Origin of the sequence: Streptomyces poonensis (genome assembly GCF_014650915.1) — a bacterium.
Classification (GTDB): Bacteria; Actinomycetota; Actinomycetes; order Streptomycetales; family Streptomycetaceae; genus Streptomyces; species Streptomyces poonensis.
Genome location: NZ_BMVW01000016.1, coordinates 1 through 113,548, shown reverse-complemented (window position 1 = coordinate 113,548; position 113,548 = coordinate 1). Strand labels below are relative to the sequence as shown.

Below are 113,548 nucleotides of genomic sequence, written 5' to 3'. Positions count from 1 at the left end.
CCGTCGTCGGGGTGATCCTCACGCATGGGCAGGGGGAGTACGGCGCGCTGCGGCGCCACGAGTGGGTCGCCGACGGGGTGACCCGGTGGCTCGGCGGCAAGGACTGCGCGCGGATCGAACTGGAGACGCGGCTCGACGCGCACGACTGGCGGCTGAGCGCCACACCGGAGCAGTTGGAGTCCGTCCTGGCGCGGCTGGATCTGATCGTCACCGACCGGCTGCACGGGCTGGTGCTCGGACTGCGGACCGGGGTACCGGTGCTGGCCGTGGATCCCGTCGCGGGCGGTGCGAAGGTGACCGCGCAGGCGCACGCGTGCGGCTGGCCCGCGCTCGTCGCGGCCGAACACCTCGACGCCGACCGGCTGGAGGGGTGGTGGAACTGGTGTCTGTCGACCGGTCCGGAGGCCGCCCGCCGGATCCGCGACGGCTTCGCCGCGGGCGCCGTGCCCGACAACGCCGACGAGCTCCTCTCCGCCCTCTGAACGGCCCCCGCGCGCGGGCGTTAGGCCACGTCGGGGAAGGGCACACGGAACGGGCTGGCACCGACGGCTCCGGAGGCAACGACAGTGACGATCGGCCGACTCCCCCACCACGAGCAGCGCATCCTGGACGAGATGGAGGCGGAGCTGCGCCGGGACCGGCGCCTCGACCGCCAGTTGCGCACCCTCCGGCTGAAGCGGCGGCGGTCCCTTCTGGCGCCCGTCGCGGCGTACCGGCCCCATCCGGTCACCGTCGCTTTCTGCCTCGCCGTGTCCATCGTCCTGATGGTGACCGGCATACGCACCTCCGAGCCGGGCGTCATCTGGGCCTTCGCCCTCATGTGGCCCGTGACGCTGTACGCGGTCTTCCGGCTGCTGTGCCGCTGGTCGGAGCCGGCGGAGCGGCGCCGCGAGGCGGAGTAGTACGGCACCGTACGAGCGTTTTGCCCCGTGGGGCCAGGGGCACCCGGCCGCTCAGGAGGTGATCGTCGTGCCCGAGCCCGGAAGCAAGAAGTACGACGTTCGGCGCGCCCGATTGCGCAAGGAACTCGAACAGTCGGGAATCTCCGGCCAGGAGGCCGACGCGCAGGCCAACGAACGCCTGCAGGAGGAGGAGGGCCTGCGCAGCCGGGGCCCGCGCACCGAGCGCGGCCGCGGCCCCAAGGGAGAACGGCCGGGGAACGACTGAGGAGCCGTCGGAGCACACGTCGGGCGGCCACGATGCGTGGCCGCCCGGCGCTCGTCCGGCTCACCCCGTATAGCGCCGGGCCTTCGACCGCCGCTGTGTCTCGTCCAGCAGCCGCAGCCGGCTCTCGATCTCCCGCGGTACGACGCGGCGCTCCCGCACCACCCACGGCAGCCCCGCCGCCGCCAGGCCGAAGGCCCGGAGGGAGGCGGTGTCCCGGGGCACCGTGCGGGCGAGATGGAGGGTCCGGCGGGTGGCGGTGCGCACCGGGCGGCGGAGCCAGGTGAACCACAGGGTGTTGCGCAGCCCGTGCGTCCTGCGGAGCGTCGAGTCCCTCAGCAGCGACGGGTGGTGATGGATCGTCAGGTCGTCCGCGTACGTCAGCCACCAGCCCTTCGTCGCCAGGTCCACCGCGAGGAGTTCCTCCTCGCCGCCCAGCCACAGCCGCGGGTCGAAGCCGCCCGCGGCGCGGAACGCCGCCGTGCGCAGGGACGTGGCGGCGGCCAGGAACGAGCCGAGGGCCGGTCCGGGCAGCCAGGCCGGGCCGGGTACGGGCGAGTCGCGCAGTTCCTCGACGATCGGGTCCTCGGTGCCGTCCGGTTCCACCACGATGCGCGCCGTGACCGTCGCCAGCCTCTCGTGGCGGTCCAGCAGGTCGGCGGCGCCCGCGAGGGACCCGGGCGCCCACCAGGAGTCGTCGTCGCAGAAGGCCACGTAGGGCGTGCGGACCTGGTGCACGGCCAGGTTGCGGCCGATGGCGCCGAGGTTGCGGCCGGGCCGCAGCAGGGTGACGTCGGGGAAGTGGCGGGCGACCGCGTCGGCGGTGCCGTCCGTGGAGGCGTTGTCCGTCACGATCACCGGCGGTCTCTCCGGCAGCCGGGTGAGCCGGTCGAGGGTGCGCAGGAGTTCGGCGCGGCGGTTGTGGGTGATGACGACGACGGTCGTGCGGTCATCGCTCATGGGAGGCCCTCCTGACGTCGTCCAGCAGCCGCGCCGCCCGTTCGACGTGCGGCGGCAGGGCCCTGCGGGCCCGCAGGGCGGCCGGGACACGGGTGAGGGTCTCGCCGAGCGCCCTGCGGGCCGTGGGGTCGCGGTGGGCCTCGGCCGCCAGGGCGCGGGTGCGGTCGAGCGCCAGGGGCAGGGAGCGGCGCAGCCAGACCGTGAGCAGGGCGTTGCGGCGCATCCTGGCCGGGCGCCCGGTGCGGGCCGCCGGGTCGGGGTGGTGGTGGGCGACCACCTCCGGGCAGTGCGTGACGCCCCAGCCGCGGGCGGCGAGGTCGTACGCGAGGAGGGTCTCCTCGCCGCCGAAGAACAGCAGCGGGTGGTAGCCGCCGGCGTCGAGGTACGCCTCGCGGCGGGCGACGGCGGCGCAGGCGAGGTAGCCGAGGACCTGGGTGCCCGGGAGGTCGTGGGCGCGGCCGAGCGGTGAGGCGGCCATGACCTCGTTGAGCGGGTCCGGGCGTTCGGCGGGGCCGACCAGGGTGCGGGCGGAGATCAGGCCCAGGCGGGGGTGGTCCGCCAGCAGGCGGACGGCGGTGCGCAGGGCGTCCGGCGCCCACCAGGAGTCGTCGTCGCTGAACGCCACGTACGGGGTGCTTGCGGCACGGACGCCGTGGTTGCGGGCGAGGGCGCCGCGGTTGACGGGCAGGGCGAGGACGCGGACCTCCGGGTGGCGGCGGGCGACCAGGTCGCGGGTGCCGTCGGTGGAGGCGTTGTCGGCGACCAGGACGGCGGGCCGGTCGGGGAGGGCGCGCAACTGGTCGAGGGTGCGGGCGAGGGAGTCACGGCGGTTGCGGGTGGCGATCACCACCGTGAGGTCCGCCGTGAGGTCCGTCGTACGGTGCGCGTCGGCGCTCATGATGTCCGGCTCCCGGTCTCCGGCTCCCGGGTCCCGGGAGGCGCCTCGACCTCGTCCAGTGCGCGCAGGACGTCGTCGGGCTGGATGCGCAGCAGCGCCGGGTCCGGTGCCCGGCCGTGCGGGTTGCCGTGCCGCCGCTGGTCCGGCCGCCACAGGGCCTGGTGGCGCGGGTGGCGGGGCGGGCCCCACTCGTCGGGCGGGACCGGGCCGAAGAGGGTCACGGACGGGGTGGTGTGCGCGACTGCGAGGTGGGCGATGCCGGTGTCGCCGCTGACCACCGCGCGGGCCTCCGCGACGAGCGCGGACAGCGACGGGAAGGACAGCCCGCCGGACGCCGGCACCCCGGCGGGGTCCTCCGCACCGCGCCCGGTGGTGCCGGCCGGGCCGGCGGGCGGCCCGGCGAACGTGTCCGTCTCCGGCAGGTCGGCCCGCTTGGCGACCTCCGTCACCAGCTCCTCCTCGTCCGGTCCGCCGGTGACCACGACGCGGTGACCGCGGGCGCGCAGCTCCGCGGCGATGTGCGCGTACCGTTCGGCGGGCCAGCAGCGGGCGGGGGCGCCCGCGCCGGGGTGCACGACCACGGCGCCGGGGGCCGGGGACGGCACCCCCGGATGCGGCAGCCGCAGATCGGTGGGGTCGGCCGGGATGCCGTACCACCGCAGGAATCTGCACCAGCGGTCCCGTTCGTGCTCCTCGACCTGCCACAGCGGGCCGTCGGGGGCGGCGAAGGCGAGCACCTTGCGCGGCCGTACGGTGCGCAGCAGCCGGTGGCTGGCCTGCCCGTTGCCGTGCAGGTCGACCCCGATCTCGGGGGGCGGGCCCGGCCAGTCCAGGGTGCGGGGCACCGCCCGGCCGGGGGCGGCGGCGGGCAGCAGCCGGTCCACGGCCCCGGTCGCCGCGGCCGCCGGGGCCAGCTCCTCCGGGGCGGCGAGGACCATCTCGTACGGGGGGAAGGCGCGGCGCAGGGCGCGCAGGGCGGGCACGGCGGCGAGGAGGTCGCCGAGGCCGAGGGCGCGCAGGACGAGGATGGCCGGACGGACCGGCTCGGGGGCGGCCGCGAGTTCGGGGGGCGGGAGTGCGGTCATGGCGCACCGCCTCCGGCCGTCACCGACGCCGCCGCCCGCGCCGCGAGCCGGGTGGTCGAGCGGCCGTCCAGATACGGCAGCAGGACGGTCTGGCCGCCCCAGCTCTCCAGGAGCGCGGCTTCGGGGAGGTCGCCGCGGGCGTAGTCGCCGCCCTTGACCCACACGTCCGGGCGGAGCGCGCCGAGCAGCCGTTCGGGGGTGTCCTCGTCGAAGACGGCGACGGCGTCCACGCACTCCAGGGCGCGCAGCACGCGGACCCGGTCGGCGAGGGGGGTGACGGGGCGGCCGTCGCCCTTGCGGCGGCGGACCGACGCGTCGGAGTTCACGCACACGACCAGGCAGTCGCCGATGCGCCGGGCGGCCTGGAGCAGGCCCACGTGGCCGGCGTGCAGCAGGTCGAAGCAGCCGCCCGCGGCGACGACGGTGCCGCCGGCCGCGCGGACGCGGGCGACGAGCCGGTGCGGGTCGTGGCCTTCCGTCCCTGTCGCGGTCGCGGGGCCGGCTGGCCCGTCCGCGGCATCGGTCCGGGTGAGCGCGCCGGCTCCGCCCGCGGCCACGAACGCGGTCGCCGCGGCCACCGCGCCCGCCACGGCCTCGTCGGTCAGCGCCCCCTCCGCGAGGAGCCCGGCGGCGGTGGCGGCGAACCGGTCGCCCGCGCCGCAGCTGTCCCCGTGGTGCTCCTCGGGCGCGGGCACGAGCAGCGGGCAGTCGCCGTACGACAGCAGCGCGCCGCGTGCGCCGAGGGTGACGGCGACGGCTCCGGCCCGCCACCGCCGGACCAGGGTGGCGGCGTCCTGTGCGGCGGTGCGCAGGCCGCCCGCGCGGGACCGGGGGTCCGGGCCCGTCTCCGGCGGTGTCTCCGGTCCGGCCTGGGACGGTGGTCCGGTCGGGGACGCCGGTCCGGTCGGGACCGTCGGTCCGGTCGAGGCTGCGGCGAAGCGGCGGGCCTCCCGGGCCGACGGGGTGACCAGCCGGGTGCCCTGTACCGGGGCGCCACCGCGCGGGTGCGGGTCCCACACGGCCGGCGGGCTCTCGGCGAGGGTGTCGCGCAGGGCGTCGGCCGCGCCGCGCCCGTAGTCCGCGACCAGCACGGCGCGTGCCGAGCGGAGTGCCCGGCGGGCCTCGTCGGTCGCCTCGTGGGCGCGGCCGGAGCCCCGGTCCAGGCGCAGGACGGGCTGTCCCTGGGCGAGGACGCGGGTCTTCTCGGGCAGGCTCCCGGACAGGGGCAGGGCGATCACGTGCACCCAGGGTTCCAGGAGCCGGCGCAGCGCCCGGCCGGCCGGGTCGTCGCCCAGGCCGGTGACGAGGGTGACGTCCCGGCCGTCACGGGCGGCGAGGCAGGCGGCGAGGGCGGCGCCGCCGGGCCGTACGCGCTCGGCGCAGTCCGCCACCACGGGGACGGGCGCGTCGGGGGCGAGCCGTTCGGCGGTGCCGGTCAGGTCGCGGTCGAGCAGGGCGTCGCCGACGACGAGCAGGGGCGCCCGGCCCGCGCGCGGGGGTGCGGTGCGGTCAGCCATGGGTCCGGCCTCCGTTCTCCAGGGCAGCGTCGAACGCCGCGCACAGCATGTGCACCGCGACCAGGTGCAGTTCCTGCACGGTGGCGGGGGACGGGGCCTCGACGCTGAGTGTCTCGTCGCTGCCGGCGGCGAGCGGGTTGGGCGCGGGTCCGGTGAGGGCCCACACGCGCAGTCCGGCGGCCCGGCCCGCGTCGGCCGCGGACAGCAGGTTGGCGCTGGCCCCGCTGGTGGACAGCAGGACGAGGACGTCGCCGGGGCGGCCGTGTGCGCGGACCTGGCGGGAGAACACCTCGTGCACGCCGTAGTCGTTGGCGATGGCCGTGGTGCTGGAGGTGTCGGCGTGCAGCGCGATCGCGGAGAACGCCGGCCGGTCGGTGCGGTAGCGGCCGACGAGCTCGGCGGTCAGGTGCTGGGCCTGGGCCGCGCTGCCGCCGTTGCCCGCGGCGAGCAGCCGGCCGCCGGCGGAGAGGGTCCGGGCCAGTTGCGCGCCCCAGCGTGCCGTGACGCCCGCCGAGTCACGGAACGCGCCGAGCGCCTCCAGCAGTTCGTCGCAGTGCCCGGCCACGGGCTCCGGGATCGCGACGGCCCGGCCGCGGGTCTGCTCGATCCGTTTCATCACGCCACCTCCGACGGCACCGCGTGGCCGACCGCAACCCGCCGGTAGACCTGTTCCGCCCCGTCCGCGACGCGCTGCCAGGTGAAGCGCGCGAGGACCCGCTCGCGGCCCGCGCGGCCCATGCGCCGCCGCAGCCGCTCGTCGTCGAGCAGGCCGCGTGCGGCGCGGGCGACGGCGCCGGGGTCGCCGGGCGGCACGAGCCGCCCGGTCACCTTGTCGGCGACCGTGTCGCGGTGTCCGCCCACGTCGGTGGCGAGCACCGGCACCCCGCACGCCATGGCCTCCAGCGGCACGATGCCGAACGGCTCGTACGCGGGGACGCACAGCACCACGTCGGCGCTGCGGACCAGGGCGGGCATGTCCGCCGGGTCGACGGCGCCGAGGAGCCGTACCCGGTCCCGTACGCCGGCCCGGTCGGCGATGTGCCACAGCCGCTCCGCCTCGGGGTCGGTGTCCAGCAGCGCGGCCTCGGGGCCGCCCGCGATGAGGAGTTCGGTGTCGGGGCCGTCGTCGACGAGGGCGCCGAGGGCGCGGATCGCCTGGTCGAAGCCCTTGCGCGGGACGAGCCGGCCGGTCGCGAGCAGACGCCGCCGCCGCTCGCGCGCGGGTGCCGTACCGGTCGGGCCCTGCGGGTGGAAGTGCTCGACGTCCACGCCGCACGGCACGACCGACACCTGCTGCGGCGGCACGCCCATGTCGGCGAGCTCGTAGACCTCGTCGGTGCAGGTGGCGAGGACGCGTCCGCAGGTGCGCCCGAGGTGCCGTTCGACGCCGATCCGTTCGTACGGGCTGGTGTCCAGCCGGCCCTGGTGGCGGCGCTTGACCGTGCCGAGGGCGTGGAAGGTCTGCACGACCGGGATGCCCTGGGCGTGGGCGCCGATCCGCGCGGCCATGCCGGACATCCAGAAGTGGGCGTGCACCGCGTCGGGCCGCTCGTCGTCCCACGCGCGCGCGAGGCGGGCGCCGAAGGCGGGCATGTGCGGGAACAGCTCGTCCTTGGGGAGGGGTTCCGGTGGCCCGGCCGGTACGTGCACGACCGTCGTCCCGCCGGGCATGCGCACCCGCTCCGGGAGCCGGCGTGAGTCCCGCCGGGTGTAGACGGTGACGTCGTGCCCACGCGTGGACAGCTCCTCGGACAGGCGGGCCACGTACACGTTCTGGCCTCCGGCGTCGGGGCCGCCGAGCGCGGCGAGGGGGCTCGCGTGCTCGGACACCATGGCGATCCTCATCGGGTCACCTCCTTGATCAGCCGCTCCCAGTCGTCCAGGAAGCGGGCCAGCCCGTAGCGGGCGAGCGCGGCCGTGCGGGCCTTCTCGCCCACCACGCGCGCGTGCGCGGGATCGGCGGTGAAGGTCCGTACGGCGTCGGTCAGTTCCTCGATCCGGTTGGAGACCACTCCGGCTCCGGGCGGGACCGCCTCGGTGACCTCGGTGGTGGCGAGGGCGACCACGGGCATGCCGAGGTGCATCGCCTCCAGCAGGGACAGTCCGAGGGAGGTCCAGCGGACGGGGTGGGCGTAGACGCGGCGCCGGGCCAGTTCCGTGTGCAGCGCGGACTGGGGCAGGTCGCGGGTGCGGCAGCGGCCGGGCGGGAGGCCGAGGTGTTCGGCGAGGCCGTCGGTGCCCATGCCGAACACGTCCAGCGGGGCTGCGGCCGCGAACGCGGGCAGCAGGTCGGCGCCGACGGTGCGGCCGCGGCGCAGCGGGTCGTTGACGACGACGGCGGCGCGGTCGAGTTCGCCGGTGTACAGGGGGCCCGGGTCGACGATGCCGTGCTCGATCACGGCGGTCGGGGCGCCGCCCGCGTCCCACATCAGGCGGTTGAAGTGGGTGACGTGGACGAGGGTCACCTCGCCGGGCAGGCCGGCGGCCGGGTGACGGGTGTCGGGAACGCCGGGAGAGCAGCCGTGGGGGGCGTTGTGCTCCAGGTAGACGGCCGGGACGTCCCGGCCGGGCCGGCGGCCGCCGAGCCACCGCTCGGCCAGGTCGGCCTCGTGCGGGCGCTGGAGGACGACCAGGTCGACGTCGGTCTCCCGGAGCCGCTCGGGCGGGAGTTCGACGACGTCGTCCGGCCAGTCCCAGGTGCGGGCGCGGCCGAGGCCGTCGGGTCCTCTGTCGGGGGTGACGGGGACGAGGTACGTGTGCGGGCCCTGGACGAACGCCGTCGTCCACGAGCCGTGCACGTGCCAGATCAGGATCCTCATGCCTGCATCACCTTCTCCGTCGCGGTGAGCACGTCGTACGCGGTCACCGAGTTCAGGCAGGGGTGTCCGGGGACGGGACACTCCCGCGCGCGGGTGCCCGCGCACGGTGCGTCCTGGTCGCCGAGCAGGACGTACGGGACGCCGTACGGCCGCCAGCGCTCGGCGGGCACGACCGGGGCGAACAGGGAGACGACGGGGGTGCCGACGGCGGCGGCCAGATGGGCGGGGCCCGTGTTGCCCGTGATCACGGCGTCCGCGCGCGCGAGCACCCCGGCGAGCGACGGTGCGTCCGTGCGCCCGCCGAGGTCGAGGGCCTGGCCCCCGGCCACGTACGCGGTGAGGTCGCACTCCCCGGGGCCGCCGGTCACCACGACGCGGTGGCCCGCGGCGGTGAGCTCGGCGACCGCCTCGGCGCAGCGTCCGGGGCTCCAGCCGCGGGCGGGGACGCTCGCGCCCGGGTGCAGCACGACATACGGCCCGGCGCCGGTCAGGGCGGTGGCGTCGGGCACGTGCCGGACGCGCAGCAGCCCGTCGTCGGCGGCCGGGAACCCGGCGGCCGCTGCCAGGTCGAGCGCCGCCTCCGCCTCGTGCGCGTGCGGCGCCCGGTGGTGGCGTACGTCGAGCAGGGAGCCGGGGTAGTCCTCGCTGTCGGCGGCGATGCGCGCCACCCCGGCCAGGCGCAGCAACAGGGCCGTGGGCAGCGGGGACTGGTGGTAGGAGGTGAGGACGAGCGCCGTGTCCGCGCCGACGGACGCGACGGACGCCACGAGCCGGGCGATGTCCTCGCGGTCCACGGGCGGCGGCTCGAACCCCGCCCAGGGCGCGTCCCAGACGAGGACGCGGTCCACGCCGGGCAGCATGCGCGCGGCGGGCTCCCCGAGCGGCCCGCACAGCAGGGTGACGGAGTCGGCGCGGGCGGCCACGGCGCGCACGGCGGGCCCGGCGAGCAGCACGTCGCCGAAGCTGTCGAGCCGGGTGACGAGGGCCTTCACGGCATCCTCCCGGTGGGCATCCGCGGCACTCTCCCGGTGGGCCTTCACGGCACCTTCCCGATAAGCCTTCACGGCACCCACCCGCCCACGGCGTCCTGCGGCACCAGGGACCGCACCGCCTCCCACAGGTCGGTGGCCACCCACTCGGCGGTCTCCGTCTCCTCCCGGCGGGTGACGGGGGTCGGCACGAGGATGCCGCGCGCTCCCGCCCGGCGGGCCGCCTCCAGGTCGGAGCCGATGTCGCCGACGACGACGCACTCCGCGGGCGCGACGCCGAGCGTCCGGGCCGCACAGAGCACGAGCCCCGGCGCGGGCTTGCGGCAGTCGCACCCGTCCTCGGGGGCGTGCGGGCACACCGCCCAGACGTCGAACGGCCCGAGCAGTTCCTCGACGCGTTCGTCGACGCGGCGCACCTCGTCGTGGGTGAGCAGACCGCGCCCGATGCCGGACTGGTTGGTCACGACCCCGGTGCGTATGCCGTGCGTCCGCAGCAGGCCCAGGGCCTCGCCGGCTCCCGCGACGGGCCGTACGAGGTCCGGGTCGCCGTTGTAGGGGACGTCCTCGACGAGGGTGCCGTCGCGGTCGAAGAACACGGCCTGGACTCCGGTCATCGCGCCTCCTGCAGCCAGGGCCCGGCGGCACGGTGACGCCATAGTCCGGTGAGCCAGTGCCAGGTCGCGGCGGGCGGGATGAGCACGCTGGTGGCGAGCATGGTCTCCACCTCGTGCCGGGTGCGCGGCCCGGGGGCGATACGCGCCCAGGCGAACTCGGCGGTGCCGGCCGCCCAGACCAGGCCCGCCGCCGCCGCTCCGGCGCGCCGGCCCGCCACGGCGAGCGCGCACGCGGTGGCGCCCGCGGCGGTGATGGCCAGATGGCGCCGGATACGGCCGCGGGGGGCGGCCGCCCTGGTCCACCAGTCGGGTCCGTGCAGCCGGACCATGAGCGCGTCGTCGGCGTTGCCGCGCTGGGCGCGCAGCGACACCCAGCGGCCGGCGGCGCGCACCGGGTGCCGGGTGGTGCGCCGGCCGCGCCGTACGCCCCAGCCGGCGTCCAGGACGCGCAGCGCGAGGTCGGCGTCCTCGCGGAAGGCCCGGCGGAACCGTTCGTCGAAGCCGCCGAGGTAGCCGAGGACCTCGGTGCGGAAGGCCATGTCGGCGGTGATCCAGTGGGCCGTCGCGAGCCCGGCGGTGCCGCGTTCCCAGTCGGTGGGGCGGCGTTCGCCGGGCAGCGGCACCGTGATCACGCCCTGCACGGCGGCCGTGTCGGGCGCCGCCTCCGCGATGTCCTGGGACAGCTGCTCGCTCCAGTGCGGTCCGACCTGCACGTCGTCGTCGAGGAAGACGACCCACGGCGCGGTGACGGCCCGCAGTCCGCGGTTGCGCGCGGCGGCGGGCCCGAGGCCCCCGCTGCGCAGCACGGTGGTCCGGGCGCGCAGCTCGCCGAGGACGCTCAGCGGGTGCTCCAGGGCGGTGTCGTCGGGCTCGGGGCGGTCGTCGACGAGGACGATCTCGGCGGGCGCGGTCCCGTCCGCGGCGGCGAGCGCCGCGAGACAGCCGGCCAGCGTGTCCCGCACGAGCGTCGGGATCACCACGGCGTAGGCGGTGGCGGTGCCGGTCATGCGAACATCCGTCCCCTGCGGACCGCGAACGGCCCGATCGCCAGCAGATCCACCGGCGCGGAGCCGAAGCACTCCAGCGCGTCGCGGGGATCGTCGACCATGGGCCGCCCGGCGGTGTTGAGGCTGGTGTTGACGACCACGGGCAGTCCGGTGCGCCGTTCGAAGGCGCTCAGCATCCGGGCGACCAGCGGCTCCTGACGTGCGTCGACGGTCTGGACGCGCGCGGTGCCGTCGACGTGGACCACCGCCGGGATGCGGTCGCGCCAGTCGCGGACGACGTCGTGCACGAACAGCATGTACGGGCTGGGCAGCGGCCCCTGGAAGATGTCGGCGGCCCGCTCGGTGAGCACCATCGGCGCGACCGGCCGGAACTCCTCGCGCCCCTTGACCGTGTTGAGGCGTTCCAGGTTCTCCGCCCGGCCCGGGTGGGCGAGCAGGGAGCGGTGGCCGAGGGCCCGTGGCCCGTACTCGCTGCGTCCCTGGAACCAGGCGACGACACCGTCCCGGGCGAGCTCCTCGGCGACCGTCTCGGCGATGTCCTCCGGCTCCTCGTACGGTACGGCCGCCGCGTCGAGCCAGGCGCGCAGCTCGTCGTCGCTCCAGCCGCGGCCGAGGTCGGCGCCCGCCATGGGGGCGGGGTTCTCGGCGAGGTACAGGGCGCCGCCGAGGGCGGTGCCCGCGTCACCGGCCGCGGGCTGCACCCACACATGCCGGTACGGTCCCTGCGCGGCGAGCTTGGAGTTGGCGACGCAGTTCAGGGCCACGCCCCCGGCGAGGGCGAGGGCGTCGCCGCCCGCCTCCCGGTGCAGCCAGTGCGCGAGGTCGAGGAGGGTCTCCTCCAGGACGGCCTGGGCGCTGGCGGCGAGGTCGGCGTGGTCCTGCTTCCACGGCTCGTCCCCCGCGCGCGGCGGGACGAAGGCCGCCCAGTCGACGTCCCGCGCGCGGAAGCCTCCGTCGCCGGTGGCGTGGACGTAACCGCGCAGCTGGGGCAGGAAGCGGGGCTTGCCGTAGGAGGCGAGCGCCATCACCTTGTACTCGTCGCTGCTGCGCAGGAAGCCGAGGTGGGCGGTGAGTTCTTCGTACACCAGGCCGAGCGAGTCGGGCAGCGCCTGGGCGGCGAGCGTGTTCAGGGTGCCGTCCTGGAAGCGGCCCGCGAGATGGGAGGCCGCCTCGCCGCGGCCGTCGAGCACGAGGACCGCGCTGTCCGGGTACGGGGAGGCCGGCCCGGCGGAGGCGGCGTGCGCGATGTGGTGGGGGACGAAGACGACCTTCGCCGGGTCCAGGCCGGGCAGCGCCTCGGCGAGGAACTCGGGCGCCCGCTCCGCGTACTCCAGACGCAGCGGGTCGAAGGGGTCGTGCAGCCCCATCTCGGCGGCGGGGCGGGCGAGCCGCGGGTCGAAGGAGTACGTGACCGCGTCGAGCTCTCCGGGCGGTATCCCCCCGTACTCGAGGCACCAGCGGGCGGCCTGCTCGGGCAGCTCCCAGGCCGAGAACGGCACGGGCCGCTTGCCGTGCTTGCGCCGGCTGAAGCGCTCCTCCTCGGCGGCCGCTACGGTCGTGCCGTCGACGACGAGGGCGGCGGCCGGGTCGTGGAACAGGGCGTTGATACCAAGGATGCGCATGAGCGGCTCCGTCCCGGAGAGTGTGCGGGGAACCTCGGCTTCCCCGGGTCGCCCCCCGACAGCTGTCTCAAACACTTGGAGACAACTCGCCCGGACTTTCACCGATTCGTCACGTTGTGCAACCGTCAGACGGTTACGCAGAGTGGCGCCCATGAGGGCGTCGGCGGGTCAGGCGGCGGCTGCGGCCTGCGAGAACCAGCCGATCGTCCGCTCCAGCCCCTCGCTCCAGCCGACCCGCGGCCGCCAGCCGAGCCGCTCGGCGGCCAGCCGGGTGTCGGGCCGGCGCCGCTCGGGGTCGTCGACCGGACGTTCGACGAAGCGGATGCGGGAGCGTGAGCCGGTGAGCTCCACGACGCGCTGCGCCAGCTCCAGCATGGTGATCTCGTCACCGCCGCCGATGTTCACGGGGCCGGTCTCGGTGGACGCGGCCAGCGCGAGCACGCCGTCGACCGTGTCGTCGACGTAGCAGAGGGAACGGGTCTGGCTGCCGTCGCCCGCGACCGTGAGCGGCGTGCCGTCCAGGGCCTGCGCGACGAAGGTGGGCACGGCCCGGCCGTCACCGGTGCGCATGCGCGGCCCGTAGGTGTTGAAGATGCGCACGATGGCCGTGTCGGTGCCGTGCACCGCGCGATGGGCGGTGACCAGCGCCTCGGCGAAACGCTTGGACTCGTCGTAGACGCTGCGCGGCCCGACCGGGTTGACGTTGCCCCAGTACGCCTCCGTCTGCGGGTGCTCCAGCGGGTCGCCGTACACCTCCGATGTGGAGGCGAGCAGGAAGCGGGCTCCGTCGCGCCGGGCCAACTCCAGGGCGTTGCGCGTGCCGGTGCTGCCGACGTCGAGGGTCTCCAGCGGCAGCCGCAGATAGTCGACGGGCGACGCCGGGCAGGCGAAGTGCAGCACCAGGTCGAAGGGGCCCGGGAGCGCCCGTACGACGTCCTCGTCGGTCACGTCGCCGCGCACGAACCGGAAGCCCCGGTGCCGGTCCAGCTCCAGAACGTTGCCGCGCGTGCCCGTGGACAGATTGTCCAGACAGACCACGTCCGTGCCGTCGTCCAGCAGCCGTGCGCACAGATGGGAGCCCACGAACCCGGCTCCGCCGGTGACCAGAGCGCGGCGCCAGCCGCGGCGACCGGTCACGTCGCCGATTACCTGTCCGCGTCCACGTGCACCCATGGGGGTCTCCTTCGCTCTCGCTCTGCCATCACTGATGTGCGGCGCGCGAGTACCCCCCACTCACCCGTCCGAGTCGGTACGCCGTCCGGTTGCGCCGCGGCGAGCCGTGTGCAGGGCCTGAACGCTGGTGCGGCTGCGGACCGTGACCGGAAGAACCCGGCCGGCCCGGCCCCCGTGTACGGACCGCTAGAGCCGGCACCGGGTCAGAAGATGGTCGGCGGTCGCTTCTCCGGGCCGGACGACGGTGTGACTCGCGGGCGGGCGCCGGCCGTCGGTGAGCCACCGCTCCAGCGCGGTGAAGGCGGACCGGTGACACGGCAGCAGCGGGCGCAACCGGTCCGGGAAGACGTCCACCAGGGCGTCGGTGTGGGTGCCGTCCTCGATGCGGTAGTAGCGGTGCAGACCGCCGCGTCCGGCCTCGCGCACCATGCGGGCGTAGACGTCGGAGTCCTGGCCGATCGGCAACAGCACGTCGAGCGTGCCGTGCAGGGTGATCAGCGGCCTGCCGATCCGGCCGGTCAGCGCGACCCGCTGGACGGCGGGCCCGGCGGCGGGGGCGCGGGCGGCGTAGTCGTAGTCCGCGTCGCAGGCCGGTGCGCCGGTGCCCGCGGCGCAGTACGGCGTCCCCGCTTCGGTCGCCCCGTCGTAACCGGGGTCGAACTCCTCGCGGTAGATCCGCTGGGTGAGGTCCCAGTAGACCCGGTGGTGGTACTCCCACAGGAACTCGGAGCCGGACGGGTAACCCGCGGCGTGCATCGCCGCCGCGGCTTCCCCCGCTCCGGGTCCGCCGGCGGCGTACACGGGGTAGTGGCGCAGGGCTGGCGGCAGGAAGGTCAGCGGGTTGGGCCCCTCGGCGCGCCACAGGGTGCCTTCCCAGTCCACTCCCCCGTCGTACAGCTCCGGGTGGTTCTCCAGTTGCCACCGTACGAGGTAGCCCCCGTTCGACATCCCGGTGGCGAGGGTGCGGGACGGCGGCCGGTGGTAGCGCTGCGCGACGACGGCGCGGGCGGCGCGGGTGAGCTGGGTCAGGCGGGTGTTCCACTCGGCGACGGCGTCACCGGGCCCGCGGCCGTCCCTGAAGAAGGAGAGACCGGTGTTGCCCTTGTCGGTGGCGGCGAAGGCGTACCCCTTGGCGAGCACCCAGTCGGCGATGGCACGGTCGTTGGCGTACTGCGCTCGGTTGCCCGGGGAGCCGGACACGACGAGACCGCCGTTCCAGCGGTCGGGGAGCCGGATGACGAACTGGGAGTCGTGGTTCCAGCCGTGGTGCGTGTTGGTGGCGGAGCTGTCGGGGAAGTACCCGTCGATCTGGATGCCGGGGACACCGGTGGGTGTCGCGAGGCCTGCGGGGGTGAGACCGGCCCAGTCGGTGGGCTGGGTGTGGCCGGAGGCGACCGTTCCCGCGGTGGTGAGTTCGTCGAGGCAGTCCACCTGCTGGTGGGCGGCGCCGGGGACGCGCAGAGTCAGGGCCGGGAGTGGGACCGGGAGCGGGGCCGGAGACGCCGACGCGGGCCGCGCGCAGTGTTCCCCGGCGCCGGCTGCTCCCGTCGGCAGTGCGCTGGCAGCGGGAGGTGGGATGAGGGCCAGCGCGGCGGCGGTGAGGGTCAGGAGCGTGAGTGTGGTGCGGCGCCGTGGGCAGGGAGTGGTTCTTGTGCGGGTGCGTGGGGTGCGGGTGCGTGGGGTGCGGGTGCGTGGGGTGCGTGGCGACATCGGGCCTCCGGGCGGAGTGGGGCGGGCGGCTCGCTGTCCGCTCGCCGGCTGACGGTTGACGGTTGACGGTTGACGGTTGACGGAGGCTAGGACCGGGGTGTGGCGTCGGACATGGGCGCGGCCGCCATGGTTGACCGGCCCGTAACGTGGCCGGTCACCATGGTCGGGAGGTTCACCAGGCACTCGTCCCCCACCCACTGGCGATGGGTCAGGGACAAACACCATCGGCGAGCACATAGTGACCCGCAGGCGACTCCCTCAACGTGTGGGTGACGAACGTGTTGTACAGGCCCATGTTCTGACCGGACCCCTTGGCGTAGGCGTAGCCACCAGCGACAGTGGCCCGGCCCGCCTGTACGTGCTGGTAGTTGCTGCCCGTCCAGCATTCCGGCGTGTCACCCGGCTGCTCGCCACCGTCGTCCCCTCCTCCCCCCTCCTCCAAGTCGAAGAACTCGGCAATCCAGTGGCTGGAGCAGATGCTGTCGAGGAAGTACGCGGCACCGGTGCTGCCGCACTGCTCGGCACCCGTACCAGGATCGACGGGCGTGCCGTGCCCGATACCGGACACCCGGTCGACCTCGACGGCGACCGAGCCGTCCGGGGCTGTGTACTGCTCCCGCCTGGTGCTGCCGGAACCGATCACGTCAGTGCGGGAGGGAGTCGGGGACAGGCCGTGCACGGCGGTCCACTGGTCCCTCAGCTCATCGGCGTTGCGCGGTACGACCGTGGTGTCCCGGTCACCGTGCCAGATGGCGACGCGCGGCCAGGGCCCGGTCCAGGAGGACTGGGCGTTGCGCACACTCTCGGCCCACTGGGCGGGAGCACGGTCCACACCAGGACTCATGCAGCTGTAGGCGGTGACCACATCTCTGGCACAGTCGTACGGCAGTCCCGCCACGACCGCGCCGGCGGCGAAGACATCCGGATAGGCGGCGAGCATGACCGAGGTCATCGCGCCCCCGGCGGACAGCCCCGTCACGTACACACGCTCGGGATCGGCCCCCAGCGCGGAGACGGCGTGCGCGACCATCTGCCGGATCGAGGCGGCCTCGCCCTGGCCGCGCCGGACATCGGCGGGCTGGAACCAGTTGAAGCACTTGTTGAGGTTGTTGGACGAGGACTGCTCGGCGAGGACGAGCAGGAAGCCGCGGCGCTCGGCGAGTTCGGCCAGGCCGGAGTTGTCGGCGTAGACCTGGGCGCTCTGGGAGCAGCCGTGCAGCGCGACGACGACGGGCGGCGCGGTGGGCAAGGAAGCCGGCCGGTACACGTACATGCCCAACTGGCCGGGATCGGAGCCGAAGTCGGTGACCCGTATCAGCCCGGCCGCCGCGCGCGCATCGGGAACGGGGCCGGCCAGTACCGCGGCCAGCAGGAGGAGCAGAACACCGATCAGCCGGGACGGCCGAGGCAGAAGGCGGGAAAACGGCATGGGCAGCTCTCCTGTCGTGGGGCGGGGACCGGCTGCGGCAGCACCTCGTGGAGGCGTCGGGAGGCAGCCCGGTGCGGTGCACCGTGGCGGAACCGTAGGAGTGGCTGCCCGCACACGGTATGGAGGTACGCGACACAGGAGACCGACGGTTCGCGGGTGCCCGAGAGGTTGCCAGGCACCGTCCCGCTGCCGTACGGCCACCGTCCGCACCACGAAGTCGCCGCACGCCCTCTGGCCGACACGCGTGGACCCGGGCACCATCTCCTTGCTCCGCCTGCACAGCAGTCTCAGAAGAACGCGGCACGCGGCCGTCCCGGCCGCAGCAGCAGGAAGGAAGACCCGAAGCCGTGAAGCTCCGCTCCGTCCTCACCGCCCTCGCCCTCGTCCTGGGCGCGCTGTTCGCCCCCGGACTGGGAGTCCTGGCCGGCGCGACCGACGCGTTCGCCGCCACCAGGATCAGCCACGCGACCGCCACCTCGATGTTCCGCGAGGCCGGCATCACCTGGTCGTCCTCCGGCAACTGCTCCGACCGCAACAACGCGACGTGCACCTCGTTCGAGCAGCTCAACCTGACGAGCGCGCAGGGCGCCCAGACCCTCAAGCGGGCCAGCGGCTGCGCGCTGAACATCACCGGCGGCACCGAGACCGGCCACGCGAGCGGCACGTACTCGCACTGGAACGGCTACAAGCTCGACTACAGCAAGTACACGTGCATCGGGAACTACATCAAGAACACCTTCACCTACATCGGACTGCGCGGCGACGGCGCCCCGCAGTGGCGGTCCGGCTCGGGCAACGTCTACGCCGACGAGGGCAACCACTGGGACGTGACGTACTACAACTGCGGCGGCTGCTGACCCGGCCCCCGTCCCGGCGGCGTGCCGGTGCCGGGCTGCCTCCGGGCCGCGGCACCGTTCCCGGCACGCCGCCCGGCGGACCGCACGCCCTCGCTCCTCCCGAGCGCCTACGATCCCCCCGTGGCCCTCTTCGCCCTGGCACGTGTCGCTCCCCTGTCCGTCGACGAGGCCTGGCGCCGCCTCACGGACTGGGAGCGCCACGCCGACGTGGTCCCGCTGACCCGCATCACCGTCCTCACCCCACCGCCCACGCGCGCGGGCACGGCCTTCGTGGGTCGTACGGGTGTCGGCCCGCTCGCCTTCGACGATCCCATGGAGGTCGTCACCTGGCGGCCTCCCACGGAGGACGGGACAACAGCCCTCGTCCGCCTGGACAAACGGGGACGCCTCATCACGGGCTGGGCGCAGATCGAGGTCCATGCGCGCGGTACGGGCGCCTCACAGGTGGTGTGGCGGGAGGAGCTGTCGGTTCGTTTCCTGCCGCCGATGTTCGATCGCCTCCTGAAGTGGGCGGGGCGGTGGATGTTCGGGCGGGCGGTGGACGGGCTTCTGGGCACGAGCCAAGGCCATGAACCATCCCCTGGTATTCCCGGCTAGCGCCCAGAGCTAGCGCCCAGATGCCAGGACGGTGAGCGCACTCGACGGAATACCCAGCCGAGCCATTCGGGACAGAAGTTCTGCTTCCTGTTCTTGCGTGACCTTCATCCACAGGGCTGTTCCCGAGTCACCGGCGCTGAACACCAGCCTGCCGTCCCGCCGGCCTTCGGCATGGATCGTGTAGGGAACCAAGTCAGACAGCACCTTGAACTGCCCGTCGTCCCGGACGTCGATGTCGATCCCCATCCCGGGATCCGAGCGCCTGGAGCGGCTACCGCGCGCGACCTCCTCCCGGGCCAGCGACAAGGCACACTCGTACGAGTGCACAACCTCGGTCGGCCAGGCTCCATCGCTGTAGGCGTCGAGGTGTGCTGCGTCGATGCTCGACCGCAGCACGTGAAGCGCTTCGCGATGAACACGCACAGCGTCCGCAGGGCGGACTCCGTCCACGAGTACGAGATCGCGGACCCGGCCACCATCCTGATTGATCACATGCAGAACCCTTCCACAAGCAGTCAGTTGACTCCACAGGGAAGAGTTGCCGGAAGGTGATCGCCATCAGACCTCGCCCAGGGTTGTCCGAACGACGCCGACAGTCAGCAACTTCTGGCGCCAACGGCTCAGTACGCCCTGCCTCCGCATCCCTTCGGCGAAGGGGCTGTCCCGGCTGTCACTCCGACGGTGACGCACCGAGCATTGAGTTCACGCACGTAATGCCAAGAGCGGAGGGCCAGGGAGGACTGGGCAATCTGATCGAAGACGCCGAGGCGTCAAAGCTTCGGCATCCGGCATACCGAAGGGCGCTGCGCTCGTATGTGGACTGATGAAGCGCGCCGGGCTGTCTCGCCCGGCCTCGAGCTGTGTCCGCCCTTGTTATCCGGCAGTGTGGGGAGCGGTCGACCAGCGGGGGCAGGTCTGTCGATATGGCTTGCCCGGCAGATACTGATGCCACTCACTGCGGGTGAGATTTCGCGATGCGATCGAACACAGCCGCTCGGTGACTTCGGTAGCAACGGTGCTCCACAGGACGGGATCCCAGGTATCGACGCGACCATGGCTGTTGATGGTGACCAGCCGCTGTCCATCGGCGTTGAACGCCACACCTGCGAGACGGGCCCGGGTCGTCACGGTGGGACCAAGGGGTCGCTGGGTCGTCACGTCGAACAGTTGCAAGCCGTCGTCGCCCACTGCGGCGATGGTTCGGCCGTCGGGAGAGAACGTCACCTCCCGCACCGCGGAACTCATCGACATGGGCTCCCCAATGGCTGCTCCGGCGGTTACGTCCCACAGGCGGACAGATCCGTCGTCCCCGCCGGAAGCGATACGCGTTCCGGTGGGATCGAATGTGACACTCAAGACGGCACCGGTGTGCCCGGTGAACGGCCGATCCGGGTTGAGTGGCCGCAGGTACTTGTTTCCGTCACCGCCTCGGACCACCTTCCAGACGCTGATGTCTCCACCGAAACCAGCCGATGCGAGCAAAGTCGACTGCGGATTGAACGCGACGGTCCAGACCACGGCTTTGTCACGGCGCATGGATGGCTTCCACTCAGTGCCGTGGCGAGCGTCCCACAGACGGATTCGACCGTCCGTGACGCCGCCGCCCGACGCGAGAAGACTGCCGTCTGCGTTGAGTGCGAGGCTGGAGACATCGTCCATCTGCCAGCCCGGTAGGAGCCGTTCATCTCCCGGGTGCCACAGGGACAGCCGGCGGTCGTAGTCCAGGATCGCGGTAGTTCTTCCATCCGGGCTCACGGCAACCGTCTCGATGTACTTGGGTACCGGAATCTCAGTCGGCGTACGCTTCGGCAAGTTCCACGCTCGGAGCCTGCCCACTGCGACGGAAACGATACGCGTGGGATGCGCTCCGCTCATGGAGACAGTCGCAGCCAGGTCCTTGTCGAATCCAATGGAGAAGGGCTCGTTGTGGAGCGAAGTGCTGAGAGGTAAGGGATGGGCGATGTTCCAGATCACCACGACTCCCCGTCCTTTGATGGCCAACTGATGCCCATCAGGGCTGAACTCGGCACCGTCCACCTTGATCCCGGCCGGCTGCACAGCACTCGGTTTCAGTGAGGGAAGGTCAAAGAGCTTGAGCAGCGCGTCGTCGGTCACTGCGGCCAAGCGGGTACCGGATCGGTCGAAGTCGAACTCGCCGACCACCGAGATGTCGGGCTGCTTGGAGTGGGCCAAGCGGCGGCCGGTCTTCGTACTCCATGCGGCGAGGTCGCTTTCGCCGCTTCCGCTCAATGTGATGAGAGTCTCACTGTCGGGCGTGAAAGACGATTGGAATTGAAAGACTTCCTTGGGCATCAGCCGCCGTGTGGAAGGAGGGTTGTCTTCGTGGGTGGACCATCGCGCAAGGAGGCCTTCGCAGTAGACGACGAGGGTATCGGCATCCGCAAAACCGATCGACGTTTCACAGGAGCCGCCCACTAGACGACGGTGAATTCCGGTCGGCCGGCTGCCCGTGAGATCCCACAAGGCGACATGACCACCAGCACCATTTCGACTCGAGCGACGACGGAGTGCCGATGAAGATGAGCGCGTCGGTGCTCCGTATTTGTGAGAACAGTTCCTCGCGCCACTGGCTGCCGACACGGAGTCCGTCATGTGGGTCGACGTCGAGGAACAATGACGTGAAGCCCCAACTCTGCAGGCGGGTGTGCAGATCTTCGGCTGATCGCTCATCTTCGTGCGCGTGGCTGATGAAGAAAAAAGCCATGTCGCTACCCGTGTCCGAGTCACCTCGCTCTGAGAATAGCCCACGGGCTGCTCACCGAGAGCAGTCCCGTAGATGCTGCCGGACATGACTGCAGAGATGGCGGTCGCCCAGGATCTCTCCTGGACGCTCGCGCGTTCCCCCCGCTTCGCGAGACGTGCGGACTCACAGCGGCTGGCACAACGAGGTGAGCTGTCGGTGGGTGATCAGGCAGCAGGCGGGATCGAGGCACGCTTCGTCGCTGAAGGGCGGCACACCGCGGGCACGGATCTCCTTGCGGTAGCGGCACCGCATCGAGCAGCGGCAGGAGCTGGGTGACATCGTTGAGGTTGCCGCCGGTGAGCAGGACGGCCAGCGGGGTGCCGTGTCCGTCGGTGATGAGATGGTGTTTCGAGCCGCCCGGCCCCGGTCGGCCGGCGACGGTCCCGTGTGGGGACCCCCCTCTTCTTACCGCCCTGATATGGGCGGAGCCGACCACACAGCGGGACCAGTCCGGCTTCCGGCCGTCGTTGAGCTCGGCGAAGCAGGATCTCGTGCAGCCGCTGCCAGACCCCGGCCTTGTTCCAGTCCCGCAGCCGACGCCAGCACGTCACGGCCGAGTGGCAGCGGCACGCGCGCCCGCGTCGGTGTACCGAGCCGGAAAGACACTGCCCGGAACGCGGCTCCCTGCGGAAGATGAGCAGGAGAGCGAGAGAGCAAGAGAGCAGGAGCCGGCGGGCCTTGCTCACCTCCCGTGCGCCCGGCCGACAGCGGAAAGGCGAGGCCATGTTCACCGCCTACGTGACCGTCACCGTCCTCACCGTCCTGGCCAACGCGGTCATCGCCGCCGCGGACTTCGCAAGGGCCCGGTTCGTGCTTGCCAACATGGCGGAGGTGGGCGTCCAGCGGGCCTGGCTCCCGTGGCTCGGCGTGCTCAAGGCCGCGGGAGCCGCCGGTCTCCTGCTCGGGCTCATGGGCGTCCCCGTCATCGGTGTTGCCGCCGCGACGGGGCTCGTCCTGTTCTTCGCCGGAGCGGTCGCCGTACACCTCCGTGCCCGTGTCCTCCACAACATCGCCGTGCCGGGCGCCTACTTGGGGCTGGCCATCGCGTCCCTCGTCCTCGCCGTCGCGCGATAGCGCCCCCAACCGAGGTCAGGGCGACGTACGTCCGTCCCGCCCGCCCAGGAGCGGCGGCTCGGCGAACCGCACCAGTTCCAGCGCCTGTTCGCGGAACCAGTCCCCCGCCTTGGGATCGACCATGCCGCGCTCCGGGTCCTCCGGTCCCTCCGTGCCGCGCAGGCACAGACCGTCGGACTCGCCCGGCGTCTTGATCCACAGCCGGGCGTCCTGCAGCGGATCGCCGGTCCGCAGCGTCGGGCGGGCGCCGAGGCCCCGGCCGGGCGGGTTGCACCAGTCCTGCGGGTCGGTGTACTTGCCGGCGGGCGGGGTCCACGTGCCCCGGCCGTTGCGGCTGGAGTCCGTCACGAAGTGCTTCATGCGCGAGGCGGGTACGTCCACGTTGGCGTCCAGCCATGCCTGGGCGTCGGCCCGCGGCCAGTACTGGTTCGGGCAGTCGGCGACCGCGCCGCCCCCGTCGACGTACGCGAGGCAGGACGAGATGAGCCTGCCGTACCAAGAGTTGGCGTCGTCGGTCTGATAGTTGGAGGTGTTGGTGTAGAAGCCGGTGGCGCGCTCGACGCCGCCCTTGATCAGTCGCGGCACGATGGACTCGACGCCGTGCCAGCCGGGGTGCCCGGTGTCCAGGTAGACCCGTACGCCGGGCAGCGGCTCCAGCTTGTCGACCGCGTAGTTGACCTCGGTGTAGCGCGCTGCGGTCAGCGTGCCCTGCGCGTCGTCCTGGCCGCAGTCGGCGGGGAGCAGGGCCAGCGAGTCGGGCTCCAGGGTCACCATCGCCGCGTGCCCGCGGATCCCGCGCGCGACGGCGTCGATCCACTCCTTGTACTCGGCGGTGTTGGCCGCCCCGCCCGCCGAGTAGTTGGCACAGTCACGGCCGGGCACGTTGTAGAGCGCGAACACCGGCACGGTCCCCTTCCGTGCCGCGTCGCGCACGACACCGCGGGCCAGCCGTTCCACCTCCTCGGCCGTCTGGCCGTCGTACCAGACCGCCTGCGGGGTGTGCGCCATGGCGAGGATGCCCGCCGCGTCGCGCAGCTGACCGGCGCGTACGAGGTCGTAGGCCTGGCGGTACGCCTCGGGGTTGGCGTCGGGAACGTAGAGGGACCGGCCGCGGCCGACGGACTCGGCACCGGCGCCGACGTCGGCCCCGGACTGCGGAGCATCGGACTCGGCGGCGGTCACTGCGGGCGCGCAGAGCAGGGACGCCAGCCCGAGGGCCAGACCGGCGAACCATGTTCGGACACGTCTCATGGGGGTTGGCTCCTGAGTCGCAAGGGTCACGAAGGAACGGGAGGGAAGTATTGGGAGCGCTCCCACAGGAGACTTACGGACCGTCATGTCTGCGTCAATACACATGACACGACGAATCGGACCACCGAGTCTGCGCCACCTACACCTCGCGGGCGAGGCCGGCGATGGACCGGCCGTCCAGGTATGCGGCTCGCACATCGCCGGTCTTGCCGGACGGGACGGAAGGGCGGCGTCCGCCCTTGTCGCGCTTGGCTTCGGCGGCCCACAGCCCGTCGTACGTCAGCTCACGCCGCAGGTCGCCCCCGGTGCCATAAACGGGCCGGGCCGGGTAGCGGCGCGCCCGGCCGGGGCGCTGAACGAACTGCGCGCCGAGGACGGCGTCACGTCATGGCCTGGTCGAACTCGGCCTGACTGAGGGCGGGATGGGGCAGGGGCGTGGGGCGGCCCCGGTCGTTGCGGAGGCCGTCGAGGATGAGGGTGAGGTAGCGCTTCCACAGGCCGGGGGCGGAGTCCCGGCCGTGCCGGGCCACGGCGTCGAGCATCAGCTGGACACCGTGCGCGGCCTCGTGTTCGGCCCCGACACGCAGTTCATGCGTCCGCTGAACCACATCATCGCCGCCACTGTCATGAACCGTTCCGTCTCCGCCCGCTTAAGTCGGCCTTAAACGCTCATTAAGCGATCAGCTGCGGGTCTTATGGCGTCAAGTAAACGCAGTTCAGAGCTGGTTGGGCCACAAACCGGGCAGTTGGTCGCCCTGTCACCTGTCCGTAGCATCGGGGCCCCACGCCCCCCACTCCACCCCCCACTCCACCCCCCATTCCACCCCCCACGGAACTTCCCCACAGACAAGGTGTGTTCAGTCATGGCTGCTCATCGCGCACGCCGGTGGTCCCTCGGCGGGCTCGTCCTGCTGCTCTCCACCGCGGTCGCCGCCGCCTTCGCCCTCATCACGACGGGACCGTCCGCCGACCGGGCCGACGCTGCCCCTGCCGCGCTGACCTGGTCCGACGAGTTCAACGGCGCCGCCGGCAGCGCCCCGGACGCCAGCAAGTGGACGCTGGAAACCGGTGGCTCCGGCAACGGCAACCACGAGCTGCAGTACTACCGCAACAGCAGGGACAACGCCGCCCTCGACGGCAACGGCAACCTGGTCATCACCGCCCGCAAGAACACCGACACCGGGCTCCAGTGCTGGTACGGCACCTGCCAGTACACCTCCGCCCGCCTCAACACCGCCAAGACCTTCACCCAGGCCTACGGCCACTTCGAGGCGCGCATCAAGGTGCCCCGCGGTCAGGGCATGTGGCCCGCGTTCTGGATGCTCGGCAACGACCTGGGCACGGCTGGATGGCCCAACAGCGGTGAGATCGACATCATGGAGAACGTCGGTCACGAACCCGGCACCGTCCACGGCACCATCCACGGCCCCGGCTACTCCGGCGGCAGCGGCGTCGGCGCCGCGTACACGCTCCCGGGCGGCAAGTCCTTCGCCGACGACTTCCATGTCTTCGCGGTCGACTGGAGCCCTCAGTCGATCACCTGGTCCGTCGACGGCACCGCCTACCAGACCCGCACCCCGGCCGATGTCGGCGGCAACAAGTGGGTCTACGACCACCCGTTCTTCCTCATCCTCAACCTCGCCGTCGGCGGCGACTGGCCCGGCAGCCCGAACGCCGGTACCGCGTTCCCGCAGACGATGACCATCGACTACGTACGCGTCTCGGCAACGGGTGGCGACTCCGGAAACGGCGGCACCACCCGGACCGGCGCCATCAAGGGCATCGGCGGCATGTGCGTCGACGTCGCCGGCGCCTCGAGCGCGGACGAGACCCCGATCCAGCTGCACAACTGCACCGGCGTCGACGCGCAGAAGTGGACCCTGGGCAGCGACGGCACCGTACGCGCCCTCGGCAAGTGCCTCGACGTACGCGCCGCCTCCACCGCGGACGGGGCACCCGTGCAGCTCTACACCTGCAACGGCACCAAGGCCCAGCGGTGGGCCTACACCTCCGCCCACGACCTGACCAACATCGGCGCGGACAAGTGCCTGGACGCCGTGGGGAACTCCTCCGCCGACGGCACGCGCCTGCAGATCTGGACGTGCACCGGCGCCGCCAACCAGAAGTGGACGGTCGGCTGACTCCGCCCCCCACCGAGACCGTGCCCGGCGAGCTGTCATCGGCCGGCGGGCTCCATGACGGGTCGGTGCGGAGTCGCGACGCGGGCCCATGTGCGGCACGTCATCGGACATGGTGAAGGGCCGGCTCGGGAGAAGTTCCCTCCCGAGCCGGCCCTTCCGCCTGCGCCCCGGCAGGACTCGAACTCGCGGCACCTCAGCGTTGAGCGTCTGGGTGTGTTGGTGTACGCCCTCGTCGACGACAGGTACAGATGTCGGCCCCTACATGCTCAGCCTGCGACTCAGTCACCCGAGTGGCCCCAGAAGCGAATCTCCTGCGGGGTGCCCTCGGCGTCGTGCAGTACCGCGCATCTTCCGATCCACCGTGACCGGGGAAAGACATCGAAGTCCTTGACGTGCGCACGCGTCAGCTTGTCGGTACCCAGCAACTCGCGGGCCTCCTCAGCCGTCACGGGTTCTATGGTGTTGTAGTCCGGGGTGTCCTCAGGCCCCACGACGCGGAAGACGTCCAGGATCGAGTGTGTGCCGGCTTCCTGGACCAACTCGTCCGCCCACAGTTCCTCCAGCGACCGCGGCCGCGGTTCGCGGTCGTCCTCCGGTCGCCAGGTGTCGCCGTTGACCCACTAGTAGTCCCCCGCCTCGAACACCTCGCGCCGCAACTGCTGCAGCGCAGCGTTCAGGTCCTCCTGGTACGGCACGTAGTAATCCCAATCCGAAGCACCCATCAGTCCTCGTCTCCCTCTCGTCTCTCCGGGTCGGTGGAAGGTAGCAGCCGGGTCTGACATCCAGGCCCTCGACTCGGAGGAGCTGCGATCATCTGACGGCCATACGGGCGCTGAGCTGCGCAGACGGCACCAAGGGAGTCTCCCTGGGATCGGTTGCTCTCATGTGCTTCCCCGCTGTTCACCGCTCGATCCGGTGCGCTTGTGGTGCGCTCCTGGTTGTCCGGCACACGGCGGTGCCCAACGCTTCTCGGCCTGGAGACCGCACCCACCACCGGCGCCCGGTCGAACACGTGTGGGGCACGGATGGGGCACGATGACCTGAATCAACAGACTCTTCCATCCAGCTGAAGGAGAGAGGGCACAGTGGTGATGCCGTTGATGGGCGCGCTGGCTCTCATCAGTCTGGCTACTGCGGCGGCGGGCATCGTGGTCGTTGTTCTGATGCTGAACGTTCCGCCCCTGTCCCCATCCAGACTCTGTTCAGTTCTCCTTCTGACCCTCGGTTCTTCGGCAGCAGCCGTGTACTGCTACGGCTGGTTCTCCGTCACCATGGGAGGGCCCTTCCCCGAGTTGTGCGGGAACCGGAGCGTTTCCGGTGCCGACTTGGCAAGCATCAAGCAGGAGTACTGGCCTCTCCGCAGCGCCTGCGTCTACTCCGACGGTGCAACGATGGAGCACATCCCCATGTCGATCAACATGCTCGTCTGTGTGCTGGCAGCTCTTGCCATCGTCGCGGCCTGTGCCGGCGCGATCCTGCACCGACGGGCCCGGTCATCATCTTCAGCGTTCTCATGACAGCCCGGCCGATCCCGCCGTAGCAACCGCAGTGGGGCTCGGCGGGGGCCCTTGAACCAGCGGAGAAGGCCGTCACTCATTCAACGGACGGCGCGACCACGCTGGTCCCTCACCGACGCTGATGTTCTGACGGCCCACCTCGAAGTGGCCCCGAGGAGCCAGACAGCTGACCAGAACCACTCCGAGGACCGGTCACTTCCGCCAGAACAGGTGGTGCGTCACGCCGCTCGGGCTGGGGACGACCTCCAGGTGGAAGCGGTCGCGCAGTTCGTCGGGGGACTCCCAGAGCCGTAGTCCGGACCCGAGTTTCACCGGTGAGACCACCACATGCATGGTGTCGACGAGGTCGGCGTCGAGGAACTGCCGGACGGTGGTGACTCCGCCGCCGAGTCGGACGTCCTTGCCCTGCGCCGCCCCCCGGGCCTGTTCCAGGACCGTGGCCGGGTCGCCGTCGACGAAGTGGAACGTGGTGTCGGAGAGCGTGAACGACGGACGCTTGTGGTGGGTCATGACGAACACCGGAGTGCGGAACGGGGGCTCGTCGCCCCACCAACCACGCCACTCGTGGTCCTGCCAGGGGCCGCGCTGGGGCCCGAACTTGTTGCGGCCCATGATCTCGGCGCCGATGTTGCGGGCGAAGTCCCGAGTGAAGTAGTCGTCGAGACCCCGGCTGCCCCCGGGATCGGTGCGCATGGGCCAGCTCGCCGTGGCGCCGGCCCAGGTGAACAGCCTCCCCGCGTCGGCGTGGCCGAACGGGTTCGTGAGGCTCTGGTCCTCACTGGCACCGGCACCGATTCCGTCGCTCGAGACGTTGAAGTTCTGGACCCTCAGTAACTGAGTCATGTGTCCCTCCCGTGGTTGTCGACAATGCTGGGGAGACTCTCCGGGCGAGAAAAAATCATCGCTGAGGATGTTCTCCTCGTGTTCTCCTCCGGGAGCTGAGCTTCCCGGCCTGGTCACCGCGTCGCCCGTGGTCAGGCTCAGTGCACGGAGAACCCGCCGTCCACGAAGATCGCCTGCCCGGTCACGTAACCGGAGGCCCCGCTCGCCAGGAACACCGCCGCCCCGGCGAAGTCCTCGGCCAGGCCGTTGCGGCCGACCATCGTGCGCGCGGCCAGGGCCGCCACCTTCTCCGGGTCGGACGACAGCCGGGCGTTGAGCGGGGTCATGACGAAGCCGGGCACCAGGGTGTTGCAGGTGACGCCGTGGGGCGACCATGCCTCGGCCTGGGAGCGGGCCAGCGACTCCAGCGCCCCCTTGGAGACCCCGTAGGCGCCGCTCTGGACGAAGGCCCGGTGTGCCTGCTGGGAGGTGATGTGGATGATGCGTCCGAAGCCGCGCTCGGCCATGCCGGGCCCGAACCGCTGCCCCAGCAGATAGGGCGCCTCCAGGTTCACCGTCATCGTGGTGTCCCAGTCCGACTCGCTCAGCTCGGCCATGGGCGGGCGCAGGTTGATGCCCGCGCTGTTGACGAGGATGTCGGGTTCGCCGAACGCCCCGGCCGCCTCCTCCGCCGCCGCGCGTATGCCGTCACGGGTGCTCAGGTCGGCGCTCACCCAGGCCGCGCGGCAACCGTCGGCCGTCAGTTCGTCGACCGTGGCGGCCAGTTCCGGCTCCCTGCGCGCGATGATCACCACGCTCGCTCCCGCGCGCGCGAGAGCCCCGGCGATGGCCCGTCCGATGCCGGAACTGCCGCCCGTGACGACGGCGACCCGGCCGTCCAGCGAGAACAGTTCGGAGAGGTAGGTGTGCGAGATCATGACCGCAGCTTAGGCAGGACGGCCGACAGCCTCGGACGGCCGTCCCTGAATTCGGTGTCGATGCGCTCCACTACGGCCGATCATGGAGGCATGACCGTCCAGCCACCGATCAGCCGACTCAGCCTCCGGCACGTCATCCCCCACCCCCTGGCCATCGAGCAGTGGGCAGAGGTGCGCCCGTTGATCGACGGGCGGGATGTGCTGTGGGAGATCCATCCGGAGGGGGTGTCGAGCTGCTGCCGCCGGGAGATGGCCGGTCCCGCCGAGAAACGTCCGCTGACGGCCACGGAGGAACCACGAGAGGTCGAGCTGTCCAACAATGACTGCTTCACCGGATGCTGCGGCGGCGTCTTCGTCACGATTCGCCGCCGGGGCGACCGAGTGATCTGGTCGTCCTGGCGAAACACCAACGACATCCGGGTGCCCGTCCCTGCCGACGTCCACTTCGACGCAGCCCAGTACGACGCCGAACTGACCCGAGCTGCGGCCGACCACAGCTGGGAGAAGCCGGTCGATACCGTCGCCCGCCTGCTCACACAGACCTTCGCGGACAGCGGCTGGTTCGCACGGTGGGACTGCGTCCTGGGGAGTGTGACCCCTCGACGCGAGGAGCCGGAGGCGGTCGAAGTGCTCTTCAGCGACGCGGACGATCCGCGAGGGTGTCCTGCCGACTTCGTCTACGAGCTGCTGGTCACCTGGCACGAACCCGCCGAGGAGCAGGCACGACGGTTCGCGGCGCGCATTCTCGCGGACGACCCTCGGAGGACTGCCGAGGTGTGGGATCCGGCGATCCGATTGCGGCGGCGTGGTATCGGGTGAGGCTCGGGTCCCGACCTGTTCCTGTACTCCAGGGCCCCCGGGTCCCTGCGGCCGACGTTTCCGGCCGGGAACCGCTGTTCAAGCCGCAGCGGTCGAAGTCCTCCACGACGGCAACCGTGTCGTCGGCGGAAGCCCGCGCGACACCGGCCTCGCCGTGGCCGACGGCACCACGCGCGACGTCGGGACGCGCTGAGCTCTGCCGCCGGTGCCGCGGGTCACGTGCTCCCGCGGTCCTCACGGCGGCGGCTTCGCGTGGTCAGCCATGTGCCGCCGACGATAAGCAGCGCGAAGCCCGCCAGGCCCACGTCAAGGTGACTCGGCTCCTTTTCGGGAGGCGGACGGAGATGAGGGGCACACCCGCAGGCGTACCTGCCGGCCCGGAAGCCCACCCAGGCGGACGCCCCCGGCTTCTCTTCTTCCGTCATGGCCGTCACCGTAGGTCGGCACGCCCGACTCACACGCCCGGGACCAGCGGTTCGGCGAAGGACTGTCCCGTAAGTGATCCTGCCCTGCGATGATCTTGACCGTGTCAGGTGTGATCACGGCGTCCGAGTCGTCCTGGACAGCCCCGTTTACCGGGCTGAGCCCGCGCGCCTTCAGCAAGTTGGTGACACATCTGCCTCGTGAGGGTGCCGACGCCCCGGCCCGGAGGCGGCCGTGGAAGCTGTCGCTGGAGGACCGGGTGCCGCTGGTCGTCGCGTACTGGCGGACGAACTTGACGATGCGGCGACTGGCCCCGCTGTTCGGGGTGTCGAAGTCGGCCGCGGACCGAGTGATCGACGACATCGGCCCGAGGCTCGCGCTGCATCCCCGCCAGCGGTTCGCCAAGGACGCGGTGCTGATCGTGGACGGCACCCTGGTGCCCACCCGGGACCACAAGGTCGCCGAGCAGTCGAAGAACTACCGCTGTTCCACCAACCACCAGGTCGTCATCGACGCCGACACCCGCCTGGTCGTGGCGGTCGGCCGGCCGCTGCCGGGCGATCGCAACGACTGCCTGGCCTGGGCGGAGTCCGGCGCCAAGGCCACCGTCGGCAACACGATGACCATCGCCGATGGCGGCTACCCAGGAACCGGGCTCGTGATGCCGCACCGCCGCCGCAAGGGAGAGGATCTCCCTGACTGGAAAAGGCCCACAACAAGTCCCACAAGCAGGTCCGCCCGCGTCGGGCATGCCTTCGCCCGTATGAAGGCCTGGAAGATCCTGCGCGACTGCCGTCTGAGGGGCGACGGCGTGCGCCACGCAATGCACGGCGTCGCCCGCCTGCACGACCTCGCTCTCACGGGATGACCGCGCCGTATGCGGGATCTGAGAGGCCCACCGGAGACGGCTCCCCGCCTCGCAGTCTCGGAGGAGACTCAGTCGAGGCAGAACTCGTTGCCCTCAATGTCCTGCATCACAATGCAGGACTCGTTCTCGCCGTCGGCACGCATCGTTCGCACATGTACCGCGCCGAGCCCGACCAGTCGTGCGCACTCGGCCTCGAGTGTGGCAAGGCGCTCCTCACCCACGAGCCCGATACCGGCCCGCACATCGAGATGCAGCCGGTTCTTGACGACCTTGCCTTCGGGAACTCGCTGGAAGAGCAGGCGCGGACCCACACCCGAGGGATCAGTGCACGCGAAGTAGATCACCTGCTCCTCGGGCGGCAGCGAGCGGTGGTACTCCTCCCACGTGGCAAAGCCCTCCGGGACCGTCGGTACGACGTACCCCAGCACCTCACACCAGAAAGCGGCGAGGCGCGCAGGTTCCGCGCAGTCGAAGGTCACTTGGAACTGCTTGATCGTTGACATCGGCGCACCCTACCAAGGGTGCCCCGCTGCCCCTTTCCCCAGGTGGATCCCCATGCCGCCGAGATGTCGACCCAACCCCGCCGAAACCTGATCCGGATCGGACACCAGGTGATCAAACCGAACAGGCCACGAGAACGACGCACCCCTGGCGCGTAGTTGCCTGCCGAAGATCAGTTACGGGACAGCCTTGAGCCTTACCAACTCCAACGCCTGCTCCGCAGCCAGTCCCCCGCACAACGTTGTCCATGCCGTGCTCCGAGTCCTTCGGTTTCTCTGGCATCGTTCACTTCTCCAGGAGAGCACGCACCGTCTTATGACGCTCACGGCACTCAACGGAAATATCCGAACACAGCGCCTGAACGAGGAAGAGGCCCCTTCCTGATTCGACATCGTCAGCGGGCGGTGCGCCGGGAAACGTCGGCAAGGCGCAGGGACTCTCGTCCGAGACCTCAATGACGAGTCCACCATTGCTCAGCGCGGGATCGGAGTTCCGGCTCACAACAGACGCTTCCACCGGCTATGCAGCAGCACGTACGGATACCTTGAGCAGTTCGCACGACAAACAGCGCGTACTGCTCCACCTGTATCTCGCGATCAGGGACCTGCGAGCAGGCGACACCGACGAAGCCTTCCGCACCGCGAACGGCGCCCTCGCAGAAGGCATCCGGCTGCGCTCAGGAAAGATCGTGGACAAGGCCCGCCGCTTCCGCAGCGCCTGCACAGGCGCCCATCGGTCCGCTGCGGTGAGGAAATTCGACGACCTGATCCACTCCTCATACCTGTAAGGATCACTGACAATGCGTGTGGGAATCACCGGCCATCGCGGCCTGCCTACCGAGGTCGCCGTTCGAGTCCAGGACCTGCTGACCGAACAGCTCAAGGCCTACGATCCGCGAGACCTGACCGCCATCAGCTGCATCGCCGACGGACCCGACTCATGGTGGGCCCGTATGGCCCTCGGCGTCCGTGCCCGCCTCGAAGTCGTCATTCCCGCCACCGAGTACCGCGACGGGCCCCCTCCGGACCACCATCCTGTGTACGACGAGTTGCTCAACCGCGCGGACGAGGTTCACAAAACCGGCATGACCGCATCCACCTCCGAAGCTCATCAGGCCGGAAGCGAGCTCCTTGTCGGCCTCTCCGACGAAGTCCTCGCCGTCTGGGACGGCCTCCCCGCCCGCGGCTACGGCGGCACCGCGGACGTCGTCGCCTACGCACGTCGCGTCGGCGTCCCCGTCACCGTCCTGTGGCCGAAGGGTGCCTCGCGTTGATCGCATGTTCCTTTCACGCGTCCCAATCCGGAACTGCCGCCCGTCACCACGGCGACCCGGCCGTCCGGCGAGAACAGTCCGGAGAGATAGATGTGCGATCTCATGACCGCACCCTGAAGCGTGGTGCAGAGGGCATGATCGGGCCGCCCGGAGCGGTCGGCCGGTCTGTCCGCCCAGGTCGCGCGGGCGAGCCAGGCGACGGGGAGGCGGCATGGTCGACCGGTCACCTTCCGTCCAGCTCCCACACCCTCATGTTGCCGTCGTCACTGGCTGCCGCGAGAAGCGTGGCGTCGTGGTTCAGGGTGAGCCCGGAGATGACGTGCAGCGGATCGTGACCTGTCAGTTCGTCGCGGTGGCTGCCCGTGTGGGTGTCCCACAGGTGGATGTGCCCGCTCGCGTGGGCTGTGGCGAGCAGCCGGGAATCACTGCTGAAGGCCAGTGCTTCGAGGGCGGCGGCGTCGTACCGGTAGACATCGATCCTCCGTGTGGATCGTCCCGTTGCCCAGTCCTGTAGCACGACCCTGGGGCGCAGACCGTCCGAGTCGTCGAGATCTTTGGCGAGGAGGCGGCGGTCGGGGCTCAGCAGAGAGAATCTGTTGCTGCCCGGGCAGCCGTCCGGGCTGTGGTCGGCGCTGGACGAGATGACGCGACCGGACTCCAGGTCCCATACATGACTGGCTTCGCATGTGTCGAGGAGGACCGCCGGGTGGCTGTCGCCGACCCATGAAAGATCCTCGTACCAGTCGGACGGCAGCTCACCGAGCCGTTCACCGGTCCGGAGATCCGCCACCTCTGCGTGATCGGCCTCCAGCGCCCGGAGTTCCTTCCGTACAGCGGGTGCGGAGAACCGCTGTCCCAGGTCTGTGATCAATTGCTGCCGGACAGCCGGCCGCGATGTGTCCGGACGGTACGTCTCCATGTTCCACCGGCTCAGCCGCTCGCCGTCGCTCGCGAGCAGGGTGTCGTCGTCGAACCGCAGCACGTGGACATCGTGGTCGACGAGGAAGTGCGCCGTGGACGAGTCGTCCTGGGAAGTCGCGTACCCGGAGAGAACGACGGCCAGTACGGCGGCCGTCGCGCTGACGGACGTCCCCAGCAGTCCGGGCCAGCGCCTCCGGACCGGCCCGCCCGGGGAACGGAGGGAATCACCCGTGCTGACCGGCAACCGGGAAACCAGTGTTTCCTGCAGCCGGATGTGCCGGAACTGGTACTGCCCGCCGGACTGCCGGAGCACACCCCGCGCACGGGCGTCGGCCAGGAAACCCATCAAGCGCCAGGGCAGCCAGCCCCGTGCCGCGGCCGCCAGCCGGAGCAGCACGAATCTGGTCCACGCCCGGGAGAGCAGCACGAGCAGCGCGGTGACCAGCCCGGGAAGCAGGAAGCACTGCGTGAGGAACACGACCAGGGGCGGGCTGCCATCGGGTGGGTGATAGCCGAATTGGGATGCCTCCCGACGCATCCGGGCCGTCAGCAGGTCGGCCAGCGGCGGCTCGTGGTGCCAGCCGTTCACCCCGGTGAGCAGGACGTCCACCGCCCACCGGCACAGCACCAGGCAGGGAAACGCCCCCGCACCGACGACCGCGCCGGTGGCCAGCGCACCGACGAGCGCCGAGCGCCGGTCGTCGCGCAGCGAGCCGGCGGGATCCGCCTGCGCCGCATGCCCGGGAGGGGCGTCCAGACACTCGTGCACCGCGAGGCCGCAGCCGATGATCAGCACGAGGGCCAGTGAGATCATCACAGCGTCGTGCAGAAGTGCCACCTGGTCCGTTCGCCACCCGTCGTTCGCGGCGAACAGGGCCATGCCCCAGGCGATCGACCCGGCCGGGAACAGGGTGAGGGCCAGCCCCGTCCGGAAACCCTTGCGGAACCGGGGAATCGCGCCGCGCCGTGCGAGGGACAGGCGGCCCGGCGGCCTCCCGGCCGTTCCGTACCAGATGAGCATGGTCAGTACGGCGAAGCAGGCGCCGAGCAGGGCACCGACGGCAAGGACGTCGAAGCCGCCCTCGCCCGCCATGCCGAGGGACGACATGGCGACGACGGCGAGCACCCAGAAGAAGGCACCGAACGCCAGCCCGATCCCGGGACCCGCCCAGGGCGAGCGCAGCCGTTCGCTCATCAGCCACCAGCTCAGGTCGCGTTCGCGGTGGCGGTGCAGATACAGGGCCAGAAAGGTCAGCCACTCACGGGCCTTCTGCGGGTCCGGGCCCGTGCCGCCTTCGCTGTCCGCCGGACGGCCGGACGGCAGCGGGTCGGACGTGTAAGCGGCATCCACGAAACGTTCGGTGAGGTGGTCCTCCACCGCGTGGCGGCTGCCGAAGCGGGTGGCGTCGGCCAACTCGCCCGGCTCACCGCCGCATCGCTCGTAGACCGTGCGGGCCAGCGAGATCATCAGCGGTGTGGACAGGGCACGGGCCAGCGAGCTGTCCGGAGCGGTCCTGAGCTGCTGGTACACCGGTTCCCAGTCCGTGCCGTCCGGCCAGGACACATCCGTCAGATAGCGGACGGCGTCCTCGGCTCCGACCGGTGTGATCTCCACGACGGGAGCCCGATGGAGCGCGGGGGAGCCGGCCCGCAGCACATCCTCGTACTCCACCGAGCGGCAGGTGAGAATGACCGGGCGCTCCAGGCCGAGCGCGTGGTTCAGGGCTCGCACGGCTGTCCGCCGGGCGGCCTCGGGGATCTCGTCGAGTCCGTCGAGCACGGGAAGCAGCAGCCCGTGGCGGAGCAGGGTGTACGGGATTTCCGTGCGGCCGGCGTAGTACGCCTCGGCCAGCCTCCGCACCAGCCAGTCGTCCAGCGACGTACAAATGGGATCCCAGGTCGACACGGGAACCAGGACCGGCACCGGGCCACCGGGTTCCCGCCGCCCGTCGGCCAGCAGCCCCAGGGTCAGCATCAGGGCCAGCACGGTCTTGCCCGCGCCGGGCTCGCCCAGGACCACAAGGCGCCCGCTGCCGACCCGTCCGTACCCGGCGGCGAGCCGGTCCGCCGCATCGTCGAACTGCCCGTCGAGGCGTCCGTCCAGGCGCAGCCTCACGACCCGGGCCGGCTGCCCCGGGGCCGTCGGGTACGACCCGGCCTGCCGGGCTCCCGGCACCTGGCCGCCGAAGCCCCGCCCGGCATCCGGGATCGACTGCCCAGAGGGCACGAGAGCCCCCAGTCGATCGCTGACGTCACGCTCGGTCGCCGACCATTCCAGCGGCAGTACGCGGGGGTTGCGCAGGTTGCGCGACTCCGCTTCCCTGATCCACTGGTCCCGCAGGGTCTGGGCCAGATCGTCCGCCAGCGCGGCCGGGCCGGGGGGCGGCGCGGCGTCCCCGCGCAGGAAATCCGCCACGGACACGGCCAACCCGGCCGCCCCGATGAGGGCCCCGGCGATACCGGCGATCTCGTTGCCCCGGGTCGCCCCCTTCGACAGGGACAGGACGACTATGCCCAGACTCACCAGCCCGAGCGCCACGAACAGTCCGGTCCGTACGCGCCGGTCCGACAGGCGATTGCTCGTCCACACCATGCGGCCGAGCATGGCGGGGAGCTGACAGCGATCTCCGGCAGGCGCGGAAACGTCCGTCAGGTGGGTGACACCGGGCTCCGGGTTGACGGTCGCCGAGGTGACCGCCCCGTCGTTGTGGCCCCGGCTGTGGCGTCCCGTCGGTCCGATCCGATCGGTCAGCGGCCGGGATCGGTCAGCGCGCGGATCAGGCCGCGGACCCCACCCGCCGCGCCCCCACAGCCACCCCGTCGTGGTGGATCGGCGTGTGCGCCCCGGTCAGCGGCACCCCGCTGCCGCCCCGCCGGGCCGCCACGATCTCCGCCGCGATGGACAGGGCCGTCTCCTCCGGCGTACGGGCCCCGAGGTCGAGGCCGATCGGGGACCTGAGGCGCGCCAGCTCCGCCTCCGTCACGCCCACCTCGCGCAGTCGCTCGTTGCGGTCCAGGTGGGTGCGGCGGGAGCCCATCGCGCCCACGTACGCCACGGGCAGGCGCAGCGCGAGCTTCAGCAGCGGTACGTCGAACTTGGCGTCGTGGGTGAGGACGCACAGCACCGTACGGGCGTCGGTCTCCGTGCTCTCCAGGTACCGGTGCGGCCACTCGACCACCACCTCGTCCGCCTCCGGGAAGCGGGCCGCGGTCGCGAACACCGGGCGCGCGTCGCACACCGTCACCCGGTGGCCGAGGAATTTCCCCACCCGTACCAGCGCCGACGCGAAGTCGATCGCGCCGAAGACGATCATGCGGGGCGGCGGGACGGACGACTCGACCAGGACCGTGAGCGGTGCTCCGCAGCGCGAGCCCCGCTCACCGATCTCCACGGTGCCGGTGCGGCCGGCGTCCAGGAGGGCGCCCGCCTCGGCCGCCACCGTGCGGTCCAGCTCGGGGTGGGCGCCGAAGCCGCCCTCGTACGAGTCGCCTCCGTACGCGGCGTCCGCCGGGCGGACCAGCAGCGCGCGCCCCAGCAGGTCCGCCGGGCCGGAGACGATCCGTGCCACCGCCACCGCCTCGCCCCGCGCGGCGGCGGCCAGTGCGGCCTCCAGGACCGGGCGGGCGCGGTCCCCGGCCCGTACCGGCGTGACCAGGATGTCGATGATTCCACCGCAGGTGAGGCCCACCGCGAAGGCGTCCTCGTCGCTGTAGCCGAAGCGTTCCAGGACCGGCTGTCCGTCCTGGAGCGCCTGGGCGCACAGGTCGTAGACGGCGCCCTCCACGCAGCCGCCGGAGACCGAGCCGATCGCCGTACCCTCGGCGTCCACCGCGAGGGCGGCGCCGGGCTGCCGGGGCGCGCTGCCGCCGACGGCCACCACCGTGGCCACGGCGAAGTCGCGTCCCTGCTCGGCCCACCGGTGCAGTTCTGCGGCGATGTCCAGCATCTCGGTCTCCTTGTCCGGTGCGGTTGCGTGAAGGGCCTCTCGGGGGGCGGTCAGTGCACGCCCAGCCAGCTCTCGATCGGGTTGAGGGCGAAGAAGACGACGAATACCACCGTCAGCGCCCACATGAACGCCCCGATCTCGCGTGCCCTGCCCTGGGCGATGCGAATCGCGACGTAACTGATGACGCCGGCCGCGACGCCCGCGGTGATGGAGTACGTGAACGGCATGATCACCACTGTCAGGAAGACGGGGACCGCCGTGGCCCGGTCGGCCCAGTCCACGTGCCGGGCGTTCGCCATCATCATGGCGCCGATCACGACGAGCGCGGCCGCGGCCACCTCGCCCGGGACGATCGCCGTCAGGGGGGTGAAGAACAGGCAGGCCGCGAAGAAGAGGCCGGTGACCACCGAGGCGAGACCCGTCCGTGCGCCCTCGCCCACACCGGTCGCCGACTCGACGAACACGGTCTGCCCGGAGCCGCCCGCGACGCCGCCGATCGCTCCGCCCGCGCCGTCGATGAGCAGGGCCTTGGAGAGGCCGGGCATCCGGCCCTTGTCGTCGGCGAGGCCTGCCTCGGTTCCTACGCCGATGATGGTGGCCATCGCGTCGAAGAACCCGGCCAGCACCAGAGTGAACACGATCATGCCGACCGTCATCGCGCCGACCTCGCCCCAGCCGCCGAACTCGACGTCCCCGAAGAGCGAGAAGTCCGGCATCGACACCGCGCTGCCGTGCAGCTCGGGCGCGCCGCTCGCCCACTGCTCAGGGTCGACGACGCCGGCCGCGTTGAGGATCACGGCCAGGACGGTGCCCGCCACGATGCCGATCAGGATCGCGCCGGGGACGTTCCGGGCCTGGAGCATGAAGATCGAGAGGAGGGTGGCGGCGAAGAGGAGGACCGGCCAGCCGGTGAGCTCCCCGGCCGGGCCGAGGGTGACGATCGTCCCCTCGCCCTGGTGCACGAAGCCCGCCTTGACGAAGCCGATCAGGGCGACGAACAGGCCGATGCCCATGGTGATGGCGTGCTTGAGGGCCAGCGGGATCGCGTTCATGATCATCTCGCGCAGGCCGGTGACGACCAGCAGCATGATGACCACGCCGTACATCACGCACATGCCCATGGCCTGCGGCCAGGTCATCTCGGGGGCGACCTGCGAGGCGATGACACCCGACACCGACAGGCCGGCCGCGAGGGCGAGCGGCACCCTTCCGACGAAGCCCATGAGGAGGGTGCTGACGGCCGCGGCGAGCGCCGTCGCGGTGATCAGCCCCTTCTGGGCGAGGGTGTGCCCGGCCGCGTCCTCACCGGACAGGATGAGCGGGTTGAGCAGGAGGATGTACGCCATCGCCATGAAGGTCGTGACGCCTCCGCGCACCTCGCGCGCGACCGTGGATCCTCTCCGGGATATGTGGAAGTACCGGTCGAGCCAGGACCGGCCGGCCGGAACGCGGGTTCCCGCGCCCGCGTCCTCGGCGGTGGTCTCCGGCTTCAGTGACTGCTGGGTCATTGGGCCTGCTCCCAAGGTTCAAAGGGGCACCCGCGGGCCGCCGCCGGCTGTGCGCCGACGGCGGTGACCTGCGGGATTTGGGACGGTGCCCGACCCGGGGGACGGCCCGAGACGAACGGTTGCTGCCCGTAGCGGCGGGCGTGGAGCGGGGACTGCGCGGTTACGTGTACGTGATCACGCGGTTCCCGTGAGGTGCTCGGGCCGTACCGGCGTCCTGTTCAGCTCCAGCCCCGTCGCGTTCCGGATCGCCGCGAGGACGGCCGGGGTCGACGACAGGGTGGGGGCCTCGCCGATGCCGCGCAGCCCGTACGGGGCGTGCTCGTCGGCGAGTTCGAGCACGTCGACCGGGATGGTCGGCGTGTCGAGGATGGTGGGGATGAGGTAGTCCGTGAAGGAGGGGTTCTTCACCTTCGCCGTCTTCGGGTCGACGACGATCTCCTCCATGACGGCCACGCCGAGCCCCTGAGTGGTGCCGCCCTGGATCTGGCCGACGACGGAGAGGGGATTGAGCGCCTTGCCGACGTCCTGGGCGCAGGCCAGTTCGATGACCTTCACGAGGCCGAGCTCGGTGTCGACCTCGACGACCGCCCGGTGTGCGGCGAAGGAGTACTGGACGTGGCCGTTGCCCTGGCCGGTGCGCAGGTCGAACGGCTCCGTGGGCCGGTGCCGCCACTCCCGCTCGAGCTCCACGGCCTCGTCGCCGAGTACGTCCACCAGGTCGGCGAGCGCCTCGCCGGCGTCGGTGACGACCTTGCCGCCCTCCAGGAGCAATTCGGCGGTCGCCCAGGCCGGGTGGTACGTCCCGAACTTGCGGCGCCCCATCTCCAGCACCTGCTCGCGCACCAGCTCGCAGGCGTTCTTCACGGCGCCGCCGGTGACGTACGTCTGGCGCGAGGCGGACGTGGAGCCGGCGCTGCCCACCTGGGTGTCCGCCGGGTGGATGGTCACCTGGGTGACGCCCAGCTCGGTGCGGGCGATCTGGGCGTGGACGGTGACGCCGCCCTGGCCGACCTCCGCCATCGCGGTGTGGACGGTCACCACCGGTTCGCCCGCGACGGCCTCCAGGCGGACGCGCGCGGTGGAGTAGTCGTCGAAGCCCTCGGAGAAGCCGACGTTCTTGATGCCGACCGCGTAGCCGACGCCTCGGACGACGCCCTCGCCGTGCGTGGTGTTGGACAGGCCGCCCGGGAGCTGCCGTACGTCGGCGCCCTCGCTGCTCTCCCACTGGCGCTCGGGCGGCAGGGGCATCGCCTTGACGCGGCGCAGCAGTTCGGCGACGGGGGCCGGGGAGTCGACGACCTGGCCGGTCGGCAGGAGCGTGCCCTGCGACATGGCGTTGCGCTGCCGGAACTCGACCCGGTCCATCCCCACCGCGTCCGCCAGCTTGTCCATCTGCGCCTCGTACGCGAAGCACGCCTGGACGGCGCCGAAGCCGCGCATGGCGCCGCAGGGCGGGTTGTTGGTGTAGAGGGCGATCGCCTCGATGTCGACGTCGTCGACGACGTACGGGCCGACGCCGAGCGAGGAGGCGTTGCCGACGACGGCCGGGGACGCGGAGGCGTACGCGCCGCCGTCCAGCACGATGCGGCACTTCACGTGGGTGAGCTTGCCGTCGCGCGTCGCCCCGTGCTCGTAGTGCAGCTTCGCCGGGTGGCGGTGGACGTGGCCGAAGAAGGACTCGAAACGGTTGTAGACGATCTTGACGGGCTTGCCGGTGCGCAGCGCCAGCAGGCACGCGTGGATCTGCATCGACAGGTCCTCGCGGCCGCCGAACGCGCCGCCGACGCCGGCCAGCGTCATCCGTACCTTGTCCTCGGGCAGGCCGAGGACGGGCGCGATCTGGCGCAGGTCGGAGTGGAGCCACTGGGTGGCGATGTACAGGTCGACGCCGCCGTCCTCGGCCGGGACCGCGAGGCCCGACTCGGGGCCGAGGAAGGCCTGGTCCTGCATGCCGAAGACGTACTCGCCCTCGACGATGAAGTCGGCCCTCTCGCGCGCCTCCGCCACGTCGCCGCGCACGATCGGCTGGCGGTGGACGATGTTCGGGTGCGGGACGTGGCCGATGTGGTGGTCGGTGCGGTTCTCGTGGATGAGGATCGCGTCGGGGGCGGTCGCGGACGCCTCGTCGGTGATGACCGGGAGTTCGCGGTACTCCACCTTGATCTTGGCGGCGGCGCGGCGCGCGGTCTCCGGGTGGTCGGCGGCCACGATCGCGACCGGCTCGCCGTGGTGGCGGACCTTGCCGTGGGCGAGGACCGGGGTGTCCTGGATCTCCAGGCCGTAGTTCTTCACCTCGGTGGGGAGGTCGTCGTATGTCATGACGGCATACACGCCGGGGGTGGCGAGGGCCTCCGCCGTGTCGATCGACACTATGTCGGCGTGGGCCACGGTGGAGCGCAATATATGGCCCCACAACATGTCCTCGTGCCACATGTCGGACGAGTACGCGAACTCGCCGGTAACCTTCAGGGTGCCGTCCGGGCGCAGCGTCGACTCGCCGATGCCGCCCTTCGTACGGGACCCCTGGGTGATGTTGGCGGGCAGACCGGTCGTACCCATGCTCACGCCCCCTCGGACTGCCGGGCGGCCGCCAGGCGGACCGCGTCCATGATCGTTTCGTAGCCGGTGCAGCGGCACAGGTTGCCCGACAGGGCCTCGCGGATGTCCGCGTCGGTCGGGTCGGGGTTGCGCTCCAGCATCTCGTCGGCGGCGACGAGCAGGCCGGGCGTGCAGAAACCGCACTGGACGGCGCCCGCGTCGATGAACGCCTGCTGGACCGGCGCGAGTTCGACGCCCTCGCCGGTCTGCGAGTCGGTGCCCCGGGCGCCCTGGGCCGACCACCGCCGGGCCTCGTCGAGCGACGTGCCGCCCGACTCCGTACCGCAGGCGCCCGCCTCACAGGCACCCGTCCCACAGGACCGCTGCGCGGCGTACTCCGCCAGCCCCTCGACGGTGACGACCTCGCGGCCCTCGACCTGCCCCGCGGCCACCAGACATGAACACACCGGCACGCCGTCGAGCCGTACCGTGCAGGACCCGCACTCCCCTTGCTCACAGGCGTTCTTGGAGCCGGGCAGGCCGAGGCGCTCACGCAGGACGTACAGCAGGGACTCGCCCTCCCACACGTCGTCCGCTTCCTGCGGGCGGCCGTTGACGGTGAAGTTGACGCGCATCAGGCAGCTCCCTCGTTGGTGCGGCGGGTGCCGCGGTACGACTCCCAGGTCCAGGTCAGCGTGCGGCGGGCCATGACGCCGACCGCGTGGCGGCGGTAGCTCGCGGTGCCGCGGACGTCGTCGATCGGGTTGCAGGCGGCGGAGCACAGCTCGGCGAACCGCTTGGCGACCGACGGGGTGACGACCTTGCCGTTGTCCCAGAAGCCACCCTCCTCCAGCGCGGCGTTCAGGAACTCCTCGGCGGCCGTGGCGCGGACCGGGGTGGGAGCGGCCGAGCCGATGCCCGTGCGGACCGTGCGGGTCTCCGGGTGGAGCGCGAGGCCGAAGGCGCACACGGCGATGACCATGGCGTTGCGGGTGCCGACCTTCGAGTACTGCTGCGGGCCGTCCGCCTTCTTGATGTGCACGGCGCGGATCAGCTCGTCGGGTGCGAGGGCGTTGCGCTTGACGCCGGTGTAGAAGTCGTCGATCGGGATCCGGCGGGAGCCGCGCACCGACTCGGCCTCGACCTCGGCGCCCGCGGCCAGCAGCGCCGGGTGGGCGTCGCCGGCCGGGGAGGCGGTGCCGAGGTTGCCGCCGACGCCGCCGCGGTTGCGGATCTGCGGGGAGGCCACCGTGTGCGCGGCGAGGGCGAGGCCCGGCAGCTCGGCGCGCAGCTCCTCCATGATCCTGGTGTACGGCACCGAGGCGCCGAGCCGTACGCTCTCCTCGCCGACCTCCCATTCGTAGAGATCTCCGATGCGATTCAGGTCGAGGAGGTACTCGGGCCGGCGGTGGTCGAAGTTGATCTCGACCATCACGTCGGTGCCGCCCGCGATCGGTACGGCGGTGGGGTGCTCGGCCTTCGCGGCGAGCGCCTCCTCCCAGCTGGCGGGGCGAAGGAAGTCCATGACCGGCTCTCTTCTGCGTCTCGTGAGGCGTGCGGGAAGGGCGGCGCCGAGCCGGACGGAGGGCGGCGGACCCCTCGCGCAGCGGTGCGTTCAGATGCTGTTCACGTGGATCGGGGCCAGTACACAGCGCTGTCGGCGGCGAGGGTCAGTCACTGAAAACATGAAGGAGTTGGCTGGCCAGGGTGACCGTCTTGTAGATTCGTATGAATGGCGGCCATCAGAAACCTCGCCGTTTCGCCAGGGAAACAGTGAGCACGGCCACCGCCCCCAGAACACCGTCCGCCGAGCGAGCGAAACAGGCGGACACCGGACACGACGAGAACGGCGGCGAAGAGACATGCGGCTGCGCGCACTGCTGGAGACCGACGCGCTGGGCCTGCGGCTGCTCGGCGGCGGGGACGAGCTGGACCGCACCGTACGCGGCGTGATGACCACGGACCTGAAGGACCCCAGCCGCTATCTGTCGGGCGGCGAGCTGGTGCTCACCGGGCTCGCCTGGCGCCGGGACGCCACGGACTCCGAGCCGTTCGTCCGGATCCTGGCCACCGCCGGGGTCGCCGCGCTCGCCGCGGGCGAGGCCGAGCTGGGGGCCGTGCCCGAGGACCTGGTCGCGGCCTGCGCCCGGCACCGGATGCCGCTGTTCGCCGTCAACGAGTCGGTGGCCTTCGCGACGATCACCGAGCACGTCGTACGACAGGTCTCGGGCGAGCGCGCCGGGGACCTGGCGGCCGTGGTGGACCGGCACCGCCGGATGATGACCTCCGGCCCGGCGGGCGGCGGCCCGGACGTGGTGCTGGACCTGCTGGGCTCCGACCTCGACCTGCGCGCGTGGGTGCTCTCCCCCACCGGGCGGGCCGTCGCGGGCCCGCGGGCCGACGGGGCCACGCTGCCCGCCGAGGTGGCCTCGAGGCTCGCCGCCGAGCACCTGGGAGCCGCCCGTACGGGACGGCGCGGCCCGCACCGGGTGACGGTCGGCACGGCGACGTACTCGCTCTTCCCGATCCGCGGCGCGCAGCCCCGCCCCGCTCCGGCCGGGGCGGAGGGCCGGTCCGCCGGCGCCGCCCGGGACGTACGGGACGTACGGGAGACCGTGCTCTCGGAGTGGCTGCTCGCGGTCGAGGCGGACGCCGGGGACTGGGCCGAGGAGCGGCTGGACCTGCTGCACGGGGTGACCCAGCTGATCGCGGTGGAGCGGGACCGGCGGGACGCGGCGCGCACCGTGCGGCGGCGGCTCGCGCAGGAGGTGCTGGAGCTGGTGCAGACGGGAGCCGCGCCCGCCGAGATCGCGGCCCGGCTGCGGGTGGCCGCGCCCGTGCTGCTGCCCGGGCTGGGCGCGGCGCCGCACTGGCAGGTCGTCGTGGCCCGGGTGGAGTGGGACGACACGCGCGACGGGGGCGCGGGCGCCCAGGCCGGAAGCAACAAGCGGCCGGGCGAGGCGGACGGCGGCGCGGTCGCGCAGGCGCTGCTGGAGGAGATCCTCGTGGACCCCCTGGCGTCCGGGACCGAGCACTCGGACCGGATCGCCGTCGCCCACACGGACACCGAGGCGATCGCGCTGGTCCCCCTCCCTGCGGTCACGGCCGAGCACGACGGCTCGGAGAACGGCATCCTCGCCGACGCCCTGCTGGAGGCCGTGCGCGATCCGCTGACGGCGGGCCTGGACGGCGACGGGCGGCTCACGCTCGGCGTCAGCGCGGCGGTGCACTCGGCCGAGGGACTGCGCGGCGCGCTGGAGGAGGCCCGGCACGCGCGCCGGGTGGCGGCGGCGCGTCCCGGACGGGTCTGCGCGGCCGGCCACCAGGAGCTGGCCTCGCACGTGCTGCTGCTGCCGTTCGTCCCGGACGACGTGCGCCGCGCCTTCACGGCCCGGCTGCTCGACCCCCTGCGGGACTACGACCGCCGCCACCGCGCCGAGCTGATCCCCACCCTGGAGGCGTTCCTCGACTGTGACGGCTCGTGGACGCGCTGCGCCGCGCGGCTGCATCTGCACGTCAACACGCTGCGGTACCGGGTGGGCCGGATCGAGCAGTTGACGAGCCGGGATCTGTCCCGCCTGGAGGACAAGCTGGATTTCTTCCTGGCGCTGCGCATGAGCTGAGGTCAAGGGGCCGCGCGCCGGGTCTCACGGCGCGCGGTCCCCACCCCATGACTTTGTGAAATCCTTCACCCACCCCCTTGGCCGGGCGCCGCGATCCGTGCTGAGATGCGGCCACCACTCAACAGCTCGACGGCGTGCTCGGGGAGGGCAACGTGGCGCATACCGCCATGTCTGGTACCGGAACGACCGCAGATGACGATCCACTCCAGACCGCGGTATGGCGGCTGCGCTCGCGCGCCTGCTGGGCCGACGCGGCGGCACTGCTCCAGCCGACCTCGCCGGCGGCCGCGCTGCAGCGCGCCGCGCTTCTCGTCGAGCGCTGTCTCTACACGGAGCGGGGCTGGGAGGAGGCCGAGGACGCGCTGCGCACGGCCGAGGCGCAGGCCCGGACCGACGACGAGCGAGGTGCTGCGGCCTGCGAGCGCGGGCAGCTGGCGTACGCGGCGACGCTGCTCGGCGTCCGGGACCGGGCGGACGAGGCGCGGGCCGCGCTCGGCCGGGCGGCGGCGCTGATCGCTCCGGGCGCCCCGGGCCGGGCGCTGCTGGACTTCCGCCGGGGGCTGCTCGCCGAGAACCTGGCCCGTGCCCCGCAGGCCGCCCGCGCCGCGTACCGCCGGGCCCACGCGGGCGCCACCGCCCACGGCGATCCGCTGCTGCTGTCCTTCACCTGGCGGCACCTGGCCGGGCTCGCGCTGCGCGACGGCGAGCTGGCGGAGGCCCGGCACGGGTTCGCCGAGTCGCTGCGGATCCGCGAGGAGCTGGGCTACCTCGTGGGGACGGCGCCCGCGCTGGCGTCCCTGGCCGACGCGGAGAGCGAACCGGAGGCGTCCCGGCTGCGCGCGGAGGCGGGCCGTCTGTTCCGCCTGCTGGGCGGCGTGCCGACGTGGCTGGCCCGGCAGCTGGCACCGCCGGCGGCGACGATCTGAGACCGGGCCGCCCCGCGGGCGGCGCTCCGCCGCCCGCACCCGGTGTCCCCGTGACGGTCAGCGGTCACGCACTGCCGAAGTGCCGCTCCACCAGCCCCTCGGCGGCCTGCAGGTCCTGCGCGCCGAGCGCGTCCAGCAGGGCGAGGTGCTCGGCCGCGTCCGCCATCAGCTCGGCGCGCACGGCGGCCGAGGGCACACTGTCCAGCGGCAGCTGGGTACGGCGCTGGAGGTCGTCGGCGATGCGGACCAGCTGCTCGTTGCCGGCGAGGCCGAGCACCGCGCGGTGGAAGGCGCGGTCGGCCTCGCCGTAGGCGGCCCGGCAGCCGGAGGACGCGGCCCGCGCCGTCTCCTCGGCGAGGGGCCGCAGCTCGGCCCAGCGCGCGGCGGGCAGCGTACGGCCGAGACGCAGGATCACGGGGGCTTCGAGCAGGGAGCGGATCTCGGCGAGCTCGGCCAGTTCGCGGGCGCCCCGCCGGACCACGCGGAAACCGCGGTTGGGCACGACCTCGACGGCGCCCTCCAGGGCCAGCTGCTGCATGGCCTCGCGCACCGGAGTGGCGGACACCCCGAAGCGCTCGCCCAGCGCGGGCGCCGAGTACACCTCCCCCGGCGTGAGCTCCCCGGCCACGAGGGCGGCGCGCAGGGCGTCGAGTATCTGCCCGCGCACGGAGGCCCGCTGCACGACCGGACGGCCCGGCGCGGGGCGGAGCCGCTCCTCCGGGCGGAAGCCGTCCGGCCGGCCGGGCTCGTCGAGCCGGCGGGAACCGTCCGGGCAGGCCCCTGGGACGGGCGGCTCACTGTGCACGTGCTCGCCCCGGGCCGTGTCCGTACGGGCCGCGGGAGCGGTACGGGCCGGGGCGGACACACGCACCGCGGAAGCTGCTGCGCGCGCCGCGGAAGCCGTACGGTCCGGGTCCGCCGCCCGCTGCTGCGCCGGCACGCGCGTGGCCGTCCGCGTACGGATCTCCGGGAGCCCCGTTCCGCCCGTTCCGGCCTCGGCGGAGGCCTGCGGGTCGCGCCGGCGTGGGCCTGCCTGCTCCACGGGTCCTCCTGCGGGTTGGTGGTACATGGGCGCCCAAGGGCGTTACCAGGGTCATTACCGGTCGTAAAGCACCATAAGCGCACCGAGCGTCAGTTCAAATACGGAGCACATGGACTCACCTCAGTGAGGTGCCCCTTACCTATCGAGTAAGGTGAGGCTTACCTTTTGATGCTCGCTCGACGACCGTGTAACCCGGGGGTCCCGCATGCCGTTCGCCGCACCGGCCGTCTCGCCCGTGATGGACGCGTACGCCCGCCTGACCGAGGTGTTCCCCGGCCTCGGCGTCACGGAGCTCTCGCCGGCCGACGAGGACCCGCGCGGCGACGGCTGGGTGGGCGCCGCCCGGCTCGCCGAGGCCGGCCCGGAGCTCGACGCGTACCTCGCCCGGGACGACGAGCAGGTGGTGCGGGACTACGGCCGGCAGGCCCGCCCGGACGTCATCGCCACCTTCGGACTGCACCGCTACGCCTGGCCGGCCTGTCTGCTGTTCACCGTTCCGTGGTTCCTGGTGCGGCGGGTGCCCCGCTTCCCGGCGGAGCACGTCTCCTTCCAGCGCACGCTCGGCCGCCTGGCCGTCCGGGTCGGCGAGTTCGCCTGCCTGCCGGACGACCCGGCCGCGCACCTGCCCGGTGCGCGCGTCGTGCCGGACGAGGAGGCGTTGCGCGCCGAGCTGCGGGAGGCCGTGGCCGAGCACCTCCAGCCGCTGCTCGACGGCTTCGGCCCGCGGATGCGGCGGCGCGGACGCGCCCTGTGGGGCATGGCGACCGACGAGATCGTCGAGAGCCTCTGGTACATCGCCCACCTCCTCGGCGAGGAGGAGCGCGCGATGCGCGAACTGGAACTGCTGCTGCCGGGCACGACCAAGCCGTACGTGGGCTCCGCGGCCTTCCGCGAACTGACCGGGCCGAACGGCGAGTCGCTGCCCACCCGAGACCGGGCCAGCTGCTGCATGTTCTACACGCTGCGCCCGGAGGACACCTGCGCGACCTGCCCGCGCACCTGCGAGAGCGACCGCATCGCCAAGCTGACGGCCGCCGCGGCGAACTGACCGCGGAACGGCCCAGGGTCGACCGGGTGCGCTCGAAGGCGTTCGCGAACGGCCCGCGAGTCCGCTGCCGGTCGACGGGGCGTCATTCGATTGACGTGGCGTCAGCCGACCACTGACGTCACACCTGGTCGCAACCTGACGCCGCGTCAAGCAGCAGTTGACGCCCGGCTGATCACACCACGCCCCGCGACCTCGGGCGAAGCCCGGGGCGGGCCGCCGGGCGCGGCGCACCCCATAAGATCAACTCGCGACGCGGACGACTCACGGGTTACAGGTGATTCACATCCTCCTCACCTGCCGCAGGAAGTTTCCCAGGAACCACCCGTACGGGTAGTCTTATTCGCACTCAACTCCCGGCCCTCGCACGGCAGTTCGAGCAGAATTCCGCCTGGCGCACCCCGTTGCCCTTCATTTGGCGGCCTCTTGCCCCGAAACCCCCTGAGGGCCGAGGGGATTGGTCCACTATGGCGGGCGTTAGGCCCTATCCCAATGCAAGGGACCCCTGATGAGATTGACCGACATATCGCTGAACTGGCTGCTTCCGGGCGCCGTACTGCTCCTGGGACTGCTGGCGGCGGTGGCGGTGCTCGCGCGCGGCAAGCGGTCCGGGGAGCACACGAAGACCGAGGACTCCTGGGAGCGCAGCGAGGAGCGCCGCAGGCGCAAGGAGGCCATATACGGCACGGCCTCCTACGTTCTTCTCTTCTGCTGTGCCGCGGTCGCGGCGGCACTCTCCTTCCACGGACTGGTCGGCTTCGGCCGGCAGAACCTCAACCTGTCCGGCGGCTGGGAGTACCTGGTCCCGTTCGGCCTGGACGGCGCCGCCATGTTCTGCTCCGTACTCGCGGTGCGTGAGGCCAGCCACGGCGACGCGGCGCTCGGCTCCCGGATACTCGTCTGGACCTTCGCGGGCGCCGCGGCCTGGTTCAACTGGGTCCACGCGCCCACGGGCATCGGCCACGAGGGTGCTCAGCACTTCTTCGCCGGCATGTCCCTCTCGGCCGCGGTGCTGTTCGACCGCGCGCTGAAGCAGACCCGCCGGGCCGCGCTGCGCGAGCAGGGCCTGATCCCGCGCCCGCTGCCGCAGATCCGTGTCGTCCGCTGGCTGCGGGCACCGCGCGAGACGTACAAGGCGTGGTCGCTGATGCTCCTGGAGGGCGTGCGCAGCCTGGACGAGGCCGTGGACGAGGTGCGCGACGACCAGCGCCAGAAGGAGCAGGAGCGGCAGCGCCGGCGCGAGCAGGGGAAGCTGGAGCGCGCCCAGCTGAAGGCCATCAGCCGTGGTCACCGCGGTGTGCTCAACCGCGGCGAGAGCCGTCAGGTGGAGGTGGCGGCCGTCGAGCGCGCCGCCGCGCCCGCCGCCGCTTCGGAGCCTGCCATATCCGGCGGGGACCCACTGCCCGTACGTACCCGGCCCTCCCTGCAGCCGGTCCGCAGCAGCTCGGACAAGGCGATCACCGTCGACCTCACCGCGGAGGACGACACACAGGCCCTGCCGCGACTGGACTCCCTGGAGCGCAAACTCAAGGACCTTGAGCAGCAGTTCGGCTAGCCCGCGCCCTGGCGCGGAACAGCATCACGGGACGGGGGCGCGGCGCGTACGCCGCGCCCCCGTCCCGTTCCGTGGATCCCCCGTTCCGTGGATCCCCCGTTCCGTGGCTCTCTCGATTCGATGACGAGGGCTTGCCGTGCGTCCGGGCGCTCAGGCCACGTCCGCGTTCAGTTCGAACCACACCGATTTGCCCACTCCGTGGCTCCGCACTCCCCACGCGTCCGCGAGGGACTGGACCAGGAGCAGGCCCCTGCCGTGCGTGTCGCAGTCGGCGTCCGGCACCTGCAGCAAAGGCCTGCGGGCCACGAAGTCCCTTACTTCCACGCGCAGTCCGCGCGGCGTGACGGTCGCCGTCAGCACCGCGTCGTGGTCGGTGTGGATCAGCGCGTTGGTGACGAGTTCGCTGGTCAGCAGCTCGGCGACATCCGACCTGCCGGGCTTCCCCCAGCGCCCGAGCAGCTCTCTGAGTGCCCGGCGGGCCTCGGCGACCGCGCGCAGGTCCGCCCGTCCGAGTCGCCGCCGGAGCTGCCCCGTCCCCGGCCGGTCCGGTGCGCTGTCGGTCGCTGCCTCCACCTTCTCCGTCGAAGAGGTTCCGACCCCCATGGAACCACCCCCTCGTGCCTGCCTCTTCATGACCCCCGCCCGCACGCCGATGCCGAATCCCTCCTGCTCGAACACGTTCGAGAGATCCATGCCCGGGTCCGGAACAGCGCAGTCATACTGAATCCTCAACCACTGCGCGTAGGCGTTCGAACGCACTCCGTCAACCCGGACTACGGTGAGACATGAGAGCGGTTCCATGCCCAGATAAAATGCGGACACGGCATACCGAAAGGTGCATTCCGGGCGCCTTGTCGGCCGCCATGCCGACCGCGCCCGTCGGTATCGCATGTCCAGGCGCGCCTGCCGATCCGGCCGTACGCGACCAGGCCCCGGAAACTACGGCACACGGCGGGCGCCTCCCACGAGGTGGGTCAGCCAGGCGCCGTCACGGGTCCGCGCCGGATCCGTGAGGAGCTCCGCGTCGGCGGACCGCGCCGGAACGCCGTGGATCCGGGGGGCGAGCACGGCCGCCGGCCGGCCGTGGGGCGCACACCGCGCCCACGACAGCGGCCGAGGGTCCGGTGTGCGCCTCCGCAGCACCCGCCGCGGGCAGCCGCCGGGCCCGCCGTCCCCGGCCGAGCCGCACGAGTGCCCCGACAGCGGCGTCCGGGCCGCCGTCCGCCGGGAACAGCAGGGGTGTACGGTGCCCGGCTCCGGTCCGTACGGCACCGGATGGCGCATACGGCGGGACGGGGACGACGACGCGGTCTGCGCCCACTGCCGCGCGACGGCACGCGCGAGGCGGTCGGCCGACAGCAGTAGGCGAGCGGGACGGGGAGCGGCGCGGAGCCCGGAACCCGGTCGCGCTCAGAGCCGCGGGACGTTCCGCAGGTTGGAGCGGGCCATCTGGAGCATCCGGCCCACACCGCCGTCCAGCACGATCTTCGAGGCGGACAGCGCGAACCCGGTCACCATCTCCGTGCTGATCTTCGGCGGGATGGAGAGGGCGTTGGGGTCGGTGACGACGTCGACGAGCGCCGGGCCCTTGTGCTTGAAGGCCTCCTTCAGCGCGCCGGGGAGCTCCTTCGGCTTCTCCACGCGGACGCCGTACGCCCCGCAGGCACGCGCCACGGCCGCGAAGTCGGGGTTGGTGTTCGCGGTGCCGTGCGAGGGGAGCCCGGCGACGAGCATCTCCAGCTCGACCATGCCGAGCGAGGAGTTGTTGAAGAGGACGACCTTGACCGGCAGGTCGTACTGGACGAGCGTCAGGAAGTCGCCCATCAGCATGGAGAATCCGCCGTCGCCGGACATCGACACGACCTGGCGCTTCCGGTCGGTGAACTGGGCGCCGATCGCCATCGGCAGCGCGTTCGCCATCGAGCCGTGGGAGAAGGAACCGATGATGCGGCGGCGGCCGTTGGGCGAGATGTAGCGCGCGGCCCACACGTTGCACATCCCCGTGTCGACCGTGAACACCGCGTCGTCGGCGGCGATGTCGTCGAGGACGGACGCCACGTACTCGGGGTGGATGGGGACGTGCTTGTCGACCTTCTTCGTGTACGCCGAGACGACGCCCTCCAGCGCGTCCGCGTGCTTCTTGAGCATCTTGTCGAGGAAGCGCCGGTTCTTCTTGGCCTTCACGCGCGGGGTGAGGCACCGCAGCGTCTCCTTCACATCGCCCCACACCGCGAGGTCCAGCTTGGAGCGCCGGCCCAGCACCTCGGGGCGTACGTCGATCTGCACGATCCGGACGTCGTCGGGCAGGAACGCGTTGTACGGGAAGTCGGTGCCCAGCAGGATCAGCAGATCGCACTCGTGGGTGGCCTCGTACGCGGCGCCGTAGCCGAGGAGGCCGCTCATGCCGACGTCGTACGGGTTGTCGTACTGGATCCACTCCTTGCCGCGCAGGGCGTGCCCGACCGGAGACTTGATCCTCCCCGCGAACTCCATGACCTCGGCGTGCGCGCCCGCCGTGCCGGCGCCGCAGAAGAGGGTGACCTTGTCGGCCTTGTCGATCATCTCGACGAGCCGGTCGATCTCGGCGTCCCCCGGGCGGACGGTGGGCCGGGAGGTGACGAGGGCGGTGTCGGCGGCCTTCTCGGGGGCCGGCTCGCCCGCGATGTCGCCGGGCAGCGAGACCACACTGACGCCGGACTGCCCCACGGCGTGCTGGACGGCGGTGTTGAGCAGCCGGGGCATCTGCTGCGGGCTGGAGATCAGTTCGCTGTAGTGACTGCACTCGGTGAACAGCCGGTCCGGGTGGGTCTCCTGGAAGTAGCCCAGGCCGATCTCGCTGGAGGGGATGTGGGAGGCGAGGGCGAGGACCGGCGCCATGGAGCGGTGGGCGTCGTAGAGCCCGTTGATGAGGTGGAGGTTGCCCGGGCCGCAGGAGCCCGCGCACGCGGTCAGCTTCCCGGTGATCTGGGCCTCCGCGCCGGCGGCGAAGGCGGCGGTCTCCTCGTGGCGTACGTGGACCCAGTCGATGCCGCGGTGGCGGCGCACGGCGTCGACGACCGGGTTGAGGCTGTCACCGACGACACCGTAGAGGCGGCTCACTCCGGCGCGGACGAGGATGTCGACGAACTGCTCGGCTACGTTCTGCTTGGCCATGGCTTCCGTGTGCCCTTCGGTCTCCTGGAGATCCCTCGCAGATCCCACGCAGATTCCTCCGGGTCCATGAATTCACATGTGCGACGCTCATGCCTCCCAGACGGCGGCGGCCGTACGGTCGTCGGCGTAGCCCTTCACCCGGACCTGCGCGTCGGCGAGGAACGCGGCCAGGTCCGGCGGCCGTCCGCTCGCCCAGCGGTCCGCGAGGTGTTCGGCGAGCCGGGCCTCGCCGCGCAGCGGATCGGCGAAGCCCGCGCTGCACAGCAGGAGCGTGTCGCCCGGCCGGGCGACGGAGGCACGGAAGCGGAAGGGGGCGCGCGGCGCCTCGGACGCGGCCGGGTAGCGGTGCGATCGCCCGTACGGGCCGGCCGGTGTCGCGATACCGAGGTCCATGGTGAGCCGGTCGTCCTGGGGAGTTCCGTGGGAGGTTCCCCGCGAGGTCCCCTGGGCAGCCCCCTGCGCAGTCTCGTAGGCGGTCTTCTGGGGCAGTGAGCCGAAGCCCAGCACGGGCGCGCCCGCGGCCGCCTCGGTGGCGCGCGGCTCTATGTCCTGCCACTCGTCGTTCCGCAGCCGGAACAGTCCTCCGGCGCCCACGCCGAAGAACACGCGCGTACGGCACTCCGGGTCGGCCGGGAGCAGCAGACAGCGCAGCGTGGCCGTGTACTCCTCCGGCTCGAGGCCCTGCTCGACGGCGCTGGCGCGCAGCCTGCCGAGACTGCGGTCGGTGAGCCGGTGCAGCCCCGACTTGAGCTCGCCGCGCCGGGCCTCGCGGATGTCCTCGACGAGCTGGGCGTGGTGGCGGCCCACGGCCCGCCCGATCCAGCGGCACGCCTCGGCCGCCGCCCGGTGCGCGCCCGGTACGGCACGGGCACCGGTCGCCATCGCGACGAGCACGAGTGCCTGCTCGCCGCTGCCGAACCGGGCGGTGAGCAGCGAGTCCCGGCGCGGCTCCCCGCGGAACCGGGCGGTGTCCCCGCGCACCGAGACCGCCCGCAGGGTGTACGTCCCGTACCGCGCCCCGTCGAGTGCGGTGTCCGCGACGAGGTCGCCGAGGTCGTCCGGGTCGGCGCCCGGCAGCGCGCCGGGCTCGCCGTCGTAGGTGGGCGGGCGGGAGCCCACATGGGCGGGGGCGGTGGGGCGGGAGCCCGTGACGAGGGTGGCGTCGTCGAAGGGCTCCGGGGTGGTGGGGGTGGGTACCGCGTCGTGGGGGTGGCGGGAGGGGGCCGCTGCCTCGGGGGCGCCGAGGGGCGGACCGGAGGGGTACGCGGCGGGTGGCGGGTCGCTCGGCGGTGCCGAAGGGGGTGCGGCGGGGGGCGGTGCCGCGGACCAGGGGGCGCCGGGCGGCGGGCGGAAACCGGTCGGGGGCGTGTCGGCGGGGGGCCGGGACGGGGGCACCGCGGGGCCCGGCGGCTGGGCGGGCGGGCGGCTGGTGCGGGGGGTGTGCGTGGGCGGGCGGCCGGAACGGGGGGCCTCCGCGCGGAAGCCCGGCGGTTTCGGGCCGGGCGGGAAGGTCGCCGGACCCGGTGGGTCGGCGGGCGGGGGTTCCCACGGGGCGGGGCGGGGGACGGGGCCGCCGGGCCGGGGACGGTCCGCAGGGTCGGCGTACGGCGCACCGGCGGGCGGTGGTTCTCCGGGCGGCGGCACGGGCGGTTCGGGCGGCAAGGGCGGCACGGGCGGCGGCGGGGCGTCCGGCGCCTGCGCCGGGGACGGCGGCGTTCCCTTCCCCACCGTGCCCGCCGCGGAGGCGAACCGGTCGTCGAGGGAATCGGCCGCGACTGTGGGCCCCGTGTCGTCGGCGGAGTCGTGGTACAAGTGCCCCCACCAGTCGTCCTCGTGACCGGTGGGCCTCTCCCCCTGTTGGCTCATGCCCCTAATTGTCCACCGCTGCCGCCGGTTGAAAACGGCCCTTACGGAAAAACCGGCCGAGGCCCCGACACGCCGTACGGCGTGTCGGGGCATGGGCGATCGATGACACGGGGCGAACCGGTTCATCGTCGCCCCGGCATCCAGGCATCCCGGCGTCTGCCCGGCATCCCGCCGCCCCGGCTTCTGATGATCCGTCACATGCTGACCGCCGAGCGGTCCCACCCCCCACAGGAGAACCGCCCGGCGGCGTGTGTGTGGCCGCGTCGCTGTCGGCGGCGGCCGGCCGGGGTCCCGAGTGTGACCCGCGTTCCTGGGGTTTCGCTGTGATGTGCGTGCGTCCCTGGTGGTGACACCTTGTCATCGAGGCAGGTGGTGGGGCGATGATGTGCCGGGGCGGAAGTGCGCCATGGCAGTTTCCCGCCATCGGGCCGACCGCCCGGGACACCGCCGTCCCGGTCGGGATCATCGAAGCGTCCCGCCGCAACCACCGACCGACACCCGGGGAGGAACCGCGCCGCATGCTGGAGGCGATAGGTCTGGACAAGGCGCACGAGTCGGCGTACCGGGCCCTGGTGTCCGTGGGCGCCGCCGACGTGCCCGATCTCGCGCGGCGGCTCGCCCTCGGCGAGTACGACACCGAGCGCACCCTGCGCCGTCTGGAGCGGCACGGCCTCGCCGCGCGGTCCTCGGCCCGGCCCGGCCGCTGGGTGGCCGCGCCGCCCGGGGTCGCCCTGGGTGCGCTGCTCACCCAGCGGCGGCACGAGCTGGACCAGGCGGAGCTGGGGGTGGCGCTGCTGGCCGAGGAGTACCGGGCGCGGGCCGTGGAGCCCGCCGTGCACGACCTGGTCGAGGTGGTGACGGGCGCGGCCGCGGTCGCCCAGCGGTTTCTGCAGCTCCAGCTCGGGGCGAGCGAGGAGGTGTGCGCGCTGGTCACCGGCGTCCCGGTGGCGGTCACCGGGGCGGAGAACGAGGCGGAGGAGCAGGCGGCCGGGCGGGGGGTGCGCTATCGCGTGGTGGTCGAACGGTCGGTGCTGGACCAGCCGGGCGCGCTGACCGAACTGACCGCCGCGCTGGGCCGGGGCGAGCGGGTGCGGATGGTGGACACGGTGCCGACCAAGCTGGTGGTCGCCGACCGGGCGCTCGCCATGGTGCCGCTGAGCTCGGGCACGGCCGAACCGGCCGCGCTGGTCGTGCACGCGAGCAATGTGCTGGAGCTGCTGGCGGGGCTGTTCGAGTCGGTGTGGCGGCAGGCGCTGCCGCTCCGGCTCGGCGGTGCCGGCCACGTCGCGGAGGACGTTCCCGACGGGCCCGACGCCACCGACCTGGAGGTGCTGTCCCTGCTTCTCGCCGGGCTCACCGACGCGAGCGTGGCCAAACAGCTCGACCTGGGACTGCGGACCGTGCAGCGGCGGGTCAAGCGCCTGATGGAGCTGACGGGCGTGACCACCCGGCTCCAGCTCGGCTGGCAGGCGTACGAGCGGGGCTGGGTGGCCCGGGACTGAGGTCCGCGACGCGTGGCGCTACGGCACCAGCGCCCCCTCCAGCGTCAGCAGCCGCAGCTTGCGGTCGAGGCCGCCCGCGTAGCCCGTGAGGGAGCCGTTCGCGCCGATGATCCGGTGGCACGGGCGGACGATGAGCAGCGGGTTGGCGCCGATCGCGCCGCCCACGGCCCGGACGGCGACGCGGGAGGCGCCGACGCGCGCGGCGATCTCCCCGTACGTCGCGGTGCTGCCGTACGGGACGTCGGCGAGCGCGGCCCAGACCCGCTCGCGGAACGCGGTTCCGCTGCTGCTCAGCCGGAGTTCGAACTCCTTCAGTTCACCGGCGAAGTACGCGGCGAGTTGCTCCGCCGCCTCGTCGAACCACCGCGGGTCGTGCCGCCACTCCGGCCGCGCGACCCGGCCGCCCTTCTGGCCGGGCACGGAGAGGGAGGTCAGGGCGCCGGTGTCGTCGGCGGTGAGCAGGAGCTCGCCGACGGGGCTGTCGAGGTGGGTGTAGTACACGTGCTGCGGGGTGTGCGGGTGCTGGGGCATGTCAGACTCCGGCTTTCTCGGGGCGCGACGTGTCGTGCGCGTCCACGGTGCTCAGGTGGCGCAGGGCGTACGAGCGCCAGGGGCGCCAGGCGGCGGGGGCGTCCGCGTCCGGCGGTGCCGCGTCGGGGTCGCCGAGGGCGCGGGTGCGGATGACGGCGGCCGTACGGGCGTCCATGCCCGGCAGCGCGCGCAGCGCCCGCTCCGCGTCGTCGCGGTCGGCGCCCGCGTCGAGCCGCAGCGTCCCGTCGGCGAGCGCGGCGGTGAGCGCGCCCAGCGGCTCGCCGGCCGGGAAGGCGGCGGCGAGGGCGGCGGGCTCGGGGAAGAGGTGGGTGAGCGTTCCGCACGGGGCGTCCAGCGCCTTCCCGTACGACCGCACCAGCCGCTCCGCCTCCCCCGCGCCCACGAGCGCGCGCACGGCCAGTTCCTCGGGGTCCGCGGCGCCGGGCGAGCGCAGCCCGGGCCGTGCGGCGACCAGCGCGGCGAGGCGGGGATCGCGGCCGAGGCGCTCGTCGACGGCGTACGGGTCGGCGTCCAGGTCGAAGAGCCGCCGCAGCCGCTGGACGGCGGTGGTGAGGTCGCGGGGGTCGGTGAGGTGGATCCGGGCGTCCAGCCAGCCGCCGCCCTGGACCGGGTTGCCGCCGCCCGGCCGTTCGCCGACCGCGGCGATCCCGGTGCCGTACGGCAGCCGCAGCGTACGGCGGTACGTACGGTGTCCACGGGTGCCGCTCACCTCCTCGACGCCGGGGAGCGCCTCGGCGGCCAGCAGGTCGAACACGGCGGCCGACGTGTACGGACCCCGGTACGCGAGCCGCAGCGGGATCCCGGCGGCCGGGGTGCCCTCGCCCCGGGCCGGGGCGTCCCGGCGGGGTGCGGCGGCGCGCAGCTGGGTGGGCGTGGCGGCGTACACGGCGCGGATCGTGTCGTTGAACTGCCGCACGCTGGCGAATCCGGACGCGAACGCGATGTGCGTGACCGGCAGGCCGGTGGTCTGGAGCAGCACGCGCGCGGAGTGCGCCCGCTGGGCCCGGGCGAGCGCCACGGGCCCGGCGCCCACCTCGGCGGTGAGCTGCCGCTGCACCTGGCGGGCGCTGTAGCCGAGGCGTGCGGCCAGTCCGGCGACGCCCTCCCGGTCGACGACGCCGTCGCCGATCATGCGCATGGCACGACCGACGACGTCCGCGCGTACGTTCCACTCGGCGGAGCCGGGCACGGCGTCCGGCCGGCAGCGCCGGCAGGCCCGGAACCCGGCGCCCTGGGCAGCGGCGGCGGTCGCGTAGTACCGCACGTTGTGCCGCTTCGGCGTCACCGCCGGGCAGCTGGGCCGGCAGTAGATCCCGGTCGTCCCGACGGCGAAGAAGAACACGCCGTCGAAGCGCGCGTCCCTGCTCCGCACGGCCTCGTACCTGGTCTCTTCGTCAATCACGCCTTCCAGTCTGCGGGACCGCCCGCGGCGCGGCTGGCGGAAATCGGACATGGCGTCTCCGTCGTCCGTCCGGCTCCGGCAGCCGTGCCGCGGGCGGCGCCCCCGCCTACCGGTGACGCCCCCGCTTCGCCGCCATCGCCGCGCGCCCCTCCGCTCCCCGGCGCTTCCACTCCCGGCGGATCTCCGCGCGCACCCGCGCGTCGGTCTTGGCGACGATGTACTGGTTCTCGCGGAGCAGCTTGCGGTAGCTGTCGAGGCGCCGTTCGGGCAGCGCGCCCGACTCGACCGCGGCGAGGACCGCGCACCCCGGTTCCGCGATGTGCGCGCAGTCGTGGAAGCGGCAGTCGGCGGCCAGCTCCTGGATCTCCGCGAAGACCTGGCCGACGCCGGTCTCCGCGTCCCACAGGCCCACGCCGCGCAGCCCGGGGGTGTCGATGAGCACGCCGCCGCCGGGCAGGGCGAGGAGGTTGCGGGTGGTCGTGGTGTGGCGGCCCTTGCCGTCCACGTCACGCGTGGCCTGCACCGCCATGACGTCCTCGCCGAGCAGCGCGTTGGCGAGCGTCGACTTGCCGGCGCCGGACTGCCCGAGCAGCACGGAGGTGCCGTCGGCCAGCACCGCGCCGAGGACGTCGATGCCGTCCCCGGTGGCGGCGCTGACGGGCAGCACCGGTACGCCCGGCGCGGTCCCCTCCACGTCGGCCACGAGGTGCCCGATCGTCACCGCGTCCGGCACGAGGTCGCTCTTGGTGAGCACGACCACGGGCTGGGCGCCGGACTCCCAGGCCAGCGCGAGGAACCGTTCGATCCGGCCGAGGTCGAGCTCCGCGGCGAGGGAGACGGCGACGACGGCGTGGTCGACGTTGGCGGCGAGGATCTGCCCCTCGGACCGCTTGGAGGAGGTGGAGCGCACGAAGGCGGTGCGGCGCGGCAGATACGTCCGGACGTAGCGCGGGTTGCCGCCGGGCTCCACGGCGACCCAGTCACCGGTGCACACGACCCGCAGGGGATCGTGCGGCGTCACGAACGCGGTGTCGGCGCGCAGCACCCCGTCGGCGGTGACGACGTCGCACTGGCCGCGGTCGACCCGGAGCACCCGCCCGGGCAGGAGCCCTTGGGTGCCGTACGGGGCGAACTCGCCGGCCCAGGCCTCGTCCCAGCCGTAGGGAGCGAGAGGGTGCGACGACGCCGAGGAGAGCGGAAGAGAGGAGAGATTCAAGAGGGACCCTTCACAGGGGCGGCCCCGGCTGCGCGCTCGCAGGCGCGAAGAGAGAAAAGAAGTGGAAGGTCAGCCGGTGGCCACGGAGGTGGACTTGATGGGTTCGTGGATGCGCGCAGCGCTCGTCACCGTGACAGCCATCGGGTCGACACCTCCGTTCCGTTCTGCGACGTACCCGTACACGACGTATCCGTACGGGAGTTCCCAGTGCCGTACGGAAGTTCCGTGCGGCGAAGTGCCCTCACCCTAGCGGGCCACCGGCCGGCCCCGTCAATCGGTTTTTCTCAGCTCACCGCGACGCAGGCGCGCCCGTTCAGCGTGAACCCGTCCGGGACGTCGTTGCCGCCCTGCCGGGAGGCGATGAAGCCGACGCCGAAGGTGCCGCCGGCGGTGACGGTCCGGTTGTAGTCGGCCGCGGAGGCCGTGACATGGGAGTGGTCCTGGCTGAAGGAGCCGTCCCACATGTGGGTGATGCGCTGGCCGTCGCCGAAATCCCAGCCGATGCTCCAGCCGTCGAGGTTTTCGGCGGAGGTGACGGTGACCGTGGCCTGGAAGCCGTCCGGCCACTCGTTGACGATCTCGTAGCGGAGGTGGCAGTAGGCGTCCGTGGAGCGCGTGGGCTCGATCGGCCGGTGCGAGACCCGGGCCGGGGTGGCGCCCTCGCCCTGCGGCACCGGCTCGGCGCTCCGCGTCGCCGGCGTCCGCATCGGCGTGGACGTGGGTGTCCGTGCGGGCGTGGGTGCCGTGCCGGCGTGCGGTGACTCCGACAGGTGGCCCGAACCGGCGGACGGCCGGGGTGCCACCGTGGGCAGTGCCGACGCCGTGTCCGCCACCGGGCCGCGGCTCTCCGTGCCGCCGCCCGCGCGGTCCCGGTCCTCGGAGCCGTAGGGCATCAGGGTGACCGCGAGGGCCAGGAGGGAGACGAGGCCGGCTCCCGTCAGCAGGCCGGCGCGGCCGATGCGCGGCTTGGGCTCCCGGCCGGGCGACAGGCCCCGGTCGGTGCCCGACGCGTCCGCGCGGCCGGGGCTCAGCCCGGCCTCGGCGGCCCGGCGCCGCCGCTCCAGATAGGCGAGGCCGCCCCAGCCGATGACGCCGCCCGCCAGCGCGGCGGGCAGTCCGCCGCCGTGCAGCCGCAGACAGGCGACCGCCTCCGCGCAGCCGACGCAGGTGGCGAGGTGGCGCGAGAGGTCCTCGGGCGTGTCGGTGCCGGGTGCGCGGGTGACGGCGTCCAGCATGCGCGCGTAAGCGCGGCAGTCGGCGTCCATGGGGCTGTCGAGGTGGGCGCGGCGGCACCCGTCCCGGAACCGCGCCCGTACGTGGGCGAGGTCGTCCGCCGCCGACGCCGGGTCGAGGCCGAGCCGCCGGGCGACCGCGGGCAGCGGCAGCGACTCCACCTCGGCCAGCCACAGCAGGGCCGCGTCCGCCTCCCGCAGGTCGCCCAGGGCGCGCAGCGCGAGCGGGCGGCGCGGGGGCGGCCCGGTGTAGCGGGCGGCCTGGTCGGAGTTGAGCCAGAGCCGCAGGTCGGGGTCGAGGTGGTGGCCCCGCCCGTCGGCCTCCCAGGACACGGCCGTGGTGCGCACCGCCGTCAGCAGGAACGGGATGTTGGGCAGCCGCGGCGTGCGGCGGCCCCTGCCCCGGCCGGTCCTGGCCTCCCCGGCGCGGACCTCGGCACGAGCCTCGGCACGTGTCTCCTGGATGCCCTGGGTGAACGCCTCGGTGGCCAGCCGGGACGCCGTGGACGAGCCGGAGGTGCACAGATCGGCGTACGACAGGACCGCGTCCCAGCACTCGGAGAGCAGCGTGGCCTCGCTGGCGTCCTGGGGTTTGGGCAGGTCGGGCATGGGTCTCCTGCGTCCGCACAACTGACGGGCCGCGTCTTCAGATGTGCCGGCCGGATGTGATGGCCGCCGATCGCCGCTGCTGAATCCGCCGTTGAATCGTACGCGCCCGAGCCACAAACGTCTCACCGGTAACGCAAGTTGCACCGTCCCGGTCCGGCCCTGCTCACCCCGGTCCGACCCGGCTCACCCGGCCCTGCCCTGCTCGCCCCGGACCGGTCTCAGACGGTGGCCTCCGCGTCCGCCGGCAGGCTGTCCATGAACGAGCTCACCGAGAAGACCGCGCGGCCGGCGCCGGGCAGGCCGTAGCCGGGCGGGGAGGAGAGACCGAAGTCCTCCATCGTCTGCCGGTACGCCTGGAGCAGGCGGATGTGGTACTCCAGCGGCGCGCCCTGCGGGTTGGCCTTGCCGAGCGGGGTGGTCGGCTCCGGGCACCAGGTGGTGAAGCGGGGGGTGATGCCGTGGGACATGAAGAAGCGCAGGCCCTCGGTGGTGGAGGCGATGGCCTCGTCGACGGTCTTGAAGCCGAAGGGCTCGGCCATCTCCACGCCCGCGACGAAGTTCGGGATGACGTTGCGCGGGCCGAAGATCTCGGCGGAGTCGAGGATGCGCCTGTGCCACTCGTCGCGGCCGACGTAGCGCTCCTTGCCCGGGCAGAACAGCTTGAACAGGTACTCGTCCCACACCTCGTAGTTGGGGTGGTAGATCTGCACGCCGTAGTCCTTGAACCGCTGCACGTCGTCGCGCGGCAGCGCCTGGGCGACCACCTTGCCGATCCAGCGGCCGGGGAAGCGCTCCTCGATGGCCTTGGCGTAGTGGCCGTAGAAGTCGGCCTCGTCACGACCGGAGACCGTCTTGGTGATCGCGCCGCCGGTGAGGGTGTAGGCGGTCGAGGCCTTCGCGGTGTCGTACCGGTCGATGATCTCGAGCGCCTCCAGCACCTCCTCCACGTCCTTCACACCGGTGTAGGGGCGTCCGGCGGCCTTGTGCTGGCGCCAGTTGTGGTTGATGTCGCAGTACTGGCACTCCTCCTTGGCGCCGAAGTACTGGCAGACCCGGAAGACGGTGAGGTAGATCAGGTAGCCCCACTGGATGGTCGGGGCGACCTCCATCACGGACTTCCCGTTGGAGAGCTTGTGCCGGTAGTACTCGGGCATGGGCGGGACGCCGACGTCCGAGATCCGCTTGCCGTCCAGGTAGAGGCCGAGCATGCCGTCCTCGTCGGCGGCGACGCGGTACGGGGAGGACGGGTTCACGCGCACGGACACCACGGTGCGCCGCAGGTCGTACGGGCCGCCGGTGAGGATGATCTCCTCGGGCGGGCGGTTCAGCGCGGCCTCGCCCAGCTCGGGCAGGGTGCCGTGGTCGAAGGAGAAGATGAAGTACGACTTCGGCTTGACGTCGCCGTCCTCGTTGCCGGTGAGGGCCGACTTGTCGAAGGCCACCCCGCCCCTGAGCAGGTCCTCCTTGAAGACCGCCTCCCGCGGCACATGCGGGAACCGTTCCATCAGATCCTCGACCAGCGCCGTACGGCTGCCCATCCCGTCTCTCCTCGCTCCCGACTCGCTCCGGGGTTGCTCAGGCTCTTGTGCTCGACTCCTCACGGTATGCCCCTGCCTGGGCACGACCGGCGCCGGGTCCCCCCACGAGGGCGCGCGACGCCCGGAGGTGACGCAGGTCACGGGTGGTTCGGTGATGTCGGTCACCCGGGCGGCGACCGGATCCCGATCGAACCGGCGGCCGGACCCCGATCGAACCGGTTGACGTGCACCCGGCAGGAACGTTCCCATGGCCCGATGCGCGTCGACGACACGATCATCGACTTCTCCCTCGTACGGCGGCTGGTGGCCGCGCAGTTCCCCCGGTGGGCGGACCTCCCCGTCGTACCCGTACGCTCCGCCGGCACGGCCAACGCCATGTTCCGGCTGGGCGCGGACCTGGCCGTCCGGCTGCCCCGGATCGCGGGTGCCGCACAGGACGTCGACAAGGAGCACACGTGGCTGCCGCGGCTCGCCCCGCGGCTTCCGGTGCCCGTGCCCGTACCCCTGGTGAAGGGCGCGCCCGGCGAGGGCTATCCCTGGGGGTGGTCGGTGTACCGGTGGCTGGACGGGGAGAACCCGCGGCCTCACCTGGCCGCCGCACCGGGTACCGGCCAGGAGGCTCTCGCCCGCGACCTGGCGGCGTTCGCCGCCGCGCTGCACCGCGCCGATCCCGCCGGCGGCCCGCCCTCCTACCGCAGCGAGCCCCTGGCCGAGCGGGACGCGGTGACCCGCGCCGCCCTGGCGGAGCTGCGGGACGTCGTGGACGTCGTCGACACCGGTGCGGCGACCGCCGTCTGGGAGGCGGCGCTCGCCGCCCCGCCCTGGCCCGGCCCGCCGGTCTGGATCCACGCCGATCTGCAGCCCGGGAACGTGCTGACGTCCGGCGGCCGGCTCAGCGCCGTCATCGACTTCGGCTGTCTGGGCCTCGGCGACCCGGCCGTCGACCTGATCGCAGCCTGGTACCTCCTGCCCGCCACGGCACGCCCCGTCTTCCGTACCGCGCTGGCCGCCGACGGCGCGGCCTGGGCGCGGGGCCGCGGCTGGGCCCTCTCCGTCGCGCTCCTCGAACTGCGGGCCTACCGCGAGACGAACCCGGTCATGGCGGCCGTCGCGCGGCATGTCGTCCGGGAACTCCTGGCCACCAGCTCTTGATCACGCGGCGTCCTTCGGCTGGGATGCGGTCGTACACACCTCGTCGCCACCGACGCGGCGAGATTGCGGAAGGGACACCACCGATGGCCGAGACCGTGACCAACTGGGCGGGCAACATCACCTACACGGCCAAGGAGGTGCACCGGCCGCGCTCCGTCGAGGCGCTGCGGAGCCTGGTCGCGGCGAGCGCGCGGGTGCGGGTCCTCGGCAGCGGGCACTCGTTCAACCGGATCGCCGACCCGGGGAACGAGGGCGTGCTCCTCTCGCTGGCGGAGCTGCCGCAGATCGTCGAGGTCGACACGGCGGCCCGTACGGTACGGGTCGCCGGCGGCGTCCGGTACGCGGAACTCGCCGCCACCGTCCACCGGCACGGGCTGGCCCTGCCCAACATGGCCTCCCTCCCCCACATCTCCGTGGCCGGCTCGGTGGCGACCGGCACCCACGGGTCAGGGGACGGGAACGGCCCGCTCGCGTCGGCCGTACGCGAGGTCGAGCTGGTCACGGCGGGCGGGGAGACGGTCACCCTCGCGCGCGGGGACGCCCGTTTCGGCGGCGCGGTGACGAACCTGGGCGCCCTCGGCGCGGTGACGGCGCTGACGCTCGACCTCGAACCGGCCTTCGACGTCGAGCAGCACGTCTACGTCGGCCTGCCGCTGGCCGGGCTCGACCACGCGGCCGTGACGGCGACGGCGTACAGCGTGAGCCTGTTCACCGACTGGCGGGAGCCGCGCTTCAACCACGTGTGGGTCAAGCGGCGCACCGACCGGCCGCTGCCGGACTTCCCGTGGGCGGCGCCCGCGACGGAGGCGGTGCACCCCGTGCCCGGGATGCCGGCCGTCAACTGCACGCAGCAGTCCGGCGTCCCCGGCCCCTGGCACGAGCGGCTGCCGCACTTCCGCGCCGAGTTCATGCCGAGCAGCGGCGCGGAGATCCAGTCGGAGTACCTGCTGCCCCGCCCGCACGCGACGGACGCGCTGCACGCGCTGGACGGGATACGGGACGTGATCGCGCCCGTGCTGCAGATCTGCGAGGTCCGTACCGTGGCCGCGGACGAGCAGTGGCTGAGCCCCTCCTACGGGCGGGACACGGTCGCCCTCCACTTCACCTGGGTCGACGACTTCACGGCCGTGCTGCCCGTGGTGCGCCTGGTCGAGGAGGCCCTGGAGGCGTTCGCGCCGCGCCCGCACTGGGGCAAGGTGTTCACGGTGCCGTCGGCGGGCTTCCGGGACCGGTACCCCCGGCTGGACGACTTCCGGGCACTGGCCGACGCGCTGGACCCGGAGGAGAAGTTCCGCAACGCGTTCGTACGGGACGTGCTCCGCGGCTAGCCGTTCCGGCCGTCCAGCCGTTCCGGTCGTCCGGTCGCGCTGGTCGTTCTGGTCACTCTGGTCGCGCTGGTCGTTCCGGTCGCCGGGCCGTTCCGGCCGCCGGACCCGCCGACGCCCTGGGCGTGGCGGAAGAGCCCGGTCGGGTCGTAGTGGCGCTTGACGGTGACGAGGCGCTCGTAGTTGCCCTGGTAGTAGGCGTGCTGCCAGTCGTGCAGATCGGGGTCGGCGAAGTTGACGTACGCGGCGTCGGTGCGCAGGCCGTGGCGCAGGGTGCGGTACAGGGCACGCTGCTGGTCGAGGAGCCGGTCGACCACGTACCGCGGGGCGCCGGGCTGCCAGTGGGTGCCGATGTCGATGACCAGGGTGGCGCGGCGGTGCGGGTAGGCGGTCGCGTCCGGTGCCGGGGCGGTGCCCGCGCCGCCCATCGCGAACATCGCCACGTAGGCGGAGTTCTCGCCCTTGCCGGGCCGCCACTCCTCGATCCAGTCGATGACGTCCACGACCGTGTGCCGGTCGAGCCGGCGGTCGGCGACCAGGCACTTGAACGCGCCGGCCTCGGGCTTGGGCGGAGAGGTCCACAGGTACTTCTGACCGTCGAAGAAGTGCCGCTGCTGCAGGAACTGCTTGGCCGGCTTCAGCGACAGGACCGGGCGCAGGGCGCGGCGCAGCGCGTCCTCGTCGCCCAGGCGCTGGCCCAGCAGGGAGAGGGTGGCGCCGCCGTCCTCCCCCTTGCTCCTGAAGGTGATCTGCAGATCGAAGTCGTGGTGCCGGTCCGCGGCCAGGACGTCCTGCACCGCGTCCATGACCTCGACGCCGCGCACGGCGGGGAAGGACAGGTCGAAGACGCCGACGGACTGCCCCTGGACGTCGACGGCGTGGTAGGTGAAGCCGGTGTTGATGCCGAAGTTGCCGCCCGCGCCGCCCCGGCAGGCCCAGAACAGATCGGCGTTCTCACGCTCGCTGGCCCGTACGAGGGAGCCGTCGGCCAGCACGAGCCGGGTCTCGGCCAGCCGGTCGCAGGTCATGCCCCACTTGCGGTCGTTGAAGCCGAGCCCGCCGCCGAGCGTCAGCCCGGCCACGCCCACGGTGGGGCAGCGGCCGCCGGGGACGTACAGGTGGGCGGCCCGCGCGTCGTGCAGTTCCCCGACGGTGGCCCCGCCGCCCACCACGAGCCGGTCGTCTCCGCTGGGCACCACGCTCTTCATCCGGCGCAGGCTGATCAGCAGTCCCGTGGTGGTGGAATGGCCGGCGAAACTGTGGCCGCCCGAGCGGACGGCGAACGGCATCCCGTGGTGGGCGGCCCAGCGCAGGGCCGCCCGCACGTCGCCCTCCGTGGCGCACGCGGCGACACCGGCCGGCCGCACCGCCGCGTAACGCCGGTTGTTCGGCAGCACCAGGTGCTTGTAGGGGGCGTCCTTCGGCCGGTACAGTCCCGCGCCCGCGCTCAGGCGCCGGCTCAGCTGCCGCCACGCCGAGGCGGGCAGGTCGGGGCCGCCGGCCCGGTTCGGGTCGGCGACGGCTCCCCGGACCGCCTCGCCCGGTACCAGAACGGCACCGGTCAGGGCCGCCACCTGCGCTCCACGCCGCAACACGCTCCGGCGACTGATTCCCACCATTGCTCTCCGCTCTCCTCGGCACGACGTCGGCACGCTTCCGCACGCCCATCGTGCCGACCGGCACGGGCAACCCCGTTCGCCGCGCCGAGCGGTTCCGTTAGTCGTACTGGTCCCGCCGAGCTTCCGAAGGGCTGGAGAACACGGTGGTGTTCGTGTTCCACTTCCGTGGGCGCCGAATGGTGCGGGGCGTCGCACAGACCACCGTCAAGGGCTGAACGCTGAACTAGGAGACCGATGTCACTCCGCAGCACCGCTGCCACCGTTGTTACCGATAACATCACTCCGACCGACACCACCGACTCCATCAGCTCCACCGACTACGTCGAGGACGTCTCGCCGGGCCAGGGCGCGCTGCCGCCGCGCGCCTGGTACGCCCCCGGCTCCTCCGACGCCGCGTCCCTGTCCCTGAACGGCCGCTGGCGATTCCGGCTGTCGGGCACGGCCGACGCCGAGGACGGATCCTTCGCCGCCGAGGGCTACGACGCCGGGGACTGGGCCGAGGTGTCCGTACCGGGCCACTGGGTCCTGCAGGGCGACGGCGCCTTCGGCTCGCCGATCTACACGAACCACCTCTACCCGTTCCCGGTGGACCCGCCGCGGGTACCGACCGAGAACCCGACCGGCGACCATCTGCGCACCTTCGACCTGCCGGACGACTGGCCGACGGCGGACGGCACCGACGGCGACGACACGGACACGGTGCTGCTGCGCTTCGACGGAGTCGAGTCGTGCGCCCGCGTCTGGCTCAACGGCACGGAGCTCGGCGAGTTCAAGGGCTCCCGGCTGCCGCACGAGTTCGCGGTCGGGCATCTGCTGAAGCCCGCCGGGAACGTCCTCGCGGTCCGCGTCCACCAGTGGTCGGCGGGCTCGTACCTGGAGGACCAGGACCAGTGGTGGCTGCCGGGCATCTTCCGTGACGTCACGCTGCTGCACCGCCCGGCGGGCGCGGTGACGGACTTCTTCGTGCACGCGTCGTACGACCACGTCGAGGGCGCCGGCACCCTGCGCGTCGACTCGGACGTCCCCGGCCGGGTCACCGTGCCCGCCCTCGGCGTCGACGTCGCCACGGGCGAGCCGGTGACGGTCCCCGTGGACCCGTGGACGGCGGAGACACCGAAGCTGTACGACGGCGTCCTGGCCACCGCCGGCGAGCGCGTCCGGCTCCGGATCGGCTTCCGCACGGTCGTCCTGGAGGACGGCCTGATCAAGGTCAACGGCCGTCCGGTCCTCCTCAAGGGCGTCAACCGCCACGAGTGGCACCCCGAGCGCGGACGCGCCCTGGACCTGGACACCATGCGCGAGGACGTGCTGCTGATGAAGCGGCACAACATCAACGCCGTCCGCACCTCCCACTACCCGCCCCACCCGGCCTTCCTCGACCTGTGCGACGAGTACGGCCTGTGGGTGATCGACGAGTGCGACCTGGAGACGCACGGCTTCGTGGAGCAGGCCTGGCGCGACAATCCCGTCGACGACGACCGCTGGACCCCGGCCCTGCTGGACCGCGCGGCCCGCATGGTGGAGCGCGACAAGAACCACCCGTCGGTCGTGCTGTGGTCCCTGGGCAACGAGGCCGGCACGGGCCGCGGCCTGACGGCCATGGCGGAATGGATCCGCGACCGGGACGGCTCACGGCTCATCCACTACGAGGGCGACTGGAACTGCCGCGACACGGACGTCTACTCGCGGATGTACGCCCCCCACGAGGAGGTCGAACGGATCGGCCAGGGCCTGGACGGCGGCCCGCACCGCCGCCGCGAACTGCCCTTCATACAGTGCGAGTACGGGCACGCGATGGGCAACGGGCCGGGTGGCCTGGCCGACTACCAGCACATCTTCGAGACGTACAACCGCATCCAGGGCGGCTTCGTCTGGGAGTGGATCGACCACGGGATCGCCGACGAACGGTACGGCTTCGCGTACGGCGGGGACTTCGGCGAGGAGCTGCACGACGGGAACTTCGTGTGCGACGGGCTGCTGTTCCCGGACCGTACGCCGTCGCCCGGCCTGGTCGAGTACAAGAAGGTGATCGAGCCGGTTCGCATGGGGGGAGAGGGGCGTGGCGGCACCGTACGGGTGACGAACAGGTACGACTTCGCGGACCTCTCCGCGCTGGCCTTCGCGTGGTCGTACGAGGTGGACGGCGAGACGGTGGAGAGCGGCACGCTGTCCGTGCCCGCGCTGGCGCCGGGCGAGTCGGCGGAGGTGAAGCTGCCGGAGCCGCCCGCGGTGGTCGGCGGTGGTGAGTCCCAGTGGACGGTACGGGCGCTGCTGGCGGACGACACGGCATGGGGCCCGAGGGGCCATGTGGTGGCCTGGGCCCAACTGCCGGTCGCCCGCACGCCGTGGCCCGCCGTCGCAGCCTCGGTGAGCCCCGTCGCCTCCGGCGAGCGACTGATCACTCTCGGCCCGGCCGCCTTCGACGCCCGTACGGGAGACCTGCGGACGATCGGCACGACGCAGCTGACCGGCCTCCGCCTGGACGTCTGGCGGGCGCCCACCGACAACGACCACGGCGCGCACTGGCAGACCGACCCGCGCCTCGGCCCGCTGTGGCGCAAGCTCGGCCTGCACCGGATGCGGCACCGCCTGGACGCGGTGGAGCCGGGCGACGACGCGCTGACGGTACGGACCCGGGTGGCGCCCGCCGGCTGGGAGGTGGGCCTCGCCACGGTCTACCGCTGGACGTCCGACGGCAGCCGACTGAAGCTGACCGTGGCCGTGACCCCCGAGGGCGAGTGGACGCTGCCGCTGCCGAGGCTGGGCATCCGTTTCGGCCTTCCTTCGTCCGCCGCCGGCGTGCGCTGGTTCGGCGGCGGCCCAGGCGAGGCGTACCCGGACACCCGGTCGGCCTCGATGCTGGGCCTGTGGCACTCCACGGTGGACGAGCTGCAGACCCCGTACGTGCGCCCCCAGGAGAACGGCGCCCGGGCCGATGTGCGCTGGGCCGAGCTGGGTGGGCTGCGGATCGAGGGCGACCCGGAGTTCTGGTTCACGGCCCGCCGCTGGACGACCGAGCAACTGGACGCCGCGAACCACCTGACGGACCTCCGGCCCGACGGCGACCGGGTGTGGGTCAACCTGGACCACGGCCAGATGGGCATCGGGTCGCAGTCGTGCGGGCCGGGCGCGCTGCCGCAGTACCACTTGAGGGCGCGGCGGACGGAGTTCTCGTTCGTGTTCTCGGCGACGGAAACCGGAGACTGACGGGACAGGGACTCACTCCGCAGCGGCCACCAGCGCCTCCAGCTCACCGGCCGACTCCGGTGCCAGCCGGTAGATCCCCCGGAGGCTCACCACGCTGCGCAGCTCTCCGTCCACGACGTGCTTGATCTGCCGCTCGCCGCGCCGCGAGCGGCAGGTCAGCCGGGCGAGGAGGTCTCCCGGGACCGCCCGGTCGAAGGCGAGCGGCGTGCCGGGCGGTCCGACGACAACCTCACTGACACAGCCGCCCTTCAACGGCTTCCAGTGAACGAGCCGGAGGTAGTCCTCCATGTCGAGGTGCTCACCGGCCGTGTCGTAGTCCAGCAGCTGCCCGACCTCCATGGCCCCCAGGACCCACATCCGCTTGCGGAAGACACGTATCGGATAGACCCGATCCCCCGGGCGGACGCCCGCCCGGACGAAACTGGGCTGCGACTGGTGCGGCCCGCCGAACAGCACGCTCGGCCGCTGTCCCTCGTAACCGCCGGAGATGAGCGCCCGGCAGAGGTCGTTGGTCCACAGGGTGGTGTACGCGTCAGCCATGACCGCACGCCAACGGCCACCACTGACACTCAGCCGACGCTCAATGGTCCGCGCAGCACGGAGTCGGATCGGGCACCTCGAACGGAACCAGCCTGCCGCCCACCGCGGGCATGGCGGCCAGCACGAGCTCACCGTTCTGCCACTGCGGCCGCACATGCTCCCGGGTCACCAGCTCGGTGTCCGGTGCGGGCGGCTCCTGGGTGCCCAGGACGGTCACCCGGTCGATCGCGGAGCGCGACAGCAGCTCGGCGACGGTGACGGTGCCCGTGAGGGACGCGACTCCGGGGTACAGCACCGCACGGCCCACCTCGTCGGGGACGCCGTCCGTGACCTCGTACCCCATGGCCGTGAGCCGCTCGTGGGCGGAGTCCCGCGCCTCCCGGGTCGGCAGCGCGAAGGAGAGAACGACCCGCGGCCGGTCGTCGCGCATCAGGTGCGTGCAACCGATCACGTCCTCGTCCTCGGGGAGAACGAGTTCGGACGCCAGCGTCCGGAGCAGGTGATCAGCCGCGAGCAGGTCCGTCACGTCGGTGTCGACGGTGAGGGCGTCGGCGTATGAGTCCGAAGGCGACGCAACGCTGTCACCGGAAGGCTCGGACTGCACGGGGAACGACATGTGACCTGCCTCGAAGTCGTGCTGGGCCGGTGGAGCGGTGAACCGGCTGTCAGAGCGTGCCATCGAAGCAGCGACCTGCCGGAACCAGCTGACGACACTTAGATGACCGACACCTGAACAGATCCCGTGCAACAGTTCGCCCCGCCTTGGCCAGGCCCTCGCTGTCATGCAGGTTCAACAGGCGGAGCCGACCGGCCCTAGCTCCGACGGCAGCAGTTCGGCCGATGCCGTTGAGAGCGAGCGAGTGCTGAGTGGCGAAACCAGGTCGACGTAGGTCAGTGCGGTACTCGATCATGCGTTCATGCCCCTGAGAGAGACCCTTACCCGAGTCGATGCAGATCTGGCCGCCGGCCGGGTTCCCGTCGCACGCCAGCGCCTGCGTGGTCTCGTCTCGTCCTTCCCCCACGACCTGACGCTCCGCCGTCGTCTGGCCGAGGTGTACCGGCTCTACGGCGACGCCGCCGAGGCTGGACGCTGGATGTACCTCGAAGAGGACCGGAACGCCATCGAGACCGCTGCCTTCGAGGCGCGGTACAGGTCTCCCGGGTGGCGCATGAAGGCCCTCGCCTGGCAGGGCCCCGAGGCGGAAGCCGCCACCGCTTTCGCGGAGGGGCAGCTGGTCGCGGTGCGGACCGCCTGCGCCGAGGAGTTGGGTCATCCCGTCGACTGGGACGACCCCGCCTCCTACCGGGACGACCTGGAAGGGGAGTACGAGGCGCCCTCCGAGCCGTGGACGATCGGGGGAATGCTGGCGGGCGTCGGCTGCCTGGTGGCGGCCCTTGTGTTCCTCGCGATCTGGGTGAATGGACTCATTGCCCTCTTCGACTGACTGAGCGCCGCTCGAAGTTCGGTCGGTGAGACCATGCAGAACTGCCGTGAACCGGACCCGGTGACGAGTGAAATGATCTCGTGGTGTCCGGTGTGATCACGGCCTCGGAGCCGTCCTGCGCAGCCCCGTTCACCGGGCTGCGCCCTCGCCTGTTCGGCAAGCTGGTGACCGTACTGCGGCACGAGGGTGCTGATGCGGTCCGGAGGGGCCGGCCATGGAGCCTGCCGCTGGAGGACCGGGTCCTGCTGGTCGTCGCCGTCGGCCGCCCACTGCCCGGCAGTCGCAACGACTGCAAGGCATGGGAACTGTCCGGCGCCAAGGACGCCGTCGGCCGCGCCACAGTGATCGCCGACGGCGGCTACCGGGGCACCGGCCTGGTCATCCCGCACCGTCACGGACCCGGCCAGACCGAACTCCCGGCCTGGAAGGAGAACCACATCCGCTCCCACCGCAAGGTCCGTGCGTGGAAGCTGACCCGGCCGGGACCGAACGCACATCAGCGGACCAACGCTCAGTGAGGGAAACGGCCCCTCCTTCGCCGGCTCCTCTTGGCCCGTGACTTCGTCAGGAAGGCAGCACCCACACCGGGTTGGAGTAGAACCACAGGTCCTGCCACGGGTCCGCGTCGCCGACCACGTCGATGGCCGGGCCCGCCGGGTCGACGGCCGCGCCCATCGCGCCGACGGCCGTGCGCTTGCCGTCGCTGCCGCGCAGGCGGACGTAGAGCGGGCGGTCGACGCGGCCGAGCTCGTAGGTGAGGCGGACCGTGCCGGTGGACTTGTTGACCTCGTACGACTTGACGACCTTGGCCGTCGGCGCGGTGAAGGTGTCCTTGTCCTTGACCTCGCCGGTCACGTCGCCCTGGATGACGTCGACGCGCGCGAGCGTCGGCACGAAGCCAGCCCAGTTGGGGCCGCCCGCGAGGGCCACGTCCACCGTCAGCGTGACCTTGGTGCCCTTCTTCACGTGGAGGGCGCCGCCGAGGGTGGCCCAGCGGCTGCCGCCCGAGACGCGGACGTCGAGGCCGCTGAGGAGCTGGCCGTGGTCGACCCAGATGCGGCCGGCGCGGATGCCGTCCATGACGGCGGCGTAGTGGAAGCCTTCGGCGCCCACGTGGGTGCGGCTGTAGTAGCCGGGCCAGAAGTCGTTCTCGGTGAGGTCGATCTGGCCGCCGTAGACCGGGTCGTCGTACCGGCCGTTGGCGTTGAAGTCGCCGCCGCCACGCGCTGCGGTGTCGGCGTAGATCTGGTGGGAGTCGGAGTTGGCGGTGATCCACCAGGGCTTGCCCTCGGCGAGGAGGCTGTCCCAGAGGCCGCCGACGGTGGCGGTCATCCAGTCGAAGCCGCCCCAGGTGCGGTAGCTCTCCAGCGGGTAGCCGGCGAAGGAGTTGGCGCTCGGGCTGCCGTCGTAGATGCCGCGGGCCCCGCCGGGTCCGTTGGGCTTGGGCAGGCCGGCGGCCTGGTGGCCGGGGGCGCCCTCGAAGCCGACGGCGATGCGGTGGCTCGCGGGCGTCGCGTCGCGCCAGGCGCGGATCTCGTGCGGGGAGTCGATGCCCTTGCGCGCCGGGTGGTTGGCGAGCATCAGCGCGTCCTTGACCTTGCGCCGCTTCACCTGGTCGGAGAGGAAGTTGAGGCCCGCGATGGCGAGGGCCTCGTTGGCGGCGGAGGAGGCGGTGGCGCCCTTGACGGCGCCGTCGTAGCCGGTCTCGAACTGCTTGAGGACGGAGACCTCGTTCTTGCCGGGGTGCACGAAGACCGTGCCGTGCTCGGCGGACGGGATGTTCCACTCCAGGCCCTGGAAGACGAGGGTGTCCTCGTAGGCGGCGCGGGCCTCCTTGATGTCCGGGTTGACCTTCTCGACGCCGATCTTGGCGTGGGTGGCGCTGCCGTGGTCGGTGATGACCATCCAGTCCAGGCCGTGCCGGGCGCCCTGGCGGACCTGGTCGACGACGCGGTACTTGCCGTCGCTGCTGTACTGGGTGTGGATGTGGTGGTCGCCGGACAGCCAGAGGAAACCGTTCTTCTTGCGGCTGCTGCCACTGGCCGCGAACGCCGGTGCGGCGCCGCCGGCGGTCTGGCCGACGACACTGCCGGCGGCCAGACCCGCACCGAGCAGGCCCGCGCGGCGCAGCAGCGAGCGGCGCGACTGCTGCTCGGGGGTCAGGGCCTCGTCCGGCACGGAGACGTCGAAGGCGGCGGGAAGCGGCGCCGCGTCGTGCGCGTGACCGTGGTCGTGCGCGTGGCTGTGATCGTGTCCGTGGTGGTGATGCCCGTGTCCGTGCCCCATGGCGCGCCTCCTGGATACCGCTGTCGTGCGCGGCGCCGCTGCGCCGCGTGAGGAGAATCCAGGCAGAAGATGAATGTTGTACGACCAGGGGGTGAGCGACGGGCGTCACGGACACGGCCGCTCGCCCCAGCACTCACAGTTTTCCCGACCGGCCTTGTACGACACACTTCCTGACCGCGACTTTGGGTGCCGACGCTCTTCCTCCTCGTGCTCCTCGCAGGCAGACGAACGGACCGGAGACACCTCCTCATGAGACGAATCCTCGGCACCCTCACGGCCGGCGCGCTGGCCCTCATGGCGCTCGGCACCGGCACCGCACCCGCAACGGCCGACTCGAGCGCGACCACCGCCGCCTTCGACGTCCTGACGTACAACATCGCGGGCCTGCCGCTCGGGCTCGGCGACAGCGACCCGGGAACGAACACACCGCTCATCGGGCAGCGGCTCGGGGCGTACGACATCGTCAACGTCCAGGAGGACTTCAACTACCACGCCTCGCTGTACGCCAACGACACCCACCCGTACCGCACGGCCACCAGCGGCGGCGCGGGCCTGGGCGACGGCCTCAACACCCTGTCCGACCACCCCTTCGAGGACTTCGAGCGGGTCGACTGGGACGACTGCACCGGTACGGACTGCCTGACGCCGAAGGGCTTCACACTGGCGCGGGTGCGGCTGGCCGAGGGTGTCTTCGTGGACCTGTACAACGTGCACACCAACGCCGACGTGACGGACGCCGCCCTGGCCGCCCGCCGCGCCAACATCGAGCAGCTGTCGGACTTCATCCAGGCCAACTCCGCGGGCAACGCGGTGATCGTCATGGGCGACACCAACACGCGCTACACCCGTACCGGAGACAACATCCGCACGCTGCTCGACGAGAACGGGCTGACGGACGCCTGGGTGGAACTGGTGCGCGGCGGCACGCCTCCCGCGCAGGGCGGTGACGCGCTGGTGTGCGACGCGGCGGCCCCGACGGACGACTGCGAGGTGGTGGACAAGGTGTTCTACCGGGGCAGTGATCTCGTCGCTCTCGACGCCACCGGCTACCGCAACGAGTGGGCGTCCTTCCTGCGCTCCGACGGCGCGCACCTGTCCGACCACTTCCCGCACACGGTCGGCTTCACGTACACGCTCGACCCGTCCCTCCGGGCGAGCGACTTCTTCGGCGGCCCGCACGGCACGGCCTTCAACGACGCCGACGACCTGCCGTCCGTCCCGTCGCCGCGCACACTGACGCTGCGCGGCGGATCACGCCTGGACGCGGTGTCCCTGACCCACGACAACGGCACGGTCCTGTCCCACGGCGGTACGGGCGGCACGGCCACGTCCCTGACCCTGGCCTCCGGCGAGCACCTCACGTCGGTGCGGCTGACGCGGGGTGAGAAGGACGGCCGCACCCGTGTCTTCTCCGCGGCCTTCACCACCGACAAGGGCCGTACGCTGACGGCCGGTTCGCCCACCTCCGACGCCACGACCTTCACCGCCCCCTCGGGCTGGCGGATCGTCGGCTTCACGGGCCGCTCGGGCGACGAGATCGACAAGCTGGGGGTGCTGTACGCGCCGATCCGCTGAACCCTGCGGTCAGTGAACGCCGGGCCCCGTCCGGGCGAGCGAGGACACCTCGCCGTACGTCGGCGTACGGCCGGACGGCGCCCGGCCGGACCGTACGCCGGCGACCGCCTCCAGGGCCGCGCCCAGTGCCCGCCGGTACAGCAGTGAGCCGAGGCTGACCCGGCTCACGCCAAGGGCGCCGAGGTGTGCGACGGTGGGGCCGGCGGGCGAGTAGAGGATGTTCAGCGGCACGTCGAGGGAGCGGACGAGAGCCGCGATCGCGTCCGGGTCGGTCAGGCCCGGCACGAACACGCCGTCGGCGCCCGCCTGCCGGTAGGCGTCGAGGCGGGTCCTGGTGTCCTCGTCGTCGCCGTCGCCCAGCCAGTGGGTGTCCGTGCGGGCGTTGACGAAGAGGCCGGGCGCGGCGGCCTTGACGGCGGCGATCTTCGCGGCGTGCAGCGCCATGTCACCGAGGCCGTCCTCCAGGTTGATCCCTACGGCCCCGACGGCGTACAGCTCCCGTGCGAACTCCCCCACCTCGTCCGGGTCGTCGCTGAAGCCGCCCTCCGCGTCGACGGACAGCAGGAACCGCTCCGAGCCGAGGGCCAGGGCGAGTTCGAGCGTCCGGTCGCGCGTGGCGGCCGCGCCGTCGGGCAGACCGGCGGCCGCGGCCACACCGAGACTCGTCGTCCCGATCGCGGCGAAGCCCTCCGCGGCGAGTGCCAGCGCCGAGGCGTGGTCCCAGGCGTTGGGCAGCAGCAGCGGCTCCCCGGTGCGCGTTCGGGTTCGGTGGAGGTCGGCGAAGGCGGTCATGACGGGTCTCCGAGATCGCCCACCGCGTCGGCGTAGTACACGGACTCCGCCACGTGCAGGGCGAGTTCGCGGAAGGTCCAGCCCTCGCCCGGGGAGTGGTCGAGCTGCTCGTCCGTGAGCGCGTGCAGCCGGTTCGCCCAGATGCGGGCGAGGCGGGTCAGCCGGCTGCGGGCCTCGTCCAGGTCCTCCTGGGTGAACGGCGCGAGGTCGGCCGGTGTGGTGATCACCGACGCGTGCCAGTGGTCCGGCTGCGGTTCTTCGCCCGCCAGCCGGGCCTCGAGTTCGGCGAGGTGGTCGACCAGGTGGTCGGCGACCCGGCGGATCGCCTTGTGCGGGGTGTACACGCGGTCGTCCACGTGCGCGGGGGTGCCGTCCCAGGCGGTCCAGGTGGCGGCGCGGGCGAAGACGTGGTCGACCATGGCGAGGACGGCGTCGGCGGGGTCGCGGTGGACGGTGGTGGGAGAGGTCGCTCGGGTCATGCGGCCACGCTAGGGGCCGATCGTTTCGGCGCCGGCCGAAGTGTTGTCGCGCCACAGACTTCGCGGGACCTGGGACGCCCCGGTTCCGGTCGGGGCGTCCCAGGGGCTCACCCGGCCGAACGCACCATGCCCTTGGGCACGAGGTGCCGGTCGACCAGTTCGTCGCGGACCAGACCCGCGTACACGGTGGCGCCGTTCACGGAGGTGTGCGTGTTGTCGCGCTTCTCGTTGTAGAGGTACAGCGCCTTGGAGCCCTCGGGCCCCAGCGACTCCACGAGCTCCTTCGTCCTCGCGGTGAGGTCGATCAGGGGGACGTCGTGGTCGGCCGCGACCTGGCGGATCACCGCCGGGTGGTCCACACCGAGGCCGTTGACGAGCAGCGCCGTGCCGTTGTTCAGGGTGCCGTCCGCGTTGAACCAGCGCCGCACGACGGGAGTGACCAGCACCGGCCGGCCGCCCTTCTCCCGGACGCCCGCCACCAGGGCCTCCAGGTTCGCGCGGTACGTCGCCTCGTCGGTCTGCTTGTCGTTGTGCGCGAGCTGGACGAGGACGAGGTCGCCGCGGCGGATCAGCGGCTGGACGGTGCCCCACAGCCGCGAGTCGGCCAGATAGGAGACCGTGCTCTCGCCCGAGTCGGCGTAGTTGGCGACGGAGATTCCCTTGCGCAGGTACTGGGGCAGCTGCTGGCCCCAGCCGGCGTACGGGTCGCCGGGCTGGTCGCACACGGTGGAGTCGCCGACGAGGAAGATCTGCCGGGCCCGGTGGGCGGGGGTCACCCGGATGTCGGCGAGGGCGGGCGCGTCGCCGCCGAGCGCCAGATCGAGGCCGGGCGTGCCCTCGGTCCCGGTGGGCTCGCCCTCGGGGGTGCGGACGTCCACGGTGAAGCCGCGGGTGACCCGTCGGCCCGCCTCGGTGGCCGTCTCCGGCAGGAGCGCGCGCCGGCTCTCCCCGGTGACGCTCGTGCTCGCCGCCTCCGCACCGCCCAGGACCACCTTCACGTCGTACGTGCCGGGCGGGACGTCGAAGTGGCAGGCGGTGGCGGTGCAGTTCTCCATGCCGAGCCCGGGGCCGCCGCGCTGGTGCGCCTGCGCCGGTACGGCGGACAGGACGGTGCCGAGGGTCGCCGCCGTCAGCGCGGCGATGGTCAGTCGTCTCAGTGGGGATCGCATCGAAGGTGTTCTCCTCATGCTCCTCATGTCCCGCGCGTCCACTGCTGGTTGGTGCCGCCGTTGCACGCGTATGTGATGATCGCGGCGGAGTCGGCGGTGGACGCGCCGTTCACGTCCAGGCACTCGCCCGTCGCCCGCGACCTGACGGTCACGTAGCCGCCCGTGCTCGTCACCGACCACTGCTGGGCGGTGGCCGACGCGTCGCAGTTCTCCTGGGTGACACTCGCGGCGTTCTCCCGCACGCACAGGGAGCTGTGCCGGGCGGCCAGCTGGTGGTAGCCGCCACCGACGGGCCGGAACCAGAACCTCTGGTTGCCGCCGCCGTTGCAGTCGTACTGCTTGAGCTGGGCGCCCGGCCACTGCGACTGGCTGGTGACGTCGGCGCACCGGCCGGAGTGGCGGGCGACCAGGGTGTTGTAGGTGGCGCTCGTGCCCGTGACCGTCCCGGCGGCCGTGTCGACGGTGATCTCCGGGGTCCAGGACATGGACAGCGTGGTGGAGGTCGGGAAGGTCAGTGGCAGCCAGACGTAGCGGGAGTCGTTGACCCGGCCACCGAAGGAGTTGCCCCAGCGGTCGCCGAGGTAGAGGTGGGAAGTGCTTGAGCTGCCCTGCACGGGCAGGACCCACGCGGTCTGGGAACCGTACGCGGTGGAGTCGCCGACGTTCGTCATGGCGGTCCAGGGACCGGCGAGGCTGGTGGCGGTGGCGTACTGCTGCTGGTTGGGGTTCCAGCCGGTGGCGCCCGAGGTGAGCATGAAGTAGACGCCGTTCCGCTTGAACAGGGCGGGGGCCTCGCGGTGGCCGCCGTGCCAGGGGTCGGCGACGAGGGCGGCGACGCCGGTGTAGTCGGCGGTCAGGCGGTAGATGTGCAGGTCGTAGTTCTCGCGGGCGGCCGAGACCATGTAGCCGGTGCCGTCGGTGTCGACGAAAACTGTGATGTCGCGCGACATGTGCTGCCCCAACGGGCGGAAGCTGCCGCGCCAGGTGTAGTTCCCGTCCACGGTGTCCGACACGGCGACGGCGGCACGCGCCTCGCCGTAGTCGGTGCCGTTCTCCTTGTGCATCCACATCACGAACTTCCCGGTGGCCGCGTTGTACATGACCTTCGGGCGTTCGATGTTGGCGACGGCCAGCTCGGGGTCGGTCGCCTGGGTGAGCACGTGGTTGCGGAACTCCCAGTTCTTCAGGTCGGTGGAGCGGTAGGCGTCCACGTACCGGAAGGTGTTGTCGTCGTTGCGGTGCTCGCCGAACCAGTAGTAGTACGCGCCGACCTTGATGATCCCGCCGCCGTGGGCGTGCACGGGGTTCCCACTCACGTCCGTGAACTGCGTCCCGTTGGTGATCGTCCGAGGTGCCGCCTGGGCCGGGCCCGCCGTCGCGAGCGCTCCGGCCACCGCCAGACAGAGGGCGAGGAGGACGGCGTACGCGCGTCTCATCTCCCTCACTCCCCTCCGTCGTCCGTGGCGGGCGTGTCGGCGACCGGGACACCGAAGTCGGGGGTCCCGTCCCGCTTCCAGCCGAGGCGCTGGATGCGGGTGTGGCGGTTGGGATCGTGCAGCGGGTCGCCGGTGATCTCCTTGTACTGGCGGGCGTGGTACACGAGGACGTCGGTGCGGCCGTCCTCGGCGACCGTGAAGCTGTTGTGGCCGGGGCCGTACTGCTGCGTCGTGTCGTTGCTGGTGAAGACCGGGACCGGGGACTTGGACCAGTTCGCCGGGTCCATGAGGTCGGCGTCGGCGTCCACGGTGAGCAGGCCGAGGCAGTAGTTGGAGTCGGTGGCGCTGGCCGAGTACGACATGAACAGGCGGCCGTTGCGCTTGATCACCGACGGCCCCTCGTTGACCTTGAAACCGATGCACTCCCAGTCGTACTCGGGTGTGGTGAGCCGCACCTGGGGCCCCGTCAGGGTCACCGGGTCGGCCATCTCGGACAGCCAGATCGCGGTGTTGTTCTGCATGCCGGGCTCGTACTGCGCCCAGGCGAGGTAGCGGGTGCCCCGGTGGGTGAAGGTGGTGGCGTCCAGGGAGAACGTCTCCCACGCCGTCTTGAGCTGGCCCTTCTCGACCCAGGTCCCCTTGAAGGGGTCCCGGTGGGCGTTCTCCAGTACCCAGATGCGGATCGCCCACACGTCCTCGGCGGGGGCGGCGGCGAAGTAGATGTACCACTTGCCGTCGATGTGGTGGATCTCCGGCGCCCAGATGTGCGCGCCCATGTCACCGGTCGCGTGCTTGCGCCAGATGACGCTCTCGTCGGCGGTGGCGATACCGCGCAGGGTGCGGGAGCGGCGCAGGATGATCCGGTCGTACTCGGGGGACGTGGCCGTGAAGTAGTAGCGGCCGTCGGTGTGGCGGTGGATGTGGGGGTCGGCGCGGTTGCGGACCAGGGGGTTGACGTAGGGGGCGGCGGGCTTGCGGCCCGCCTCCGCGGCCGGTCCGGCGGCCGTCCCCGTCCCTGCGTGGGCGGCGTGCGGCAGGGCGCTGAGGGTGCCCGCGGCGAGGGCGCCCTTCAGGAGCAGTCGCCGATCGGTGGTCGTGGGGAGGTTGTCGTCACGGCTCATGCGTGCTGCCTCTCGGCTGGGGACTGAGGGAAACAAAAGAGAACAGGAATGTTCGGCATACCGCACAAGATCTGTCATCCCGAACGCCGAAAAGGTAGAGGCGTGTTACGGAGAGGTCAACGGGTCGCGCGGGACGAAAGACGGAAGTACCGAAGCGCGCCCCTGGGCCAGAGCCCCGAACCGGGCATCCAGCGCATCCGACACCATGCCGCGGATGACACCCCGCCAGGTCCGACGCGCGATCCTTGGCCGGCGCATGGGCCGTGCGGACCGCAGCCGCTGGGTGAGGCCGCGGTCGATCGTCTGGCGGCGGCGCAGGTCGTGAAGCGAGAGGTAGATCGCCTGGTGGGAGATCTGCACGGCGGAGTCACCGGGGAACTGGCGCCGCAGCCAGCCCGCGATCTGCCCGGGCGACCAGCACAGGGCCGGCTTCGCCTCCACCACCGCCCGCAGAGCCGGCCGCTGGGCAAGCTTGGCCTGCTTGGGCCGGCGCCCGCGCGCGTAGGCGGCCGCGTCCGCGGACGCGGCACGTGGCAGTCCCGACCTCCGTTGCGCGCGATCTCGCGGGAGATGGCCGACGCCGCCCTGTCCAGCCGCCGCGCCGGCAGCCTGGCAGACTCGCCGGCCGCGATGCCCCGGGATATCTCCTCGCGCTCGCTGCCGGCCAGATGCCGCTCGGATCGCTGTTGCGGGGCCAGGCGCACGCCGCCGCTCGCACATGAACCGGCGGACATGGTGCATCGGCGCCCCGAGTGCCCGTCCCATCGAGCTGAAGGACTGCCCCTCCCGCCGGCGTCTCCAGATCTCATCCTGCTGAGCCGACGAAAACCCGTAGCCACGCACTTGTACCTTTATGACCACATGATCATCCATGGGTGGTGCGTTGATCACTTGAGGGTGCCATCGTTTGCCGACAGACGGGCCGGAGTGGGGCGTCGGCAGGGCGAGGATGTGGGCCTATGGCTGCCTCTGCTGCCCGTGGGTCCGCAGTGGCGGGTGGTCACCCGGCCAGGTGCTTGCCGAAGAACTCGGCGAGCTCGGCGACGGCGGGGGTGACGTATTCGTCCCTGTCGTACAGGTCGATATGGGTGGCACCGTCGATGGTGACCAGCTCCTTGGGCTCGGCCGCCTGCGCGATCGCTTCCCGGCTGAAGTAGGCGCTCTCCGCCTCCGAACCGGCGATCATCAGCAGGGGGCGGGGCGAGATCAGCTCGATCATCGCGTACGAGTCGTACTGGGCGAGCTGGTCGACGCTGCGCAGCACCCATCCCTGGACCGCACGGGGGTGGTGACCGCGCGGGGTGCAGTAGAACTCGAACGTCTCCCGGAACTGCCGGCCAGCGGTCTCCAGAAGCTCCTCGGCGTTGTCGGGAATCCATGCCACCAGCTCCGGGGCCGCGCCGCGTGCCTCGGCGGTGCGCGCCGCACCGGCCTGGTCGAGCAGGGCCTTGAGGATCGCCGGGTCCTGGGTGCGGCCCAGCCCCTCACGGATCACCGAGCCCATGTCGACGGCGCTCACCGTGGCCACGCCCTTGATGCGGTGGTCGGTCTGCGCGGCGTAGGGCACGTAACCGCCGGACGCGCAGATACCCAGGGCTCCGATACGGTCCGGGTCGATGTCGTCACGGGTGGTCAGGTAGGTCACGGCGGACTTGATGTCCTCGGCGCGCTGGAAGGGGTTCTCCATGCCGCGCGGCTCGCCCTCGCTCTCGCCCTGGTACGCGGCGTCGAAGACGAGCGCGGCGAATCCGGCGCGGGCCAGGCGCTTGGCATAGATGCTCGGGCTCTGCTCCTTCACGCCGCCTCCCGGATGGGAGATGACAACGGCCGGCAGCCGGCCGTCGACGTGGTCGTCGGGGGTGAAGAGAATCCCGGCGAGGGCGAGATCGTTGCTGGGGAAGGTGACGCTGGTCTTCACGGTCTGTGTCTCCTGGTGCAGGTGGGGAAGTGCTGTGACCGCGACGGCGCGGATTCCTCCGGCCCTCCGGCGGGGCCTTCGTCCTCGGGGCGGTCCGTCCGCCGGCCACGTCACCGACACTCACACGCGGTACATGGGCGGGTAAGGGGCTTCTTCTGTCCCCGGACACCGCGGTCCTGGGACACGGCAGGCCCACTGTCACAGGCCCGGCGGGCTGTAAGACTTGTGCCTATGAGCAGCAGCAACGCCCGCGACAGCGAACTGGGCGCCTTCCTGAAGGCGCGGCGCACAGAGCTGAGCCCGGCCGAAGTGGGGCTGCCTGATTCGGCCGGCAGGCGCAGGGTCAAGGGCCTGCGCCGCGAGGAGGTGGCCTTGCTGGCGTCGATCAGCCCCGACTACTACACGCGCCTGGAGCAGGGCCGCCGCCAGGCCTCCACACCGGTGCTGGACACCCTCGCGCGTGTCCTCCGGCTCGACGACGGTGAGCGTGCCTACATGTTCGAACTGTCCGGTCGGGACGCCGCCCGGCCGCGTCGGCGCACCACGCAGAAGGTCCAGCCGCAGCTGCAGCGCCTGCTGGACGACCTCTCCACCACGCCGGCCGTCGTCCTGGGCCGCCGCACGGACATCCTCGCCTGGAATGTCATGGCGGCCGCCCTGTTCACCGACTTCGCGCGGATCCCGGAGAAGAAGCGCAACTTCGTACGGCTGGTCTTCCGCGAACCGGCCGTCAGAGCGCTGTACCCGGACTGGGAGTGGGTGGCGCAGACGACCCTGGCGCAGCTGCGTATGGAGGCCGCCCTGGATCCGAAAGATCCGCGGCTGGCCGAACTGGTGGGCGAGCTGTCGCTTCAGGACCCCGACTTCCGGCGCTGGTGGGGAGCCCACCGTGTCGCCACCCCGGGATCGGGCACGAAAACGCTGAACCATCCGGTCGTCGGCCCGCTCACCCTCGACTGGTCCTTCCTCACCTCCACCGACGACCCCGACCAGCAACTCATCACCCTGACCGCCGAGCCCGGCACACCCAGCCACGACCGTCTGCGCATCCTCGCCTCATGGGCCGCCCAAGCCGCCGACCACCCGGTGGCGGACCGTTAGAGGCTCGCCCGGTTCCGGGGCCGGCAGGCCGTCCAGCTCGACCCAGGCCTCCGGGAAGGTCGCTCACCGTGCGCTGGGCGCACCGAAGCGCAGGCCGTCGAAGACGGTTGCCGTGATGTGCACGACTTCGTCCCACCAGCCCTCGGTGGGGCGCAATCCGCCACCGTCGCGGACCAGGATGTCGGGCTCGCTCCCGCGCATCCAGCAGGACAGGCACAGGCCGCTGCGGCGGACCTGCTGGTTGGTCCGGTAGGCGGGTTCGACACCGGATCGGTGGGCGTAACGGTCCTCTCCGGGGAGCCGCGACCACGCCGGCGAGGCCAGGACACGCGCCCGGGCGCGGGCCTTCGGGACATGGGTGCCGAGGTCGGCGGTCGCTGCGGTCACGGCTGGTACCTGCCCATCAGGCGCCGAAGGTCCTCGGCGAAGACCTGGCCGTAGCGGTCGGCGGACATCTCGTGAACGCGCTTGGCCAGGATCTTCGCGTCCTGGGCGTCGGCGGCGAACTGGCCGAGCACGGACCCGTCCGGGCCGGAGATGGTCAGCACCGCGGCGGGGTACCCGGCGACTTCCTGTCGTGTGCACGTAGCGTCGTAGCATGGCCAGTAGCTCCTTCCCGCCCCTCACCGACGCCCTCGCCCGCGGCCCGCTCGTCCTCGACGGCGGCATGTCCAACCAGCTGGAGTCCGCGGGGCACGACCTGAGCGACGGCCTGTGGTCGGCCCGCCTCCTCGCCGACCGGCCGGAGGCCGTCACCGACGCCCACCTCGCGTACTACGGGGCGGGCGCGGACGTGGCGATCACCGCGAGCTACCAGGCGACGTTCGAGGGATTCGCCCGGCGCGGGATCGGACGGGAGCGCGCGGCCGGGCTGCTGCGGCTGAGCGTCGCCGCGGCGCGCGAGGCCGCCCGGCGGGCCGGGGGCGGTGCGGCCGCCGGACGGCGCCCGCTGTGGGTGGCCGCGTCCGTCGGGCCGTACGGGGCGATGCTCGCCGACGGATCGGAGTACCGGGGCCGTTACGGGCTCACCGTCGCCGAACTGGAGCGGTTCCACCGCCCGCGCCTGGAGGTGCTGGCCGCCGCCGCGCCGGACGTCCTCGCCCTGGAGACCGTCCCGGACACCGAGGAGGCCGAGGCGCTGCTCCGGGCGGTGCGCGGGCTCGGCGTGCCCGCCTGGCTGTCGTACACGATCGCCGGTGACCGCACGCGCGCGGGCCAGCCGCTGGAGGAGGCGTTCGCCCTGGCCGCCGATGCGGAGGAGGTGATCGCGGTGGGCGTCAACTGCTGCGCCCCCGAGGACGTCGACGGCGCCGTCGCGACGGCGGCCCGCGTGACGGGCAAGCCGGTCGTCGTCTACCCGAACAGCGGCGAGACCTGGGACGCCGCCGCGCGGGCGTGGACCGGCGGCTCCACGTTCACCGCCGCGCGGGTGGCGGGGTGGCTGCGGGCCGGGGCCCGGCTGATCGGCGGGTGCTGCCGGGTGGGGCCGGGGGTGATCACGGAGATCGCGCGGGCCGTGAGGGCCTAGGGGAGCACGGGGGACGGCTCGTCGACGGGTGCGGGATGACCGTCGTCACGACCGCCGGACACCGCCGGAACGCGCACGACGGAAGCGCCGTACGGCCGACAGCGGGGCCGCCCCCCAGGGGGGCGAACCGGGCGGGTGGACCTCCGGCGAACCGTCCGCGGCGAGTGGCCCGACCGGGACGGCCCGCGAGGATCTGCACGCCTCGGCCTCCCAGAGGGCGAGCTCGCGGTCGTACGGGCCGTGGACGACGCGGGGTTCACCCGGGCCGCCGACGGTTTCGGGCTCGTACGGGCCGCCGACGCTCCGGGGCTCGCACGGGCCGCCGGCGTTCCCGCCTGCCCCTGTCCCGGGATCATCGAAGATCCGTACCGGGCGCGTGGCGTCCCAGGCCGGCCAGCCGGGGTCACCGGTGTCCGCGAACCGCACCCACGCCCCGTGCATCGCCTCGGCGAGCTCCCGCGGGGCGCCCTCGCCGGCCAGGCGTACCGCGGCCGGGACGTCACCGGTGTCGAAGACGAAGCCCAGCTCCAGGGCGTGGCAGGCGCCGAGGCCGGGCACGCGGGACGGCCAGGCGAACTCGTAGACGTACGTGGGGGCGCGACCGCGGTGGGCGTCGGCGAGCCGGAGCAGCGGGACGCGCAGCAGATGGTCGGTGACCAGCCGGCCGACGAGTTCGGCGGTGCTCGCCTGCGGGTGGAGTTCGCGGTAGCCGCGGGGGACGTCGGGGCCGCAGCGGCAGCGGGCGCGGGCTCCGGCGAGGGCGACCGTGCCCAGCCGGTCGAGGTGGTCGAGGAGCCCGCTGGGGGCCAGCCACAGCCGGTGCTCCTCGCGGGTCCAGCCCAGGAGCAGGTCGACGTCGCGGGCGGGACCGCCGTCCGGGGCGTCCGCGTCCTCCAGCAGCGCCTCCAGGGGATCGCGGGGCACCAGGTCGCCGTCGACGACGATGCCGAACGCGGGCCCGCCGAGCACCGGGCTGCTGCGCCTGCCGGCCTCGGCCTGCGCCGCCGCGAGGGCGGTGCGGTCGACGTCCGCGAAGGCCGCGGCGGTCGCCGGGACCTTCAGCCGGGCCGCCATCCGGCGCACCATGCGCCGCACCAGGTCGCGGTCGGTGGCCTCGGGCGGCCCGCTCTGCAGCACGGCCCGCCGGAAGAGTCCCCGGGCCCGGGGGGCGGCGAGCAGCGCGCCGATGCTGATGGCGCCTGCGGACTGGCCGAAGACGGTCACCCGGTCCGGGTCGCCGCCGAACTCCGCTATCGCCTCGTGGACCCACTCCAGGGCGGCCAGCTGGTCGCGCAGGCCCGGGTTGGGCGGGGCGTCGGGGAAGAGGCCGAACCCCTCCACGCCCAGCCGGTAGTTGAGCGAGACGAGCACGACGCCGTCGCGGGCGAAGGCGCCGCCGTCGTAGACGGGGACGGCGGACGAGCCGCGTGTGAGGGCTCCGCCGTGGATCCACACCATCACGGGGAGCCGGGCTCCCCGGCCCGGTTCCGGCGTCCAGACGTTCAGGTTGAGGCAGTCGTCGCCCGGCACCACCGGGTCGACCAGCAGGTGGGCGAACGCCTCGGAGTACGGCGGCTTCGGCGCCGTCGGCCCGAACGCTCCCGCGTCCCGCACGCCCTCCCAGCGCTCGGGCGGCACGGGCGGCCGGAACCGGCGGGGGCCGAAGGGCGGGGCCGCGTACGGGATGCCGCGGAAGACCGCGACCCCGTTCTCGTGTCTGCCGCGCACGTCCCCGTACGGCGTCCTGGCCACGGGCCCTGTCAGGTCTGTCGTCGTCCTCACCCGCCGGCTCCTCCCGCTCGTGGACCGTCCTGACCGTCATGACGGTCCTGGTCTCCCTGGTCTCCCTGGCCTTCCTGGCCTTCCTGGGCCTTGCTGACCCTGCTGGCCTTCCTGATCAGAGCATCGCACCGCCCCGGGTCCGATTCCCGACGTCTTCCCGCCGCCCGGTGGCCCACCTAGGGTAGGAAGCGCTTTCTGTCGGTGGTTCCTCCGCTGTCGGAAACAGCGCTGGCGAACGTCGATGGCCCTCGGGCGGGCCGGGAAGGCGGTCTTCGATGGTCCGTTCCGGAAGCGGCGGCACGGTGTGCACCGGTGACGCCGTGTGCACCGGTGACGCCGTGTGCACCGGTGACGCGGTCCGTACCGGCGACGCGGTCCATACGGGTGACGCGGTCCGTACGGGCGGGGCGCCCCGCGCGTCCGGTGCCGTCGCCCGTGCCGGAACCGGCGGTACGGCGGCCGGGCCGACGCTGGCGGTGGTGGCGCGCGAGGCCGGGGTGTCCGTACCGACCGCGTCCAAGGTGGTCAACGGGCGGCAGGACGTGGCGCCCGAGACCAGACGGCGGGTGACGGAGGCCCTGGAACGGCTCGGCTACGTCCGCAGACCCCGTTTCGAGGCGGCGCGGACGCCGGGGCTGATCGATCTCGTCGTGCACTCGCTGGACAGTTCCTGGTCGGGCGCGGTGCTCCGGGGGGTGGAGGAGGCGGCGTACGACGCCGGGCTGGAGGTGGTGGTCTCCGCGGGGCTGCCCCGGGCGGCGCGGGACGGGAGCCCCGAGCGCGGCTGGATGGACCGGCTCACCGTGCGGGGGTCGTCCGGGGTCCTGGTCAACCTCGCCGAGCTGTCCCCGGCCCAGTACGCCTGGCTGAACCGGCACCACATCCCGCACGTGCTGATCGACCCCATGGTGGAGCCGCCGCCGGGCGTGGTGTCGGTGGGCGCGGCGAACTGGCAGGGCGGTGTCACGGCCGTCGAGCACCTCCTCGGACTGGGGCACGAGCGGATCGCCTGCGTGGGCGGGGACCGGCACGGGATGTGCGGCGGCGCGCGGATCGCGGGCTACCGCTCGGCGCTCGCCTCGGCCGGGATACGGCACCGCCCCGAGTACGTCCGCCACGGTGACTTCGACGAGACCACCGCGTACCACCGCACCCTGGAACTCCTCGACCTGCCGGAGCCGCCCACCGCCGTGTTCGTCTGCTCGGACACGATGGCGCTCGGGGTGTACCGGGCGCTGGCGGAGCGGGGGCTGCGGGTGCCGGACGACATCAGCGTGGTCGGCTTCGACGACCTGCCCGAGGCGCGCTGGGCCGCGCCCGCGCTCACCACGGTGCGCCAGCCGCTGTCGGAGATGGCCGCGACGGCGCTGCGGCTGCTGGTCCGGATGATGGCGGGCGAGCGGCCGGAGGGGACGCGTACGGAGTTGTCGACGCGGTTGGTGGAGCGGTCGAGCACGGCGCCGCCGCGCGGCTGACGGCCGGCGGGTCAGTCCGGCAGTCCGGCCGCCCAGCGGATGCCGCCCCGCAGGTGAGCACGGAAGTCCGGGTCCTCGTACGCCTCGCAGGCGTGGCCGAGCGCGGTGTAGAAGACCCGGCCCGCGCCCTGCTCACGGCACCACACCAGGGGGTGGTCCGCGCCCATCCCGCCACCGTCGTAGGAGGACTCGTCGGCCGTGGCGAGGACGTGGACCGCGCCGCGCGGGCTGTCCCGGAAGTCGTACCACTCGTCGGTGAACTCCCAGACGGCGGGCAGATGGCGGGTCGCCGGGTGGTCGCGGTCCTCGATGACGGCCTTGCCCGGCTGGTACGCGGGGTGGCGCGCGAAGCGGGCGCCGAGCAGCTCGCCGTAGTAGGGCCAGTCGTACTCGGTGCAGGCGGCCGCGTGCACCCCGGCGAAACCGCCGCCCTCCTCCACGTACGCCCTGAGCCCCGCGCGCCCCGTCTCCGTCAGCACCTCACCGCTCGTGGAGAGGAAGACGACCGCCGTGTACGGGTCCAGGGGTGCCTCGAGGGCCGCCGGGTCCTCGGTGGCGTCGACGTCGAAGCCGAGGGTGCGCAGGGCCGCCACGCCGGCCGGGATGGAGTCGTGCCGGTAGGCGGTGGTGCGGGTGTACACGAGGATGCGGGCTGTCATGGGGGCGAGCCTATGCCGCGTCAGCCCCCCACCCCCACATCGTTGTTCGGGGCTCCGTCCCCCTCGGGCGGCAGGTCGCCGCGCTCGACCGGTTCACCGGCCGCGGGGGACGGAAGGATCCGGGCCGCCTCCTCGTCGGTCGGGCGGCGGACGGCCTCGGCGGCGGCCCGCAGGACGTCGCGGTCCACGGTGGCCGTGTCACCACCGACCCGGACCACGTGGCCGTCCTCCGGGACGGCGTACTCGTGCTGCGCGCCCGCCGTGCGGTACCAGGCGTCCCCGTCGCGCTCGCAGGTGGCGCGGGGGCCGGTGCCCTCGCCTACCTGCTGCTCCGGGCAGTTCGCGGCGGTCACCGTGCCGCGCTCCACGCGCAGTTGCAGCTGGGCGCCCTTCTCCTTGGACCAGTAGACGGCGGAGAAGCCGTCGTCGCCGGACACGCCGACCGACTGCTCGGCGAGGGTGAAGCCCGGCGCCTCGGTGAGGTACACGTGTTCGGGTGCGATGCCCAGCGCCTCGGCCCGTTCCCGGAGTCCGGCGCCGGGGGAGGCGGGCGGCGCCAGTTCAGGGTCGCCGGTCACGGCCTGCTTGTCGCCGCAGGCCGTCAGGAGCAGCAAGGGCAGCAGCGTCAGGGTCGGCAGCACGCGCGTGGCACGGATCATGCCCTCATCCTGCCGCACAGGCGTTCCACAGACATCCTCGCCCGGCACCCTCGCCGGTGTCCGATTCCTTCAAGACCCCTCCCCCGCACCGCGCCTACGGTGGCCGCATGACTCCACGACTCGATGCGATCGGCATGGTCGTCTCCGACATGGCCGCCTCGATCGCCTTCTACCGCCGGCTCGGGTTCGCCTTCCCCGAGGGCTCCGAGACCGCGCCGCACGCCGAGGCCGGACTCCCCGGGGGGCTGCGGCTGTTGCTCGACACCGAGGAGACCGTGCGCTCCTTCCACGCCGGTTGGCAGCCGGGCACCGGTGGTGGCCGGACCTCGCTGGCGCTGCTGTGCGAGGGCCCGGAGGAGGTGGACGCGGTCTACGGTGAGTTGGTGTCCGCCGGGTACCACGGCGAGCTCAAGCCGTGGGACGCGGTGTGGGGCCAGCGGTACGCGGTCGTGCTGGACCCGGACGGCAACGGAGTTGATCTGTTCGCTCCGCTGAACCCTCGGCAGGGGGCCTAGACACCGAGCAGCTCCCCGAGCGGCACCCCCGCCAACCCCCTGACGTCCCGCGCGAGGTGGGCCTGGTCCGCGAAGCCGGCGCGGGCCGCCGTCTCGGCGAAGGGCACCCCGTTGCGGGCCAGGGCGAGTGCCCGCCGGAACCGGAGGACGCGGGCCAGTGTCTTGGGGCCGTAGCCGAACGCGGCGAGCGAGCGGCGGTGCAACTGGCGGGCGCCGATACCGAGTTCGTCGGCGGTCACGGCGACCGGGCACCCCGCGTCGAGTGCGGCCACCACCCGGCGCAGCAGGGGATCGGGGGCTCCGGAGGCGGCCGCCCGCGCCAGGGCCAGTTCCTCGAGCCCGAGCGCCGGGGTCGCCGCCGCGTTCACACGTGCGGTGAGGCGCCTTACCTCCGCGGCCGGCCAGAGGTCGGCGAGGCGGACACGCTGGTCGCGCAGTGCGTGCGCGGGCACGCCCAGGAAGGTCGGCGCGGAGCCCGGGGAGAAGCGGACGCCGGCCCAGGGACCGGACGCCGCTCCGGGGGCGTACGCGCGGGTGTCGGGCCCGGCGACGAACAGCCGCCCCTCGTGCCACAGCAGGTCCATGCAGCCGTCGGGCAGCACGAGCCGCGCCCCGGGCGCCGTTGAGCCGCCGGGGGTGTTCCTCCACACCACCGCGCCCGTCAGCCTGGATGCCCGCTCCGCGTACACGGGGGCCAGGCTACGCCGCGCGGCCGCGGTGCTCCTGGGGGCTGACGCCGTACACCCGCTTGAAGGCGCCGGAGAGGGCGAAGGCGCTGCCGTAGCCGACCCGGCGGGCTATCGCGTCGAGGGTGTCGTCGGTGTCGCGCAGCCGGTCGGCGGCGAGGGCGAGGCGCAGGCCGGTGAGGTACGTCATCGGGGGCTCGCCCACGAGTTCACCGAACCGGCGGGCCAGCGCGGCGCGCGAGACCCCGGCCTTGGCGGCGAGCGACGCCACCGTCCAGGGGTGCGCCGGGTCGTCGTGGAGGAGCCGGAGCGCCCGGCCCACGACCGGATCGCCCAGCGCCCGGTACCAGGCGGGCGCCGCGGCCTCCGGGCGGGCGAACCAGGTCCGCAGCGCCGCGATGACGAGCAGGTCGAGCAGCCGGTCGAGGACGACGGGCTGGCCCGGTTCGTCCCGGACGATCTCGTCCGTCAGGTACGGGGTGAGCGGGCACCGCCACACGTCGGAGGGCAGGCTCAGCAGCGGGGGCAGCGCGTCCAGCAGCCGTCCGCCGACCTCGCCCGGCCACAGGTAGGTGCCGATCAGCAGGACCGCCGAGCCGTCGGGCCGGTCGCCCCAGGTGCGGACGCCGAGGTCCATGGAACCGTTGAGGGGGCGGCCGTCGGGGTAGGTGCACTCCCCGCCCGGCAGGATCACGGCCCGCGGTTCGGTCGCCGGGTCGTCGCCGCAGGTGTACGGGGCCGGGCCGCGCGCGATGGCGAGATCCCCCGCCGTCAGCCGCAGCCGCTCCCCCGTGTCCGGGCTGATCCACGCCTCGCCCCGCACCATGAGCATCACCGTCAAGGGCGCCCGGTCCTCGACGCGGACGCACCACGGCGGGTCGAAGCACGCCCGGATCATGAGGGCGCCACGGGCGCGGGGGCCCTCCAGCAGGCCGGTGAGCGGGTCCATGGCGGCAGCGTAGACGCGCACGTATGAAAATGAGCCGTTCGGCGATGTTCGCCTGCGGAGCGCGGCCGTTGACTGGTGCCATGACAGAGATGACGAAGAGCGGGCCGGACATGACGGTACTGGTGACCGGGGCGTCGGGGCGTACCGGCAGCCGGGTCGCCGCGGCGGCGCAGGCGGCCGGGCTCACGGTGCGGGCCGCGTCCCGCGCGACGGGGTTCGACTGGGCGGACCGGTCGACGTGGGCGGCGGCGCTGCGGGGTGCGGACGCGGCGTATCTGATGCATCCCGCGGACATCGGCCACCCTTCGGCCGCCGGGGCGATCGGTGCGCTGGCCGGCGAGGCGGTCGCGCACGGGGTGCGGCATCTGGTGCTGCTCTCCGGGCGCGGCGAGGACCAGGCGCGGCCGGCGGAGGAGGCGGTCGAGGCATCGGGGGCGGACTGGACGGTCGTACGGGCCGCGTGGTTCGCCCAGAACTTCAGCGAGGGTCCGCTGGTGGAGGGGCTGCGCCAGGGAGAGCTGGTGTTCCCGGCGGGCGAGGTGGCGGAGCCCTTCATCGATGTGCGGGACATCGCGGACGTCGTCGTGGCCGCGCTGACGGCGGGCGACCGGTACGCCAGCCGGACCCTGGAGCTGACCGGGCCGCGCCCGCTGAGTTTCCGCGAGGCGCTCGCGGAGATCTCGAAGGCGGCGGGGAGGGACTTCGCCTACATCCCCGTCTCCGCGCGCGAGTACGGCGAGGCCCTGACCGGGTTCGGCATCCCTCCCGAGGAGGCGGCCGTACTGATCGAGATCTTCGAGACCCTGCTGGACGGCCGCAACTCCCACGTCACCGCGGACGTCCGCGAGGTGCTGGGCCGCGAGCCCCGCGACTTCGCGGACTTCGTGGCGGAAGCCGCGGCGGCGGGTACGTGGGGAGTCTGACCATCACCGCCGGCAGCACGGCCACGGGGCCGGTCCGCCGTACGGAGTCCTGTCTCCGTACGGCGGACCGGCCCCGTTCGGCGAGCCGGGTCCGTCCCCCTCAGTTCCCCGGGGACGTCCCGTTGCCCGGCTTGTCGGACGACGTCGTCTTCGCGTGCGTGCGCAGCCGTGAGGTGACGTCCTCGGGCGGCAGGAAGCGCGACCAGCGTTCGGGGAACTCGGAGGGCATGTCCGGGTCGTCGGGATCGGCCGGGTCGGCGGCGCGGGCCGCGGCGGCGCGGGCGACGTACTCGGCGGCCATCTCCTCCCGCAGGCGCTCGTTGGCGGCGCGCGCGGCGGCCGTGGCGGCGGCCGGCCAGACCCGGTCGATGGCCGCGTTGACGGCGGCGCCCACCAGCACCGCGAAGGCGGACACCCCGATCCACAGCAGTACGGCGACGGCGGCGGCGAGCGAGCCGTAGATCGTGGCCCCCTCGATCGTGCTGGTGAGGTAGATGCGCAGCAGGAAGCTGCCGAGCACCCACATGCCGAGGGCCACCAGGGCGCCCGGGGCGTCCTCGACCCAGGGCGAGCGCACGGGCACGGACACGTGGTACAGCGTCGTCAGGAACACGATCGACAGGACGATCACGACGGGCCAGTACAGGATCTGCACGACGGTCGTCGACCACGGCACCACGTTGACCACCGCGTCCGGGCCCGCGACCATCAGCGGCAGCGCCACCGACCCGATCAGCAGCGCCACGATGAAGAGCAGGAAGGCCAGAAGGCGGGTCTTGACGATGCCGCGGACGCCGTCGAGGCCGTACATCACGGTGATGGTGTCGATGAAGACGTTCACCGCGCGGGAACCGGACCAGAGCGCGAAGAGGAAGCCGACGGAGATGACGTCGGGTCTGCCGCCGCCGGTCACGTCGTCGAGGATCGGCTGGGCGATCTCCTGGACGCCGCGGTCGGACAGGACCGTGCGGGAGGCCTCCAGGAGGTTGTTCTCCAGGCTGGAGATGGTGTCGGTGCCGGTCCAGGCGTCGACGTAGTAGAGCAGTCCGATCAGGCTGACGAGCAGCGGCGGCACGGACATCAGGGTGAAGAACGCGGCCTCCGCCGCGAGGCCGAGGATGCGGTACTCGATGCACGAGTTGACCGTGTCCTTCAAGAGCAGCCAGGCGGTCCTGCGCTTGGAGACGTTCCGGTAAAGGGCGCGGGCCCGATGGAGACGGCCGGAGGGGCTCTCGGAGAACTTACTTGCTGGCTGCACGCCTCTTACGGTATCCGCCGCGACAGCAAGCCCTCACCTCGCGGTACGCATGCCGGGGTCCCTCCGGTACGAATGCGGGGGCCCCTCCGGTACGTATTGCCGGACCTGTTCCGGTACGGGTGCCGGAGAGCCCGGCGGTACCGGTGGCGTGGCCGTCCCGTACGCGTGCGCCGGAGTCCGCGGCCGGCGTCGTGGCCCTCCGGTACCGGCCGCCGCGCGTGTTTCGGTTGTGGTCGCAGACATCCCATCGGTCGCGTCGCGCGGCAGAAATTGATAGGCAACCCACGGGAAACCGGGCGAAGATTAATTGAAGCCCTTTCTGTCATGGCCGCGCTGGCCGGATATGGCGGGTGCGGCAAGTGGAATCGCCGGCGACGTTTGCTCGGACCGGAGGGGAAGTTCCCCGTTGAAGCACACGCACGGGCTGCAAGGAAGACCCTACGGAAGATCGTCCGTAGTGCAGGAAAGCGTCAATTGCCCGGACTCCCTTGACCTGTTCGCGAATACACCGAAAGAATCCAGATTGCATTCCACTGCGGACCACCGCCGAGGGGGAGGGGCGCCGCACACCGGGGGACGTCGCGACACCTGACCACGTGTCCGAGCTGCAGCGTTGCCCGTGATCCGCCGGAGATCCGGGTGGATCATCCCCGTACTGCTCCGCGCCGAACCACGTGGCTGTCCGGTTCCACTCTTCCACACGCCGACTGGACAAACCTGTTCGTGATGTCATTACGCGCCACGCCGACCACTGCCGGGCGTATTTCAACGATGAACCGTCCCGGAGAATTCAATGCTTTCACTCGCACCACGCACTCCTCTTTCCCGCACACTCCCGCATGCCGCCGCCCGTGCGACGCAATGCGCGCCCGACGCGACGTGATCTGTCACGGCCCCTGACAAACACTTCCGGCACGCCCCGGGCCCGACACGCCATGAACCGGACCGGAGCGCCGTGAACCGTGCGACGGGGCGCGGGCGCGCATGCCCGGGAACGGGAACGGCGGCGGACGGCCGGTGCCCGGTCCCGCCACGACGGCGGGGCCCCTGGTCACGGTGGCCCGCGATCCGGCGCCGACCGGGCGCCGCACACACAACACACGCCGAAACGAACATGCACTAGGAGTTCATGTGGTGGGAAACCCCGGAGAGGTCACGACGACCGCTCCGCCCGGCCCCCCGGCCGCGCAGCACAGCGGCGCGGACAACGGGCAGGTCACCCGCGCGGGCGCCGTGCAGGGCACGCCCGCGGACACCGAGCGGATCCTCGCCGAGGTGCTGGCCGAAGTGGTGCGGGTCGACCGTGTACCGGTCGACAGCCACTTCTTCGACGACCTCTGCGCCAACTCGCTCGTGATGGCCCACTTCTGCGCACGGATCCGAAAGCGGTCCGATCTGCCGTCGGTGTCGATGAAGGACGTCTACGCCCATCCGACGGTCCGCGGCCTGGCCGCCGCCCTCACCGAGACCCCGGACCCGGGTCCCGAGCAGGCGCCCGTCCCGGCCGAGCCGGTCGCCCCCGGCAGCTCGCTGCGCCACGCCCTGTGCGGGACGGCGCAGGCGCTCTTCTTCGTCGCGTACTGCCTGCTCGGCGCGGTCGCCCTCACCCAGGGATACGAGTGGGTGGCCACCGGCCCGTCGGCCGGCGGGGTCTATCTGCGCGCGGCGCTCTTCGGCGGGATACTCGTCGTCGGCCTGACCCTGCTGCCGGTCGCCGCCAAGTGGCTGCTGATCGGCCGCGCGAGGCCGGCCGACGTCCCGCTCTGGGGCATGGCGTACCTGCGCTTCTGGATCGTCAGGGCGCTGCTGCACACCAGCCCCGCGATGCTCCTCATCGGCAATCCGCTGTACGTGCTCTACCTGCGCGCCCTCGGTGCCCGCGTCGGCAAGGACGTGACGATCCTGAGCCGCTCGGTGCCGGTCGCCGCGGACCTGCTCACGGTGGGCGACGGCTCGGTGCTCCGCAAGGACTCCGCGCTGCAGTGCTACCACGCCCACGCCGGGCGGCTGCGCACCGGCCCGGTCACCCTCGGCCGCAACGTGTTCGTGGGCGAGCATACCGTGCTGGACATCCACACCTCGATGGGTGACGGATCCCAGCTGGGCCACTCCTCCGCGCTGCGCCCGGGCGAGTCGGTGCCGGCCGGGGAGCGCTGGCACGGCTCCCCCGCCGAACGCACCCAGGTCGACCACATACGGGTCGCCCCGGCACCCTGCGGCACGCTCCGCCGGGCCGGGTACGCCCTCGGCTCCCTGCTCCAGGTGTTCCTGCTGTGGGTGCCGCTGGCCGTCGGCGGTCTGTACCTGCTGTTCAAGGTGGCGCCCGGACTGGATGCGCTCGTCAACGCGCAGGCCAGGGACATCGGCTCGCTGCGGTTCTACGTCGAGGCGCTGGTCCTGTCCCTGGTGCTGTTCGTCGGCGGCACCGCGGTCGGCGCGATCACGGTGTTCGCGGTGCCGCGCCTGCTGAACCGGATGATCGAGCCGGACAGGGTGTATCCGCTGTACGGCTTCCACTACGGGGTGCACCGCACGATCATCCGCCTGACCAACATCAGGTTCTACAAGTGGCTGACCGGCGACAGCTCGTACATCGTGTTCTATCTGAAGGCCCTCGGGTACAGCCTGTCCCGCGTGCAGCAGACCGGCTCGAACTTCGGGACCGAACTGAAGCACGAGACGCCGTTCCTGTCCTCGGTCGGCCGGGGCACCATGATCGCCGACGGTCTGTCGATCATGAACGCCGAGTACTCGGCCACCTCGTTCAAGGTCAGCCGGACGTCGATCGGGGCACACAACTTCCTCGGCAACGCCATCGCCTACCCGGCCGGAGGCAGGACGGGCGACAACTGCCTGCTCGCGACCAAGGTGCTGGTCCCGCTGGACGGCGAGGTCCGCGAAGGGGTGGGGCTGCTCGGCTCGCCCCCGTTCGAGATCCCCCGGTCGGTGGAGCGCGACAGCCGCTTCGACCACCTGCGCGAGGGCCGGGAGTTCCGCCGCCGGCTGCGTGCGAAGAACCGTTACAACCTGAAGTCGATGGGCATGATGCTGGGCCTCCGGTGGGTGCACGGCTTCGTGCTCACGGTGCTCGGCTTCGCCGCCGTCGACCTGTACTGGCACGGCACCGCGGCCCTCGCCGTGGTCACCGCGACCATGGCGTTCGGCCTGGTGTTCACCGTCGTGTACTGGGCCCTCGTGGAGCGCTGCATCCTGCGGTTCCGCCCGATGGAGCCGGAGCTCTTCTCCATCTACGACGAGCGCTTCTGGCACATCGAGCGCCTGTGGAAGGTGCTCGACCTGCACCTGGGCGTGCTGAACGGCACCCCGTTCAAGGTCTGGGCCTGGCGGCTGATGGGCGCGAGGTTCGGACGGCGGGTCTTCGACGACGGCGCCTATCTGACGGAGCGGACGCTGTCCACGGTCGGCGACGACTGCACCCTCAACGCGGGCAGCAGGCTCCAGGCGCACTCGCAGGAGGACGGCACCTTCAAGTCGGACCACGTCAGGCTCGGCGACGGCGTGACCCTCGGGGTCGGCTCGCTGGTCCACTACGGCGTGACCATGGGCGACGGCGCCGAACTCGCCGCCGACTCCTTCCTGCTGAAGGGCGAACAGGTACCGCCGCGCGCGCGGTGGGGAGGCAACCCGGCCACGGAGGACCGGGGACGACGGTGAGCGGGGGAACGGGACCGATGGATCTGAGGGAAGCGAAGAAGAGGCGGGCGGAGGACGCCCGGGAGTTCTGGCGGGGTGTGCTGACCGCCGGCGGGCGGGCGGAGATCCCCCGCTGGACACCGGCTCCGGCGGACGGAACGGGCGAGGTCGACGTGGCCCTGCCCGACGGGTTCCTGGCGGCGGTGCGGGCGCTGGCCCTGCCGCTGGACTCCGTCCTGCTGGCCGCCCACGCGCGCGTGCTCGCCGTCCTGTCCGGCGAGCGGGAGGTCACCACCGGCTGGGTGGCCGTGGCGGGCGGCCGTCCGCTGCCCTGCCGGCTGACCACCGAGCGGGGCCAGTGGCGGGAACTGCTGCGGCACGCACGGCAGGTCACGGCCGACGTACGGGCGTACGCCGACTTCCCGGTCGACGACCTGCGGGAGGAACTGGGCCTGGACGGCGCGCCGTTCGAGACGGTCCTCGACGCCACCGGCGGCGACGGCCCCCTCGACGGGGACACCGTGCTGCGGGTGGGCATCCGGCGGCAGGGCGACCGGATCGGGCTGCGGGTGCGTCACCGCACCGATGTGCTCGGCGGGGAGGCCGCGGCCCGGGTGGCCGGCTACCACGTGACCGCGCTCACCTCGCTGGCCCTCGACCCGGACGCCGACTACGGGCGGCAGGGCCTGCTCTCCGCCGACGAGGTGCGCCGGCAACTCGACGGACTGGCCGGGCCCCGCCGGGACCTGCCGGACCGGCGCATGCACGAGCTGTTCGAGGAGCGGGTACGGGCCCACCCGGACGCGGTGGCCGCCGTGTGCGGCGACGAGGAGCTGACGTACCGGGAGCTGAACTCCCGCGCCAACCGGATCGCGAGGGCCCTGATCGCGCGCGGCCTGAAGCGCGAGGGCGTCGTCGCGGTGGTGACCGAACGGAACCTGGACTGGACGGCCGCCGTCCTCGGCGTGATGAAGGCGGGAGGCGTCTATCTGCCCGTCGAACCGCACTTCCCCGCCGGGCGCATCGCGAAGACGCTGTCCCGCGCCGAGTGCGCGCTGGTACTCACGGAGGACGGCAGCACGGACACGCTCGACGCGGCACTGTCCCGGCTGTCCGGCGTGCGCGCCCTCACCGTCGCCGCCGCCTGCGACGAGGGCCACGCCGACGACGACCTGGGCATGCCCGTCGCCTGTGACCAGCTCGCGTACATCTATTTCACCTCCGGCTCCACGGGCGAGCCGAAGGGCGCGATGTGCGAGCACGCCGGGATGCTCAACCACCTCCTCGCCAAGATCGAGGACCTGGGCATCGAGGAGGGGTCCACGGTCGCCCAGACCGCGCCCCAGTGCTTCGACATCTCGCTGTGGCAGCTGGTGTCCGCGCTCCTGGTGGGCGGACGGACCCTGCTGGTGGAGCAGGAGGAGATCCTCGACGTCGACCGGTACGTCGACCGGATCACGGCCGGACGGGTCAACGTGCTCCAGTGCGTGCCGTCGTACCTGGAGGCCGTCCTCGCGCACCTGGAGCAGCACCCGCGCGCGCTGCCGGACCTGAGGATCGTGTCGGTCACCGGCGAGGCGCTGAAGAAGGAGCTGACCGAGCGCTGGTTCGCCACGCACCCGACCATTCCGCTGGTCAACGCCTACGGGCTGACCGAGACCTCGGACGACACCAACCACGAGGTGCTGCGCCGGCCGCCGCACGGGGACCGGGTGCCGCTCGGCCGGGCGGTGCGCAACGTGCGCGTGTACATCGTGGACGAGCACCTCGGCCTGGTGCCGCTGGGCGCCCCCGGCGAGATCGTCTTCTCCGGGGTCTGTGTCGGGCGGGGCTACGTCAACGACCCCGAGCGGACCCGGCGGGCCTTCACCGCCGACCCGTACCGGCCGGGCGAGCGGCTGTACCGCAGCGGCGACCAGGGACGCTGGCGGCCCGACGGCAAGCTGGAGTTCCTGGGCCGCAAGGACAGCCAGGTGAAGGTGCGCGGCTTCCGCATCGAGATCGGCGAGGTGGAGAACGCCCTGCTGAAGGTGGCGGGCGTGCGCGACGGCGCCGTGGTGGTGGCCCGGGGCGAGCATCTGGTCGCCTTCTACAGCGGCAGGAAGCGGCTGGACGCCGAGGTCCTGCGCCGGACGCTGGCCGCGTCGCTGCCCGCGTACATGGTGCCCACGGTCGTCCACTGGCGCGAGCACCTGCCGCTGACCGCCAACGGCAAGATCGACCGCAAGCAGCTGACCGCGCTCGCCGAGGAGCTGGGCACCGCCGGGGACGGCCTCCCGGCGCCCGCGCCCGGGACGCCGACCGAGGAACGGCTGGCGGCGGCGTGGGCCCAGGTGCTCGGCGTCCCGCCCGCCCGCGTGGGCCGGCGAGACCACTTCTTCGACCGCGGCGGCACCTCCCTGTCGGCGGTGAAGCTGGCGATCGCCCTGGACCGTGCGGTGTCCCCCAAGGACGTCGCCCGTCACCCGGTCCTGGCCGACCTGGCGGAGCTGATCGACACACGGGGCGCCGCGGAGGCCGCGGCACCCACCGCACCGGGGACCGCGACGGACACACCGCCCGGGACCGGCGAACGGGCCGGGACCGACGTACGGGCCGAGACCCCCGCCCCATGATCCGCACCCGTAAGGCCAGTACGGCCGGCACAGCCGGTACGACCAGCACTGCCGGCACCACCGGCACTACCGAAAGGACCTTCACGACCATGTCGTCCTCCACTTCCCTGCTCCGCGACGACGTCGCCCTGACCGAGGGCAGGCCACCCCTGCTCAGCGTCTCCGGTGACGCCCGGGAGTGGACCACGCGGCACCGGGACGCGCTGCGTGCCGTCGTCGCCGAGCACGGCGCGGTGCTCGTCCGCGGGCTGGGGCTGAGCGACCGGACACAGACCGGCGCCGTCTTCCAGCTGCTGGCCGACCGCCTGATGCCGGAGAAGGAGGCGTTCGCGCCGCGGCAGGCGTACGCCGACGGCGTGCACTCCTCCACGGCCTGGCCGCCCAACCAGCAGATGTGCATGCACCACGAGCTCAGCTACACGCTGGAGTTCCCCGGCCTGATGCTCTTCGCCTGCCTCACCGCGCCCACCGAGGGCGGGGCGACGACCGTGGCCGACGCGGAGGCCGTGCTCACGGCGCTGCCCACCGAGCTGACCGAACGGTTCGAACGGGAGGGCTGGATACTCACCCGCAGCTACAACGACGAGATCGGCGCCACGCTCGAAGAGGCGTTCGGCACGGACGACCGGGGCGCCATCGAGGCGTACTGCCGGGTGCACGCCATCGAGTTCGCCTGGCAGGACGACGGCTCCCTGCGCACCCGGCAGCGCCGCAGCGCCGTGGTGCGCCACCCGGTGACGGGCCGCCGCTGCTGGTTCAACCAGATCGCGTTCCTCAACGAGTGGACGATGGACCCGGAGGTGCGCGAGTACCTGGTGGACGTGTACGGCGACGAGGGTCTGCCGTTCAACACCCGGTACGGCAACGGCGACCCGATCGGCCCGGACGTCGTCGAGGCGATCAACGACGTGTACACGGCCCACACGCGGCGCGAGCCGTGGCGGGCGGGCGATCTGCTGCTGGTCGACAACATCCGTACGGCGCACAGCCGGGAGCCCTTCGAGGGGGCGCGCGAGGTGCTCGTGGGCCTCGCCGACCCGGTCAGGTTCTCCGACGTCTCCGTGACCCTGGAAGGGAACGCCCGATGAGCCCGCTGCCCCCGTCCGACCCGGCGGCGACGCCCGCGCGGAACGGTGCGCCGTCCTTCGCCGTGATCACCGGCGCCCAGGTGCGGCAGCTCCTGGACGGCCGCGAGCGCGAGATCGTCGACCTGGTGGAGTCCGTCTACCGCCTGCACGGCGCGGGCGACACGGTGAACCCGCCGTCGTACTTCCTGCGCTTCCCCGACCGTCCCTCGTCCCGCATCATCGCGCTGCCCGCGTCGCTCGGCGGCGAGAAGCGGGTCGACGGGCTGAAGTGGGTGTCCAGTTTCCCGGAGAACATCAAGTCCGGTCTGCCCCGCGCCTCCGCCGTGCTGATCCTCAACGACCCCGTCACGGGCTATCCGTTCGCGTGTCTGGAGGCGTCGGTGATCAGCGCGGCCCGGACGGCGGCGTCGGCGGCGCTGGCGGCCCACCGGCTGAGCGACGCCCGCGAGGGGCGCGAAAAGCCGTCCCGGGTGGTGTTCGTGGGCACGGGTCTGATCGCCCGGTACATCCACACGTTCCTGGCCGCGACGGACTGGCCGTTCGAGGAGATCGGCGTGCACGACCTGTCGGCCGAGAGCGCCGCCGGGTTCTCCGACTACCTCCGGCGGTCGGGCACCGGCGCCCGGATCACCGTGCACGAGGACGCCGGGGAGGCGATCAGCACGGCCGACCTGGTGGTCTTCGCCACGGTCGCGGGCACGCCGCACGTCCACGACCCGAAGTGGTTCGCCCACGACCCGCTGGTGCTGCATGTGTCGCTGCGGGACCTCGCGCCGGAGATCCTGCTCGGCTCGGCGAACTTCGTCGACGACGTGGAGCACTGCCTGAAGGCGGACACCTCGCCGCACCTGGCCGAGAAGCTCACCGGCGGCCGGAGCTTCCTGACCGGGACGCTGGACGACGTGCTCGCCGGCCGGGTGGGCGTGCCGTCGGACCGGCCGGTGATCTTCTCGCCGTTCGGCCTCGGGGTCCTGGACCTGGCGGTGGGCGCGTACGTCCACGACGCCGTGGCCCGGGCCGGTGAACTCCACGTGGTGGACGGCTTCTTCCACGAGCTGAGCCGCCACGGCTGACCGGCCGCGCACCACAGCACCACAGCACCAGCACGTACGGGCCTGACCAGTTCGTACACGCCACAGGCACCGGACATGTCGCGAAAAGTCAAGAACCACGCCAGTTACACATACAACACGCCAATTATGACAGTATGGCAAGCGCAAAACAGGGGGGCGTAGTGCCAGTCATATCCGTACCCACGGATTTCAACGAGGAGGAGCTGTACGTCGATCTTCGACCGGTCGTCGGGCACTCTCTCTTCCTCAAGTGCGAGGGCTTCAACTTCGCCGGATCGATCAAGGTCAAGGCCGCGCTGGAAATGGTGAAGGCCGCCGAACGGGACGGGGTCCTCACGCCGGACTCCGTGCTGGTCGAGTCCTCGTCCGGAAACCTGGGCGTGGCGCTCAGCATGATCGCGGCGAGCAGGGGCTACCGGTTCATGTGTGTGACCGACTCCCGCTGCAACCCGCAGACCCGCCGGCTGATGGAGGCGCTGGGCGCGAGCGTGCACGTCATCACCGAGCCGGCCGCCCACGGCGGCTTCCTCGGCGCACGCATCTCGTACGTGCGTGCGCTGTGCGCCTCCGACGAGCGTTTCGTCTGGCTCGACCAGTACACCAACTCGGGCAACTGGCGGGCGCACTACCGCACCACGGCTCCGGCCATCGCCCGCCAGTTCCCGCAGCTTGACGTGCTGTTCGTGGGCGTGGGCACCTCGGGCACGCTGATGGGGTGCGCCCGCTGGTTCTGGGAGCACCGGCGCGGGGTGCGCATCGTGGCGGTGGACAGCGAGGGGTCCGTGTCCTTCGGCGGGACTCCGGGCCGCCGGATGATCCCCGGCCTCGGGATGAGCGTCACCCCGCCGCTGCTGGACGAGTCCTGGGTGGACGACCTCGTCCGGGTGGCGGAGCCGGACACCGTGCGCGCCTGCCGCCGGCTGGCCCGGCGCGGGTTCCTGTTCGGCGGTTCGACGGGCACGGTGGTCAGCGGCGCGTCCGACTGGCTGGCCCGCAACGGCAGCGACGACCTCACGTCGGTGGCCATCGCCCCGGACCTCGGCGAGCGCTACCTGGACAGCGTCTACCGGGACAGCTGGGTGCGCGACCTGTACGGCGACGACGTCCTCGACACCGAGGAACTGCCGCTGATCTCGCACTCGGCCTGATCGCGCGCTCGGCCCGGTCCGAGCGCGCACCGCACGACCTGCGGCGCTCCGGGAGCCCGACGGCTTCCCGGAGCGCCGTGGCCTGTCCGGCGGCCCGTCCCACCGGGACGGCACCTGCCGCACACCAGGTGAGCACCTCATACCGGGGGGTAGGTTTCGGGCATGGCAGCGAGCACCCATGAAGTGACCAACCAGCCCCCGCCACTGCGGGGCTACGACGTCTTCACCGCCGACCGCGCCCTCACGGAGGCGGTCGAGCGGCACCTCGCCCCCGGACTGCTCGACGAGGCCCGCGCGGAACTGTCGGCCTTCGGCCGCACCGCGGGCTCCGCACAGGTGCAGGAGTGGGGAGCACTGGCCAACGAGAACCCGCCGAAGCTGCGGACCCACGACCGCTACGGGCACCGGATCGACGAGGTCGAGTTCCACCCCTCCTGGCACCGGCTCCTCGGCAAGGGCGTCTCCCAAGGACTCACGACCGCCTGGACCCGGCCCGGCGGCCATGTGCGGCGCGCGGCCGGATTCCTCGTCTGGTCGCAGGTCGAGGCGGGCAACGGCTGCCCGCTGTCGATGACGCACGCGGCGGTGCCCGCGCTGCGCGCCGACCCCGCGCTCGCGGCCGAGTGGGAGCCTCGGCTGGCGTCCACCGTCTACGACCAGGAGCTGCGGCCCGCCGCGCAGAAGGCCGGCGCCCTGTTCGGGATGGGGATGACGGAGAAGCAGGGCGGCAGCGACGTCCGGGCGAACAGCACCGTGGCGCGGCCGCTCGCCGAGGACGGGACGTACGAGCTGACCGGGCACAAGTGGTTCTGCTCGGCGCCCATGTCGGACGGCTTCCTGGTGCTGGCGCAGGCACCGGGAGGCCTGACCTGCTTCCTGGTGCCGCGCGTGCTGGCCGACGGCACGCACAACGTCTTCCGCATCCAGCGGCTGAAGGACAAGCTCGGCAACCGCTCCAACGCCTCCTCCGAGGTCGAGTTCGACGGGACGTGGGCCCGCCGGGTCGGCGACGAGGGCCGCGGGGTGCGCACCATCATCGGCATGGTGGCCGCCACGCGCGTGGACTGCGTGCTGGGCTCCGCCGGGCTGATGCGGCAGGCGGTGGCGCAGGCGATCCACCACTGCACCTATCGGGAGGCGTTCGGCGGGAAGCTGATCGACAAGCCGCTGATGCGCAACGTCCTCGCCGATCTGGCGCTGGAGTCGGAGGCGGCGACCACGCTCGCGCTGCGGCTGGCGGCGGCGTACGACGACGGGAGCGAGAGCGAGCGCGCCTTCCTGCGGCTCGCGGTGCCCGCCGCCAAGTACTGGGTGACCAAGCGCTGTACGCCGGTGGTGGCCGAGGCCCTGGAGTGCCTGGGCGGCAACGGGTACGTCGAGGAGTCCGGGATGCCCCGGCTGCTGCGCGAGTCGCCGCTCAACTCGATCTGGGAGGGCGCCGGGAACGTCCAGGCGCTGGACGTGCTGCGGGCGCTGCAGCGCGAGCCGCAGGCGCTGAACGCGTTCCTCCAGGAGGTCGGGCAGGCGCGGGGAGCCGACCACCGCCTGGACGGCGCGATCAAGAACCTGCTGACCGAACTCGCCGATCTGGAGGGCGTGGAGGCCCGCGCGCGCCGGCTCGTGGAGCGGCTCGCGCTCGTACTCCAGGGCTCGCTGCTGGTCCGGTACGCGCCCCCGGAGGTCGCCGACGCGTTCTGCGCCTCCCGGCTCGGCGGCGACTGGGGCTCCGCCCTCGGCACCCTGCCGCACACCCTGGACCTCGCCTCGGTGGTGACCCGGGCCCGCCCGGTGGGCTGAAGCGGTAGGCGTGGGGGTGGTACTACACGGCACGGGGCGGTGCGGCCCGGCACGGGGGTGGTGCTGCGCCGACACGGCACCACCCCCGCCTTTCTGGCCCCTGGCCGGAGCACAGCCGCCACAACGGGCGGCTTCGGACAAGTTTCAACACGTCGGCGGCCGTTCGCCAGGGTTGCAAGGGGTTGCAACCCCGGCGGACGGACACCGGCGGCATCGGCCCCCTGTGACCGGAGTGCCCCCGTCCGTGGCCGATCGGCGGCACACTATGAGACCCGCCGTCAACGCACACGGGCGCCGTCCGGGGACGGAATTGGAAGAGGCCCGCCGGGAGGTACGAGTGGCGCACCCGCCGATGGATGTCACACGGCTCGCCGCCCAAAAGGCGCAAGCGGCGGCACGGGCGCTCGACGGGACGGGCGCCGCCACGCCGGCCGGACAGCGCCCGCAGAACGCGCCGCGGACGGTGGCCGAGGGGTCCTGGAGCCGGGTGGCCCGCGGCGTGGCCGGCGCCGGCCACGGCCCGCGCGGCGATCTGCTCAACCTCGAGGAGACCGAGCGGTGCCGGCGGACGGCACGCCTCAGACACGTCCTGCCGGTGCTGCACGAAGGGCTGCTGCCGTTCGCGGACTCGGGACAGCACACCGTGCTGGTCGCGGACGCGGAGGGCCGGGTGCTGTGGCGCGAGGGCGGCGCCTCGGGGCCGCGCCGGGCGGACGGGCACGGCCTCGCCGACGGGGTGGAGCGGCGGGAGGGGACGTCCGGCCCGGCCGGGTCCGGCACCTCGCTGGCGACCCGCCGTCCGGTCCGGGTCGTGCCCGCCGGGCACTTCGTGCGCACCCTGCGCTCCTGGGCGTGCGTCAGCGCGCCCATCACCGACCCGCGCGACGGCCGGCTGCTCGGCGCGGTCGACGTCAGCGGTCCGCTGGAGACCCACCACCCGGCCACGCTCGCCCTGGTCGCATCGGTGGCCAAGCTCGCCGAGGCCCGGCTGCGCGACCTGCATCTGACCTCGCTGGAACGGCTGCGCGCGGTCGCCGCCCCGGTCCTGGCGCGGACCGGCGGGCACGCGGTGGCCGTGGACGACCACGGCTGGACGGCCGCGGTGACCGGGATGCCGTACACCAGGCGGCTCGCGCTGCCGGAGTCGCTGGCACCCGGCCGGGCCCGGCTGCCGAACCTGGGCCCGTGCTCGGTGGAACCGCTGCCCGGCGGCTGGCTGATCCGGCCCTGCGCCGAGCCGTCGGCCGCCTCCGGCACCGCCCGCCTGGTACTGGACCTGACGCGGCCGCACCGCTGGACGGTGGCCGTCTCGGGCGGCACGTGCTCCTGGACGCACGAACTCTCCCTCCGGCACGCGGAGTTGCTGTACCTGCTGGCCCTGCACCGCACCGGCCGCAGCGCCGCGGCGCTCGCCGCCGACCTGTTCGGCGACCCGGCCCGCACGGTCACGGTCCGCGCCGAGATATCTCGGGTGCGGCGCCGTCTCGGAGCGTTCCTGGAGCACCGCCCGTACCGCTTCGCGGAGGGCGTGGACCTCGACGTCCGGCTGCCGGACGACCCGCTGGACCTGCTCCCCCACTCGCTGGCGCCGGGGGTGGTCCGCACGAGAGAGACGTCCGCGCACGGCCGGCCGGCCGCCACAGCGTGCACACCCGGTGAACACCCATGATCACCGAGTGTGGGAACTCGTCGCATTTATACGGTTCCCCGATCGGACACCCAGGTGTCTGAAGTAGCATCCTCCCGAACCACCCCACCTGCTTCTCCGTCACCATCCGCGTCAACATCCGGATCGTTCGAGGCAGTTGGCCGGCTGTCATCGGGAGGTTGGTCGTCATGAGGCACCGCGGCAGACACCGACGGCACAGACGGGGGCGCGCGCTGCGCGCCGGACTGGCCGGTACGGCACTGGCGCTGACCGCGGCGGCCACGCTGATCACCACCTCTCAGGCGGCCGGCGGCGACACCCCCGGGCCGCTCGCCCCGCTCACCTCGTCCGCCGAGATGGACGACTTCCGGCTGCGCGAGAGCCTGGCCCCCGAGGCGACGCTCGACACCCTGACCGAGGGGATGGGCGGCAGCGTCGGCATCGAAGAGGTGCTGCGGAGCGCCGACCACCCGATGCGGAACGAGGACGACTGCTCCGACTCCGAGCGGGCCGCACTCCCCGTCGAGCCCACCGCGACCCGCGCGTACTGCTGGGACACCGACGACGCCACGACACAGGCGTGGATCCCGCGGTCCGTCACCACCTCCGGCGACGCCGCCGCGGCCGGCACCTGGGGCGGGGACCGGGTCGTCCTGGCCGGCTGGACCCACACCGGCGGGGACACCGACGGCCCGGCGGAGGACCGGGGGCTCGCCCGGGTCGCCTTCATCGACGCGACCGACCCGGACGACCTGAGGTACCGCTGGGTCCTGCTCGTCGCCCCGCGCGACAGTGGCAGGGACTTCGACCCGGTGCGCTCCCGCGCCGGCGGCATGGTCTGGTACCAGGACAAGCTCATCGTCACCGCCGGGAACGGCACCGCCCAGGACGACACCCTGCTCGTCTTCGACCTGGACCGCGTCCTGCGGGCCGATGTGGAGGACGACGCGATCGGCCGGGTGGACGGCGGCTGGTCGGCCCACCACCACCGGTATGTGCTGCCGGCGGTCGGTTCCTACCGCCCGACGGGCGGCCCGTGCACCACCGCACGCGACGACGCGTTCCCCTGCCTCGCCTCCCTCTCCCTGGACCGCACCTCGACCCCGCACAGCCTGGTGGCCGTCGAGAGCCCCGCCTCCGACTCCGCCCCCGACTCCGGCGACGACGAGCCGACGCGTGTCTGGCGCTACCCCTTCAGCACGTCGGCCGACCGCACGGGCCTGCTGGGCGCCGGCCCCTTCGGCTACGTCGACGCCGAGGAGGCGTACGAGACGGAGGCGGCCGGCGTCCGGAGCGTGCTGTCCCACCGGGAGAGCGCGGAGAACGAGGCCGACTGGTACGTCGGGCACACCCCCGGGCGCCAGGGCCCGCACGGCACGCTGTGGCGGCAGGACGAGGACGGCGCCGACTCGGCCCGGTGCACCGCCGACGGGTCCCGCGCCTGCTGGGGCCGGCACACCGAGTCGCTGTCGTACTGGCCCCAGACCGGCGAACTGTGGACGCTCACGGAGCGGACGGCAGACCTCGACGGCGAGGCCGGGAAGGCCGGCGAGGACCACGGGAACGGCGAGGGGGCGTCGCCGGACGGCGCCCCGGAGCGGGTGCTGTACGCGGTGCCACTGGCGTCGGTGGACGAGTCGATGGAGTAGTGGGAACAGGACGAGGGCGCGCCACGCACAGTCGGCGCACAGGCTCCCCACCAGGGCTTCTCACGGTGCGGACCCGGCCTGGTGCCGGACCGGGCACCATGGTTTTCTGGCCACCATGTCCACGATCACCGTCACCACCTGGTCCCTGGAGCAGACGTCTCCGGCGGATCTGCTGCCCGCCGCGGCCCCCGAGGGGGATGTCCGCGTCCTGCGCGCCGAGGTCCCCTCGCCCGAGTTCAGCCGGTTCCTGTACGCCTCCGTGGGCGGCGACATCCGCTGGACCGACCGGCTGCCGTGGACGTACGCCCGCTGGGAGGAGCACCTCGGCCGGCCGGGCGTGGAGACGTGGGTGGCGTACGACCGCGGGACGCCCGCGGGGTACGTCGAGCTGGAGGCCCAGGACGCGGGAGCCGTGGAGATCGTGTACTTCGGGCTGCTGCCGGCCTTCCGCGGGCGCCGCATCGGCGGGCATCTGCTGTCGTACGGGACGGCGCGGGCCTGGGACCTGGCCGAACGGTGGCCGGGGCTGGCGCCGACCGAGCGGGTGTGGCTGCACACCTGCAGCCTGGACGGCGAGCACGCGATGGCGAACTACCGGCGGCGCGGGTTCAGGCTCTTCGACACCAAGGTCGAGCAGGAGCCCGGGGCCGCAGCACCGGGACCCTGGCCAGGGGCATGACACAGGTCACACCGTCTCGCCATCCGGGACAGTCCTGTCCAGGATATGGATGAAGGTGGACTGAGTTCGAACAGCCATGACACGCTTCCGTCATGTCTGGAACTGGAATTGCCTTGGTGAGTCGGCGGCACGTCGACCTCGGCCGCATGTCCAGCGCCATCTGTCCGGCGAGCTGACCAGCCGCAGCACCGCCGTTCTCCCCCCTTCCTGCCTCGCCCGCGCAACGGAGCGCCAGCCCGGCACGTATGCCCTAATGCGCCCGTGTGCGCAGGTCAGAGCCGCATCTTCCGCCTGTCCCGAAGGACGTAACAACCATGGCCGCCACCCCGCAGAACTCCGCCGCGCCCCGCCGCAAGGTGAGCCGTCACCGTGGCGAGGGTCAGTGGGCCGTAGGTCACCACACCCCGCTCAACGGCAACGAGCAGTTCAAGAAGGACGACGACGGTCTCAATGTGCGGACACGCATTGAGACGATCTACTCCAAGCGGGGCTTCGACTCCATCGACCCCAACGACCTGCGCGGCCGGATGCGCTGGTGGGGCCTCTACACCCAGCGCAAGCCCGGCATCGACGGCGGCAAGACCGCGGTCCTGGAGCCGGAGGAGCTGGACGACGAGTACTTCATGCTGCGCGTCCGCATCGACGGCGGGCAGCTCACCACGCAGCAGCTGCGGGTCATCGGTGAGATCTCGCAGGAGTTCGCGCGCGGCACCGCCGACATCACCGACCGGCAGAACGTCCAGTACCACTGGATCCGCGTCGAGGACGTCCCCGAGATCTGGAACCGGCTGGAGGGCGTGGGCCTGTCCACCGTCACCGCCTGCGGCGACACCCCTCGCGTGATGATCGCCTCCCCGGTGGCGGGCATCGCCGAGGACGAGGTCATCGACGGCACCCCGGCGCTGGAGGAGATGAAGCGCCGCGTCCTGAACAACAAGGCGTACTCCAACCTCCCCCGTAAGTTCAAGACGGCCATCTCCGGGTCGCCGCTCCTGGACGTGGTGCACGAGATCAACGACGTCGCGTTCGTCGGCGTCCGGCACCCCGAACACGGTCCGGGCTTCGACCTGTGGGTCGGCGGCGGCCTGTCCACCAACCCCAAGCTGGGTGTGCGGCTGGGCACCTGGGTGCCGCTGGAGGATGTCCCCGACGTCTACGAGGGTGTCCTGTCGATCTTCCGTGACTACGGCTACCGCCGGCTGCGCAACCGGGCCCGCCTGAAGTTCCTGGTCGCCGACTGGGGCGCGGAGAAGTTCCGTCAGGTGCTGGAGGACGAGTACCTGAAGCGCAAGCTGGTCGACGGCCCGGCGCCCGACCAGCCCGTCCAGCAGTGGCGCGACCACGTCGGTGTCCACCGCCAGAAGGACGGCCGCTACTACGTCGGGTTCGCCCCGCGCGTCGGCCGGGTCGACGGTGCCACGCTCACGAAGATCGCCGACCTGGCGGAGGCGCACGGCTCGGGCCGGGTCCGCACCACCGTCGAGCAGAAGATGATCATCCTCGATGTCGAGCAGGGTCGGGTCGACTCCCTGGTCGACGGCCTGGAGGCGCTGGACCTCACCGCCAAGCCGTCCCCGTTCCGGCGCGGCACCATGGCCTGCACCGGCATCGAGTTCTGCAAGCTCGCCATCGTCGAGACCAAGGCACGCGGGTCCGCGCTCATCGACGAACTCGAGCGCCGTATGCCCGACTTCGACGAGCCGCTCACCATCAACCTCAACGGCTGCCCGAACGCCTGCGCCCGTATCCAGGTCGCGGACATCGGTCTCAAGGGCCAGCTGATGCTGAACGACCAGGGCGAGCAGGTCGAGGGCTACCAGGTGCACCTGGGCGGCGCGCTCGGCCTGGAGGCCGGCTTCGGCCGCAAGGTGCGCGGCCTGAAGGTGACGTCGGAGGAGCTGCCGGACTACATCGAGCGCGTCCTGAAGCGGTTCGAGGCCGAGCGCGAGGACGGCGAGCGGTTCGCGGCCTGGGTGTCGCGGGCCAGCGAGGAGGCGCTGTCGTGAGCGAGCGTGCCGCGCCCTTCCACTGCCCCTACTGCGGTGACGAGGACCTGCGTCCGAGCGAAGAAGGACACGGGGCCTGGGAATGCCACGCGTGCAACCGAGCCTTCCAGTTGAAGTATCTCGGGCTGCTGGCCCGGGGGCTCCAACGAGCCGACAGCGGAGGGGACATATGACCGTCAAGGTGGATTCCGACACGACCCCGCACGACACGGCGGCCGCCGCCGGGGACCCGCAGGACGCGACGGCCGCCGAGGACGCCCGGCGCGCCGAGCTCAAGGCGCTCGCCGAGCAGGCCGGCCGCGACCTGGAGGACGCCTCGGCCCTGGAGATCCTGAAGTGGGCCGCCGACACCTTCGGCAGGCGCTTCTGCGTGACGTCCTCGATGGAGGACGCGGTGGTCGCCCACCTCGCCTCCCGTGCGATGCCCGGCGTCGACGTCGTCTTCCTCGACACCGGCTACCACTTCGAGGAGACCATCGGCACCCGGGACGCGGTGGAGGCCGTGATGGACGTCAACGTCATCACGCTGACGCCGCGTCAGACGGTGGCCGAGCAGGACGCCGAGTACGGGCCGAGGCTGCACGACCGGGACCCCGACCTGTGCTGCGCCCTGCGCAAGGTCAAGCCGCTGGAGGAGGGCCTCGCGCGGTTCGACGCGTGGGCGACCGGCCTGCGCCGCGACGAGTCCCCGACCCGGGCGAACACCCCGGTCGTCGGCTGGGACGAGAAGCGGCAGAAGGTGAAGATCTCGCCGATAGCCCGCTGGACGCAGGACGACGTGGACGCGTACGTCACCGAACACGGGGTGCTCACCAACCCGCTGCTCATGGACGGCTACGCCTCCGTGGGCTGCGCCCCCTGCACCCGCCGGGTCCTCGCGGGCGAGGACGCGCGTGCCGGCCGCTGGGCGGGCCGCGCCAAGACCGAGTGCGGACTGCACGGCTGACATGGCCGAGACATCGCGGAACGCTCCCCTTCCGCAGAACCAGGAGAACCAAGTGACCACCGGAGCCACCGTCTGGCTCACGGGTCTGCCGAGCGCCGGCAAGACCACCATCGCGTACGAGCTGGCCCGGCTGCTGCGCGAGGACGGCCACCTCGTGGAGGTGCTCGACGGCGACGAGATCCGCGAGTTCCTCACCGCCGGCCTCGGCTTCAGCCGCGCCGACCGGCACACCAACGTGCAGCGCATCGGCTTCCTCGCCGACCTGCTGGCCCGCAACGGCGTCAAGGCGCTGGTGCCGGTCATCGCCCCGTACGCCGACAGCCGCGAGGCGGTGCGCAAGCGACACGAGGCCAGCGGTGCCGCGTACGTCGAGGTGCACGTGGCCACGCCGGTCGACGTCTGCTCCGTACGTGATGTGAAGGGGCTGTACGCCAAGCAGGCCGCGGGCGAGATCTCCGGGCTCACCGGGGTGGACGACCCCTACGAGGAGCCCGTCTCCCCCGACCTGCGTATCGAGTCGCAGCACCAGACCGTGCAGGAGTCCGCGGCCACGGTCCACAAGCTGCTCGTCGAAAGGGGTCTGGCATGACGACCGTCGCGACCGTCTCCGAGGAGACCGGCAGCCCGTACGCCCTGTCG

At 72.4% G+C, this 113,548-nt stretch carries 99 protein-coding genes and 3 pseudogenes (1 of these 102 cut by a window edge); 41 read left to right on the top strand and 61 right to left on the bottom strand.

What is annotated here, in order from left to right; genetic code table 11:
- The 3 genes from IE242_RS30070 to IE242_RS30060 form a co-directional block, all read left to right on the top strand.
- Window positions 1-482, top strand: the 3' portion of a protein-coding gene (locus IE242_RS30070) for a polysaccharide pyruvyl transferase family protein (RefSeq protein WP_189864852.1). It extends 439 nt beyond the left edge of the window; the window shows 482 of its 921 coding nt (coding positions 440-921); its start codon lies beyond the left edge, outside the window; the stop codon is at window positions 480-482.
- 84 nt (window positions 483-566) lie between these two features.
- The gene (locus tag IE242_RS30065) at window positions 567-902 is read left to right on the top strand and encodes a DUF3040 domain-containing protein (RefSeq protein WP_189864850.1); all 336 of its coding nucleotides are present in this window, start codon (window positions 567-569) and stop codon (window positions 900-902) included.
- A gap of 67 nt (window positions 903-969) precedes the next feature.
- Entirely contained in the window at window positions 970-1,167 is a 198-nt protein-coding gene (locus tag IE242_RS30060) for a hypothetical protein (protein ID WP_229859632.1), read from the top strand.
- 60 nt (window positions 1,168-1,227) lie between these two features.
- Here IE242_RS30060 and IE242_RS30055 read toward each other — a convergent pair whose 3' ends face one another.
- From IE242_RS30055 to IE242_RS29990, 14 genes are all read right to left on the bottom strand, one after another.
- Complete coding sequence (locus IE242_RS30055; protein WP_189864848.1) at window positions 1,228-2,124, bottom strand: glycosyltransferase family 2 protein; 897 nt, start codon at window positions 2,122-2,124, stop codon at window positions 1,228-1,230.
- Complete coding sequence (locus IE242_RS30050) at window positions 2,114-3,022, bottom strand: glycosyltransferase family 2 protein (RefSeq protein WP_189864846.1); 909 nt, start codon at window positions 3,020-3,022, stop codon at window positions 2,114-2,116. Before IE242_RS30050 ends, IE242_RS30055 begins: the two co-directional genes overlap by 11 nt.
- A complete protein-coding gene (locus IE242_RS30045; protein WP_189864845.1) occupies window positions 3,019-4,107 on the bottom strand; it encodes a glycosyltransferase family 9 protein in 1,089 nt (362 codons plus the stop codon). The genes IE242_RS30050 and IE242_RS30045 overlap by 4 nt, the downstream gene beginning before the upstream one ends.
- On the bottom strand, window positions 4,104-5,624 hold the full coding sequence (rfaE2, locus tag IE242_RS30040) for a D-glycero-beta-D-manno-heptose 1-phosphate adenylyltransferase (protein WP_189864843.1): 1,521 nt from the start codon (window positions 5,622-5,624) through the stop codon (window positions 4,104-4,106). The genes IE242_RS30045 and rfaE2 overlap by 4 nt, the downstream gene beginning before the upstream one ends.
- Window positions 5,617-6,240, bottom strand: a complete 624-nt coding sequence (locus tag IE242_RS30035) for a D-sedoheptulose-7-phosphate isomerase (protein WP_189864841.1) — start codon at window positions 6,238-6,240, stop codon at window positions 5,617-5,619. Before IE242_RS30035 ends, rfaE2 begins: the two co-directional genes overlap by 8 nt.
- Window positions 6,240-7,469 (bottom strand): glycosyltransferase, encoded by a 1,230-nt coding sequence (locus IE242_RS30030; RefSeq protein ID WP_189864839.1) that lies wholly within the window; start codon window positions 7,467-7,469, stop codon window positions 6,240-6,242. Before IE242_RS30030 ends, IE242_RS30035 begins: the two co-directional genes overlap by 1 nt.
- Window positions 7,466-8,443: a glycosyltransferase gene (locus IE242_RS30025; RefSeq protein ID WP_189864837.1), complete on the bottom strand. Its 978-nt coding sequence runs from the start codon at window positions 8,441-8,443 to the stop codon at window positions 7,466-7,468. Before IE242_RS30025 ends, IE242_RS30030 begins: the two co-directional genes overlap by 4 nt.
- Complete coding sequence (locus IE242_RS30020) at window positions 8,440-9,435, bottom strand: glycosyltransferase family 9 protein (RefSeq protein WP_189864835.1); 996 nt, start codon at window positions 9,433-9,435, stop codon at window positions 8,440-8,442. Before IE242_RS30020 ends, IE242_RS30025 begins: the two co-directional genes overlap by 4 nt.
- Window positions 9,436-9,503: 68 nt before the next feature.
- Window positions 9,504-10,046 carry a D-glycero-alpha-D-manno-heptose-1,7-bisphosphate 7-phosphatase gene (locus IE242_RS30015; RefSeq protein ID WP_189864833.1) on the bottom strand — a complete coding sequence of 181 codons (543 nt, stop codon included), beginning with the start codon at window positions 10,044-10,046 and terminating at the stop codon, window positions 9,504-9,506.
- The gene (locus IE242_RS30010; protein WP_189864831.1) at window positions 10,043-11,053 is read right to left on the bottom strand and encodes a glycosyltransferase family 2 protein; all 1,011 of its coding nucleotides are present in this window, start codon (window positions 11,051-11,053) and stop codon (window positions 10,043-10,045) included. The genes IE242_RS30015 and IE242_RS30010 overlap by 4 nt, the downstream gene beginning before the upstream one ends.
- A complete protein-coding gene (locus tag IE242_RS30005; RefSeq protein WP_189864829.1) occupies window positions 11,050-12,675 on the bottom strand; it encodes a carbamoyltransferase family protein in 1,626 nt (541 codons plus the stop codon). Before IE242_RS30005 ends, IE242_RS30010 begins: the two co-directional genes overlap by 4 nt.
- A 168-nt stretch (window positions 12,676-12,843) precedes the next feature.
- Window positions 12,844-13,848, bottom strand: a complete 1,005-nt coding sequence (locus tag IE242_RS30000; protein ID WP_189864827.1) for a UDP-glucuronic acid decarboxylase family protein — start codon at window positions 13,846-13,848, stop codon at window positions 12,844-12,846.
- 186 nt (window positions 13,849-14,034) lie between these two features.
- Complete coding sequence (locus IE242_RS29995; protein WP_229859630.1) at window positions 14,035-15,558, bottom strand: 3-hydroxybutyrate oligomer hydrolase family protein; 1,524 nt, start codon at window positions 15,556-15,558, stop codon at window positions 14,035-14,037.
- 208 nt (window positions 15,559-15,766) lie between these two features.
- Window positions 15,767-16,987 (bottom strand): extracellular catalytic domain type 1 short-chain-length polyhydroxyalkanoate depolymerase, encoded by a 1,221-nt coding sequence (locus tag IE242_RS29990; RefSeq protein ID WP_189864825.1) that lies wholly within the window; start codon window positions 16,985-16,987, stop codon window positions 15,767-15,769.
- 347 nt (window positions 16,988-17,334) lie between these two features.
- Between IE242_RS29990 and IE242_RS29985 the strand changes: the two genes are divergently transcribed.
- Window positions 17,335-17,844, top strand: a complete 510-nt coding sequence (locus IE242_RS29985) for a hypothetical protein (protein ID WP_189864823.1) — start codon at window positions 17,335-17,337, stop codon at window positions 17,842-17,844.
- Window positions 17,845-17,964: 120 nt separating this feature from the next.
- Window positions 17,965-18,441, top strand: coding sequence for an SRPBCC family protein (locus tag IE242_RS29980; RefSeq protein WP_189864820.1), 477 nt, complete (start codon window positions 17,965-17,967; stop codon window positions 18,439-18,441).
- A 9-nt stretch (window positions 18,442-18,450) separates the two neighbouring features.
- Here IE242_RS29980 and IE242_RS29975 read toward each other — a convergent pair whose 3' ends face one another.
- The 4 genes and pseudogenes from IE242_RS29975 to IE242_RS29960 form a co-directional block, all read right to left on the bottom strand.
- The gene (locus tag IE242_RS29975) at window positions 18,451-18,933 is read right to left on the bottom strand and encodes a hypothetical protein (RefSeq protein ID WP_189864818.1); all 483 of its coding nucleotides are present in this window, start codon (window positions 18,931-18,933) and stop codon (window positions 18,451-18,453) included.
- Window positions 18,934-19,314: 381 nt separating this feature from the next.
- Window positions 19,315-20,877, bottom strand: a complete 1,563-nt coding sequence (locus tag IE242_RS29970; RefSeq protein ID WP_189864816.1) for a WD40 repeat domain-containing protein — start codon at window positions 20,875-20,877, stop codon at window positions 19,315-19,317.
- The gene (locus IE242_RS39335) at window positions 20,861-21,166 is read right to left on the bottom strand and encodes a toll/interleukin-1 receptor domain-containing protein (protein WP_189864814.1); all 306 of its coding nucleotides are present in this window, start codon (window positions 21,164-21,166) and stop codon (window positions 20,861-20,863) included. The genes IE242_RS29970 and IE242_RS39335 overlap by 17 nt, the downstream gene beginning before the upstream one ends.
- A 268-nt stretch (window positions 21,167-21,434) precedes the next feature.
- Window positions 21,435-21,768, bottom strand: a pseudogene (locus IE242_RS29960) (transposase); the annotation flags it as partial.
- Between the two features lie 160 nt (window positions 21,769-21,928).
- On the opposite strand from IE242_RS29960, the gene IE242_RS29955 reads away from it, so the two are divergent.
- Complete coding sequence (locus IE242_RS29955) at window positions 21,929-22,279, top strand: DoxX family protein (protein ID WP_189864812.1); 351 nt, start codon at window positions 21,929-21,931, stop codon at window positions 22,277-22,279.
- Between the two features lie 15 nt (window positions 22,280-22,294).
- On the opposite strand, the gene IE242_RS29950 is transcribed toward IE242_RS29955, so the two are convergent.
- Both IE242_RS29950 and IE242_RS29945 read right to left on the bottom strand, forming a co-directional pair.
- Window positions 22,295-23,530 carry a glycoside hydrolase family 6 protein gene (locus IE242_RS29950; RefSeq protein ID WP_189864810.1) on the bottom strand — a complete coding sequence of 412 codons (1,236 nt, stop codon included), beginning with the start codon at window positions 23,528-23,530 and terminating at the stop codon, window positions 22,295-22,297.
- Between the two features lie 380 nt (window positions 23,531-23,910).
- Complete coding sequence (locus IE242_RS29945; protein ID WP_189864808.1) at window positions 23,911-24,138, bottom strand: hypothetical protein; 228 nt, start codon at window positions 24,136-24,138, stop codon at window positions 23,911-23,913.
- Window positions 24,139-24,393: 255 nt separating this feature from the next.
- Between IE242_RS29945 and IE242_RS29940 the strand changes: the two genes are divergently transcribed.
- Window positions 24,394-25,671, top strand: coding sequence for a glycoside hydrolase family 16 protein (locus IE242_RS29940; protein WP_189864806.1), 1,278 nt, complete (start codon window positions 24,394-24,396; stop codon window positions 25,669-25,671).
- A 278-nt stretch (window positions 25,672-25,949) separates the two neighbouring features.
- Here IE242_RS29940 and IE242_RS38145 read toward each other — a convergent pair whose 3' ends face one another.
- A complete protein-coding gene (locus tag IE242_RS38145; RefSeq protein ID WP_229859622.1) occupies window positions 25,950-26,120 on the bottom strand; it encodes a hypothetical protein in 171 nt (56 codons plus the stop codon).
- A 636-nt stretch (window positions 26,121-26,756) separates the two neighbouring features.
- On the opposite strand from IE242_RS38145, the gene IE242_RS29930 reads away from it, so the two are divergent.
- Entirely contained in the window at window positions 26,757-27,188 is a 432-nt protein-coding gene (locus IE242_RS29930; RefSeq protein ID WP_189864804.1) for a hypothetical protein, read from the top strand.
- A 192-nt stretch (window positions 27,189-27,380) separates the two neighbouring features.
- On the opposite strand, the gene IE242_RS29925 is transcribed toward IE242_RS29930, so the two are convergent.
- Window positions 27,381-28,031, bottom strand: coding sequence for a dihydrofolate reductase family protein (locus IE242_RS29925; RefSeq protein WP_189864802.1), 651 nt, complete (start codon window positions 28,029-28,031; stop codon window positions 27,381-27,383).
- A gap of 137 nt (window positions 28,032-28,168) precedes the next feature.
- Window positions 28,169-28,948 carry an SDR family NAD(P)-dependent oxidoreductase gene (locus IE242_RS29920; protein WP_189864800.1) on the bottom strand — a complete coding sequence of 260 codons (780 nt, stop codon included), beginning with the start codon at window positions 28,946-28,948 and terminating at the stop codon, window positions 28,169-28,171.
- 90 nt (window positions 28,949-29,038) lie between these two features.
- Here IE242_RS29920 and IE242_RS29915 point away from each other — a divergent pair, with 90 nt between their 5' ends.
- Window positions 29,039-29,767 carry a hypothetical protein gene (locus IE242_RS29915; protein ID WP_189864798.1) on the top strand — a complete coding sequence of 243 codons (729 nt, stop codon included), beginning with the start codon at window positions 29,039-29,041 and terminating at the stop codon, window positions 29,765-29,767.
- A gap of 514 nt (window positions 29,768-30,281) precedes the next feature.
- Window positions 30,282-31,058: a transposase family protein gene (locus tag IE242_RS29910; RefSeq protein WP_373299624.1), complete on the top strand. Its 777-nt coding sequence runs from the start codon at window positions 30,282-30,284 to the stop codon at window positions 31,056-31,058.
- Window positions 31,059-31,126: 68 nt separating this feature from the next.
- On the opposite strand, the gene IE242_RS29905 is transcribed toward IE242_RS29910, so the two are convergent.
- Together IE242_RS29905 and IE242_RS39330 are read right to left on the bottom strand one after the other, a co-directional pair.
- Window positions 31,127-31,561, bottom strand: a complete 435-nt coding sequence (locus IE242_RS29905; RefSeq protein WP_189864794.1) for a VOC family protein — start codon at window positions 31,559-31,561, stop codon at window positions 31,127-31,129.
- 283 nt (window positions 31,562-31,844) lie between these two features.
- Window positions 31,845-32,060 carry an ATP-binding protein gene (locus IE242_RS39330; protein ID WP_373299622.1) on the bottom strand — a complete coding sequence of 72 codons (216 nt, stop codon included), beginning with the start codon at window positions 32,058-32,060 and terminating at the stop codon, window positions 31,845-31,847.
- A 43-nt stretch (window positions 32,061-32,103) separates the two neighbouring features.
- Between IE242_RS39330 and IE242_RS29900 the strand changes: the two genes are divergently transcribed.
- Window positions 32,104-32,346 carry a hypothetical protein gene (locus IE242_RS29900; protein ID WP_189864792.1) on the top strand — a complete coding sequence of 81 codons (243 nt, stop codon included), beginning with the start codon at window positions 32,104-32,106 and terminating at the stop codon, window positions 32,344-32,346.
- 12 nt (window positions 32,347-32,358) lie between these two features.
- Window positions 32,359-32,832, top strand: a complete 474-nt coding sequence (locus IE242_RS29895) for a hypothetical protein (RefSeq protein WP_189864790.1) — start codon at window positions 32,359-32,361, stop codon at window positions 32,830-32,832.
- A gap of 17 nt (window positions 32,833-32,849) precedes the next feature.
- Here the strand turns inward: IE242_RS29895 and IE242_RS38140 are convergent.
- From IE242_RS38140 to IE242_RS29865, 7 genes and pseudogenes are all read right to left on the bottom strand, one after another.
- Window positions 32,850-32,936: pseudogene (locus IE242_RS38140) on the bottom strand (dehydrogenase); the annotation flags it as partial.
- Window positions 32,937-33,055: 119 nt separating this feature from the next.
- Window positions 33,056-36,346, bottom strand: a complete 3,291-nt coding sequence (locus IE242_RS29890; protein WP_189864788.1) for an NACHT and WD40 repeat domain-containing protein — start codon at window positions 36,344-36,346, stop codon at window positions 33,056-33,058.
- Between the two features lie 184 nt (window positions 36,347-36,530).
- Window positions 36,531-37,700 (bottom strand): XdhC family protein, encoded by a 1,170-nt coding sequence (locus tag IE242_RS29885; protein WP_189864786.1) that lies wholly within the window; start codon window positions 37,698-37,700, stop codon window positions 36,531-36,533.
- Between the two features lie 50 nt (window positions 37,701-37,750).
- Entirely contained in the window at window positions 37,751-39,208 is a 1,458-nt protein-coding gene (locus IE242_RS29880) for an NCS2 family permease (RefSeq protein WP_189864784.1), read from the bottom strand.
- A gap of 174 nt (window positions 39,209-39,382) precedes the next feature.
- Window positions 39,383-41,767, bottom strand: a complete 2,385-nt coding sequence (locus IE242_RS29875; RefSeq protein ID WP_189864782.1) for a xanthine dehydrogenase family protein molybdopterin-binding subunit — start codon at window positions 41,765-41,767, stop codon at window positions 39,383-39,385.
- Between the two features lie 2 nt (window positions 41,768-41,769).
- Window positions 41,770-42,381, bottom strand: a complete 612-nt coding sequence (locus IE242_RS29870; RefSeq protein ID WP_189864779.1) for a (2Fe-2S)-binding protein — start codon at window positions 42,379-42,381, stop codon at window positions 41,770-41,772.
- The gene (locus IE242_RS29865; RefSeq protein WP_189864778.1) at window positions 42,381-43,271 is read right to left on the bottom strand and encodes an FAD binding domain-containing protein; all 891 of its coding nucleotides are present in this window, start codon (window positions 43,269-43,271) and stop codon (window positions 42,381-42,383) included. The genes IE242_RS29870 and IE242_RS29865 overlap by 1 nt, the downstream gene beginning before the upstream one ends.
- Window positions 43,272-43,608: 337 nt before the next feature.
- Here IE242_RS29865 and IE242_RS29860 point away from each other — a divergent pair, with 337 nt between their 5' ends.
- Window positions 43,609-45,369, top strand: a complete 1,761-nt coding sequence (locus IE242_RS29860; RefSeq protein WP_189864775.1) for a helix-turn-helix domain-containing protein — start codon at window positions 43,609-43,611, stop codon at window positions 45,367-45,369.
- 152 nt (window positions 45,370-45,521) lie between these two features.
- Complete coding sequence (locus tag IE242_RS29855) at window positions 45,522-46,295, top strand: hypothetical protein (RefSeq protein WP_189864773.1); 774 nt, start codon at window positions 45,522-45,524, stop codon at window positions 46,293-46,295.
- A gap of 64 nt (window positions 46,296-46,359) precedes the next feature.
- On the opposite strand, the gene IE242_RS29850 is transcribed toward IE242_RS29855, so the two are convergent.
- Window positions 46,360-47,337 carry a GntR family transcriptional regulator gene (locus IE242_RS29850; RefSeq protein WP_229859620.1) on the bottom strand — a complete coding sequence of 326 codons (978 nt, stop codon included), beginning with the start codon at window positions 47,335-47,337 and terminating at the stop codon, window positions 46,360-46,362.
- Between the two features lie 205 nt (window positions 47,338-47,542).
- On the opposite strand from IE242_RS29850, the gene IE242_RS29845 reads away from it, so the two are divergent.
- Together IE242_RS29845 and IE242_RS29840 are read left to right on the top strand one after the other, a co-directional pair.
- Window positions 47,543-48,385, top strand: coding sequence for a (2Fe-2S)-binding protein (locus IE242_RS29845; RefSeq protein WP_189864769.1), 843 nt, complete (start codon window positions 47,543-47,545; stop codon window positions 48,383-48,385).
- A gap of 505 nt (window positions 48,386-48,890) precedes the next feature.
- The gene (locus IE242_RS29840; protein WP_189864767.1) at window positions 48,891-49,937 is read left to right on the top strand and encodes a DUF2637 domain-containing protein; all 1,047 of its coding nucleotides are present in this window, start codon (window positions 48,891-48,893) and stop codon (window positions 49,935-49,937) included.
- Between the two features lie 150 nt (window positions 49,938-50,087).
- Here IE242_RS29840 and IE242_RS29835 read toward each other — a convergent pair whose 3' ends face one another.
- From IE242_RS29835 to IE242_RS29825, 3 genes are all read right to left on the bottom strand, one after another.
- Window positions 50,088-50,540 (bottom strand): ATP-binding protein, encoded by a 453-nt coding sequence (locus tag IE242_RS29835; RefSeq protein ID WP_373299626.1) that lies wholly within the window; start codon window positions 50,538-50,540, stop codon window positions 50,088-50,090.
- An 807-nt stretch (window positions 50,541-51,347) separates the two neighbouring features.
- Window positions 51,348-53,090, bottom strand: coding sequence for a pyruvate dehydrogenase (locus IE242_RS29830; protein ID WP_189865036.1), 1,743 nt, complete (start codon window positions 53,088-53,090; stop codon window positions 51,348-51,350).
- A gap of 87 nt (window positions 53,091-53,177) precedes the next feature.
- Entirely contained in the window at window positions 53,178-54,956 is a 1,779-nt protein-coding gene (locus IE242_RS29825; RefSeq protein WP_189864765.1) for a protein phosphatase 2C domain-containing protein, read from the bottom strand.
- A 518-nt stretch (window positions 54,957-55,474) separates the two neighbouring features.
- Here IE242_RS29825 and IE242_RS29820 point away from each other — a divergent pair.
- Window positions 55,475-56,458, top strand: a complete 984-nt coding sequence (locus IE242_RS29820) for a helix-turn-helix transcriptional regulator (RefSeq protein WP_189864763.1) — start codon at window positions 55,475-55,477, stop codon at window positions 56,456-56,458.
- Between the two features lie 18 nt (window positions 56,459-56,476).
- Here IE242_RS29820 and IE242_RS29815 read toward each other — a convergent pair whose 3' ends face one another.
- The 5 genes from IE242_RS29815 to IE242_RS29795 all read right to left on the bottom strand — a co-directional run bounded on the left by IE242_RS29815 (window position 56,477) and on the right by IE242_RS29795 (window position 63,007).
- Window positions 56,477-56,989: a methylated-DNA--[protein]-cysteine S-methyltransferase gene (locus IE242_RS29815; protein WP_189864761.1), complete on the bottom strand. Its 513-nt coding sequence runs from the start codon at window positions 56,987-56,989 to the stop codon at window positions 56,477-56,479.
- A gap of 1 nt (window position 56,990) precedes the next feature.
- The gene (locus tag IE242_RS29810; RefSeq protein ID WP_276530293.1) at window positions 56,991-58,463 is read right to left on the bottom strand and encodes an AlkA N-terminal domain-containing protein; all 1,473 of its coding nucleotides are present in this window, start codon (window positions 58,461-58,463) and stop codon (window positions 56,991-56,993) included.
- Window positions 58,464-58,518: 55 nt separating this feature from the next.
- Complete coding sequence (gene rsgA, locus IE242_RS29805; protein WP_189864757.1) at window positions 58,519-59,628, bottom strand: ribosome small subunit-dependent GTPase A; 1,110 nt, start codon at window positions 59,626-59,628, stop codon at window positions 58,519-58,521.
- 284 nt (window positions 59,629-59,912) lie between these two features.
- Window positions 59,913-61,469 (bottom strand): cellulose-binding domain-containing protein, encoded by a 1,557-nt coding sequence (locus IE242_RS29800; RefSeq protein WP_189864755.1) that lies wholly within the window; start codon window positions 61,467-61,469, stop codon window positions 59,913-59,915.
- 218 nt (window positions 61,470-61,687) lie between these two features.
- A complete protein-coding gene (locus tag IE242_RS29795) occupies window positions 61,688-63,007 on the bottom strand; it encodes a radical SAM protein (protein WP_189864753.1) in 1,320 nt (439 codons plus the stop codon).
- Window positions 63,008-63,262: 255 nt separating this feature from the next.
- Here IE242_RS29795 and IE242_RS29790 point away from each other — a divergent pair, with 255 nt between their 5' ends.
- Together IE242_RS29790 and IE242_RS29785 are read left to right on the top strand one after the other, a co-directional pair.
- Window positions 63,263-64,159, top strand: a complete 897-nt coding sequence (locus IE242_RS29790) for an aminoglycoside phosphotransferase family protein (RefSeq protein ID WP_189864752.1) — start codon at window positions 63,263-63,265, stop codon at window positions 64,157-64,159.
- Between the two features lie 83 nt (window positions 64,160-64,242).
- Window positions 64,243-65,487: an FAD-binding protein gene (locus IE242_RS29785; protein ID WP_189864750.1), complete on the top strand. Its 1,245-nt coding sequence runs from the start codon at window positions 64,243-64,245 to the stop codon at window positions 65,485-65,487.
- Here IE242_RS29785 and IE242_RS29780 read toward each other — a convergent pair.
- Window positions 65,484-67,058, bottom strand: a complete 1,575-nt coding sequence (locus IE242_RS29780) for an FAD-binding oxidoreductase (RefSeq protein WP_189864748.1) — start codon at window positions 67,056-67,058, stop codon at window positions 65,484-65,486. The genes IE242_RS29785 and IE242_RS29780 overlap by 4 nt on opposite strands.
- Window positions 67,059-67,337: 279 nt before the next feature.
- Here IE242_RS29780 and IE242_RS29775 point away from each other — a divergent pair, with 279 nt between their 5' ends.
- A complete protein-coding gene (locus IE242_RS29775; RefSeq protein ID WP_189864745.1) occupies window positions 67,338-70,310 on the top strand; it encodes a glycoside hydrolase family 2 TIM barrel-domain containing protein in 2,973 nt (990 codons plus the stop codon).
- A gap of 12 nt (window positions 70,311-70,322) precedes the next feature.
- Here IE242_RS29775 and IE242_RS29770 read toward each other — a convergent pair whose 3' ends face one another.
- Both IE242_RS29770 and IE242_RS29765 read right to left on the bottom strand, forming a co-directional pair.
- Window positions 70,323-70,850: a hypothetical protein gene (locus IE242_RS29770; RefSeq protein ID WP_189864743.1), complete on the bottom strand. Its 528-nt coding sequence runs from the start codon at window positions 70,848-70,850 to the stop codon at window positions 70,323-70,325.
- Window positions 70,851-70,890: 40 nt separating this feature from the next.
- On the bottom strand, window positions 70,891-71,529 hold the full coding sequence (locus IE242_RS29765; protein ID WP_229859619.1) for a hypothetical protein: 639 nt from the start codon (window positions 71,527-71,529) through the stop codon (window positions 70,891-70,893).
- Between the two features lie 238 nt (window positions 71,530-71,767).
- Between IE242_RS29765 and IE242_RS29760 the strand changes: the two genes are divergently transcribed.
- Both IE242_RS29760 and IE242_RS29755 read left to right on the top strand, forming a co-directional pair.
- Complete coding sequence (locus IE242_RS29760; protein WP_189864741.1) at window positions 71,768-72,295, top strand: DUF6584 family protein; 528 nt, start codon at window positions 71,768-71,770, stop codon at window positions 72,293-72,295.
- Between the two features lie 83 nt (window positions 72,296-72,378).
- Window positions 72,379-72,813, top strand: a complete 435-nt coding sequence (locus IE242_RS29755; protein WP_373299621.1) for a hypothetical protein — start codon at window positions 72,379-72,381, stop codon at window positions 72,811-72,813.
- Window positions 72,814-72,859: 46 nt separating this feature from the next.
- Here IE242_RS29755 and IE242_RS29750 read toward each other — a convergent pair whose 3' ends face one another.
- The gene (locus IE242_RS29750) at window positions 72,860-74,581 is read right to left on the bottom strand and encodes a PHP domain-containing protein (protein WP_189864739.1); all 1,722 of its coding nucleotides are present in this window, start codon (window positions 74,579-74,581) and stop codon (window positions 72,860-72,862) included.
- Between the two features lie 249 nt (window positions 74,582-74,830).
- Here IE242_RS29750 and IE242_RS29745 point away from each other — a divergent pair, with 249 nt between their 5' ends.
- Window positions 74,831-76,156, top strand: coding sequence for a jacalin-like lectin (locus IE242_RS29745; RefSeq protein WP_189864736.1), 1,326 nt, complete (start codon window positions 74,831-74,833; stop codon window positions 76,154-76,156).
- 9 nt (window positions 76,157-76,165) lie between these two features.
- Here IE242_RS29745 and IE242_RS29740 read toward each other — a convergent pair whose 3' ends face one another.
- From IE242_RS29740 to IE242_RS29710, 8 genes and pseudogenes are all read right to left on the bottom strand, one after another.
- Window positions 76,166-76,948: an isocitrate lyase/PEP mutase family protein gene (locus tag IE242_RS29740; RefSeq protein WP_189864734.1), complete on the bottom strand. Its 783-nt coding sequence runs from the start codon at window positions 76,946-76,948 to the stop codon at window positions 76,166-76,168.
- Entirely contained in the window at window positions 76,945-77,427 is a 483-nt protein-coding gene (locus IE242_RS29735; protein ID WP_189864732.1) for a DinB family protein, read from the bottom strand. The genes IE242_RS29740 and IE242_RS29735 overlap by 4 nt, the downstream gene beginning before the upstream one ends.
- A gap of 107 nt (window positions 77,428-77,534) precedes the next feature.
- Window positions 77,535-78,596: a rhamnogalacturonan acetylesterase gene (locus tag IE242_RS29730; RefSeq protein WP_373299620.1), complete on the bottom strand. Its 1,062-nt coding sequence runs from the start codon at window positions 78,594-78,596 to the stop codon at window positions 77,535-77,537.
- A 23-nt stretch (window positions 78,597-78,619) separates the two neighbouring features.
- A complete protein-coding gene (locus tag IE242_RS29725) occupies window positions 78,620-80,032 on the bottom strand; it encodes an RICIN domain-containing protein (protein ID WP_189864730.1) in 1,413 nt (470 codons plus the stop codon).
- A 5-nt stretch (window positions 80,033-80,037) separates the two neighbouring features.
- Window positions 80,038-81,153: a glycoside hydrolase family 43 protein gene (locus tag IE242_RS29720; protein ID WP_189864728.1), complete on the bottom strand. Its 1,116-nt coding sequence runs from the start codon at window positions 81,151-81,153 to the stop codon at window positions 80,038-80,040.
- Window positions 81,154-81,258: 105 nt separating this feature from the next.
- Entirely contained in the window at window positions 81,259-81,597 is a 339-nt protein-coding gene (locus IE242_RS38135; RefSeq protein ID WP_229859654.1) for a hypothetical protein, read from the bottom strand.
- A gap of 164 nt (window positions 81,598-81,761) precedes the next feature.
- Window positions 81,762-81,887, bottom strand: a pseudogene (locus IE242_RS38130) (hypothetical protein); the annotation flags it as partial.
- A gap of 266 nt (window positions 81,888-82,153) precedes the next feature.
- Window positions 82,154-83,071 (bottom strand): alpha/beta hydrolase, encoded by a 918-nt coding sequence (locus tag IE242_RS29710; protein WP_189864726.1) that lies wholly within the window; start codon window positions 83,069-83,071, stop codon window positions 82,154-82,156.
- A 231-nt stretch (window positions 83,072-83,302) separates the two neighbouring features.
- Between IE242_RS29710 and IE242_RS29705 the strand changes: the two genes are divergently transcribed.
- Entirely contained in the window at window positions 83,303-84,172 is an 870-nt protein-coding gene (locus IE242_RS29705; RefSeq protein ID WP_189864724.1) for a helix-turn-helix domain-containing protein, read from the top strand.
- A 63-nt stretch (window positions 84,173-84,235) separates the two neighbouring features.
- Here IE242_RS29705 and IE242_RS38950 read toward each other — a convergent pair whose 3' ends face one another.
- Together IE242_RS38950 and IE242_RS29695 are read right to left on the bottom strand one after the other, a co-directional pair.
- Window positions 84,236-84,559: a hypothetical protein gene (locus IE242_RS38950; RefSeq protein ID WP_189864723.1), complete on the bottom strand. Its 324-nt coding sequence runs from the start codon at window positions 84,557-84,559 to the stop codon at window positions 84,236-84,238.
- Entirely contained in the window at window positions 84,556-84,720 is a 165-nt protein-coding gene (locus tag IE242_RS29695; RefSeq protein WP_189864721.1) for a hypothetical protein, read from the bottom strand. Before IE242_RS29695 ends, IE242_RS38950 begins: the two co-directional genes overlap by 4 nt.
- 50 nt (window positions 84,721-84,770) lie before the next feature.
- Here IE242_RS29695 and mmuM point away from each other — a divergent pair, with 50 nt between their 5' ends.
- Entirely contained in the window at window positions 84,771-85,700 is a 930-nt protein-coding gene (gene mmuM, locus IE242_RS29690) for a homocysteine S-methyltransferase (protein ID WP_189864719.1), read from the top strand.
- A gap of 45 nt (window positions 85,701-85,745) precedes the next feature.
- Here the strand turns inward: mmuM and IE242_RS29685 are convergent, their stop codons facing one another.
- Window positions 85,746-87,452 carry a carboxylesterase/lipase family protein gene (locus IE242_RS29685; protein ID WP_189865030.1) on the bottom strand — a complete coding sequence of 569 codons (1,707 nt, stop codon included), beginning with the start codon at window positions 87,450-87,452 and terminating at the stop codon, window positions 85,746-85,748.
- A 305-nt stretch (window positions 87,453-87,757) separates the two neighbouring features.
- Here IE242_RS29685 and IE242_RS29680 point away from each other — a divergent pair, with 305 nt between their 5' ends.
- Window positions 87,758-88,957, top strand: coding sequence for a LacI family DNA-binding transcriptional regulator (locus IE242_RS29680; protein WP_229859616.1), 1,200 nt, complete (start codon window positions 87,758-87,760; stop codon window positions 88,955-88,957).
- Between the two features lie 11 nt (window positions 88,958-88,968).
- On the opposite strand, the gene IE242_RS29675 is transcribed toward IE242_RS29680, so the two are convergent.
- Together IE242_RS29675 and IE242_RS29670 are read right to left on the bottom strand one after the other, a co-directional pair.
- Window positions 88,969-89,616 (bottom strand): ThuA domain-containing protein, encoded by a 648-nt coding sequence (locus IE242_RS29675; protein WP_189864717.1) that lies wholly within the window; start codon window positions 89,614-89,616, stop codon window positions 88,969-88,971.
- A 20-nt stretch (window positions 89,617-89,636) separates the two neighbouring features.
- The gene (locus tag IE242_RS29670; protein ID WP_189864715.1) at window positions 89,637-90,275 is read right to left on the bottom strand and encodes a hypothetical protein; all 639 of its coding nucleotides are present in this window, start codon (window positions 90,273-90,275) and stop codon (window positions 89,637-89,639) included.
- 107 nt (window positions 90,276-90,382) lie between these two features.
- On the opposite strand from IE242_RS29670, the gene IE242_RS29665 reads away from it, so the two are divergent.
- Window positions 90,383-90,790, top strand: coding sequence for a VOC family protein (locus IE242_RS29665; RefSeq protein ID WP_189864713.1), 408 nt, complete (start codon window positions 90,383-90,385; stop codon window positions 90,788-90,790).
- Here IE242_RS29665 and IE242_RS29660 read toward each other — a convergent pair.
- On the bottom strand, window positions 90,787-91,479 hold the full coding sequence (locus IE242_RS29660) for a helix-turn-helix domain-containing protein (RefSeq protein ID WP_189864711.1): 693 nt from the start codon (window positions 91,477-91,479) through the stop codon (window positions 90,787-90,789). The genes IE242_RS29665 and IE242_RS29660 overlap by 4 nt on opposite strands.
- A gap of 10 nt (window positions 91,480-91,489) precedes the next feature.
- Entirely contained in the window at window positions 91,490-92,425 is a 936-nt protein-coding gene (locus tag IE242_RS29655) for an AraC family transcriptional regulator (RefSeq protein WP_189864709.1), read from the bottom strand.
- An 80-nt stretch (window positions 92,426-92,505) separates the two neighbouring features.
- Here IE242_RS29655 and IE242_RS29650 point away from each other — a divergent pair, with 80 nt between their 5' ends.
- Entirely contained in the window at window positions 92,506-93,348 is an 843-nt protein-coding gene (locus IE242_RS29650) for an NAD(P)H-binding protein (protein WP_373299618.1), read from the top strand.
- A gap of 100 nt (window positions 93,349-93,448) precedes the next feature.
- Here IE242_RS29650 and IE242_RS29645 read toward each other — a convergent pair whose 3' ends face one another.
- A complete protein-coding gene (locus IE242_RS29645; RefSeq protein ID WP_189864707.1) occupies window positions 93,449-94,606 on the bottom strand; it encodes a YihY/virulence factor BrkB family protein in 1,158 nt (385 codons plus the stop codon).
- Between the two features lie 1,131 nt (window positions 94,607-95,737).
- Here IE242_RS29645 and IE242_RS29640 point away from each other — a divergent pair.
- From IE242_RS29640 to cysC, 13 genes are all read left to right on the top strand, one after another.
- Complete coding sequence (locus IE242_RS29640; RefSeq protein ID WP_373299617.1) at window positions 95,738-98,281, top strand: Pls/PosA family non-ribosomal peptide synthetase; 2,544 nt, start codon at window positions 95,738-95,740, stop codon at window positions 98,279-98,281.
- Between the two features lie 17 nt (window positions 98,282-98,298).
- Entirely contained in the window at window positions 98,299-100,875 is a 2,577-nt protein-coding gene (locus IE242_RS29635; RefSeq protein WP_189864703.1) for a non-ribosomal peptide synthetase, read from the top strand.
- Between the two features lie 89 nt (window positions 100,876-100,964).
- The gene (locus IE242_RS29630; RefSeq protein WP_189864701.1) at window positions 100,965-101,963 is read left to right on the top strand and encodes a TauD/TfdA family dioxygenase; all 999 of its coding nucleotides are present in this window, start codon (window positions 100,965-100,967) and stop codon (window positions 101,961-101,963) included.
- Window positions 101,960-103,036, top strand: coding sequence for a 2,3-diaminopropionate biosynthesis protein SbnB (gene sbnB / locus IE242_RS29625; RefSeq protein WP_189864699.1), 1,077 nt, complete (start codon window positions 101,960-101,962; stop codon window positions 103,034-103,036). Before IE242_RS29630 ends, sbnB begins: the two co-directional genes overlap by 4 nt.
- A gap of 161 nt (window positions 103,037-103,197) precedes the next feature.
- Entirely contained in the window at window positions 103,198-104,184 is a 987-nt protein-coding gene (gene sbnA, locus IE242_RS29620) for a 2,3-diaminopropionate biosynthesis protein SbnA (RefSeq protein ID WP_189864697.1), read from the top strand.
- A gap of 162 nt (window positions 104,185-104,346) precedes the next feature.
- Window positions 104,347-105,981, top strand: coding sequence for an acyl-CoA dehydrogenase family protein (locus tag IE242_RS29615; RefSeq protein WP_189864695.1), 1,635 nt, complete (start codon window positions 104,347-104,349; stop codon window positions 105,979-105,981).
- A 352-nt stretch (window positions 105,982-106,333) separates the two neighbouring features.
- Entirely contained in the window at window positions 106,334-107,650 is a 1,317-nt protein-coding gene (locus IE242_RS29610; protein WP_189865024.1) for a helix-turn-helix domain-containing protein, read from the top strand.
- A gap of 167 nt (window positions 107,651-107,817) precedes the next feature.
- Window positions 107,818-109,278: a hypothetical protein gene (locus IE242_RS29605; RefSeq protein ID WP_189864692.1), complete on the top strand. Its 1,461-nt coding sequence runs from the start codon at window positions 107,818-107,820 to the stop codon at window positions 109,276-109,278.
- Between the two features lie 115 nt (window positions 109,279-109,393).
- On the top strand, window positions 109,394-109,957 hold the full coding sequence (locus tag IE242_RS29600; protein WP_189864691.1) for a GNAT family N-acetyltransferase: 564 nt from the start codon (window positions 109,394-109,396) through the stop codon (window positions 109,955-109,957).
- Between the two features lie 92 nt (window positions 109,958-110,049).
- Window positions 110,050-110,133, top strand: a complete 84-nt coding sequence (locus tag IE242_RS39325; RefSeq protein ID WP_309486338.1) for a putative leader peptide — start codon at window positions 110,050-110,052, stop codon at window positions 110,131-110,133.
- Window positions 110,134-110,271: 138 nt separating this feature from the next.
- The gene (locus tag IE242_RS29595) at window positions 110,272-111,963 is read left to right on the top strand and encodes a nitrite/sulfite reductase (RefSeq protein ID WP_189864689.1); all 1,692 of its coding nucleotides are present in this window, start codon (window positions 110,272-110,274) and stop codon (window positions 111,961-111,963) included.
- A gap of 169 nt (window positions 111,964-112,132) precedes the next feature.
- Entirely contained in the window at window positions 112,133-112,909 is a 777-nt protein-coding gene (locus IE242_RS29585) for a phosphoadenylyl-sulfate reductase (protein ID WP_189864685.1), read from the top strand.
- 1 nt (window position 112,910) lies between these two features.
- Window positions 112,911-113,498 (top strand): adenylyl-sulfate kinase, encoded by a 588-nt coding sequence (cysC, locus tag IE242_RS29580; RefSeq protein ID WP_229859613.1) that lies wholly within the window; start codon window positions 112,911-112,913, stop codon window positions 113,496-113,498.
- The last annotated feature ends 50 nt before the right edge of the window (window positions 113,499-113,548 follow it).

Bases quoted from the DNA above. Each gene is read 5' to 3' on its own strand.
- IE242_RS39335 (WP_189864814.1), bottom strand. From the start codon at position 21,166: ATGGCTTTTTTCTTCATCAGCCACGCGCACGAAGATGAGCGATCAGCC.
- IE242_RS29740 (WP_189864734.1), bottom strand. From the start codon at position 76,948: ATGACCGCCTTCGCCGACCTCCACCGAACCCGAACGCGCACCGGGGAG.
- IE242_RS29995 (WP_229859630.1), bottom strand. From the start codon at position 15,558: ATGTCGCCACGCACCCCACGCACCCGCACCCCACGCACCCGCACCCCA.
- IE242_RS29910 (WP_373299624.1), top strand. From the start codon at position 30,282: ATGATCTTGACCGTGTCAGGTGTGATCACGGCGTCCGAGTCGTCCTGG.
- IE242_RS29790 (WP_189864752.1), top strand. From the start codon at position 63,263: ATGCGCGTCGACGACACGATCATCGACTTCTCCCTCGTACGGCGGCTG.
- IE242_RS29720 (WP_189864728.1), bottom strand. From the start codon at position 81,153: ATGAGCCGTGACGACAACCTCCCCACGACCACCGATCGGCGACTGCTC.
- IE242_RS29865 (WP_189864778.1), bottom strand. From the start codon at position 43,271: ATGGACTTCCTTCGCCCCGCCAGCTGGGAGGAGGCGCTCGCCGCGAAG.
- IE242_RS29815 (WP_189864761.1), bottom strand. From the start codon at position 56,989: ATGCCCCAGCACCCGCACACCCCGCAGCACGTGTACTACACCCACCTC.
- IE242_RS30035 (WP_189864841.1), bottom strand. From the start codon at position 6,240: ATGAAACGGATCGAGCAGACCCGCGGCCGGGCCGTCGCGATCCCGGAG.
- IE242_RS29820 (WP_189864763.1), top strand. From the start codon at position 55,475: ATGCTGGAGGCGATAGGTCTGGACAAGGCGCACGAGTCGGCGTACCGG.
- IE242_RS29950 (WP_189864810.1), bottom strand. From the start codon at position 23,530: ATGAGACGTGTCCGAACATGGTTCGCCGGTCTGGCCCTCGGGCTGGCG.
- IE242_RS29990 (WP_189864825.1), bottom strand. From the start codon at position 16,987: ATGCCGTTTTCCCGCCTTCTGCCTCGGCCGTCCCGGCTGATCGGTGTT.
- IE242_RS29775 (WP_189864745.1), top strand. From the start codon at position 67,338: ATGTCACTCCGCAGCACCGCTGCCACCGTTGTTACCGATAACATCACT.
- IE242_RS29940 (WP_189864806.1), top strand. From the start codon at position 24,394: ATGGCTGCTCATCGCGCACGCCGGTGGTCCCTCGGCGGGCTCGTCCTG.
- IE242_RS29830 (WP_189865036.1), bottom strand. From the start codon at position 53,090: ATGGCCAAGCAGAACGTAGCCGAGCAGTTCGTCGACATCCTCGTCCGC.
- IE242_RS29605 (WP_189864692.1), top strand. From the start codon at position 107,818: ATGAGGCACCGCGGCAGACACCGACGGCACAGACGGGGGCGCGCGCTG.
- IE242_RS29665 (WP_189864713.1), top strand. From the start codon at position 90,383: ATGACTCCACGACTCGATGCGATCGGCATGGTCGTCTCCGACATGGCC.
- IE242_RS29595 (WP_189864689.1), top strand. From the start codon at position 110,272: ATGGCCGCCACCCCGCAGAACTCCGCCGCGCCCCGCCGCAAGGTGAGC.
- IE242_RS30050 (WP_189864846.1), bottom strand. From the start codon at position 3,022: ATGAGCGCCGACGCGCACCGTACGACGGACCTCACGGCGGACCTCACG.
- IE242_RS29735 (WP_189864732.1), bottom strand. From the start codon at position 77,427: ATGACCCGAGCGACCTCTCCCACCACCGTCCACCGCGACCCCGCCGAC.
- IE242_RS29770 (WP_189864743.1), bottom strand. From the start codon at position 70,850: ATGGCTGACGCGTACACCACCCTGTGGACCAACGACCTCTGCCGGGCG.
- IE242_RS29615 (WP_189864695.1), top strand. From the start codon at position 104,347: ATGGCAGCGAGCACCCATGAAGTGACCAACCAGCCCCCGCCACTGCGG.
- IE242_RS29725 (WP_189864730.1), bottom strand. From the start codon at position 80,032: ATGAGACGCGCGTACGCCGTCCTCCTCGCCCTCTGTCTGGCGGTGGCC.
- IE242_RS29680 (WP_229859616.1), top strand. From the start codon at position 87,758: ATGGTCCGTTCCGGAAGCGGCGGCACGGTGTGCACCGGTGACGCCGTG.
- IE242_RS29785 (WP_189864750.1), top strand. From the start codon at position 64,243: ATGGCCGAGACCGTGACCAACTGGGCGGGCAACATCACCTACACGGCC.
- IE242_RS29655 (WP_189864709.1), bottom strand. From the start codon at position 92,425: ATGGACCCGCTCACCGGCCTGCTGGAGGGCCCCCGCGCCCGTGGCGCC.
- IE242_RS29585 (WP_189864685.1), top strand. From the start codon at position 112,133: ATGACCGTCAAGGTGGATTCCGACACGACCCCGCACGACACGGCGGCC.
- IE242_RS29890 (WP_189864788.1), bottom strand. From the start codon at position 36,346: ATGGTGTGGACGAGCAATCGCCTGTCGGACCGGCGCGTACGGACCGGA.
- mmuM (WP_189864719.1), top strand. From the start codon at position 84,771: ATGGCCAGTAGCTCCTTCCCGCCCCTCACCGACGCCCTCGCCCGCGGC.
- IE242_RS29825 (WP_189864765.1), bottom strand. From the start codon at position 54,956: ATGAGCCAACAGGGGGAGAGGCCCACCGGTCACGAGGACGACTGGTGG.
- IE242_RS29885 (WP_189864786.1), bottom strand. From the start codon at position 37,700: ATGCTGGACATCGCCGCAGAACTGCACCGGTGGGCCGAGCAGGGACGC.
- IE242_RS29650 (WP_373299618.1), top strand. From the start codon at position 92,506: ATGACAGAGATGACGAAGAGCGGGCCGGACATGACGGTACTGGTGACC.
- IE242_RS29675 (WP_189864717.1), bottom strand. From the start codon at position 89,616: ATGACAGCCCGCATCCTCGTGTACACCCGCACCACCGCCTACCGGCAC.
- sbnB (WP_189864699.1), top strand. From the start codon at position 101,960: ATGAGCCCGCTGCCCCCGTCCGACCCGGCGGCGACGCCCGCGCGGAAC.
- rfaE2 (WP_189864843.1), bottom strand. From the start codon at position 5,624: ATGGCTGACCGCACCGCACCCCCGCGCGCGGGCCGGGCGCCCCTGCTC.
- IE242_RS30025 (WP_189864837.1), bottom strand. From the start codon at position 8,443: ATGAGGATCCTGATCTGGCACGTGCACGGCTCGTGGACGACGGCGTTC.
- IE242_RS29705 (WP_189864724.1), top strand. From the start codon at position 83,303: ATGAGCAGCAGCAACGCCCGCGACAGCGAACTGGGCGCCTTCCTGAAG.
- IE242_RS29860 (WP_189864775.1), top strand. From the start codon at position 43,609: ATGCGGCTGCGCGCACTGCTGGAGACCGACGCGCTGGGCCTGCGGCTG.
- IE242_RS29630 (WP_189864701.1), top strand. From the start codon at position 100,965: ATGTCGTCCTCCACTTCCCTGCTCCGCGACGACGTCGCCCTGACCGAG.
- cysC (WP_229859613.1), top strand. From the start codon at position 112,911: ATGGCCGAGACATCGCGGAACGCTCCCCTTCCGCAGAACCAGGAGAAC.
- IE242_RS30005 (WP_189864829.1), bottom strand. From the start codon at position 12,675: ATGCGCATCCTTGGTATCAACGCCCTGTTCCACGACCCGGCCGCCGCC.
- IE242_RS30055 (WP_189864848.1), bottom strand. From the start codon at position 2,124: ATGAGCGATGACCGCACGACCGTCGTCGTCATCACCCACAACCGCCGC.
- IE242_RS29920 (WP_189864800.1), bottom strand. From the start codon at position 28,948: ATGATCTCGCACACCTACCTCTCCGAACTGTTCTCGCTGGACGGCCGG.
- IE242_RS29905 (WP_189864794.1), bottom strand. From the start codon at position 31,561: ATGTCAACGATCAAGCAGTTCCAAGTGACCTTCGACTGCGCGGAACCT.
- IE242_RS29925 (WP_189864802.1), bottom strand. From the start codon at position 28,031: ATGACTCAGTTACTGAGGGTCCAGAACTTCAACGTCTCGAGCGACGGA.
- IE242_RS29670 (WP_189864715.1), bottom strand. From the start codon at position 90,275: ATGATCCGTGCCACGCGCGTGCTGCCGACCCTGACGCTGCTGCCCTTG.
- IE242_RS39325 (WP_309486338.1), top strand. From the start codon at position 110,050: ATGTCTGGAACTGGAATTGCCTTGGTGAGTCGGCGGCACGTCGACCTC.
- IE242_RS29875 (WP_189864782.1), bottom strand. From the start codon at position 41,767: ATGGGTACGACCGGTCTGCCCGCCAACATCACCCAGGGGTCCCGTACG.
- IE242_RS29795 (WP_189864753.1), bottom strand. From the start codon at position 63,007: ATGGGCAGCCGTACGGCGCTGGTCGAGGATCTGATGGAACGGTTCCCG.
- IE242_RS29635 (WP_189864703.1), top strand. From the start codon at position 98,299: ATGGATCTGAGGGAAGCGAAGAAGAGGCGGGCGGAGGACGCCCGGGAG.
- IE242_RS29835 (WP_373299626.1), bottom strand. From the start codon at position 50,540: ATGGGGGTCGGAACCTCTTCGACGGAGAAGGTGGAGGCAGCGACCGAC.
- IE242_RS30000 (WP_189864827.1), bottom strand. From the start codon at position 13,848: ATGGGTGCACGTGGACGCGGACAGGTAATCGGCGACGTGACCGGTCGC.
- IE242_RS29800 (WP_189864755.1), bottom strand. From the start codon at position 61,469: ATGCCCGACCTGCCCAAACCCCAGGACGCCAGCGAGGCCACGCTGCTC.
- IE242_RS29955 (WP_189864812.1), top strand. From the start codon at position 21,929: ATGTTCACCGCCTACGTGACCGTCACCGTCCTCACCGTCCTGGCCAAC.
- IE242_RS29760 (WP_189864741.1), top strand. From the start codon at position 71,768: ATGCCCCTGAGAGAGACCCTTACCCGAGTCGATGCAGATCTGGCCGCC.
- IE242_RS29750 (WP_189864739.1), bottom strand. From the start codon at position 74,581: ATGGGGCACGGACACGGGCATCACCACCACGGACACGATCACAGCCAC.
- IE242_RS29765 (WP_229859619.1), bottom strand. From the start codon at position 71,529: ATGGCACGCTCTGACAGCCGGTTCACCGCTCCACCGGCCCAGCACGAC.
- IE242_RS29840 (WP_189864767.1), top strand. From the start codon at position 48,891: ATGAGATTGACCGACATATCGCTGAACTGGCTGCTTCCGGGCGCCGTA.
- IE242_RS29870 (WP_189864779.1), bottom strand. From the start codon at position 42,381: ATGCGCGTCAACTTCACCGTCAACGGCCGCCCGCAGGAAGCGGACGAC.
- IE242_RS29895 (WP_189864790.1), top strand. From the start codon at position 32,359: ATGCGTGTGGGAATCACCGGCCATCGCGGCCTGCCTACCGAGGTCGCC.
- IE242_RS30045 (WP_189864845.1), bottom strand. From the start codon at position 4,107: ATGACCGCACTCCCGCCCCCCGAACTCGCGGCCGCCCCCGAGCCGGTC.
- IE242_RS29730 (WP_373299620.1), bottom strand. From the start codon at position 78,596: ATGCGATCCCCACTGAGACGACTGACCATCGCCGCGCTGACGGCGGCG.
- IE242_RS30010 (WP_189864831.1), bottom strand. From the start codon at position 11,053: ATGACCGGCACCGCCACCGCCTACGCCGTGGTGATCCCGACGCTCGTG.
- IE242_RS29880 (WP_189864784.1), bottom strand. From the start codon at position 39,208: ATGACCCAGCAGTCACTGAAGCCGGAGACCACCGCCGAGGACGCGGGC.
- IE242_RS30015 (WP_189864833.1), bottom strand. From the start codon at position 10,046: ATGACCGGAGTCCAGGCCGTGTTCTTCGACCGCGACGGCACCCTCGTC.
- IE242_RS29810 (WP_276530293.1), bottom strand. From the start codon at position 58,463: ATGTCCGATTTCCGCCAGCCGCGCCGCGGGCGGTCCCGCAGACTGGAA.
- IE242_RS29600 (WP_189864691.1), top strand. From the start codon at position 109,394: ATGTCCACGATCACCGTCACCACCTGGTCCCTGGAGCAGACGTCTCCG.
- IE242_RS29610 (WP_189865024.1), top strand. From the start codon at position 106,334: ATGGATGTCACACGGCTCGCCGCCCAAAAGGCGCAAGCGGCGGCACGG.
- IE242_RS29915 (WP_189864798.1), top strand. From the start codon at position 29,039: ATGACCGTCCAGCCACCGATCAGCCGACTCAGCCTCCGGCACGTCATC.
- IE242_RS29845 (WP_189864769.1), top strand. From the start codon at position 47,543: ATGCCGTTCGCCGCACCGGCCGTCTCGCCCGTGATGGACGCGTACGCC.
- IE242_RS29745 (WP_189864736.1), top strand. From the start codon at position 74,831: ATGAGACGAATCCTCGGCACCCTCACGGCCGGCGCGCTGGCCCTCATG.
- IE242_RS30030 (WP_189864839.1), bottom strand. From the start codon at position 7,469: ATGAGGATCGCCATGGTGTCCGAGCACGCGAGCCCCCTCGCCGCGCTC.